The 111,051-nt window shown below is 72.2% G+C and carries 103 protein-coding genes, 1 tRNA gene, 2 pseudogenes and 1 riboswitch (2 of these 107 cut by a window edge); of the genes and pseudogenes, 44 read left to right on the forward strand and 62 right to left on the reverse strand.

The genetic code is table 11. From position 1 onward, the window contains the following. From ACIBK8_RS21825 to ACIBK8_RS21870, 10 genes are all read right to left on the reverse strand, one after another. Positions 1 to 800, reverse strand: partial view of an MFS transporter gene (locus ACIBK8_RS21825; RefSeq protein ID WP_399043454.1) — the 5' portion only. The gene continues 733 nt to the left of window position 1, outside the view; only the first 800 of its 1,533 coding nucleotides appear in the window; the start codon lies at positions 798 to 800; its stop codon lies off the left edge, out of view. Between the two features lie 62 nt (positions 801 to 862). Beyond that, entirely contained in the window at positions 863 to 2,041 is a 1,179-nt protein-coding gene (locus tag ACIBK8_RS21830; RefSeq protein ID WP_399043455.1) for a MalY/PatB family protein, read from the reverse strand. 1 nt (position 2,042) lies between these two features. Next, on the reverse strand, positions 2,043 to 3,797 hold the full coding sequence (gene malX, locus ACIBK8_RS21835) for a maltose/glucose-specific PTS transporter subunit IIBC (protein WP_399043456.1): 1,755 nt from the start codon (positions 3,795 to 3,797) through the stop codon (positions 2,043 to 2,045). Between the two features lie 135 nt (positions 3,798 to 3,932). After that, positions 3,933 to 4,955, reverse strand: coding sequence for a class II fructose-bisphosphate aldolase (gene fbaA / locus ACIBK8_RS21840; RefSeq protein ID WP_393684051.1), 1,023 nt, complete (start codon positions 4,953 to 4,955; stop codon positions 3,933 to 3,935). Between the two features lie 167 nt (positions 4,956 to 5,122). Next, positions 5,123 to 5,665, reverse strand: a complete 543-nt coding sequence (gene pyrE, locus ACIBK8_RS21845; protein WP_399043457.1) for an orotate phosphoribosyltransferase — start codon at positions 5,663 to 5,665, stop codon at positions 5,123 to 5,125. An 89-nt stretch (positions 5,666 to 5,754) separates the two neighbouring features. Continuing rightward, positions 5,755 to 6,669: an aldose 1-epimerase gene (locus ACIBK8_RS21850; RefSeq protein ID WP_399043458.1), complete on the reverse strand. Its 915-nt coding sequence runs from the start codon at positions 6,667 to 6,669 to the stop codon at positions 5,755 to 5,757. A gap of 80 nt (positions 6,670 to 6,749) precedes the next feature. Continuing rightward, entirely contained in the window at positions 6,750 to 7,670 is a 921-nt protein-coding gene (locus tag ACIBK8_RS21855; RefSeq protein ID WP_399043459.1) for an SRPBCC domain-containing protein, read from the reverse strand. Positions 7,671 to 7,761: 91 nt separating this feature from the next. Continuing rightward, complete coding sequence (locus tag ACIBK8_RS21860; RefSeq protein ID WP_399043460.1) at positions 7,762 to 9,450, reverse strand: polyamine aminopropyltransferase; 1,689 nt, start codon at positions 9,448 to 9,450, stop codon at positions 7,762 to 7,764. A 145-nt stretch (positions 9,451 to 9,595) separates the two neighbouring features. Next, a complete protein-coding gene (locus ACIBK8_RS21865; RefSeq protein ID WP_393684060.1) occupies positions 9,596 to 10,114 on the reverse strand; it encodes a DUF2617 family protein in 519 nt (172 codons plus the stop codon). Between the two features lie 386 nt (positions 10,115 to 10,500). Next, a complete protein-coding gene (locus tag ACIBK8_RS21870) occupies positions 10,501 to 10,746 on the reverse strand; it encodes a hypothetical protein (RefSeq protein WP_399043461.1) in 246 nt (81 codons plus the stop codon). 170 nt (positions 10,747 to 10,916) lie between these two features. Here ACIBK8_RS21870 and ACIBK8_RS21875 point away from each other — a divergent pair, with 170 nt between their 5' ends. After that, on the forward strand, positions 10,917 to 12,101 hold the full coding sequence (locus ACIBK8_RS21875) for a pyridoxal phosphate-dependent aminotransferase (protein WP_399043462.1): 1,185 nt from the start codon (positions 10,917 to 10,919) through the stop codon (positions 12,099 to 12,101). A gap of 75 nt (positions 12,102 to 12,176) precedes the next feature. On the opposite strand, the gene ACIBK8_RS21880 is transcribed toward ACIBK8_RS21875, so the two are convergent. Next, complete coding sequence (locus ACIBK8_RS21880) at positions 12,177 to 12,707, reverse strand: YbjN domain-containing protein (RefSeq protein WP_227047108.1); 531 nt, start codon at positions 12,705 to 12,707, stop codon at positions 12,177 to 12,179. Between the two features lie 92 nt (positions 12,708 to 12,799). Continuing rightward, entirely contained in the window at positions 12,800 to 15,457 is a 2,658-nt protein-coding gene (gene clpB, locus ACIBK8_RS21885; protein WP_399043463.1) for an ATP-dependent chaperone ClpB, read from the reverse strand. A 241-nt stretch (positions 15,458 to 15,698) separates the two neighbouring features. Here clpB and ACIBK8_RS21890 point away from each other — a divergent pair, with 241 nt between their 5' ends. The 3 genes from ACIBK8_RS21890 to ACIBK8_RS21900 are packed head-to-tail and all read left to right on the forward strand — an operon-like array spanning position 15,699 to position 17,178. Then, the gene (locus ACIBK8_RS21890; protein ID WP_399043553.1) at positions 15,699 to 16,271 is read left to right on the forward strand and encodes a Uma2 family endonuclease; all 573 of its coding nucleotides are present in this window, start codon (positions 15,699 to 15,701) and stop codon (positions 16,269 to 16,271) included. 50 nt (positions 16,272 to 16,321) lie between these two features. After that, a complete protein-coding gene (locus tag ACIBK8_RS21895; protein WP_393684069.1) occupies positions 16,322 to 16,726 on the forward strand; it encodes a TIGR03618 family F420-dependent PPOX class oxidoreductase in 405 nt (134 codons plus the stop codon). A 47-nt stretch (positions 16,727 to 16,773) separates the two neighbouring features. Then, complete coding sequence (locus ACIBK8_RS21900) at positions 16,774 to 17,178, forward strand: hypothetical protein (RefSeq protein WP_393684070.1); 405 nt, start codon at positions 16,774 to 16,776, stop codon at positions 17,176 to 17,178. Positions 17,179 to 17,244: 66 nt separating this feature from the next. On the opposite strand, the gene ACIBK8_RS21905 is transcribed toward ACIBK8_RS21900, so the two are convergent. From ACIBK8_RS21905 to dnaK, 4 genes are read right to left on the reverse strand one after another with little or no spacing between them, the layout of a single operon-like run. Then, entirely contained in the window at positions 17,245 to 17,697 is a 453-nt protein-coding gene (locus ACIBK8_RS21905; protein WP_227047113.1) for a heat shock protein transcriptional repressor HspR, read from the reverse strand. Between the two features lies 1 nt (position 17,698). Next, complete coding sequence (dnaJ, locus tag ACIBK8_RS21910) at positions 17,699 to 18,877, reverse strand: molecular chaperone DnaJ (protein ID WP_393684073.1); 1,179 nt, start codon at positions 18,875 to 18,877, stop codon at positions 17,699 to 17,701. Positions 18,878 to 18,922: 45 nt separating this feature from the next. Continuing rightward, entirely contained in the window at positions 18,923 to 19,600 is a 678-nt protein-coding gene (grpE, locus tag ACIBK8_RS21915) for a nucleotide exchange factor GrpE (protein ID WP_393684075.1), read from the reverse strand. Next, positions 19,597 to 21,453, reverse strand: a complete 1,857-nt coding sequence (gene dnaK, locus ACIBK8_RS21920; RefSeq protein ID WP_393684077.1) for a molecular chaperone DnaK — start codon at positions 21,451 to 21,453, stop codon at positions 19,597 to 19,599. Before dnaK ends, grpE begins: the two co-directional genes overlap by 4 nt. Before the next feature lie 310 nt (positions 21,454 to 21,763). Between dnaK and ACIBK8_RS21925 the strand changes: the two genes are divergently transcribed. The 3 genes from ACIBK8_RS21925 to ACIBK8_RS21935 all read left to right on the forward strand — a co-directional run bounded on the left by ACIBK8_RS21925 (position 21,764) and on the right by ACIBK8_RS21935 (position 25,736). Further along, a complete protein-coding gene (locus ACIBK8_RS21925; RefSeq protein ID WP_399043464.1) occupies positions 21,764 to 24,031 on the forward strand; it encodes a heterodisulfide reductase-related iron-sulfur binding cluster in 2,268 nt (755 codons plus the stop codon). A gap of 148 nt (positions 24,032 to 24,179) precedes the next feature. Next, positions 24,180 to 24,644, forward strand: a complete 465-nt coding sequence (locus ACIBK8_RS21930; RefSeq protein ID WP_399043465.1) for a GNAT family N-acetyltransferase — start codon at positions 24,180 to 24,182, stop codon at positions 24,642 to 24,644. A gap of 144 nt (positions 24,645 to 24,788) precedes the next feature. Beyond that, the gene (locus ACIBK8_RS21935; RefSeq protein ID WP_399043554.1) at positions 24,789 to 25,736 is read left to right on the forward strand and encodes a Yip1 family protein; all 948 of its coding nucleotides are present in this window, start codon (positions 24,789 to 24,791) and stop codon (positions 25,734 to 25,736) included. A gap of 72 nt (positions 25,737 to 25,808) precedes the next feature. Here ACIBK8_RS21935 and ACIBK8_RS21940 read toward each other — a convergent pair whose 3' ends face one another. From ACIBK8_RS21940 to dcd, 3 genes are all read right to left on the reverse strand, one after another. Next, on the reverse strand, positions 25,809 to 27,368 hold the full coding sequence (locus ACIBK8_RS21940; protein WP_399043466.1) for a ricin-type beta-trefoil lectin domain protein: 1,560 nt from the start codon (positions 27,366 to 27,368) through the stop codon (positions 25,809 to 25,811). Between the two features lie 167 nt (positions 27,369 to 27,535). After that, complete coding sequence (locus ACIBK8_RS21945; RefSeq protein WP_393684084.1) at positions 27,536 to 28,033, reverse strand: phosphoribosyltransferase; 498 nt, start codon at positions 28,031 to 28,033, stop codon at positions 27,536 to 27,538. 125 nt (positions 28,034 to 28,158) lie between these two features. Next, positions 28,159 to 28,734, reverse strand: a complete 576-nt coding sequence (gene dcd, locus ACIBK8_RS21950) for a dCTP deaminase (protein WP_399043467.1) — start codon at positions 28,732 to 28,734, stop codon at positions 28,159 to 28,161. A gap of 636 nt (positions 28,735 to 29,370) precedes the next feature. On the opposite strand from dcd, the gene ACIBK8_RS21955 reads away from it, so the two are divergent. Further along, a tRNA-Gly gene (locus ACIBK8_RS21955) sits at positions 29,371 to 29,444 on the forward strand. Positions 29,445 to 29,565: 121 nt separating this feature from the next. Here the strand turns inward: ACIBK8_RS21955 and nhaC are convergent. The 3 genes from nhaC to ACIBK8_RS21970 form a co-directional block, all read right to left on the reverse strand. Continuing rightward, positions 29,566 to 31,041 (reverse strand): Na+/H+ antiporter NhaC, encoded by a 1,476-nt coding sequence (gene nhaC, locus ACIBK8_RS21960; RefSeq protein WP_399043468.1) that lies wholly within the window; start codon positions 31,039 to 31,041, stop codon positions 29,566 to 29,568. Positions 31,042 to 31,162: 121 nt separating this feature from the next. Beyond that, on the reverse strand, positions 31,163 to 32,296 hold the full coding sequence (locus tag ACIBK8_RS21965; RefSeq protein WP_399043469.1) for a P1 family peptidase: 1,134 nt from the start codon (positions 32,294 to 32,296) through the stop codon (positions 31,163 to 31,165). After that, a complete protein-coding gene (locus tag ACIBK8_RS21970; protein ID WP_399043470.1) occupies positions 32,293 to 32,994 on the reverse strand; it encodes a GntR family transcriptional regulator in 702 nt (233 codons plus the stop codon). Before ACIBK8_RS21970 ends, ACIBK8_RS21965 begins: the two co-directional genes overlap by 4 nt. Positions 32,995 to 33,255: 261 nt before the next feature. On the opposite strand from ACIBK8_RS21970, the gene ACIBK8_RS21975 reads away from it, so the two are divergent. Beyond that, entirely contained in the window at positions 33,256 to 34,299 is a 1,044-nt protein-coding gene (locus ACIBK8_RS21975; protein WP_399043471.1) for an asparaginase, read from the forward strand. Here the strand turns inward: ACIBK8_RS21975 and ACIBK8_RS21980 are convergent. The 8 genes from ACIBK8_RS21980 to ACIBK8_RS22015 form a co-directional block, all read right to left on the reverse strand. Beyond that, complete coding sequence (locus ACIBK8_RS21980) at positions 34,280 to 35,512, reverse strand: cytochrome P450 (protein ID WP_399043472.1); 1,233 nt, start codon at positions 35,510 to 35,512, stop codon at positions 34,280 to 34,282. The genes ACIBK8_RS21975 and ACIBK8_RS21980 overlap by 20 nt on opposite strands. A gap of 79 nt (positions 35,513 to 35,591) precedes the next feature. Next, the gene (locus ACIBK8_RS21985; RefSeq protein WP_399043473.1) at positions 35,592 to 36,383 is read right to left on the reverse strand and encodes an ABC transporter permease; all 792 of its coding nucleotides are present in this window, start codon (positions 36,381 to 36,383) and stop codon (positions 35,592 to 35,594) included. Then, complete coding sequence (locus ACIBK8_RS21990; RefSeq protein ID WP_399043474.1) at positions 36,380 to 37,378, reverse strand: ATP-binding cassette domain-containing protein; 999 nt, start codon at positions 37,376 to 37,378, stop codon at positions 36,380 to 36,382. Before ACIBK8_RS21990 ends, ACIBK8_RS21985 begins: the two co-directional genes overlap by 4 nt. A gap of 86 nt (positions 37,379 to 37,464) precedes the next feature. Beyond that, on the reverse strand, positions 37,465 to 37,989 hold the full coding sequence (locus ACIBK8_RS21995; protein WP_399043475.1) for a hypothetical protein: 525 nt from the start codon (positions 37,987 to 37,989) through the stop codon (positions 37,465 to 37,467). Between the two features lie 78 nt (positions 37,990 to 38,067). Beyond that, positions 38,068 to 39,690, reverse strand: coding sequence for a BCCT family transporter (locus tag ACIBK8_RS22000; RefSeq protein WP_399043476.1), 1,623 nt, complete (start codon positions 39,688 to 39,690; stop codon positions 38,068 to 38,070). A 234-nt stretch (positions 39,691 to 39,924) separates the two neighbouring features. Beyond that, the gene (locus ACIBK8_RS22005; RefSeq protein WP_399043477.1) at positions 39,925 to 41,142 is read right to left on the reverse strand and encodes a lanthionine synthetase C family protein; all 1,218 of its coding nucleotides are present in this window, start codon (positions 41,140 to 41,142) and stop codon (positions 39,925 to 39,927) included. Beyond that, positions 41,139 to 44,381: a lantibiotic dehydratase gene (locus tag ACIBK8_RS22010; protein ID WP_399043478.1), complete on the reverse strand. Its 3,243-nt coding sequence runs from the start codon at positions 44,379 to 44,381 to the stop codon at positions 41,139 to 41,141. The genes ACIBK8_RS22005 and ACIBK8_RS22010 overlap by 4 nt, the downstream gene beginning before the upstream one ends. A gap of 114 nt (positions 44,382 to 44,495) precedes the next feature. Beyond that, entirely contained in the window at positions 44,496 to 44,621 is a 126-nt protein-coding gene (locus ACIBK8_RS22015) for a hypothetical protein (RefSeq protein ID WP_399043479.1), read from the reverse strand. Positions 44,622 to 45,256: 635 nt separating this feature from the next. Between ACIBK8_RS22015 and ACIBK8_RS22020 the strand changes: the two genes are divergently transcribed. Genes ACIBK8_RS22020 through ACIBK8_RS22030 form a run of 3 tightly spaced genes read left to right on the forward strand, consistent with a single transcriptional unit; the run spans position 45,257 to position 48,199 of the window. Continuing rightward, positions 45,257 to 46,861, forward strand: a complete 1,605-nt coding sequence (locus ACIBK8_RS22020; protein WP_399043480.1) for a hypothetical protein — start codon at positions 45,257 to 45,259, stop codon at positions 46,859 to 46,861. After that, positions 46,858 to 47,442 (forward strand): hypothetical protein, encoded by a 585-nt coding sequence (locus ACIBK8_RS22025; RefSeq protein WP_399043481.1) that lies wholly within the window; start codon positions 46,858 to 46,860, stop codon positions 47,440 to 47,442. Before ACIBK8_RS22020 ends, ACIBK8_RS22025 begins: the two co-directional genes overlap by 4 nt. A 10-nt stretch (positions 47,443 to 47,452) precedes the next feature. Then, complete coding sequence (locus ACIBK8_RS22030) at positions 47,453 to 48,199, forward strand: hypothetical protein (RefSeq protein WP_399043482.1); 747 nt, start codon at positions 47,453 to 47,455, stop codon at positions 48,197 to 48,199. A gap of 19 nt (positions 48,200 to 48,218) precedes the next feature. Here ACIBK8_RS22030 and ACIBK8_RS22035 read toward each other — a convergent pair whose 3' ends face one another. The 4 genes and pseudogenes from ACIBK8_RS22035 to ACIBK8_RS22050 all read right to left on the reverse strand — a co-directional run. Further along, entirely contained in the window at positions 48,219 to 50,288 is a 2,070-nt protein-coding gene (locus ACIBK8_RS22035) for an APC family permease (protein ID WP_399043483.1), read from the reverse strand. A 130-nt stretch (positions 50,289 to 50,418) separates the two neighbouring features. Continuing rightward, a complete protein-coding gene (locus ACIBK8_RS22040; RefSeq protein WP_399043484.1) occupies positions 50,419 to 51,717 on the reverse strand; it encodes an SLC13 family permease in 1,299 nt (432 codons plus the stop codon). Further along, positions 51,714 to 52,178: a CBS domain-containing protein gene (locus ACIBK8_RS22045; RefSeq protein WP_399043555.1), complete on the reverse strand. Its 465-nt coding sequence runs from the start codon at positions 52,176 to 52,178 to the stop codon at positions 51,714 to 51,716. Before ACIBK8_RS22045 ends, ACIBK8_RS22040 begins: the two co-directional genes overlap by 4 nt. Positions 52,179 to 52,530: 352 nt before the next feature. Beyond that, positions 52,531 to 53,580 (reverse strand): annotated as a pseudogene (locus tag ACIBK8_RS22050) (chitinase); the annotation flags it as partial. A 377-nt stretch (positions 53,581 to 53,957) separates the two neighbouring features. On the opposite strand from ACIBK8_RS22050, the gene ACIBK8_RS22055 reads away from it, so the two are divergent. Together ACIBK8_RS22055 and ACIBK8_RS22060 are read left to right on the forward strand one after the other, a co-directional pair. Beyond that, on the forward strand, positions 53,958 to 55,019 hold the full coding sequence (locus ACIBK8_RS22055; protein ID WP_399043485.1) for an HpcH/HpaI aldolase/citrate lyase family protein: 1,062 nt from the start codon (positions 53,958 to 53,960) through the stop codon (positions 55,017 to 55,019). Between the two features lie 5 nt (positions 55,020 to 55,024). Next, complete coding sequence (locus ACIBK8_RS22060; RefSeq protein WP_399043486.1) at positions 55,025 to 55,897, forward strand: HpcH/HpaI aldolase/citrate lyase family protein; 873 nt, start codon at positions 55,025 to 55,027, stop codon at positions 55,895 to 55,897. Between the two features lie 24 nt (positions 55,898 to 55,921). Here the strand turns inward: ACIBK8_RS22060 and ACIBK8_RS22065 are convergent, their stop codons facing one another. From ACIBK8_RS22065 to ACIBK8_RS22080, 4 genes are read right to left on the reverse strand one after another with little or no spacing between them, the layout of a single operon-like run. Beyond that, positions 55,922 to 57,019: a hypothetical protein gene (locus ACIBK8_RS22065; RefSeq protein WP_399043487.1), complete on the reverse strand. Its 1,098-nt coding sequence runs from the start codon at positions 57,017 to 57,019 to the stop codon at positions 55,922 to 55,924. A 10-nt stretch (positions 57,020 to 57,029) separates the two neighbouring features. Continuing rightward, complete coding sequence (locus ACIBK8_RS22070; protein ID WP_399043488.1) at positions 57,030 to 57,422, reverse strand: hypothetical protein; 393 nt, start codon at positions 57,420 to 57,422, stop codon at positions 57,030 to 57,032. A 32-nt stretch (positions 57,423 to 57,454) separates the two neighbouring features. Beyond that, positions 57,455 to 58,609: a hypothetical protein gene (locus ACIBK8_RS22075; protein ID WP_399043489.1), complete on the reverse strand. Its 1,155-nt coding sequence runs from the start codon at positions 58,607 to 58,609 to the stop codon at positions 57,455 to 57,457. Beyond that, entirely contained in the window at positions 58,606 to 59,499 is an 894-nt protein-coding gene (locus ACIBK8_RS22080; RefSeq protein ID WP_399043490.1) for a hypothetical protein, read from the reverse strand. The genes ACIBK8_RS22075 and ACIBK8_RS22080 overlap by 4 nt, the downstream gene beginning before the upstream one ends. A 324-nt stretch (positions 59,500 to 59,823) precedes the next feature. On the opposite strand from ACIBK8_RS22080, the gene ACIBK8_RS22085 reads away from it, so the two are divergent. Next, on the forward strand, positions 59,824 to 60,549 hold the full coding sequence (locus tag ACIBK8_RS22085; protein WP_399043491.1) for a DUF4232 domain-containing protein: 726 nt from the start codon (positions 59,824 to 59,826) through the stop codon (positions 60,547 to 60,549). Between the two features lie 277 nt (positions 60,550 to 60,826). On the opposite strand, the gene ACIBK8_RS22090 is transcribed toward ACIBK8_RS22085, so the two are convergent. Next, a complete protein-coding gene (locus ACIBK8_RS22090; protein WP_399043492.1) occupies positions 60,827 to 61,540 on the reverse strand; it encodes a transglycosylase family protein in 714 nt (237 codons plus the stop codon). Positions 61,541 to 61,882: 342 nt separating this feature from the next. Between ACIBK8_RS22090 and ACIBK8_RS22095 the strand changes: the two genes are divergently transcribed. Further along, a complete protein-coding gene (locus tag ACIBK8_RS22095) occupies positions 61,883 to 62,608 on the forward strand; it encodes an aspartate/glutamate racemase family protein (protein ID WP_399043493.1) in 726 nt (241 codons plus the stop codon). A 386-nt stretch (positions 62,609 to 62,994) separates the two neighbouring features. On the opposite strand, the gene ACIBK8_RS22100 is transcribed toward ACIBK8_RS22095, so the two are convergent. The 4 genes from ACIBK8_RS22100 to ACIBK8_RS22115 all read right to left on the reverse strand — a co-directional run bounded on the left by ACIBK8_RS22100 (position 62,995) and on the right by ACIBK8_RS22115 (position 65,534). After that, entirely contained in the window at positions 62,995 to 63,552 is a 558-nt protein-coding gene (locus ACIBK8_RS22100; RefSeq protein WP_399043494.1) for a DUF6344 domain-containing protein, read from the reverse strand. 247 nt (positions 63,553 to 63,799) lie between these two features. Further along, entirely contained in the window at positions 63,800 to 64,237 is a 438-nt protein-coding gene (locus ACIBK8_RS22105; RefSeq protein WP_399043495.1) for a DUF5994 family protein, read from the reverse strand. A gap of 19 nt (positions 64,238 to 64,256) precedes the next feature. Then, entirely contained in the window at positions 64,257 to 65,273 is a 1,017-nt protein-coding gene (locus ACIBK8_RS22110) for an acyl-CoA desaturase (RefSeq protein WP_399043496.1), read from the reverse strand. 21 nt (positions 65,274 to 65,294) lie between these two features. Continuing rightward, on the reverse strand, positions 65,295 to 65,534 hold the full coding sequence (locus ACIBK8_RS22115) for a hypothetical protein (RefSeq protein WP_399043497.1): 240 nt from the start codon (positions 65,532 to 65,534) through the stop codon (positions 65,295 to 65,297). A 284-nt stretch (positions 65,535 to 65,818) separates the two neighbouring features. Between ACIBK8_RS22115 and ACIBK8_RS22120 the strand changes: the two genes are divergently transcribed. Further along, on the forward strand, positions 65,819 to 66,274 hold the full coding sequence (locus tag ACIBK8_RS22120) for a tellurite resistance TerB family protein (RefSeq protein ID WP_393684640.1): 456 nt from the start codon (positions 65,819 to 65,821) through the stop codon (positions 66,272 to 66,274). 94 nt (positions 66,275 to 66,368) lie between these two features. Here ACIBK8_RS22120 and ACIBK8_RS22125 read toward each other — a convergent pair whose 3' ends face one another. Next, on the reverse strand, positions 66,369 to 66,944 hold the full coding sequence (locus ACIBK8_RS22125; protein WP_399043498.1) for a TerD family protein: 576 nt from the start codon (positions 66,942 to 66,944) through the stop codon (positions 66,369 to 66,371). A gap of 219 nt (positions 66,945 to 67,163) precedes the next feature. Here ACIBK8_RS22125 and ACIBK8_RS22130 point away from each other — a divergent pair, with 219 nt between their 5' ends. The 6 genes from ACIBK8_RS22130 (at position 67,164) to ACIBK8_RS22155 (ending at position 72,839) form a co-directional block, all read left to right on the forward strand. Further along, positions 67,164 to 67,703: a BlaI/MecI/CopY family transcriptional regulator gene (locus ACIBK8_RS22130; RefSeq protein WP_399043499.1), complete on the forward strand. Its 540-nt coding sequence runs from the start codon at positions 67,164 to 67,166 to the stop codon at positions 67,701 to 67,703. 3 nt (positions 67,704 to 67,706) lie between these two features. Next, on the forward strand, positions 67,707 to 68,654 hold the full coding sequence (locus ACIBK8_RS22135) for a M56 family metallopeptidase (protein WP_399043500.1): 948 nt from the start codon (positions 67,707 to 67,709) through the stop codon (positions 68,652 to 68,654). A gap of 283 nt (positions 68,655 to 68,937) precedes the next feature. Then, positions 68,938 to 69,186, forward strand: a complete 249-nt coding sequence (locus ACIBK8_RS22140; protein WP_399043501.1) for a hypothetical protein — start codon at positions 68,938 to 68,940, stop codon at positions 69,184 to 69,186. A gap of 237 nt (positions 69,187 to 69,423) precedes the next feature. Next, positions 69,424 to 70,770, forward strand: coding sequence for an LCP family protein (locus tag ACIBK8_RS22145; RefSeq protein WP_399043556.1), 1,347 nt, complete (start codon positions 69,424 to 69,426; stop codon positions 70,768 to 70,770). 185 nt (positions 70,771 to 70,955) lie between these two features. Then, positions 70,956 to 71,432 (forward strand): hypothetical protein, encoded by a 477-nt coding sequence (locus tag ACIBK8_RS22150; RefSeq protein ID WP_399043502.1) that lies wholly within the window; start codon positions 70,956 to 70,958, stop codon positions 71,430 to 71,432. A gap of 348 nt (positions 71,433 to 71,780) precedes the next feature. Further along, complete coding sequence (locus tag ACIBK8_RS22155) at positions 71,781 to 72,839, forward strand: aldo/keto reductase (protein WP_399043503.1); 1,059 nt, start codon at positions 71,781 to 71,783, stop codon at positions 72,837 to 72,839. A 105-nt stretch (positions 72,840 to 72,944) separates the two neighbouring features. Here the strand turns inward: ACIBK8_RS22155 and ACIBK8_RS22160 are convergent, their stop codons facing one another. Continuing rightward, positions 72,945 to 73,283, reverse strand: a complete 339-nt coding sequence (locus ACIBK8_RS22160; RefSeq protein WP_399043504.1) for a hypothetical protein — start codon at positions 73,281 to 73,283, stop codon at positions 72,945 to 72,947. 215 nt (positions 73,284 to 73,498) lie between these two features. Between ACIBK8_RS22160 and ACIBK8_RS22165 the strand changes: the two genes are divergently transcribed. Continuing rightward, entirely contained in the window at positions 73,499 to 74,365 is an 867-nt protein-coding gene (locus ACIBK8_RS22165; RefSeq protein ID WP_399043505.1) for a hypothetical protein, read from the forward strand. Between the two features lie 24 nt (positions 74,366 to 74,389). On the opposite strand, the gene ACIBK8_RS22170 is transcribed toward ACIBK8_RS22165, so the two are convergent. From ACIBK8_RS22170 to cobN, 4 genes are all read right to left on the reverse strand, one after another. Beyond that, a complete protein-coding gene (locus tag ACIBK8_RS22170) occupies positions 74,390 to 75,481 on the reverse strand; it encodes a methyltransferase domain-containing protein (RefSeq protein ID WP_399043506.1) in 1,092 nt (363 codons plus the stop codon). A gap of 283 nt (positions 75,482 to 75,764) precedes the next feature. Then, the gene (locus tag ACIBK8_RS22175; RefSeq protein ID WP_399043507.1) at positions 75,765 to 76,613 is read right to left on the reverse strand and encodes a helix-turn-helix domain-containing protein; all 849 of its coding nucleotides are present in this window, start codon (positions 76,611 to 76,613) and stop codon (positions 75,765 to 75,767) included. Between the two features lie 15 nt (positions 76,614 to 76,628). Next, the gene (locus ACIBK8_RS22180) at positions 76,629 to 77,153 is read right to left on the reverse strand and encodes a DUF6879 family protein (protein WP_399043508.1); all 525 of its coding nucleotides are present in this window, start codon (positions 77,151 to 77,153) and stop codon (positions 76,629 to 76,631) included. 377 nt (positions 77,154 to 77,530) lie between these two features. Beyond that, positions 77,531 to 81,169 carry a cobaltochelatase subunit CobN gene (gene cobN / locus ACIBK8_RS22185; protein WP_399043509.1) on the reverse strand — a complete coding sequence of 1,213 codons (3,639 nt, stop codon included), beginning with the start codon at positions 81,167 to 81,169 and terminating at the stop codon, positions 77,531 to 77,533. Between the two features lie 37 nt (positions 81,170 to 81,206). Beyond that, positions 81,207 to 81,342, reverse strand: a riboswitch (cobalamin riboswitch). A gap of 124 nt (positions 81,343 to 81,466) precedes the next feature. Between cobN and cobG the strand changes: the two genes are divergently transcribed. The 4 genes from cobG (at position 81,467) to ACIBK8_RS22205 (ending at position 86,198) form a co-directional block, all read left to right on the forward strand. Further along, the gene (gene cobG, locus ACIBK8_RS22190; protein ID WP_399043510.1) at positions 81,467 to 82,870 is read left to right on the forward strand and encodes a precorrin-3B synthase; all 1,404 of its coding nucleotides are present in this window, start codon (positions 81,467 to 81,469) and stop codon (positions 82,868 to 82,870) included. Between the two features lie 58 nt (positions 82,871 to 82,928). Next, on the forward strand, positions 82,929 to 83,555 hold the full coding sequence (locus ACIBK8_RS22195; protein ID WP_399043511.1) for a precorrin-8X methylmutase: 627 nt from the start codon (positions 82,929 to 82,931) through the stop codon (positions 83,553 to 83,555). A 2-nt stretch (positions 83,556 to 83,557) separates the two neighbouring features. Then, positions 83,558 to 85,153: a precorrin-2 C(20)-methyltransferase gene (locus ACIBK8_RS22200; RefSeq protein ID WP_399043512.1), complete on the forward strand. Its 1,596-nt coding sequence runs from the start codon at positions 83,558 to 83,560 to the stop codon at positions 85,151 to 85,153. A 226-nt stretch (positions 85,154 to 85,379) separates the two neighbouring features. Further along, the gene (locus tag ACIBK8_RS22205; protein WP_399043513.1) at positions 85,380 to 86,198 is read left to right on the forward strand and encodes a hypothetical protein; all 819 of its coding nucleotides are present in this window, start codon (positions 85,380 to 85,382) and stop codon (positions 86,196 to 86,198) included. A 20-nt stretch (positions 86,199 to 86,218) separates the two neighbouring features. Here ACIBK8_RS22205 and ACIBK8_RS22210 read toward each other — a convergent pair whose 3' ends face one another. Further along, positions 86,219 to 86,986, reverse strand: coding sequence for a cobalt-precorrin-6A reductase (locus tag ACIBK8_RS22210; protein ID WP_399043557.1), 768 nt, complete (start codon positions 86,984 to 86,986; stop codon positions 86,219 to 86,221). A gap of 119 nt (positions 86,987 to 87,105) precedes the next feature. Between ACIBK8_RS22210 and ACIBK8_RS22215 the strand changes: the two genes are divergently transcribed. Continuing rightward, entirely contained in the window at positions 87,106 to 88,251 is a 1,146-nt protein-coding gene (locus tag ACIBK8_RS22215; RefSeq protein WP_399043514.1) for a cobalt-precorrin-5B (C(1))-methyltransferase, read from the forward strand. Between the two features lie 38 nt (positions 88,252 to 88,289). Here the strand turns inward: ACIBK8_RS22215 and ACIBK8_RS22220 are convergent, their stop codons facing one another. Beyond that, complete coding sequence (locus tag ACIBK8_RS22220) at positions 88,290 to 88,814, reverse strand: hypothetical protein (protein ID WP_399043515.1); 525 nt, start codon at positions 88,812 to 88,814, stop codon at positions 88,290 to 88,292. Positions 88,815 to 89,018: 204 nt separating this feature from the next. Here ACIBK8_RS22220 and ACIBK8_RS22225 point away from each other — a divergent pair, with 204 nt between their 5' ends. After that, positions 89,019 to 89,876, forward strand: a complete 858-nt coding sequence (locus tag ACIBK8_RS22225; protein ID WP_399043516.1) for a maleylpyruvate isomerase family mycothiol-dependent enzyme — start codon at positions 89,019 to 89,021, stop codon at positions 89,874 to 89,876. A 66-nt stretch (positions 89,877 to 89,942) separates the two neighbouring features. Here the strand turns inward: ACIBK8_RS22225 and ACIBK8_RS22230 are convergent. From ACIBK8_RS22230 to ACIBK8_RS22245, 4 genes and pseudogenes are all read right to left on the reverse strand, one after another. Beyond that, a pseudogene (locus ACIBK8_RS22230) lies at positions 89,943 to 90,314 on the reverse strand (YdcF family protein); the annotation flags it as partial. Positions 90,315 to 90,487: 173 nt separating this feature from the next. Next, a complete protein-coding gene (locus tag ACIBK8_RS22235; RefSeq protein WP_399043517.1) occupies positions 90,488 to 90,691 on the reverse strand; it encodes a DUF397 domain-containing protein in 204 nt (67 codons plus the stop codon). A gap of 113 nt (positions 90,692 to 90,804) precedes the next feature. After that, complete coding sequence (locus ACIBK8_RS22240; RefSeq protein ID WP_399043518.1) at positions 90,805 to 91,005, reverse strand: DUF397 domain-containing protein; 201 nt, start codon at positions 91,003 to 91,005, stop codon at positions 90,805 to 90,807. Next, entirely contained in the window at positions 91,005 to 91,883 is an 879-nt protein-coding gene (locus ACIBK8_RS22245) for a helix-turn-helix domain-containing protein (RefSeq protein WP_399043519.1), read from the reverse strand. The genes ACIBK8_RS22240 and ACIBK8_RS22245 overlap by 1 nt, the downstream gene beginning before the upstream one ends. Before the next feature lie 210 nt (positions 91,884 to 92,093). Here ACIBK8_RS22245 and ACIBK8_RS22250 point away from each other — a divergent pair, with 210 nt between their 5' ends. The 4 genes from ACIBK8_RS22250 to ACIBK8_RS22265 are packed head-to-tail and all read left to right on the forward strand — an operon-like array spanning position 92,094 to position 93,798. Then, on the forward strand, positions 92,094 to 92,534 hold the full coding sequence (locus tag ACIBK8_RS22250) for an ATP-binding protein (RefSeq protein WP_399043520.1): 441 nt from the start codon (positions 92,094 to 92,096) through the stop codon (positions 92,532 to 92,534). 23 nt (positions 92,535 to 92,557) lie between these two features. Further along, positions 92,558 to 92,938 carry a hypothetical protein gene (locus tag ACIBK8_RS22255; protein WP_399043521.1) on the forward strand — a complete coding sequence of 127 codons (381 nt, stop codon included), beginning with the start codon at positions 92,558 to 92,560 and terminating at the stop codon, positions 92,936 to 92,938. Next, positions 92,923 to 93,432: a hypothetical protein gene (locus tag ACIBK8_RS22260; RefSeq protein ID WP_399043522.1), complete on the forward strand. Its 510-nt coding sequence runs from the start codon at positions 92,923 to 92,925 to the stop codon at positions 93,430 to 93,432. The genes ACIBK8_RS22255 and ACIBK8_RS22260 overlap by 16 nt, the downstream gene beginning before the upstream one ends. A gap of 51 nt (positions 93,433 to 93,483) precedes the next feature. Continuing rightward, on the forward strand, positions 93,484 to 93,798 hold the full coding sequence (locus ACIBK8_RS22265; RefSeq protein WP_399043523.1) for a DUF1330 domain-containing protein: 315 nt from the start codon (positions 93,484 to 93,486) through the stop codon (positions 93,796 to 93,798). Here the strand turns inward: ACIBK8_RS22265 and cobM are convergent. Both cobM and cbiT read right to left on the reverse strand, forming a co-directional pair. Further along, complete coding sequence (cobM, locus tag ACIBK8_RS22270) at positions 93,795 to 94,568, reverse strand: precorrin-4 C(11)-methyltransferase (protein WP_399043524.1); 774 nt, start codon at positions 94,566 to 94,568, stop codon at positions 93,795 to 93,797. The two genes, ACIBK8_RS22265 and cobM, sit on opposite strands and share 4 nt — an antisense overlap. Continuing rightward, positions 94,565 to 95,947 carry a precorrin-6Y C5,15-methyltransferase (decarboxylating) subunit CbiT gene (gene cbiT, locus ACIBK8_RS22275; RefSeq protein WP_399043525.1) on the reverse strand — a complete coding sequence of 461 codons (1,383 nt, stop codon included), beginning with the start codon at positions 95,945 to 95,947 and terminating at the stop codon, positions 94,565 to 94,567. The genes cobM and cbiT overlap by 4 nt, the downstream gene beginning before the upstream one ends. Positions 95,948 to 96,161: 214 nt before the next feature. On the opposite strand from cbiT, the gene tsaD reads away from it, so the two are divergent. The 6 genes from tsaD to ACIBK8_RS22305 all read left to right on the forward strand — a co-directional run bounded on the left by tsaD (position 96,162) and on the right by ACIBK8_RS22305 (position 101,850). Then, a complete protein-coding gene (gene tsaD / locus ACIBK8_RS22280; protein WP_399043526.1) occupies positions 96,162 to 97,256 on the forward strand; it encodes a tRNA (adenosine(37)-N6)-threonylcarbamoyltransferase complex transferase subunit TsaD in 1,095 nt (364 codons plus the stop codon). A gap of 351 nt (positions 97,257 to 97,607) precedes the next feature. Beyond that, positions 97,608 to 99,191: a sensor histidine kinase gene (locus ACIBK8_RS22285; RefSeq protein ID WP_399043527.1), complete on the forward strand. Its 1,584-nt coding sequence runs from the start codon at positions 97,608 to 97,610 to the stop codon at positions 99,189 to 99,191. After that, on the forward strand, positions 99,188 to 99,619 hold the full coding sequence (locus ACIBK8_RS22290; RefSeq protein ID WP_227047172.1) for a roadblock/LC7 domain-containing protein: 432 nt from the start codon (positions 99,188 to 99,190) through the stop codon (positions 99,617 to 99,619). The genes ACIBK8_RS22285 and ACIBK8_RS22290 overlap by 4 nt, the downstream gene beginning before the upstream one ends. Further along, positions 99,616 to 99,972, forward strand: coding sequence for a DUF742 domain-containing protein (locus ACIBK8_RS22295; protein ID WP_393684220.1), 357 nt, complete (start codon positions 99,616 to 99,618; stop codon positions 99,970 to 99,972). Before ACIBK8_RS22290 ends, ACIBK8_RS22295 begins: the two co-directional genes overlap by 4 nt. Continuing rightward, a complete protein-coding gene (locus ACIBK8_RS22300) occupies positions 99,953 to 100,576 on the forward strand; it encodes a GTP-binding protein (protein ID WP_399043528.1) in 624 nt (207 codons plus the stop codon). The genes ACIBK8_RS22295 and ACIBK8_RS22300 overlap by 20 nt, the downstream gene beginning before the upstream one ends. Beyond that, complete coding sequence (locus tag ACIBK8_RS22305; protein WP_399043529.1) at positions 100,573 to 101,850, forward strand: cytochrome P450; 1,278 nt, start codon at positions 100,573 to 100,575, stop codon at positions 101,848 to 101,850. Before ACIBK8_RS22300 ends, ACIBK8_RS22305 begins: the two co-directional genes overlap by 4 nt. A 73-nt stretch (positions 101,851 to 101,923) precedes the next feature. On the opposite strand, the gene ACIBK8_RS22310 is transcribed toward ACIBK8_RS22305, so the two are convergent. Then, positions 101,924 to 103,072 carry a cytochrome P450 gene (locus ACIBK8_RS22310; RefSeq protein WP_399043558.1) on the reverse strand — a complete coding sequence of 383 codons (1,149 nt, stop codon included), beginning with the start codon at positions 103,070 to 103,072 and terminating at the stop codon, positions 101,924 to 101,926. A gap of 389 nt (positions 103,073 to 103,461) precedes the next feature. Here ACIBK8_RS22310 and ACIBK8_RS22315 point away from each other — a divergent pair, with 389 nt between their 5' ends. From ACIBK8_RS22315 to ACIBK8_RS22325, 3 genes are all read left to right on the forward strand, one after another. After that, positions 103,462 to 104,514 carry a cation diffusion facilitator family transporter gene (locus tag ACIBK8_RS22315; RefSeq protein ID WP_399043530.1) on the forward strand — a complete coding sequence of 351 codons (1,053 nt, stop codon included), beginning with the start codon at positions 103,462 to 103,464 and terminating at the stop codon, positions 104,512 to 104,514. A 309-nt stretch (positions 104,515 to 104,823) separates the two neighbouring features. Beyond that, a complete protein-coding gene (locus tag ACIBK8_RS22320; RefSeq protein ID WP_399043531.1) occupies positions 104,824 to 105,456 on the forward strand; it encodes a hypothetical protein in 633 nt (210 codons plus the stop codon). A gap of 121 nt (positions 105,457 to 105,577) precedes the next feature. Next, complete coding sequence (locus ACIBK8_RS22325) at positions 105,578 to 106,561, forward strand: hypothetical protein (protein ID WP_399043532.1); 984 nt, start codon at positions 105,578 to 105,580, stop codon at positions 106,559 to 106,561. 88 nt (positions 106,562 to 106,649) lie between these two features. Here the strand turns inward: ACIBK8_RS22325 and ACIBK8_RS22330 are convergent, their stop codons facing one another. Next, positions 106,650 to 107,591, reverse strand: a complete 942-nt coding sequence (locus ACIBK8_RS22330) for an NADP-dependent oxidoreductase (protein WP_399043533.1) — start codon at positions 107,589 to 107,591, stop codon at positions 106,650 to 106,652. A gap of 209 nt (positions 107,592 to 107,800) precedes the next feature. On the opposite strand from ACIBK8_RS22330, the gene ACIBK8_RS22335 reads away from it, so the two are divergent. Beyond that, the gene (locus tag ACIBK8_RS22335) at positions 107,801 to 108,958 is read left to right on the forward strand and encodes an ABC transporter ATP-binding protein (RefSeq protein WP_399043534.1); all 1,158 of its coding nucleotides are present in this window, start codon (positions 107,801 to 107,803) and stop codon (positions 108,956 to 108,958) included. 6 nt (positions 108,959 to 108,964) lie between these two features. Here the strand turns inward: ACIBK8_RS22335 and ACIBK8_RS22340 are convergent, their stop codons facing one another. The 3 genes in view from ACIBK8_RS22340 to ACIBK8_RS22350 are tightly spaced (each overlapping or abutting the next) and all read right to left on the reverse strand, a layout consistent with a single transcriptional unit that may run on beyond the window. Then, complete coding sequence (locus ACIBK8_RS22340; protein ID WP_399043535.1) at positions 108,965 to 109,939, reverse strand: ABC transporter substrate-binding protein; 975 nt, start codon at positions 109,937 to 109,939, stop codon at positions 108,965 to 108,967. Then, on the reverse strand, positions 109,936 to 110,610 hold the full coding sequence (locus ACIBK8_RS22345) for an ABC transporter permease (protein ID WP_399043536.1): 675 nt from the start codon (positions 110,608 to 110,610) through the stop codon (positions 109,936 to 109,938). The genes ACIBK8_RS22340 and ACIBK8_RS22345 overlap by 4 nt, the downstream gene beginning before the upstream one ends. After that, on the reverse strand, positions 110,607 to 111,051 hold the 3' portion of the coding sequence (locus ACIBK8_RS22350) for an ABC transporter permease (protein WP_399043537.1). It continues 296 nt past the right edge of the window; 445 of the gene's 741 nt are visible here — the last part of the coding sequence; the start codon falls outside the window, past its right edge; it ends in the stop codon at positions 110,607 to 110,609. Before ACIBK8_RS22350 ends, ACIBK8_RS22345 begins: the two co-directional genes overlap by 4 nt.

Below are 111,051 nucleotides of genomic sequence, written 5' to 3' on the forward strand. Positions count from 1 at the left end.
GGCGGCAGCATCGGGTCCGGACGCCGCCGCTCCACCCGCACGAAGACCACGCCGAGCAGCACCCCGGCGAGGGCGGGGACGATCACCCAGGCCGAGGCGCCCCGGTCCGGGGCGGCGATCAGCGCGTAGGTCACCCCGGCCAGTGCCAGCGCTCCCAGCACCGCGCCCGGCACGTCGAACCCGCGGCGCCCGGCCGCGCCCCGCTCCCGTGTCTCCGGGACGTGCCGCAGCGCGACGGGCACGCACACCGCGGCCAGCGGCACGTTCAGGAGGAACACCCAGCGCCAGCCGGGCCCGTCCACCAGCCAGCCGCCGACGAACGGGCCGACCGCCGCTGCCACGCCGCCGAGCCCGGACCAGGCGCCGACCGCCCGCGCCCGGTCGTCCGGGTGGAACACCGCCTGGATCAGCGCCAGCGAGCCCGGGGTGAGCAGCGCCCCGCCGGCGCCTTGGAGCGCGCGGGCCGCGATCAGCACCCCCGAGGTCGGCGCGAGTCCGCACAGCAGCGAGGCCACGGCGAACCACACCACGCCGGTCACGAAGATGCGCCGCCTGCCGTAGCGGTCGCCCAGCGCGCCGCCGAGCAGGATCAGCGAGGCGAGGGTGAGCATGTACGCGGTCACCGTCCATTGCAGGACCGCGAGATCCGCGTTGAGGTCCGCGCCGATCCTGGGCAGCGCGACGTTGACGACGGTGCTGTCGAGCATCGCCATGCCCGACCCGAGTACGGCGGTCAGCAGCACCCAGCGGCCCTGGGCGGACGCCAGGCGGACGCCGCCGGGCAGGCTCGGCTCACTCATACCGTGAGCATGCCCGGATCCGGGTGCCGCCGCTCCTCGGGGCCGGTGGAGGTTCCGGCCGCTCAGCCGGTCCCGCGCAGCTTCGTCAGCGCCCGCACGAGCGCGTCCGTGCCGGCCTCGGCCTTGGTGCGCGGGCAGCCCGCGTTGAGCCGGACGTATCCCTCGCCGGCCGGCCCGTACGTCTCCCCCGGCATGATCGCCACGCCCTGGCGCTCGATCAGCTCGCGTTGCAGCGCCGCTCCGTCGACGCCCAGGGGTCGCAGGTCGATCCAGGCCAGGTAGCCGGCCTGCGGCGGCTCCCAGGCCAGTTCGGGGAAGGCCCCGTTGAGCCGGTCGGCGATGCCCCGCAGCGTGCCGTCCAGGTAGCCGCGCAGCGCGTCCAGCCAGGGCGCGCCCTGCCGGTAGGCCGCGATGTGGGCGACGACGGAGAGCACGGCGGGCGAGGACAGTCCGTCCGCGTCCTTGAGCCGGTGCAGATACGCGTCGCGGTCCGCGTCGCTGCCGACGAGGGCGTAGGAGCCGGTCAGCGCGGGGATGTTGAACGCTTTGGAGGCGGAGGTGACCTGGGCCCAGCGGCCACTGCCGAACCGGGCCCAGGGCAGGTGCGGGTGGCCGTCGCCCGCCAGGTCGGAGTGGATCTCGTCGCTGATCACCGCGACGCCGTGCCGTGCGCACAGGCCGGCCATCCGCGTCAGCTCGGCCTGCGTCCAGACGTGCCCTGTCGGGTTGTGCGGAGAGCACAGCAGCAGTACCGACGAGTCGGGCAGCGCCAGCAGCCGGGCCAGTTCGGCGTCGTCGCCCAGCGGGCAGCCGCGCAGTTCCCTGCCGTGCGCGGCGATGGTTTTGGGGAACGCGTCGTAGGCGGGGGTGTGGACGACGACGCCGTCGCCGGGCCGTGACCACATCCGCAGCAGCTGCGACACCTGGTAGATCACCGAGGGGCCGTAGACGATGCGGTTCTCGTCGATGGCGGTGGCGTACCGCGTGGCGTACCAGTGGGAGACGGCGGAGAGGAAGTCGTCGTGGCGCCAGCGGCTGTAGCCGAGGACGCCGTGCTCCAGCCGGCCGCGGAGCGCGGCCAGCACTTCGGGGGCGGTTTCGAAGTCCATGTCGGAAATGGTGAACGGCAGCAGTCCCGGCTTTCCGAAGCGGTCCTCGACGAAGTCCCACTGGGTGCACCAGGTGCCGTGCCGGTCGACGGGGGTGCCGAAGTCGTAGCGGGTGCCGTGTGCGGACGTCATGTCAGCGCGCCGGGACGAGGAGGGCGATGGCGTCCTTCACGGACTGCACCTGGGGGCCGATGATCACCTGCACAGTGTGCCGGTCGAGCCTGACCACTCCCACCGCGCCGAGCTTCTTCAGACGCGCCTCGTCCAGCAGCCCGGCGTCGGCCACGGACATCCGCAGCCTGGTGATGCAGTTGTCCAGCGACCTGATGTTGCCGGCCCCGCCGAGCGCCGCGAGGATCGCCACCGGGTCGTACTTCCCCGCCACCAGCGGTGCGGCGGGCGGCGCCTGGTCCCCGGTGCCCGGCCCGTCGGCCGGTCCTGATGCGCTCGGTGCCGGTCCTGATGCGCCACCCGCGGCACCTTCATCCGATGCATCCGGTTCATCCGGCTCTTCCCGGCCCGGTGTGCGCAGGTCGAACCGCTTGATCGCCCACCGGAAGAGGACGTAGTACCCGCCGAACCAGACGGCGGCGATGACGGGGACGAGGTACCACTTCGTGGTGGTGCCCTGGAGGACGCCGAAGACGAACAGGTCGATCAGGTTGCCGTCGGTGTTGCCGATGCGGACGCCGAGTACGGCCGCGGTCAGGAAGCCGAGGCCGACGAGGACCGCGTGCAGCAGATACAGCCAGGGCGCGAGGAACAGGAAGAGGAACTCCAGCGGCTCGGTCACCCCGCCCACCGCGCAGGCCACCACGCCGGAGAGCAGCAGCGCCTTGGTCTGCGGGCGCATCGCCCGGCGCGCGCAGTGGTGCATCGCGAGCGCGGCACCGGGCAGTCCGCCCAGGTAGGCGGGCATCTTGCCCTGGGAGAGGAAGTGCGTGGCGGTGTCCGCGGCGCCGGAGGGGGTGGCGCAGGACAGCTGGGCGTAGAAGAGGTTCAGGGCGCCGCTGAGGTGCTTGCCGCAGACCTCTCCCGCGCCGCCCGCGTCGGTGAAGCGGAACATCGCGACGAGGATGTGGTGCAGGCCGACGGGCCGCAGCAGCACCTCGCCGGTGCCGAAGAAGAACGGCCCGAAGACGCCGGTGTGCCCGATCCCCTCGCCGAGAGCGGCTATCCAGCCGTTGAGCGTGGGCCACACCAGCGGCACCAGCAGGCCGAGGACGCTGAGCACCAGCGCCGAGACGATCGGCACGCACCGCAGCCCGCCGAAGAAGGCCAGCGCGTCGGGCATCCGCTGGGTGCGAAAGCGCCGGTGGAGCAGGCCGACGACGATGCCCACCGCGACCGCGCCGAGCAGTCCGGTGTCGATCGATTCCACGCCGAGCACCTCGGCGACGCCGTAGTGCGCCTTGTCGGCGTCGGATGTGACGCCCTTGGCGGTCAGGAAGAAGTTCACCGCGAGGTTCATCGAGGCGAAGCCGACGAAGCCGGAGAACGCCGCGACGCCCTTGTCCTGACGGGCCAGGCCGAGCGGGATCGCCATGGCGAAGAGCACCGGCAGGAACGTGAAGGCGACCTGCCCGGTGTGCGCCATCCACGTGAAGACGATCCGGCAGGCGTCGGCCTTCAGGAAGGGCAGGTTGCCGGTGACGGACGCGCTGGAGAGCGAGCTGCCGACGCCGAGCATGATGCCGCAGAACGCCAGCAGCGCGACCGGCAGCATGAAGGTCTTGCCGAGCCCCTGGAGGAAGTCCCACAGCGCGGCCCCGGCCCGGCCGCCGCGCCGTGCCGGGCCGTCTCCTGGCGTGCCGTCACCGGGCGGCTGCGGCGGCCTGCCGCCCTCCCCGTCCGCGTCCCGTACCGACGTGCCCTGCGCAGCTCCCATGGCTTCTCCCACGCCCTTCGCCGGGCCCGGCGCCCTCGTCGCCGAGCGGAGCCACAGGGTCGCAGGTCGCCGTCGGGTACGCGGAAGGGCTCCGCATCCCGGACGGATGCGGAGCCCTTCGTCAGCGGTGGGCGCTTACTTGATCCTGGTCCCCGTGGAACGCAGGTTGGCGCACGCCTCGGTGACCCGCCGGGCCATGCCGGCCTCGGCCAGCTTGCCCCAGCTGCGCGGGTCGTAGACCTTCTTGTTGCCGACCTCGCCGTCGACCTTCAGGACGCCGTCGTAGTTGCGGAACATGTGGTCCGCGATCGGGCGGCTGAAGGCGTACTGGGTGTCGGTGTCCAGGTTCATCTTGACCACGCCGTTCTCCAGCGCGGTGGCGATCTCCTGCTCGGTGGAGCCGGAGCCGCCGTGGAAGACGAAGTCGAACGGAGACGTCTTGCCGTACTTGGCGCCCACGCCCTCCTGGAGGTCCTTGAGCAGCTCGGGGCGGAGCACGACGTTGCCCGGCTTGTAGACGCCGTGGACGTTGCCGAAGGACGCGGCCAGCAGGTAGCGGCCCTTCTCGCCCAGGCCGAGCGCCTCGGCGGTGCGCAGCGCGTCGTCGACGGTGGTGTACAGCTCGTCGTTGATCTCGTGGGTGACGCCGTCCTCCTCGCCACCGGTCGGGGTGATCTCGACCTCAAGGATGATCTTGGCGGCGGCGGCCTTGGCGAGCAGCTCCTGGCCGATGGCCAGGTTGTCCGCCAGGGTCTCGGCCGAGCCGTCCCACATGTGCGACTGGAACAGCGGGTTCTGGCCCTTGGCGACCCGCTCGGCGGAGACGTCGATCAGCGGGCGGACGTAGCCGTCCAGCTTGTCCTTGGGGCAGTGGTCGGTGTGCAGCGCAACGGTGATGTCGTACTTGGCGGCCACGACGTGCGCGAACTCGGCGAGCGCGACGGCGCCGGTCACCATGTCCTTGTTGTGCTGTCCGCCCAGGAACTCCGCACCGCCGGTGGAGATCTGGATGATGCCGTCGCTCTCGGCCTCGGCGAAACCACGCAGCGCTGCGTGCAGAGTCTGCGTCGAGGTCACGTTGATGGCCGGGTAGGCGAACTTGCCCGCCTTCGCCCGGTCGAGCATCTCGTTGTAGACCTCGGGAGTTGCGATGGGCATCTGTCCGCTCCTTGTGAAGTACGGGTGTGCGTTCTTGGCCCTGACCAGGGGGCGACGGCATCGCCGTCCTCATCTTCCCAGACGCGGTCGTTTGCTCCGCGTCACCTGCGGGACGGGACGACGCGACGGGGTGGCGGTTTCACGTGAAACCGCCACCCCCGGCAGCGTCAGGCGAGGCCGAGGTCGTCCAGCCGGTAGCCGGTGAGGTAGGGCAGGCCGGCCTCGGCGATGGCCGAAGCGGCACCGCGGTCGACGATCGTCGCGACCGCGACGACCTCGGCGCCTGCCTCGCGGGCCGCCTCGACCGCGGTCAGCGGCGAGCCGCCGGTGGTGGAGGTGTCCTCGACGACCAGCACCCGGCGGCCCGTGATGTCCGGGCCCTCGATACGGCGCTGCATGCCGTGCGTCTTCTGCGCCTTGCGGACGACGAACGCGTCCAGGCGCTGCCCGCGGGCGGCCGAGGCGTGCAGCATCGAGGCCGCGACGGGGTCGGCGCCGAGCGTCAGACCGCCGACCGCGTCGTAGTCCAGGTCGGCGGTGAGGTCCAGCATCAGCTGACCGACCAGCGGCGAGGCCGCGCCGTCCAGGGTGATCCGGCGCAGGTCGATGTAGTAGTCGGCTTCCTTGCCGGAGGAAAGCGTCACCTTGCCGTGCACCACGGCCTTGTCCTTGATCTGCTGCAGCAGCGCGCCGCGTACGTCCTCGGTCATGCGCACGAGCTTAAAGGAGCGCTCCCGGGAGGCCGCCGCCGCACGAGCCGGTGACCGGGACGGCCGCCGGTGCGCGGCAGGGACGGGGCTCAGCCGAGCTTCCGCCAGCTCCAGGTGGTGGAGATCTCCAGCGGGTCGATGGGGGTGACCAGGCGCGGCAGGGTGTTGAGGCCGTTGGGCGGCCCGGACTGCGGCTCGACGCAGACCGCGGCCTCCTGCTCGTCGTAGATCACGACCCACTCCGCGCGGCTGGTGATCTTCAGTTCCAGACGGCCGGGCCAGGTCACCGTCACGTCCACGCCCTGCGGCATCCCGAAGCAGTCGTCCCAGACGCCGGGAACGGGGTGGCCCCTGCTCGACCGGAGCAGCGAGTCGGGGGAGGGGTCGATCCGGCGGCCGGTGGGGAGGTGGTCGTCCCCGCGCTCCTCCTGCCAGGCGGCGTCGAAGTCGAGCCGGACACCGGAGCTGCTGCCGCCGGCCGCCTCGTCGCCCGGTGCCACGCCGAGGTGCCGTACGAACCAGGGGTGCCAGCCGGCCTGTGCGGGGAAGGAGTCGCCGGTCGCCTCGACCCCCATGGTCAGGGTGAGCGAGCCGCCGCCGTCGGCCAGTTCGACCAGCTGGGTGACGGTTCCCGGGTACGGCCAGGGGGCCGCGGGGTCGGTGAGGTCGTAGGTGAAGGCGGCCGATGCCGCGTCGGCGCGGGCGGTCTTCCAGCGGAGGTCGCGGCCGGTGCCGTGGATGGCGTGCGGCGGGGAGTTGACCGGCATCCGGTGCAGCTCGGCGCCGTTGCGGAACCGGCCGTGCTCGATCCGGCCGCACCACGGGACCATCGGGAAACAGCCGTACTTCGCGCCCTGCCGCAGCAGTTCGACGCCGCCGACGCGCAGGCTGCCGATCCGGCAGCCTGCGTCCGGATGGACGGTCAACTCGGCGTCTCCGGCGGCCAGCCGTACACCGGTGTCCTGCGCCTGCGCCGCGCTCTGCGTGGGGTTGTCGGTGCTCACGGAAACGACCCTAACGGTGCGCGGCACCGCCCGCCGCGGCACGGGGCGGGCGGTGGAGGTGCGCGTCCGCCGGACGCGCGTCAGCGGCGGCGGCGCAGCACCCGGCCGACGACCACCGCCGACGCCAGCACCACGGCCGCCGCCGGCGCCGCCCAACGCAGCACCGCCGAGGTGCCGTGCGCCTCGGGCACCGGGACCGGCGCGTACCGGCCGCGCGGCGGGGCGTGGTCGACCTCCTCCGCGCTGCGTCCGATCATCGTGCGCCGCGCGTGCGCGGCCTCGGCGGGTGCGTCCTCGTCGTCGTCCTCGCCGTCGTAGGTCTCCCCGTCGTACGTCTGCCCGTCGTAGTTCTCGCCGTCGAAGACCGTGCCGTCGTACATCGCCGCGGCGTCCGCGTCGCTGTGCGGGTCGAGCGACGGCGGCGGCACCTCGACGTCGAACACGCCGCTGTGCGGAGGGTCGGACGGGGCGGAGTCGGCCGCGGGGTCGGGGTGCGCGTCCGTCGGCGTCTTCGTGCCATCGGCCGCGCCCGCCGCGGTGTCAGGCAGCGGGTGCTGTGCCAGGTCGGCGGCGAGGTTGGCGGCGAACTTGTCCAGCAGCCGGCGGCCCGCCGTCCGTGCCGCCTGGCCGGTGATCCCGGCGAGCCGGCCCCCGCTGCGCAGCGTGCCGGAACACCGCAGCGTGGTGCCGGGGCCCGGCTCCGTGGCCGGGGCGATGCGTACGTCGAGGGTCAGCGTCACGGTGCCGTCGCCGCGCGCCTCCGTGCCGTGCGCCTCGATGGTCACGGCTGCGGCGCCCTGCTCCTCGCCCGCCGCACCCGCGGAGACGGACAGCGCGCCGCGGTAGGTGATGGTGGAGCCGCCGATGCGGAGCCGCAGCCGGCCCTGGGGGCGGTGCGGGACGGTATCGGCGTCGAGCTGGACTCCGGGGACGCAGCGCGCCACCCGCGGCGGCTCGGTGAGAGCCTGCCGCACGGTCCCGGCGGGAAACGGAACGTACATCTCATGCTCCATGACACGGGAGCCTACCCAGCGTCCGCACAGCCGTGCCCGTCCCCGCACAACTTTCTCGGTGCCCACGGCGCGCACCCCGTCAGCCCTGGTAGCGGGGGTGCATCAGCGTCGAGGGCGGCAGGCCGCCGATCCGGTCGCGGGCCTGTGCACGGGCCCCGGCCCGCAGGGCGGTGCGGGCGGCGGGCGGCAGCTTCGTGGTGGCCGTCGCCGCTTCGAGGTCCGGCGGCTGCCGCCCGGCCAGGACGAAGCCCCACCAGCCGAGCCCGCTCGGCGTGCGTGCCGCGGCCGGGACGCGGGGTCCGGTCCGGTGGCCGGCGAACCGTCCCGGCGAACGGTAGGGAACGGTCCGCAGCCCCACCGAGCGCAGCGTCGCGTCCACCGTCCAGAAGCACCGCGCCCGCGCCACCGGCGGTCCGGCGTGCACCACGATCCGCCCGTCCCCGGCCAGCGCCCGCGCCGCGAGCCCGTAGAACTCCTGCGAGTAGAGCTTGGTGCCCGCGGTCATGCCGGGGTCGGGGAGGTCGGAGACGATGACGTCGTACGGGGCCGAACGGCGGCCCCTGCCGCGGGCGCCCTCGCGCCGCAGCCAGTCGAAGGCGTCCGCGGTCACCAGCCGCACCCGGGGATCGTCCAGCGCGTGGCGGTTGAGGGCGGCGAGGCCGGGGTCCGTGCGCGCCAACCGGGCCAGTTCCGCGTCGAGTTCGACGACGGTCACCGAACGGACCTTGCGGTGGCGGAGGATCTCGCGGACGGCCAGGCCGTCGCCGCCGCCCAGCACCAGCACCCGGCCGTGCGGCCCGCCGGCCATCGCCGGGTGCACCAGCGCCTGGTGGTAGCGGGACTCGTTGTCGGCGCTGACCTGTAGCCGGCCGTCCAGATAGAGCGCGAGCGGCGCGCCGGAACCTTTCCTCCCATGCGCCGCACCGTCTGCGGCCCCCGCGCCTCCCGTCATCACCACCTCCTGGACGCCGGTCTGCACGGCGACCCGTGCGGCGGATCCGTACACCGCCTGCCGGGCGGCGCGCTCGAACGGCGCGGCCAGCAGCACGGCCGCCGCGAGCAGCGCGAGCACCAGGACGTTGACGGCCAGCAGCATCCAGCGCGCCCGCGCGGTCAGGTCGTGGCGGAACAGCCACAGCACCAGCGCGCCGCCGGCCGCGGCGTTGACCGCGCCGGTCACCAGGGCGCCGGTCAACTGGCCCAGCAGCGGCAGCAGAAGAAACGGAAAGGCCAGGCCGCCGACGAGCGCTCCCACGTAGTCGGCGGCGAAGAGGTCGGCGACCGCGCCGCCCGCGTCCTGCCTGCGCACCCGCTGGATCAGCGTCATCAGCAGCGGCACCTCGGCGCCGACCAGCACGCCGATGGCGAGCGAGAAGCCGACGAGCGCGGCGCGGGACTGGCCGTACCAGGCGAAGCAGGCATACAGCGCCATCGCCGAGCAGCCGCCGACCAGGGCGAGGCAGGACTCCACGGCGCCGAAGCCGACCGCGGCCCGGCAGCGCAGCCGTTTGGCGAGCAGTGCGCCGATGCCCATGGCGAAGACCATCACCGACAGCACGACGGATGACTGGGTGACGGAGTCGCCGTCCAAGTAGGTGGCCAGCGCCACCAGTTCGAGTTCGTACACCAGGCCGCAGGCGGCGCAGACGAAGACCGCGGCGAGCACGAGCAGCCGTCCGAGCCCGGACGGTACCGGCAGTCGCGCCGGCTGGGTGACCTCCGGCGGCACGAAAGCGCCGGTTCTGACGGTCTCTTGCAGGTCGATCATGAAATGAACGCTACGTGACGATTCCGTACGTATTTGTCACCCACACGAGTGCAGTCTGCTTTCTACACACGGGAGTTGGAGCGCGAAGGGGCGGGCGGGCCCACGCCCTCCGCGCCCCGTCGCGCCCCCTGCGGAGCGCCGCAGGTCAGACCGCCGCGACGGCCCGCACACCCACCCGGGTACGGGTGGCGACCAGGCGCCCCTCCTGGGGATAGGCGTGCCAGGTACGCCAGCGCACCTGACCCTGCCGCCGCTGCGCCAGCATCGCGGTGAAGGCGTGCGGCGAGCCGGGGAACGTCCCGGCCAGACCGTGGGGGTGTTCGGCGACCAGCGCGAGCAGTTCCTGCGCGCGCCCCGCGAACGAGCCGCGCGACAGCGTCTCCACATGCGCGGCGAATTCGTACTCCCAGTCACCCAGCCGCTTGGCCACACCGAGCGGGAGCGGCGTACTGCTGCCCGGCATGCAGGCGACGGTCTCGGAACAGGTGCCGCGCTCCTCTTCCAGCAGTACTTGATGCGAGGCCCCCAGAAGCCTCAACTGCACCTGGGCGTCGTCTAGTCGAAGGTCGAGTACCGCCAGGGCCGGCAGGGGTTCCCTGCCCAGCGCCCAGGCAAGATCTGATGCACGGGTATCGGTATAGGCCGTTGTCAGGGTCGTGAGCATGGGTTCGGCTCCGCAAGCACGCAGTGGATGGTGGGCCGGCCCGCCCCGGAGAAGGATCAGGGATATGACTGCCTGCCGGCTCGTGCCCACGTGGGGTCCGAGAACTGGGGGATTCTCAAGGAGAGGGAATCACGAATGCCCTGTCGTCCACAGCGTTTTTACCCATCTTCGCCGGGTTTCCATCCCTCAGAGGGCCCTACAGTTCAGTTGTTCAACACCCAAGCGTTCAGCGGGTGTTGAGGGAAGAGGGGCGGCCCGTGAACGGAGAGCGCCACGGGCATGATCCAGTCGCATGTGCGGCCCTGCGGACACCCTCGGGGCCGCCGGGCGGGCCGCCGTGAAAACCCCGCGGCCCGGCGTCCGGCGCCCGCTCCCCCGCGTCCGGCTCAGCAGGATCCGCCGCAGGACGAACCCCCGCCGCCACCCCCGCAGCCGTGATGGCCGCCACCGCCGCCGCACCCGTGATGCCCGCCGTGGTGGCCGCCGCCGAGACCGCCGTCGCTGCCGCCGCCGACCCACCAGCTGCCGCCCGCACCCCGCGTCCCGCGACCGGCTCCCGCACCGCCGCGGGACAGCACGGACACCAGCCCCAGCACCACCGCGACCACCACTATGAAGACGACGAAACCCATCCGCCCCACACTCCTTCCGCTCCCCCGAAGCGAGGCACCCGCCCCGTCCGGCGCCCCCGCCACGAGGCGAATGACACCGGTGTTCTTTGTTCGTTCGGGGCTGCTTCCCGGCAATTCCGATCCCCATGCACAGTTGAGGAACTCCAGAGGTTCGGCGGAGGATGGCGCGCATGGACCGACCGCTGCTCAACCGCCGCCTCGCCGAGTTCGGCACGACGATCTTCGCCGAGATGTCGGCGCTCGCCGTACGGACCAACTCCCTCAACCTCGGTCAGGGATTCCCCGACGCCGACGGACCCGAAGAGGTCAGGGAGGCCGCGGTACGCGCGCTGCGCGACGGCCGCGGCAACCAGTACCCGCCGGGCCCCGGCGTCCCCGAACTGCGCACCGCCGTCGCCGCGCACCAGCAGCGGTTCTACGGCCACCTCGGCCTGAGCTGCGACCCCGACACCGAGGTCCTGGTCACCGCGGGCGCCACCGAAGCGATCGCCGCCTCGCTGCTGGCCCTGCTGGAGCCGGGCGACGAGGTCATCGCGCTGGAGCCGTACTACGACTCGTACGCCGCCTGCATCGCGATGGCCGGCGGCACCCGCGTCCCGGTGACCCTCCGCCCGGACCCGGAGAGCGGCACCTACGCACTCGACCTGGACGAACTGCGCGACGCCGTCACCGACCGCACCCGCCTCATCCTCCTCAACACCCCGCACAACCCCACCGGGACCGTCCTGTCCCGCGACGAGCTGGCCGAGATCGCCCGCCTGGCCTGCGAACGCGACCTCCTCGTGATCACCGACGAGGTCTACGAACACCTGGTCTTCGAGGGCGAGCACCTGCCCCTCGCGTCCTTCCCCGGCATGCACGGGCGGACCGTCACCATCGGCTCGGCGGGCAAGACCTTCTCCTTCACCGGATGGAAGGTCGGCTGGGTCACCGCGGCCCCCGAGCTGATCAGCGCCGTCCGCTCGGCGAAGCAGTTCCTCACCTACGTCTCGGCCGGTCCCTTCCAGTACGCCGTCGCCGAGGCGCTCGCGCTGCCCGACGACTACTTCACGGCGCTGCGGGACGACCTGCGCGCCAAGCGCGACATCCTGGCCCGCGGCCTGGCCGACGCCGGTTTCGGCGTCTACCGCCCGGCCGGCACCTACTTCATCACCACCGACATCCGCCCCCTCGGCTTCGACGACGGCTTCGCCTTCTGCCGGGCGCTGCCCGAGCGGGCCGGCGTCGTCGCCATCCCCAACGCCGTCTTCTACGACCACCGGGACGAGGGCGCCCCCTTCGTGCGCTTCGCGTTCTGCAAGAGCACCGACGTCCTCCAGGACGCGGCGGCGCGGCTGAAGACCCTGGCCGGCTGACGGACCCGGACGCGCGCGGGCCCCCGGAGCAGATCGCTCCGGGGGCCCGCGCGCACCGTGGCCGGCGGGAGGGTCTCAGCCCTCGTCCTCGCCCGGCTTCTCGTCGCCTTCGATCTCGGACTCCAGGCCGAGCTGCTCGACGATCCACTTGTCGAACTCGATCGACGCGCGGACCCAGCTGACGGTGCTCGACACGAAGTGTTCGAGCGCGACGCCGGTGCCGATCAGCATCGACGCCTCACCGATCAGGCGGACGGTGCCGTCGTCGTGGGTGTGGGTGTAGGCCTTGGGCCACAGCGTCCGGCGGTTCCAGTCGTCGATCGCCTCCAGCAGCTTCGACTTGTCGTCGATGCCGTGCGGGCGGTCGTAGAACGTACGGACGGAGAAGATCTGCTGCTCCTCCTCCCCACGGAACATGAAGTACGTGCGGAACTGCTCCCACGGGGCGGCGAGATCGCCTTCCTCGTCGACTACGTACTTCAGCTCCATCTGGTCGAGGAGCTGCTTGACCAAGTCCTGGTCGGGCACGACGGGCCCCTCAGGCCCCGACGGCTGCGGTTCGGGCTGGCCCCCGAAATTCGGAATCGAGGACGGGTCGATGCTCACCGTGGATTTCCCTTCGTATGGTCTGCGCCATTCTCCGCCATGCCCGCCCCGTCCTGGCAAGCCGAACGGGGCGGGGCGGATCGTGGCGCCGCTCAGACGGCCGCGCGGGCCGGCTCCACGGAGAGGTGGTCGCCGTCGACGTCCACCCGCACGGTGTCGCCGTCCAGCACCTCGCCCGCCAGGATGGCGCGCGCCAGCTGGTCGCCGATGGCCGTCTGGACCAGGCGGCGCAGCGGGCGGGCACCGTAGGACAGGTCCGGTGCCGGGGCGCCGTCGACCGGTTCCCTGCCGAGCCAGGCGAGCCAGGTCAGGGCCTGGTCGGTGACGTCCAGCGTCAGCCTGCGGTCGGCGAGGCGGCCCTGGAGGTGGTCGAGCTGGATCCGGGCGATCCGCTGGAGCTGGTCCGTGCCGAGCGGGTGGAAGACCACCACGTCGTCGAGGCGGTTGAGGAACTCCGGGCGGAAGGAGCCGCGGACGGTCTCCAGGACCTTCTCCTTCTTCTGGTCCTCCTTGAGCAGGGGGTCCATCAGGAAGTTCGAGCCGAGGTTGGAGGTCAGGATGAGGATGGTGTTGCGGAAGTCGACGGTGCGGCCCTGGCCGTCGGTGAGCCGGCCGTCGTCCAGCACCTGGAGGAGGACGTCGAAGACCTCGTGGTGGGCCTTCTCGACCTCGTCCAGGAGCACCACGGAGTACGGGCGGCGGCGTACCGACTCGGTGAGCTGGCCGCCCTCCTCGTAGCCGACGTAGCCGGGCGGAGCGCCGACCAGCCGGGCGACGGAGTGCTTCTCGCCGTACTCGCTCATGTCGATGCGGACCATCGCCCGCTCGTCGTCGAAGAGGAAGTCGGCGAGCGCCTTGGCCAGTTCGGTCTTGCCGACGCCGGTCGGGCCGAGGAAGAGGAACGAGCCGGTGGGGCGGTCCGGGTCGGCGATGCCCGCGCGGGTGCGGCGCACCGCGTCCGACACGGACCGTACGGCCTCGCGCTGGCCGATCAGCCGCTTGCCCAGCTCCTCCTCCATGCGCAGCAGCTTCTGCGTCTCGCCTTCGAGGAGGCGGCCGGCGGGGATGCCGGTCCAGGCGCCGACCACGTCCGCGATGTCGTCGGGGCCGACCTCCTCCTTGACCATCGGCGCCGTGGCGCTCCCGCCGTCGGCGCCCTTGCTCGCCTCCTGCTCGGCCTCCGCCTCGGCGGCTGCCTCCAACTCCCGCTCCAGGCCGGGGATTTCGCCGTAGAGCAGCTTGGACGCGGTGTCGAAGTCGCCGTCGCGCTGCGCGCGGTCGGCCTGGCCACGCAGCTCGTCGAGCTTCTCCTTCAGCTCACCGACGCGGTTGAGGCCCTGCTTCTCCTTCTCCCAGCGGGCGGTCAGGCCGCGCAGCTCCTCCTCCTTGTCGGCGAGGTCCTTGCGCAGCTTCTCCAGCCGCTGGACGGAACCGGCGTCGGTCTCGTTCTTGAGCGCCAGCTCCTCCATGCGCAGCCGGTCGACGGACCGCTGGAGCTCGTCGATCTCGACCGGCGAGGAGTCGATCTCCATCCGCAGCCGCGACGCGGCCTCGTCGACCAGGTCGATGGCCTTGTCGGGGAGGAACCGGGAGGTGATGTAGCGGTCGGAGAGGGTGGCAGCCGCGACCAGCGCGGAGTCCGCGATGACGACCTTGTGGTGCGCCTCGTAGCGCCCCTTGAGGCCGCGCAGGATGGCCACCGTGTCCTCGACGGTCGGCTCGGCGACCAGCACCTGCTGGAAGCGCCGCTCCAGCGCCGGGTCCTTCTCGATCCGCTCGCGGTACTCGTCGAGGGTGGTCGCGCCGACCATCCGCAGCTCGCCGCGGGCCAGCATCGGCTTGAGCATGTTGCCCGCGTCCATCGCGGAGTCGCCGCCCGCGCCCGCGCCGACGACCGTGTGCAGCTCGTCGATGAAGGTGATGACCTGGCCGTCGCTGGACTTGATCTCCGCGAGCACGGTCTTGAGCCGTTCCTCGAACTCGCCGCGGTACTTCGCGCCGGCGACCATCGCCCCCAGGTCGAGCGCGACCAGCCGCTTGTTGCGCAGCGACTCGGGCACGTCGCCCTTGACGATGCGCTGGGCCAGCCCCTCGACGACCGCGGTCTTGCCGACACCCGGCTCGCCGATCAGCACCGGGTTGTTCTTCGTCCGCCGGGACAGCACCTGCACGACGCGGCGGATCTCGTGGTCCCGGCCGATGACCGGGTCGAGCTTGCCGTCACGGGCCGCCGCCGTGAGGTCCGTACCGAACTTCTCCAGCGCCTTGTACGTGCCCTCCGGGTCGGCGTTGGTCACCCGGCGCCCGTCGCGCGCCTCCTCGAAGGCCGCCAGCAGCTTCTTGGCGGACGCGCCCTGGTGCTCCAGCAGCTCACCGGTGGCGCCGCCCTTGGCCGCGATGCCGATGAGCAGGTGCTCGGTGGAGACGTAGGCGTCGCCCAGTTCCTTGGCGCGCTGCGCGGCGTCCGCGATGACGGCGAGCAGCTCGCGGTCCGGCTGCGGCGGCGCGACCGTCGAGCCCTGCACGCTGGGCAGCGCGGCGAGCCTGCGCTCGGCCCCCGACCGCAGCGCCGCGGCGTCCGCGCCGACGGCGGCCAGCAGGTCGGTGATGTTCGCGTTGCTGTCGGCCTGGCCCGCCAGGAGCGCGAGCAGCAGATGCGCGGACGTCATGTCCGCATGTCCGGCGGCCACCGCCCGCTCGTTGGCGGCGCTCAGCACTTCCCGGCTCTTGTTGGTCAGCTCGGCGTCCACGTTCGCGCGTTCCTCCTCGTACTCGTGCTGTGATCCTGGGGCCGACCCGAGGCCGGTCTGCTCACACCAACGTGCGATAAGTTGAGTCTATTCCACTCAAGGTTGTTTCGGGGCCTGCGCTCGGCACTTTTCCGGGCGCAGGGGCCCACACGTGTGAGTGAACCGGGCCGGATCCGGCTCCGCCACCGGCGGCCGTCGAGGAGGCTGGCCTTCCAGCACAAGGAGGTGCAGCATGACGGCTATGGCACACGAGCCCATGCCTACGCAGACGGACATCCTCCTCGAAGGGTTTCTCGCCCTGGACACCCCAACCGGCTTCAGGGCCGAGCTCATCGAGGGGGAGATCGTTGTGACACCGCCACCGGACGGCGACCACGAGGACTACTTGAGCACCGTCTTCAAACAGGTGTTGCGGAAGTCCGCAACACCCATGGACCTCTCGGGGCACAAAGGGCTCGTCCTCTCCGGGTCCGGGGCCCTGCCCGCGGACCACGTGATCCCCGACGCCACGTTCGCCCCGGAGGCTCTCCGCCTCTTCCGGGGAGCACCCCCCTGGATGCCCAGCGACGGCGTCACGATGGTCGTCGAGGTGACATCGAGCAAGCCTGCCAAGGACCGCGTCGCCAAGCGCCACGGCTACGCCCGCGCCGGCATCCCGCTCCACCTCCTCGTGGACCGTGGCAAGTCCGCGACCACCCTGTTCAGCGAGCCGGAGGGAGGCGATTACCTGACCCGCCACACCGCCCTCTTCGGCAAGCCCCTCCCCCTCCCCGCCCCCTTCTCCTTCGACCTGGAGACCGGCGACTTCCTGTGAGGCCGCGAGCGCCCTCCCCACGGCCCGCGGCCCGCATTACCCTTCCCCCCATGGCCCACGACCTCGCCGCCCTCAGCCCCGAGTACCTCACCTTCTGGGGCGAGTACTTCATGCCGACGCTGACCACCCTGCGCCCGGACGGCACCCCGCACGTCGTCCCGGTCGGCGTCACCTACGACGCGGGCGAGCGGATCGCGCGGATCATCACCCGCAAGGGCAGCACCAAGGTCAAGAACGTCCGGGCCGCGGGCGCGGACGGCGCACGGGTCGCGGTGTGCCAGGTCGACCGCGGTCGCTGGGCGACGCTTGAGGGCATCGCGCGGGTGCGGACGGACGCCGACGCGGTGGCGGACGCCGTCCACCGGTACGCCGAGCGCTACGGCAGGACGCCGGGCCCCAACCCCGACCGCGTCATGATCGAGATCGCGGTGACCAAGGCACTCGGCCGCGCCTGAGGCGGGGGTATCGTCGCCCCCACCGTCGCGACGCCCCGGAGGGCACGATGAACGCGGTCCGTGTCACGGCGATCGCCTGCCTGATGCCGCTGTCCGAGCTGGACGAGGAACCGTTCCTGGTCGACGACCGCGGCCAGCACGAGATGTGCGGACAGTGGGCGGCGGCCCGTGACTTCCACCTGACCTGCCGGCTCAGCCTGCACCGCCTGCGCGCCGACCACGACCAGCTGTGGCGCGACGTCGAGCAGGGCCTCGTCGACGTGTTCGTGGCGCCGCACCGCAGAGTGCTGGAGCACGCCGTCGACGACGCCGACGCCTTCGCCGAGCGGTGCGCGGCGGCCGGCGTGCGGCTGGCGACCGCCGACCTCGACGAGCCGGTCTACACCCCGGCGATGAAGTCGCACGTGCACCGCAGGCTGTCGATGCCGACCGCGGGCTACAACGGCTGCTAGGCCCTGCCGGGCCGCGGGCAGGCGAAAGGGCCGGGTCTCCCCGGCCCTTCCCCCGCTCGGATGGCGCTACTCGCCGCGCTTGGGGCGCCACACCACCAGCGCGCTGGTCTGCTGCACGTCCTGGTACGGCACCAGGTCGCGGCGGTAGGAGGCGTGCACCGCCGCCTCGCGCTGCTGCATCGCGCTGGCCGCGCCCTCCAGGGCGCCCTGGAGTTCGGCGACCCGCTGCTGGAGCGCGGCCACCTGGTTCTCCAGCTCGATGATGCGCTTGATGCCGGCGAGGTTGATGCCCTCGTCCTGGGACAACTGCTGCACCGTACGGAGCAGTTCGATGTCCCGGGCGGAATAGCGGCGGCCCCGCCCGGCCGTGCGGTCGGGCGAGACCAGGCCCAGCCGGTCGTACTGCCGCAGGGTCTGCGGATGCAGGCCGGAGAGCTGAGCCGCGACGGAGATGACGTACACCGGCGAATCTTCGGTCAGTTCATACGGGTTCCGACGATGCCCGCCCCGGCTGTCCATCTCAAGCTCCCTTCGCGGCCTGGAACAGCTCTGCCCGCGGATCCTCTCCCGCGGTCGCCTCGCGATAGGCCGCCAGCGATTCCCTGGCCTTGTCGCCGAGTTCCTGAGGAACGACCACCTCTATGGTGACCAGCAGGTCGCCGCGGGTGCCGTCCTTGCGGGCCGCGCCCTTGCCCCGGGCCCGCATGGTGCGTCCGTTGGGAGTGCCGGGCGCGATCTTCAGCGTCACCGGCGGGCCGCCCAGCGTCGGCACCCGGACCTCGCCGCCGAGCGCGGCCTCCGGGAAGGTGACCGGCACCGTGACGGTGAGGTTGTCGCCCTTGCGGCCGAAGACGGGGTGGCTGTCGACGTGGACCACGACGTACAAGTCGCCCGCCGGGCCGCCCTGTTCACCAGGAGTGCCCTTGCCGCGCAGCCGGATGCGCTGCCCGTCCGACACCCCGGCCGGGATGCGGACCTGCATCGTGCGCGCGCTCGTCGCCCGGCCGCTGCCCTTGCAGACCTCGCACGGATCCTGGGCGATCAGGCCCCGGCCCTTGCAGTCGGCGCACGGATCGGTGAGGGAGAAGCCGCCGCCCGCGCCCCGGCTGACCTGCCCGGTGCCGACGCAGGTCGGGCAGACCCGCGGCGTACCGTTCTTGTCGCCGGTGCCCGAGCACGCCTTGCACGGCGCCTGGCTGGACATCCGCAGCGGGACCGTGGCCCCGTCCACCGCCTCGGTGAAGCTGAGCGTCACCTCGGACTCGACGTCCTGGCCGCGGCGCGGCTGGGTACGTGTCCCGGCGCCGCCGCGGTTGAAGAGGCCGCCGAAGACGTCCCCGAGCCCGCCGCCGAAGCCGCCGCCCTGCCCTTGTCCCTGGCCCTGCGAGCCCCCGAAGAGGTCGCCCAGGTCGAAGTTGAAGCTGCCGCCGCCCGCGCCGGGGCCCGGCCGGTAGCCGCCGTTGCCGAACAGCGCCCGCGCCTCGTCGTACTCCTTGCGGCGCTTGGGGTCACCGAGGATGTCGTTCGCCTCGGAGATCTCCTTGAAGCGCTCCTCGGCCCTGGCGTCACCGGTGTTGGCGTCCGGGTGGTTCTCCCGGGCGAGCTTGCGGTACGCCTTCTTGATCTCGGCGTCGGTGGCGTCCTTGGGGACGCCGAGGACCTTGTAGTAGTCCTTCTCGACGAAGTCCTTGGTGCTCATCCCCGACGTCCCTCCTTCCGCGTCTTCTTCTCTGCCGTCCGCACGTCAGCCCTCGTCCGGGCCACCGTTTTCCTCGTCCGAAGGCTTGCTGTCCTCTTCGGAGGCGGACTTGGTGCCCTGGGCACCCGGCTGCGGCTCGGCGACCGCGACCCGCGCGGGGCGGATCGTTCGTTCACCGATGCGATACCCGGGCTGAAGGATCGCCACGCACGTCGTCTCCGTGACGTCGGGCGCGTACGAATGCATCAGGGCTTCGTGGATCGTCGGGTCGAAGGGCTCGCCCTCCTTGCCGAACTGCTGGAGGCCCAGCTTGGCGACCACGGTCTCCATGGATTCGGCGACCGACTTGAAGCCGCCGACCAGCTCGCCGTGCTCACGGGCACGGCCCACGTCGTCGAGCACCGGAAGGAGCTCGGACAGGAGGTTCGCCGCGGCGATCTCCTTGACCGTGACCCGGTCCCGCTCGACCCGGCGGCGGTAGTTCTGGTACTCCGCCTGGAGCCGCTGGAGGTCCGCGGTGCGCTCGTTGAGCGCCGTACGCACCTGGTCCAGCTGCGCCGTGAGCGCGATGTCGGATGTGTCGGGCTTGTCGTCCCCGGCCGGGGCCGAGCCCGCCTTGTCGGCGGACTCGGCACGCTGCGCCGCGTCGTCAGGGTGTCCTGCGGACTCGGTGCCGGAAGGGACGTCGGGCTTCTCCTCGAAGCCCGGGGTCTCCTCCGTCACGCGGCACCATCCTTCTTCGGCTTCTCGTCGTCGACGATCTCGGCGTCCACGACGTCGTCATCGGCCTTGGCCTGCTCGGCGCCCTCGGCACCCGCAGCACCCTCGGCGCCACCCGCGGCCTGGGCGTCGGCGTACATGGCCTGGCCCAGCTTCTGCGAGACGGCGGCGACCTTCTCGGTGGCGGTGCGGATCTCGGCGGTGTCCTCGCCCTTGAGCTTTTCCTTCAGCTCGCCGACGGCGGTCTCGACCTCGGTCTTGACCTCGGCGGGGACCTTCTCCTCGTTGTCCTTGAGGAACTTCTCCGTCTGGTAGACGAGCTGCTCGCCCTGGTTACGGGCCTCGGCGGCCTCGCGGCGCTTGGTGTCCTCGTCCGCGTACTGCTCCGCCTCCTGGCGCATGCGGTCGACCTCGTCCTTCGGCAGCGAGGAGCCGCCGGTGACGGTCATCTTCTGCTCCTTGCCCGTGCCCAGGTCCTTCGCGGTCACGTGCATGATGCCGTTGGCGTCGATGTCGAAGGAGACCTCGATCTGCGGGACGCCACGCGGGGCCGGCGGCAGACCGGTCAGCTCGAACATCCCGAGCTTCTTGTTGTACGCCGCGATCTCGCGCTCGCCCTGGTAGACCTGGATCTGCACGGAGGGCTGGTTGTCCTCGGCGGTGGTGAAGATCTCGGACCGCTTGGTCGGGATCGTCGTGTTCCGCTCGATGAGCTTGGTCATGATGCCGCCCTTGGTCTCAATACCGAGGGACAGCGGGGTGACGTCCAGCAGGAGGACGTCCTTGACCTCACCCTTGAGGACACCGGCCTGGAGGGTGGCGCCGATGGCGACGACCTCGTCCGGGTTGACGCCCTTGTTGGCGTCCTTGCCACCGGTCAGCTCCTTGACCAGCTCGGCGACGGCCGGCATACGGGTCGAGCCGCCGACCAGCACCACGTGGTCGATCTCGGACAGCTCGATGCCGGCGTCCTTGATGACGTTGTGGAACGGGGTCTTGCAACGCTCCAGGAGGTCCGCGGTCAGCTGCTGGAACTGCGAGCGCGTGAGCTTCTCGTCCAGGTGCAGCGGGCCCTCGGCGGAGGCGGTGATGTAGGGAAGGTTGATCGTCGTCTCGGTGGAGGACGACAGCTCGATCTTCGCCTTCTCGGCGGCCTCACGCAGGCGCTGGAGCGCCATCTTGTCCTTGGCCAGGTCGACGCCGTGGCCGTTCTGGAACTGCTTGACCAGGTAGTCGACGACGCGCTGGTCCCAGTCGTCACCACCGAGGTGGTTGTCACCGTTGGTGGCCTTCACCTCGACGACGCCGTCACCGATCTCCAGCAGCGAGACGTCGAAGGTGCCGCCACCGAGGTCGAAGACCAGGATGGTCTGGTCGTCCTTCTCCAGGCCGTAGGCCAGCGCTGCGGCGGTCGGCTCGTTGACGATGCGCAGGACGTTCAGACCCGCGATCTCACCGGCCTCCTTGGTGGCCTGGCGCTCGGAGTCGTTGAAGTAGGCCGGGACGGTGATGACCGCGTCCATGACCTTCTCGCCCAGGTACGCCTCGGCGTCACGCTTGAGCTTCTGCAGGATGAAGGCGCTCATCTGCTGCGGGTTGAAGCCCTTGTCGTCGATGTCGATCTTCCAGTCGGTGCCCATGTGGCGCTTGACCGACCGGATGGTCCTGTCGACGTTGGTGACCGCCTGGCGCTTCGCGACCTCGCCGACCAGCACCTCGCCGTTCTTGGCGAAGGCGACAACGGACGGCGTGGTCCTGGCGCCCTCGGCGTTGGTGATGACGGTGGGCTCACCGCCTTCGAGAACACTGACGACGGAGTTCGTCGTGCCCAGGTCGATGCCGACCGCACGTGCCATTTCAATTCCTCCAGTGACTTGAGTGGAACAGGCTCAAGAGTGCAACACGGATCCAAACCTGTCAACAGACCTGAGTCGAGCCCACTCAACTTTTATGTCGGCCTTATCGTCACCGAGGGTTTTGGCCTGCGACGCCCCGGTCGCCGGGGGACGCCGGGACGGCTGCGCAGGGTTGCCTGCGCGACGCAGATCACCGGCCGGGCGGCTTCATGGGGTCGCGGATACTGGGTAACCTCAGCGCAGACCCGAAAAGTTACCGCTTAGTAGTCCCGCTCAGATTTCCGCTCTCGCAGGTTCGAGGAGCCCCCAAATGCAACTCGCCGCGATCCTCGTGTCGCTGGTCCTCATCGCGGTCGGCGTCGCGCTGTTCGGCCGTGCCCTGGTGCAGATCTACCGGTTCGTACGGCTCGGCCAGCCCGTACCGGCCGGCACCCGTACCGACGAACCCGTACAGCGCACCGTCACCGTGGCCAAGGAATTCCTCGGCCACACCCGCATGAACCGCTGGGGCGTCGTCGGTGTGGCGCACTGGTTCGTGGCGGTGGGCTTCTTCTCGCTGCTGCTGACGATCGTCAACGCCATCGGCCAGCTCTTCCAGGCCGACTGGCTGCTGCCGGTCATCGGCGAGTGGGCGCCGTACAACGTCTTCGTCGAGTTCATCGGCACGATGACGGTCCTCGGCATCCTGGTCCTGATCGTCATCCGGCAGCTGAGCCGGCCGGGCGGCGCGGGCCGCAAGTCCCGCTTCGCAGGCTCCAATTTCGGCCAGGCGTACTTCGTCGAGGCCGTCATCCTCATCGTCGGCGTCTGCATCTTCATGCTGCACGCGCTGGAGGGCGCCCAGCACCACGTGAGCGGCTACGAGGCGTCGTTCTTCATCTCGTACCCGGTGATCTCGTGGCTGGAGGGCATGGACGTCTCGACGCTCCAGAACCTCACCTACTTCTTCGCCGGCCTCAAGATCGCGACGTCCTTCATCTGGATGATCACGGTCGCGCTCAAGACCGACATGGGCGTGGCCTGGCACCGCTTCCTCGCCTTCCCCAACATCTGGTTCAAGCGCGAGGCGGACGGTGACGTCGCGCTCGGCGAGCTGAAGCCGATGACCAGCGCGGGCAAGCCGATCGACTTCGAGGACCCGGGCGAGGACGACCAGTTCGGCGTCTCGCAGATCGAGCACTTCTCCTGGAAGGGCATCCTCGACTTCTCCACCTGCACCGAGTGCGGTCGCTGCCAGTCGCAGTGCCCCGCCTGGAACACCGGCAAGCCGCTCTCCCCGAAGCTGCTGATCATGTCGCTGCGCGACCACGCGCACGCCAAGGCGCCCTACCTCCTGGCGGGCGGCGGCAAGGACGAAGAAGGCAACGAGAAGGCCACCGCCGAGCAACTCGCCGACGTGCCGGCCGCCGCGCTGGCCGAGGCCGAGCGCCCGCTGATCGGCACCCTCGAAGAGAACGGCGTCATCGACCCGGACGTCCTGTGGTCCTGCACCACCTGCGGTGCCTGCGTCGAGCAGTGCCCGGTCGACATCGAGCACATCGACCACATCGTCGACATGCGCCGCTACCAGGTCATGATCGAGTCGTCGTTCCCGTCCGAGGCGGGCACGATGCTCAAGAACCTGGAGAAGAAGGGCAACCCCTGGGGCCTGGCCAAGAAGCAGCGGCTGGCCTGGACGAAGGAGGTCGACTTCGAGGTCCCGGTCGTCGGCAAGGACGTCGAGGACCTGACCGAGGTCGAGTACCTCTACTGGGTCGGCTGCGCCGGCGCCCTGGAGGACCGCGCCAAGAAGACCACCAAGGCGTTCGCCGAGCTGCTGCACATCGCCGGCGTCAAGTTCGCGATCATGGGCGGCGACGAGAAGTGCACCGGTGACTCGCCGCGCCGCCTGGGCAACGAGTTCCTCTTCCAGCAGCTCGGCGCGGAGAACGTCGCCACGTTGAACGCGGCGTTCGGTGAGGACGACGAGGACGAGTCGACGAAGAAGCCCAAGTCGGCCAAGAAGATCGTCGCGACCTGCCCGCACTGCTTCAACACCATCGCCAACGAATACCCGCAGCTGGGCGGCGAGTTCGAGGTCATCCACCACACCCAGCTGCTCCAGCACCTCGTCGACGAGGGCAAGCTGGTGCCGGTCACCCCCGTCGAGGGCCTGATCACGTACCACGACCCCTGCTACCTCGGCCGCCACAACAAGGTCTACACACCGCCGCGCGAGATCATCGCCAAGGTGCCAGGCCTGCGGAACGAGGAGATGCACCGCCACAAGGAGCGCGGTTTCTGCTGCGGCGCGGGCGGCGCCCGGATGTGGATGGAAGAGCGCATCGGCAAGCGCATCAACAACGAACGGGTCGACGAGGCGCTGTCCCTCAACCCGGACATCGTCTCCACCGCCTGCCCCTTCTGCCTCGTCATGCTCACCGACTCCGTCAACGGCAAGAAGAACGACGGCAAGGCGAAGGAATCCGTCCAGGTCGTCGACGTCGCCCAGCTCCTGCTGGACTCCGTCAAGACACCCGCCGACCCGGACGGCGAGCCCGCGGCCGAGGACGCACCGGAGCCCGAACCGGTGAAGTGACGCCACGGAGCAACCCTCAGGCCACGGCCGGTCCCGCACACCGCGGGACCGGCCGTGGCCGTTGCGCATCCGGGCGGCGACCGCCAACCGCCGTCCGCCGCAGGGAAATTCCCTGTCCCGACGGCACCCGGCCTGCGACCATGCCGCCATGCACCCGGCCGCCCCGCTCCCCCTGATACGCCCCGCCACCACGGCCGACGCGCCGCAGATCGCGCACGTCCACCAGGAGTCGCGGCGCGCCACCATGCCCTACCTCCCGCCGCAGCGCCACGACCACGCGGCCGTCACCCACTGGATCCGCGAGACGGTGCTCACCACCTGCACCACCTGGGTGGCGGTACGCGGCCCCGCCCTCATCGGCTACGCCGCCGTCCGAGACGACGTACTGGAAGACCTCTACGTACACCCCGACGCGCTCCGCACCGGGACCGGCACCCTGCTGCTCGAAACGGCCCGCGGCCACCGCCCCGACGGCCTCACCCTGCACGTCTTCGCGCGCAACACCATGGCCCGCGCCTTCTACGCCCACCACGGCTTCACCGTCGTCGCCACCGGGGACGGCAGCGGCAACATGGAGGGCCTTCCGGAGCTGACCCTGCGGTGGACTCCCTAGGGCCCCTGGCCGGTTTCCGCAGGTCGCGGTGTCCTGTTCCCCCTAGGGGATGTCACAGCTCGGCAGCAAAGGCCCTCCGGTACACCCACGCCGACACCGGGGGCAGCGCGGAGCAGGTACGTTCGGTGAGTGGCTGGATTCAGGATGGGTCGCGGACGGGATCCCCGCTCCGCGCAGGACGGGCAGCAGCAGGGGCAGCAGGCGCCGTACGGACAGCAGGGACCGTACGGGCAACAGCCCCCGCCTCCGCATGGCCAGTGGCAGCAGCAGCCGCCGCAGCCCCCGCAGCCGCAGTACGGCGGCCCGCCGCAGGGGCAGCCGGGCGGCCACGGCGAACCGGAGTACTTCGGCGACGGCGGCTACCAGCCGCCGCAGTCGTACGCGCCGTACACCGCCGACAACAGCCCCGGCCACACCCAGCAGTTCAGCATCGGTGAGGCCCCGGACGCCTACGCGGAGCCGTACGGCGGCGCTCCGGGACAGGGCCCCGACGACGGGTACGCCGACGGCGGCGTCTACCGCGCCGGGCAGGCCACCGCGCCGCCGGCCGGCCCCCGGCTGCACTGGAAGCAGCTGCTGCCCGGCATCGTGCTGCGCCCGGCGCCCACGTTCTGGCAGATGCGCGACCACCAGGTCTGGGCCCCCGCGCTGATCGTCACCTTCGTCTACGGCCTGCTCGCGGTCTTCGGCTTCGACAAGGCCCGCGAGGACGTGCTCAACGCCACCCTCGCCAACAGCATCCCCTGGGTGCTGATCACCGCCGTGATGTTCGTCATCGGCAGCCTGATCCTCGGCGCGGTCACCCACACCCTCGCCCGCCAGCTCGGCGGCGACGGCGCCTGGGCCCCGACCATCGGCCTGTCCATGCTGATCATGACGATCTCGGACGCGCCCCGGCTGGTGTTCGCGATGTTCCTCGGCGGCGACAGCCCGCTCGTCACGATCCTCGGCTGGCTGACCTGGCTCGCCTCCGGCTACCTCCTCACCTCGATGGTGAGCAAGTCGCACGACCTGCCGTGGCCCAAGGCGCTGGGCGCCAGCGCCATCCAGCTGATCGCCCTGCTCGCCCTGGTGAAGCTCGGCACGCTGTAACCGGCACCCCGCACGTACGGCCCAGGGCCCCGCTCCCCTTCCCGGAGCGGGGCCCTGGGCCGTTGCGTGCGGCTACGCGTCCCCGAACCGCTGCGCCGCCGAACCGTCGCAGGGCTGGAGCCGCAGCGGGTCCTTCGCGGCGCCCAGCGACAGGCAGAGCGAGGGTGCGCCGGCCGGCCGGTACGACCCCTGGTCGCCCGCGGTGAACTGCTGGTTCGCCGCCCCTGAGCAGTTCCACAGCACCAGCTCCGCACCCGGTTCGTACCGGCCGCCCGGCACGTCGAGGCAGCGGTCATGGGTCAGCCCGACGTGCAGTGACTGCTGCCGGGTGTCGTGCCACCAGTCCTGATTGCGCTGCCCGTTGCAGTCCCAGCCGCCGACGGCCGTCCCGTTGCCGCTCGCGCCGCCGGTCGCGTCCAGGCAGCTGCCGGTTGCGGCGTTGTGCAGCGGCCGGAAGGCGTCGTCCCAGGCCCCCGGGTACAGCTCCGGCTTCCCGGTGCTCGCCGGGTCGGCGCAGGACGCCTCGCGCAGCCCCGCGTCGTAGAGCTGGGTCAGGCAGGACGCGAAGGCGGCGTGCCCCCTGGCGTTGGGGTGGAAGGACTGCCGCACCGAATTCGCGTCCGGCGGGAAGGGGTTGGCGACGTTCACGTACAGGCCGCGCGCCCAGGTGTCCTCCATGCACACCTCGTGCCCGTGGAACAGCCGCGAGGTGTCGAGGTACGTCGCCCCTGCGCCCACCGCGGCCTTGCGCACCCCGCGCTCGAACGCCGGGACCGCGGTGTTCCGCCCCCAGCCCGCGTCGGAGGTGTAACCGGTGCAACCGCCCGGCAACTTGCCCGGAAAGTTGGGATTGTCCTTCACGTCGGGCCCGATCGGGCTCGGATACGACATGACCACCAGCCGGTAGTCGCCCTCGCCGTACCCCGCGTCGCGCATCACCGTCCGCAGGTCGCCGACGGTCCGCTCGACCTTGGGCACCAGACCGTCCACCCGCGCCTGCCAGCCCGGCTGGTACTTCGGCTCGCAGGTGCCCTGGAGCAGGAACCAGCGCGTGACGCAGTCCGTCATCACCGGGCCGAACTGGAGGTCGTCGTTGGCGCCCACCATCAGCACGATCATCTTCAGCCGGGTGTTGCGCGCCGCGACCGCCAGGCTGTCGCTCTGCACCAGCTCATCGGGGTACTGCTTGTCGCCTCCGATGACGATGTTGCCGCTGTACGCACCGGAACAGGCGGCGTTGTACGTGACGTCCGCCGCGATGCCGGTCCGGTGGATCGCCGCGTCCGGCGACCGGTGGCACCAGTTGTCGGGCCCGTCGGTCCCCGGCTCGTACGTGCCCACACCCTCGCCGGAGATCTCGCTGTCGCCGAGCGAGATCAGCGAGGTCTTGCGCTCGTCGAGCGGGCGCACGGCCGGGTCGCCGTACAGGCCGGTGGCCTGCCGCGCCCGGACCGCCTCCAGCTCCGGCGACAGGGGCGCGCCGCCCCCGGTGCCCGCCGTCGCGGTCGGCGCCGCGAGGGCCGCGCCCGTCCCGCCGATCCCGCCGAACACCACGGTCAGCGCCGCCACCACGGCCGCCAGCCGCCGCCGTCCCGTACGTCTCCTGGGCCTCACCGATCTCGCACGCGCCATGGGGTCTCCCCTCCGGTCTGCTGTTACCGCCGGTTTCTACTCGGAGGTAGACACCGGCGGAACACCCGGAGCGGTATTGGCCGAAAGGCGCGGTCGCGGCGCGGGGAACGGGACGGGGAGCGGAACGGGCGCCGGGAAGGACCCCGCCCCGCCCGGCCCAACTCCCGTCAGGCGTCCAGCACTTGGTTGTCCCTGCGGACGACCGGCGGTTCCACACTCCACGGGAAGTTGATCCACTCGTCCGTGCGCTTCCACACGTACTCGCACTTCACCAGCGAGTGCGACTTCTCATAGATCACCGCGCTGCGGACCTCGGCCACGGTCCCCTGGCAGAAGTCGTGCACCAGCTTCAGCGTCTTGCCGGTGTCCGCCACGTCGTCGGCGATCAGCACCTTCTTCTGCGAGAAGTCGATCGCGTTCGGCACCGGCGCCAGCATCACCGGCATCTCCAGCGTCGTGCCGACACCCGTGTAGAACTCCACGTTCACCAGGTGGATGTTCTTGCAGTCCAGCGCGTACGCCAGCCCGCCCGCGACGAACACGCCGCCGCGCGCGATCGACAGCACGACGTCGGGCTCGTACCCGTCGTCGGCGACCATCTGCGCCAGCTCGCGGATCGCCCCGCCGAACCGCTCGTACGTCAGGTTCTCCCGTACGTCACTCACGTATCTCTCTCAGACCTTCTGTCTCTTACGCCCTGTGCGCGCCGCGCCCCGGGGCCGCTGCCCCGCCACCCACACGCCGTACGCCCACACCCGACGGCGCACGCTCACGCCGACCGGGCGTGCCTTCACACCTGAGTACGGTGGAAATTCTTGAAGGACCGCGACGGCGTCGGCCCGCGCTGGCCCTGGTAGCGGGAGCCGTAATGCGCCGACCCGTAGGAGTGCTCGGCGGGCGAGGTCAGCCGGAACATGCACAGCTGCCCGATCTTCATGCCCGGCCACAGCTTGATCGGCAGCGTCGCGACATTGCTCAGCTCCAGCGTCACGTGCCCGCTGAACCCGGGGTCGATGAACCCGGCCGTCGAATGCGTCAGCAGCCCCAGCCGCCCCAGCGAGCTCTTCCCTTCGAGCCGGGAGGCCAGGTCGTCCGGCAGCGTGATGACCTCGTACGTCGAGGCCAGCACGAACTCGCCGGGATGCAGGATGAACGCCTCGTCCCCCTCCGGCACGACCTCACGCGTCAGGTCGGCCTGCTCCACGGCGGGGTCGATGTGGGGATAGCGGTGGTTCTCGAACACCCGGAAGTAGCGGTCGAGACGCACGTCAATGCTGGACGGCTGCACCATCGACTCGTCGTAGGGGTCGATGCGCACCCGACCGGCGTCGATCTCGGCCCGGATGTCCTTGTCTGAGAGAAGCACGGGGACGAGGATACGCGCCCGGCCCCGCCATGGCGCACGGCGCGGCCCCGCCCCGCACACAGCGAGGGTCCGGCCCCACCGGGACCGGACCCTCGCCCGCCACTCCTGCTTCCACTTCCTGCCGGCCGCATGCCGCCATCGGCGGCCGTCGGCCACTTCCTACCGCGGGTGCTTCCTTCCGCTTACCGTCACGGGCCGGCACTGATCACCTGCCGCGCACGGTCCGCAGGACTACCGCTTCGCGTACTCCACCGGAACCGCGTTACGCAGCCGCGCACAGCGCGGGCACCGCAACAGCCGCCCGGGACCGAGCCGGTCGGTGGTCTGCATCGGGAACGAAGCGGTGCTGAACACGTGCCCCTCGGCACAACGGACGACGGTGCGCTCCATCAAGTCCTCTCCCAACTGCGTGGACAACGCCCGCCACATTAGGGGATGAACCGGGCGCCCTTTCACGCGGCACTCCGCCGCCCCACCGTACGCCCCAACTCCCGCACCCCGCAGCCGCATCCCACCCCCGCGACCCCCCTCCGACACCCGTCGCGCTCACGGGTTCCCCACGGGCAGAACACACCGCGATCGGGTCATGGGGTAGAGTGTGCGAAGCTGCACCGCCCTCAATTCGGGCGGTTCTGTGCGGGTGTAGTTTAATGGTAGAACATGAGCTTCCCAAGCTCAGAGCGCGGGTTCGATTCCCGTCACCCGCTCCAACGCGAAGCCCCAGGTCGGTGACCTGGGGCTTGTTTGTTGTCTGGGGTCTTTTCGGGGCGCGTGCCCTAACGGGTCGGCCAGCGGGTCGAGTTGGTGCCCAGAAGGGATTCCTGACACGTCCTAAGAGCTTGCAGGCTCGGCCGGTGTGCTCTTCCCCTGCGTCGGCCTGCTTCGGGTGATGCCTATTCCGGTGTAGCCGCAGATCACTGCGAAGACGGCGCCGAGGTAGCAGAGGAAGGCGTACGGCGCGTAGGAGAGGGTGGTGACGCCCAGGGCGGTCGACATGTACATCCCGGCCTCGCTCCAGGGGATCAGGGGCACCATTACAGTGCCGGAGTCCTCCAGGGTGCGGGAGAGGTTCTTCGGTTCGAGGCCGTGGTCGGCGTAGACCTGTTTGAAGCCCTCGCCGGGGATGAGGATGGTCAGATACGAGGTGCCGGTGGCCAGGGCCACCCCGACCGACGAGCCCACGGTTGCCAGCACGATGCCGCCGGTGCGCCGGACGCGCCTGAGCAGGCGGGTCATCAGGACGTCCATGCAGCCGGCCTCGGTGATGATGCCCGCGAAGGCGAAGCCCGCCAGGCCGATCAGTACGACGCTCGTCATGGAGGCGAGGCCGCCGCGGTTGAGGAGGGTCCGGGCTGCGGCCGGGACCGATTGCGGGGCCCCGCCGTGGGCGGTGAGCATGTCGACGCTGAAGCCGTCGGACGCGGCTGTGCTCAGGTCGCTCAGGGAGAAGCCCTGCACCACGCCGCCGAGCACCGCCGCGACCATGGACGACAGGATGATCGTCGGCAGCGGCGGTTTGCGCAGCACCGCGCCGGCCAGGACCACGAGCGGCGGCAGGAGCAGCAGCGGGCTGAACGTGAACGCCTTGTCCAGGTAGGCGAGGAGTTCCTGCGTCTGCCGGCCCGGTTCCTGCACGGAGTTCGTGTGCTGGGTCAGGCCGAGGAAGAAGTAGATGACCAGCGAGAGGACCGCGGCCGGGACCGTCGTGTAGAGGAGGTGGCGGATGTGCGCGAAGAGGTTGGCGCCCGCGACGACCGGGGCGAGGTTCGTGGTGTCCGACAGGGGGGACATCTTGTCGCCGAAGTACGCGCCCGCCACGATCGCGCCCGCTGTCATGGGGAGCGAGGCGCCCAGTCCGCCCGCCACGCTGATCAGGGCGACGCCGACCGTGCCGACGGAGCCCCATGACGTCCCGGTGAGTGTGGAGACGACGGCGGTGATCAGGAAGGACACCGGAATGATCCAGTGCGGGGCGATCGCCCGGAGTCCGAGGTCCACCATCATCGGGATGGTCCCGCTGACCATCCAGGTGCCGGTGAGCATCCCGATGGATATCAGGATCAGGAGCGCCGGCATCGTCGAGTCGATCTTGCGGCAGATGCCGGCCAGCATCTGCTCCCAGCTCAGGCCGAGCCGCAGGGCGAAGGCGCCCGCGAAGGCGCCGGCGACGATCAGCAGGATCACGGGGTCGAGGTCCAGCCAGACCGTGCCGGTGACCAGAAGGGCGATCATCACGACGACGGGGGTGAGGGCCTGGAGGAAGGTCGGCCTGCGCCGGGACGCCTCGGCCGGAGCGGTTTCTGGCATGAGTCGCTCATTTCGGGGTGGTTGAGGGCAGGGTTCAGCCGGCCGCCGGGTGACCCGGCACGCCGAAAGTGATGAAAGTGGGGAAAGCGACGAAGGTGGTGGAGGGGTGGGGCTGCGGCGGTTACGTCGGGGGGTGCGGCGTCCCGCGCAGCTCGACGGACGCCGGGTGGTGGACGAGGTCGGCGATACGGTCCGCGGGAAGTGCGGGGGCGTGGTGGCCGCGTACGCCGGTCACCGGGCGGGCGGCGAACAGGGAGGCGATGACGGCCTCTTCGGTGGCTTCGGCTGCGGCCCGGAAGAACAGGTCGATCAGAGGGCCGTCCTCGGCGAGGGCCGAGGCGGGGCGGACGGGGCCCGGCGGCCGGTGCGGGACGCGGTGTGTCGTCGACCAGGCCAGGGCGTACTCGCCGCTGCCGTGCTGGACGATGCCGCCGGTGCGGGCCAGGCCGACCGTCGCGCGCTTGGCCATGCGGCGCAGCTGACGGGCGTCGGCCGGGGCGTCCGTGGCGATGAGGACGACGCAGGAGCCGGCGCCGCGCGCGAACTCGGCCTGTTCCCTGGCCTGGTGCGGGGTGAGGGTGCGGCCCACCGGGACGCCGAGCACGGTCAGGTCGTCGGCCAGGCCGAAGTTGGCCAGGACCAGGGCGCCCACCGTGAAGCGGGTGCCGTCGCCGGCGTCGACGAGGCGGGAGCCGGAACCGATGCCCGCCTTCCAGCCGAAGGCCACCATGCCGGTGCCAGCCCCCACCGCCCCTTCCTGCACAGGGCCTTCGGACGCCGCCTTCAGCGCGTCGAGGACGTGGTCAGGGCGCACATGCAGGCCCCTGATGTCGTTGAGCCAGCCGTCGTTGCACTCGAAGACCGCCGGATTGACGGTGCCCGTGGTGGTGCCGATCTCCGGGTGCCCGTCCAGCGCGTGCCGGACCAGGCCCTCGAAGGCGGAGCCGACGCCGAGCGTGTTCGTCAGCGCCAACGGCGTTTCCAGAACGCCCAGTTCGGCTATCTGGCTCAGGCCCGCCGCTTTCCCGAAGCCGTTGGCGACCTCCAGGCCCGCGGCCGGCTTCGCACGGAACAGCGAGCCGGGTGCCGGGACGACGACGGTCACGCCGGTGCGCACCGGCTGCTCCGCGTCGTGGTGATGGAGCGTGCGGTGGCCGACGCGGACGCCGGGTACGTCGGTGAGGGAGTTCGACGGCCCGGGAGGCAGGATGCCGGGGGCGATGCCCAGGTCGCGGGGGCGGGGCGCGCGCGTCACGGTGCGGTACGTCCCGTACGGTGCGCCCCCGGAGCCTCCTCGTTGCGGGCCTCGGATTGCATGGTCTGCAGCAGTTCGGTTTCCACCAGCGCGAGATGGGCCTTCATCAGGCCGGCCGCGAGATCGGCGTCGCCCTCCGCGACCGCCCCCGCCATCGCTTCGTGATCGGTCAGCGAGGTCTCCGTGTGCGCGGTCCGCGAGGTGAGGCCGCTGCGCAGCACGATCACCTGCTGTTGCACCAGCCACACCTGCTCGGCGATGCGCGGGCTGTGCGCCGCCTCCATCAGTGAACGGTGGAAGTCCAGGTCCAAGTCGTACGGCAGCTTGCGTCCCGTCTCGCGGGCCTTGCGGGAGCGCTCGCACACCTTGCGCAGGCGGATCACTTCCTGCGGCCGGCGGCGGTGTGCGGCCATGCGTGCCGCCGCGCATTCGAGGGCCGCGCGCAGTTCGAAGAGCGCCGCCACGTCCTCGGGGCGGGCGGCGAAGACCGCGGCGCCCTTGTTGGGCACGTGCACGAGAAGGCCCTCACTGACCAGTTGCCCGATGGCTTCACGCAACGGGCCTCGGCTGATGCCCAGATCGCGGGCGATTTCCACCTCGTTGAGGCGGGAGCCGGGCGGGAGCACGCCGGTGAGGATCTGCTCGCGCAGCATCTCCACGACTTGTCCCGCCAAGCCGCGGTGGACCAGTCCGGTCACGGGAATCTCCAAGGGGGCGAGGGGCCGGTGTGGTGCTCGCAGTACAGCACTCGCGGGGTCACGAACTGTCGACAGTCCCCACTGCACGTGGTGACAGACGACAGTGGACAGGCGGCGCGGACCCGCTGTCAACGGTTCTCCGGGATCGTCTTTCCTCGTGGCCAACCGTCGACACGTGCAGCAAAAACTGATAACTGTCGACAGTTCGACGGGGCCGTGCCGCCCTGTGCACGGCCCGCGCAACCGACCGGAGGGACGAGCATGACCACCGCACACACCGAGGATTCCGCTGCTCCCTCACGGGCATCGCAGGACACGTACCCCGTGCTCGCAGAGGTCTGGCGCGGCGACTTCCTGGAGTCCGTGCACCACGGATCGGTCGTGGTCATCGACGCCGGCGGCAACGCCGTGCTGACCGCGGGCCCCGTCGCCGTGCCCGTCTACCCGCGCTCTTCCAACAAGCCCCTCCAGGCCGTCGGCATGCTCCGCGCGGGGCTCGGCCTCGACGGTGCGCTCCTCGCGCTCGCCTGCGCGAGCCACTCAGGCGAGACCTTCCACCTCGATGGCGTACACCGCATTCTCGCGGGCGCGGGCCTGACCGAGGACGCCCTGCAATGCACCGCCGCACTGCCCATCGGCGCCGATGCGCAGCCCGCGCACCTGGCCGCCGGACTCGGGCCGAGTCGCATCACCATGAACTGCTCGGGCAAGCACGCCGCCATGCTGGCCACCTGCGTGGCCGCGGGATGGTCCGTGCAGGACTACCTCGACCCCCGCCACCCCCTCCAACTCGCCCTGCGGGACGCGCTGGAGGACCTCGCCGGGGAGAAGTCGACCGCGGTCGGCGTCGACGGCTGCGGGGCGCCCCTGTTCGCGCTCACCCTCACCGGCCTCGCGCGCGCCTTCGCCGCGATCGCGACCGCCCCCGCAGGCAGCCACGAAGCGCGGGTGGCCGCCGCGATGCACGCCCACCCCGAGTACGTCGGCGGTACCGGACGGGATGTCACCACCCTCATGCAGGCCGTTCCCGGCGCCGTCGCCAAGGACGGCGCCGAAGGCGTGTACGCCCTCGCGCTGCCCGACGGTTCCGCGGTCGCCCTCAAGATCGCCGACGGTGGACAGCGGCCCCGGCCCGTCGTCATGACCGCGGCCCTGCGTCACATCGGCGTCGACGTCGACGCCGACCCGCGGCTGTCCGCGCTCGCCACGGCCCCGGTACTCGGACACGGCGAACCCGTCGGCTCCGTACGGCCGTCGGCGGCGCTCGGCCTGCGCACACCGGCGCCTACTTCTCGTCCCAGGTGACGGGGAGGCTCTCCGTGCCGTAGATGTTCGTGTGGGCGCGCAGGGGTACGTCCTCCGGCGGGACGGCGAGCCGCAGCGTCGGGAAGCGGGTGAGCAGCGCCGGGAAGGCGACGGTCATCTCGACGCGGGCCAGCTGCTGGCCCAGGCACTGGTGGGCGCCGTGGCCGAAGGCGAGGTGTCCGATGGCCTTGCGGTGCAGGTCGAGGCGGTCGGGCTCGGGGTACTTCGCCGGGTCGCGGTTGGCGGCCTGGAGCGCGAGGACGACCGTCTCACCGGCCTTGACCAGCCGGCCGTCGATCTCGACGTCCTCCAGTGCGACCCGCAGCATCGGGTCGGCGATGGTCAGATAGCGCAGCAGCTCGTCGACGGCCTGGCCTGCGAGGCTCGGATCGTCGCGCAGGGCGGCGAGTTGACCGGGGTTGCTCAGCAGCGCGAAGGTGCCGAGCCCGAGCATGTTGGCGGTGGTGTCGAGCCCGGCCGCCAGCAGGAGGAAGCCGACGCCGATCAGTTCCTCGTCGGTGAGGTCGCTGTCGGTGAGGTCGCTGAGTATGTCGTCGGTGGGGGCGGTGCGCTTGGCGGCCACCAGCTGGGTGAGGTACGTCTGGATCGCCGTGTAGGCGGCCATTTTGTCCTCCAGGTCCCCGACGAAGATCGTCTCGGCCTGCGCCTGGAAGGAGCCCCGGTCCTCGTACGGCACCCCCAGCAGCTCGCAGATCATGATCGCGGGGATGGGCTTGGCGAACGCGGTCACCAGGTCAGCCGAAGGACCGGCCTGCTCCATGGCGTCCAGGTGGTCGGCGGTGACCTGCTCGACCCGCTCGGTGAGCAGGCGCATCCGCCGGACGGTGAACTTGCCCGTCAGCAGCTTCCGGTAACGGCCGTGCCGCGCCCCGTCCATGTGGAGGAACTCGCCGGGCTCCGCCGGAGGGATCTCGATGTCGCCGATGTCCAGGGACGGGTCGTGCATCAGCTCCTTGCGGGAGCTGAACCGTGCGTCGGCCATGATCGTGCGGCACACGGAGTACCCGGTGGCCAGCCAGCCGATGTGGCCGTCGGGGAAGCGCAGCGGGCGCAGTGGCTGCTCCGCGCGGAACCGCGTCAGCTCGGCGGGCGGGTCGAAGGGGCAGCCGGTGCGGCGGTCGGTCGGCCGTGTCACCGGCTCGTCGTGCGGCGCCGCTTCGGGGGCGGGGTGCGTCGACGGTTCGTTGTGCATGGTGTCCTCCGGTACTGAGTGCTGGGTGTTGCGTGCTGAGTGCCGGGCGCTGGGTGAAGTGGCGTGTGGGGTGGGGCGGTTACCGTCGTGCGTCGCGGTTGAAGGCCGAGCGGGCCCAGAGGTAGCCGGCCAGGGCGAGGCCGACGCACCAGGCGACGGCGATGGGTCCGCTGTTGCCGATGCCGGTGCCCATCAGCAGGCCGCGCAGCGTTTCGATGACCGGGGTGAAGGGCTGGTACTCGGCGAACCAGCGCAGCCCGGTGGGCATGGACTCCGGCGGGACGATGGCGCTGCCGAGGAAGGGCAGGAACGTCAGCGGCATGGGCAGGTTGCTGGCGGTCTCGACGTTCTTGGCGATCAGGCCCATGGCGGCGGCCAGCCAGGTGAGCGCCAGGATGAGCAGGATCAGGATGCCGGCGGTGGCGAGCCACTCCACGGGGGTGGCGCTGGGCCGGAAGCCCATCAGCAGGGCGACACCGACGACCAGCGCGATGCTGACCAGCGTCTGGATGACGCTGCCGACGACATGCCCGGTGAGGAACGAGGCGCGGGAGATCGACATCGTACGGAACCGGTTGACGATGCCCTCGGTCATGTCCGAGCAGATGCTGACCGCGGTGGACAGGGCTCCGGAGGTCGCGGCCATCAGGATGATGCCGGGCGCGATGTAGTCGATGTACGCACCGCCGCCGGTGGGTGTCCCCCCGATGCCGGTGCCCAGGGCGCCGCCGAAGACGTAGGTGAACAGCAGCAGCATCACCAGCGGCATCGCGACGACCGAGACCGTCATGCTCGGGTAGCGCAGCGCGTGCTTCAGGTTGCGCCGCAGCATCGTCAGGGAGTCGCTGACGGCGTAGGACAGGGAACTCATCGGACGTTCTCCTTGCGGGAGTCGATCCCGGCGCCCGACTGGGCCCGGCCGGTGAGGGTGAGGAAGACATCGTCGAGATCGGGGGTGTGCACCGTGAGGGACTCGGCCTTGACCTGCGCGTCGTCCAGGGCGTCGAGGACGGCGCGCAGGGTGGGGAGGTCGCCGTCGCCGGGGATGCGCAGGGTGAGTTCTTCGCTGTCGCGCGCGGCGGAACCGAAGAGCGCGGCGGCCGTTTCGAGTCCGTTCGCGTCGCCGAAGCGGAGACGGATGTGGCCGCCGGGGATGAGGCGCTTCAGCTCGTCCGCGGTGCCTTCGGCGACCAGCTTTCCCTGGTCAAGGACGGCGATGCGGTCGGCGAGCTGGTCGGCTTCCTCCAGGTACTGCGTGGTCAGGAAGATCGTGACGCCGTCGTCGGCGACCAGACCACGGATGATCTCCCACATCGTGCGGCGGCTGCGCGGGTCGAGGCCGGTGGTCGGCTCGTCGAGGAAGATGATGCGCGGGTCGCCGACCAGGGTCATCGCGAGGTCGAGCTTGCGCCGCATGCCGCCCGAGAAGGTGGCGACGGACGTGTCGGCCGCCTCCGTCAGCTCGAAGCGGCGCAGCAGTTCGGTGGCGCGCCGCCGGCCTTCGCGGCGGCTCAGATGGTGCAGATCCGCCATGAGCACGAGGTTCTCGTGGGCGGTCAGCAGGTTGTCCACGGCAGCGAACTGACCGGTGACGCCGATCGCGGCGCGGACGGCGGCGACCTCGCCGGTCAGGTCGTGGCCCGCGATCCGTGCCTGGCCGGCGTCGGCGGAGATGAGGGTGGAGAGGATCTGGACGGTGGTGGTCTTGCCTGCGCCGTTGGGTCCGAGCAGCGCGAAGACCGTGCCCTCGGGGATGTGCAGGTCGATGCCGTCGAGCACCGCTTTGTCGCCGTAGGACTTGGACAGTCCGGTGGCGGTGATCGCCGGCGCGGCGGTGAGCACAGAGGTTGTTCTGATCATGGGCATGACAGTCCTCAGGGAGTGCTGTGTGGGGTGAAGGAGTGGTTGAGGTGGTGCGCGTACCGGGGCAGACGGGAGTTTGACGACAGGGCCTAGCGGACCCAGCCCGTGAAGCCCTGCTGCCCCCGGGCGGGGCGGTCGGCCGGGCGGGCACGCTCGCCCGGCCGCTCCAGCGCGGCGGCGACGGCACGTACGAGCCAGGCGTTGACCGAGAGGCCCTCCTGGCCGGCGGCTTCCTCGGCCCGGGTCTTGAGGTGGGCGGGGAGCCGGAGGTTGATGCGCGCGGTGCCGCCCTCGTCGGTCTCCGCGACCGGAGCCGGCGGGGGCGCGGGGACGCTCTCGGCCTCCCCGGCCCCCTCGAACACGTCGTGTGCCACCGGTGGCGTCACCACGAACTCGGGGTCGAGCCCGCGCAGCCGTACGTCGACCGAGCCCGGCGCCAGCTCGCGGGTGACCTCTCCCATCGCGTCGGACAGCGCGTTCAGCAGCGCCAGCCGGGCGGCCGACTCCAGAGGCGCGGTCAGCCGCCCGGCCAGGGCGCGGGCTTCGTCGCCACCCGCGCCCGCGGCGACCGCGAGATCGCGCCGGAGGTTGTCGACGTAGGGCGTGAGGTCCATGCGCCCACTATGGCACCGCGAAGGCGCCACCACAAGCCTTTGTGGCACCACTTTGGCTCCGATGGCACCACGGTGGCGTCACTCCGGGATGACGCCCTGTTCCCTGGCCATCTCCTTGGCCACGCGCGGGGCGGTCCAGAGGGTCGGGAGCATGATGAAGCCGACGGGTACGGCCGTGATGACGATGAACGACTGCAGGGCGGTGATGCCGCCGTCGCCGACGAGGATGAGGACGGCAGCCGCCGCGCCCATGAGGAGGGCCCAGAAGGCGCGTACCGCGCGGGCCGGTTCGCCGGACGTCGTTCCGGCGGCGGCGATGCTGTAGGACATCGAGTCGGTGGTGGTCACCACGAACGTGATGGTCAGCAGGAGCAGCGCGACCGCGACCACGGCGCCCATCGGGAGCTGCTGGGCCATGGAGATGACGGCGGCGTCCATGCCGACGGCCTTGAGCGGGCCCGAGATGGTGCCGGGGTGCTGCTGTTCGAGGAAGATGCCGGTGCCCCCGAACACGGTGAACCAGAACATGGTGGCCAGCGGGGGGATGACCGCGGTGGAGACCACGAGGTCACGCAGCGTACGGCCCTTGGAGATGCGGGCCACGAAGATCGACATCAGGGGCCCGTAGCCGAGGAACCAGCCGAAGAAGAAGACCGTCCAGGAGCCGAGCCACGCGTGGTCGCCCCGGTTGAGCGCCAGCGGCACGAAGTCCCGTACGTACTGGCCGAACCCGCCGAGGAACGAGTCGAGGACGAAGCCGAGGGAGCCGAGGACGAGGAAGACGGCCATCAGGACGACGGCGAGCCAGACGTTGGCCTTGCTGAAGAACTGGATGCCGCGGTTGACGCCGCTGGCGACGGACAGCACGGCAACGACGGTCAGCAGCACGATGACGCCGAGCTGCACCGGGTAGCCGTTGGGGATACCGAACACCTCGGAGAGACCGTAGGAGACCTGGAGCCCCAGGAAGCCGATCGGCCCGACGGTCCCGGCCACCACGGCGATGACGCAGACGACGTCGACGGCGGCGCCCAGCCGGGAGTGCCGGATGCGCTCACCGAGGAAGGGGTACAGCAGCGTCCTCGGGCGCAGCGGCATGCCGCGTTCCTGGCCGCGGATCATCACGATCGAGGCGAGGGTGCCGAGGACGGCCCAGGCGAGGAAGCCCCAGTGCGCGAAGCTCTGGGAGAGCGCCGCTTCGGTCGCCTGCCGGGTGCCGCTCTCGACACCTTCGTAGAAGGGGGGTGTCGAGACGTAGTGCTGTACGGGCTCGCCCGCCGCGAAGAAGACGCCGCCGCCCGCGAGCAGCGTCGACATGATCATCGCCACCCACTGGAACCTGCCGTACTCCGGACGTGCTCCGGCACCGCCGAGCCGCACCTTGCCGTACCGGGAGAAGCCCAGCCACAGCGCGACGCCGAAGGTGGCGAGCAGCAGCACCTGCCACAGCGGGCCGAACCAGCGCGCGACGAAGGTGAAGGCGGCGTTGACGGCATCGCCGGTGGCCGTGGGGGCGATCAGCGCGGCCAGGACGAAGGCGATGAGCAGCCCGCCGCTGAGGGCGAGCACCGGTATGTCGGTGCGTTTGCGGTCTCCGGGCGGCGGCGTGGGCGGCGTATGGCCGTCTTCGTCGCCGTCCGTGGCGGGATCCGTTCCGGTGGGGGCGGCGGCGGTGGCGGTTCGGGCAGGGGAAGTCGACATGAGGTTCCTTGCTGGGGGCATTCGCGCAGGGGCAGGACGCACCGCAAGGACGCACGCGCTCACGAGACGCAGGACCGCTCGGTGCGCGGGTCAGGGGGGAAGGCTGCTATCCATGGGGCGATCCGGTCAAATTCCGGACAGTCAACCCAAAACCCTCGACGGCCTCTCTGACCTGCGGATTTACGCCCCGGGCGGGGGTGGGGCGGTTGATGAGGATCACTCCTGGCCCGACGGTCAGCTCAGGAGGAGTGCCCCGTCCCAGCCGCTGGCGGGCAGGGTGCCGGTCGCGTAGGCGTGGAGGGCGAGGGCGATGCCTGCGGTGCCGGTGAGGAGGCCGGGGTGGTCGTGGGGGCCGGGGGTGCTGTGGGCGGTGAGGAGTTGGGTGGCGAGGGTGTCGCGGTGGGCGGTCAGGCGGGGGTCGCCGGACGCGGTGGCGAGGGTGTGGCAGAGGTGCAGCAGGCCGGCCCGGCCGTGGCAGAAGGTGGGGTCGGTCACGCGGCGGGGGTGGTCGAGGTCGGCGGCGAGTGCGTCGACCGCGGTCCGCTGGAGGTCGGGGCGGCCGAGTGCCAGGCCGGCGCGGTGGAGGGCGCAGGCGACGCCGGGGGTGCCGTAGCACCAGGCGCTGCGTCCTGGTGGAGGCGGCTCCTTGCCGTAGCGCTCCAGGGGGATCAGTGCGGGCCAGCCGCCTTCGGTGGTGCGCCGGGTGAGCAGTTCGCCGGCGAGGTCGGTCACGGCCCGGCGGACTCCGGGTACGGAGGTGCCGGCGAGCAGGGCGGCGGACAGGACCGCGAGGGGGCCGCTGATGCCGTGCGCCAGGCCGTAGTTGACGTGGCCGCGGGGGAACGCGGGGTCCGGGCCGACCGGTCCTTCGGGGGCCCACCAGCCCGGTACCGGCTCGCCGTCCAGGGACAGCGGGCGGGTGAGACGGACCAGGTAGGACAGCGCTTCGGCCAGCGCCTCCCGGTGGGTTTCCTGTCGTGCCAGCAGCAGCCTGGTCAGTCCGGTGACGCCGCTGACCAGGTCGTACCGGGAGCAGCGCACTCCGGGGCGGCCCGCGGCGAGACGGGTGTGTTCGTCCTTCAGGGCGCGGTGCAGGGCGGCGTCGAGCAGCGGGTCGAGGCGTTCGAGGAGGCCGGCGTAGTGCTGCGGGGCCTGCCGTGCGGTGTGGGCGGCGAAGGCCAGGGCCGGTACGCCGTGGTAGAGGCTGGGGCCCGCCCTGCCCGTCAGGTGTGCGGCGGCCTCGGCCAGGTGCGCGTGGGTGACGGCACGCAACTCCGGTTCGTAGTGGGCGAGTTCGGCGAAAAGCAGCGCGAGTCCTGGGTGCCCGGCGTCCAGGCTCAGCGGGGCCCAGTCCGGGGCGGCTGCGGCGACCCGCTCGGGATCGGCCAGCCGTCCGGCGATCTCGGACACCGCTTCGGCGGCGCGGGCGCGCAGCGGTTCCGTGGCCGTCACCGGGTGTGCCGTCTGCGGTCGGTGTGGGCCTGGGCCGCGCCGCGGGCGATGGCGTGGGCGAGGCGTTCGGCGTTCCGGTCGGTGCCCGCCAGGCGGTTGTGGTGCATGTGCAGCAGGGAGCTGAGCGCCTGGTCGGGGTCCGACCAGCAGCGGTCGCCGAGCCCGCGCAGGAGGTGTCCGTAGCGGGCGGTCGCCTCGGCGCGCTGGTCCCACAGGGCGCGCAGGGCCGCGTCGGCGGTGGGTCCGGGGCCCGCGCGGTAGGGGTCGACCAGGGGCAGGGCCTGGCGGCGGTGGCGGCGGAAGGAGCGCTGGAGGTCCTCGTCCTTGGGGATCGTGCGCAGCAGCCAGTCCGCGCCGGTGGGGAGCGGGGGGACGCCGGACGGCAGGGCACCGCCGGGCAGGTGGGCCGGGTGCGGGGTGTCGGGCGCCGTCGGCCCGGCGTCCGGCAGGTGGAAGGCGCGGGCCAGATCGGCGAAGCCCGCGGCGGCGAGGAGGAGGGGGTCGGTGCCGTCCTCGCGGGTGTGGCGGCGCCGGAGGTGTTCCAGGACGGCGAGGCTGTCGGCGTGGAAGACCCGCTCGGCGGCGGCCATGGCATCGGGGCCGCCGTAGCGCTCCAGTTCCGGGTCGTAGCTGTCCCACACCACGCGGCCGGTCAGGCCGCCCGTGTGCAGCGCCGCGGCCCTCTCGTGCAGGAGCGGCAGCAGGTCCCCGGCCAGCACGGACGGCGGGGCGTGGAAGCGCAGGCGCAGGTGCGGGCCCGCGGCGTCCTGGTAGCGGAGGAAGAACCAGCGGTCGACCTGGTCGGGCAACTGGCCTAGCAGCGGCGGGAGTTGGGTGGCGAGCAGCTCTTCGTGGCGTTCGGCGGGGGTGTAGAGGCAGAGCTGGAGCCATTCGCCGCCCGGCAGGTGCACGGTGCCGGGCGGGCGCGGCGGTGCGGGGCGGCGTGGGGGCCGTACGGCGGCGGGCGGGTCCTGGCGGGGGCTCGTGCCGAGCAGCGGGATGACCACCTCGGTGTGGTGCGCGCCTTCGGGCCCGTGCAGCCAGCCGTCGGGGAGTCCGGCGGCGTCGGCGGGGGTCTCGCGCAGTTCGGCCCGGTCGGTGCGCAGCAGTTCGTGGCGCAGCAGTTGCGGGTGGCCCGGCAGGGTCAGGTCGAGGGAGACGAAGCGGTCCGCCCAGCCGACCTGTACCCGGTCGGGGACGTGCCAGCGCCGCTGCCAGTCGCGGAAGGTCTGCCACCATCGGTCGAACGGGGGCTCGGTGGCGCGGAGTCGGGCATCGGGGCGCCAGCGCGCCGGGCTGAGCACGGTGCGCCCGTAGCGGACCCGCGGCAGGTGGGGCAGGATCTCGGCGCCGCCCCAGTGCCACGTCTGCCAGCGGCGGCGCCCGCTCGCGGTGATCTCGCAGACGAAGCGCGCCGCGTTGGGCAGGTCCCACTCCGGGTTGAGCATGTGGAAGACGGCGGGGTCGACGCGGCGTCCGGTGACCGCGTCGACCAGGAGGAGCCGGTCGTGGTCGGCGCGTACGGCCAGGTGGCGCGGGTCGAGTACGCCGGGGTCGTCGGGGTCGGCGAAGCAGCCGACCGGCAGGACGCGGTCCAGCCACTGCGGCACCTGTGCGACGTTGCCGACCCGGGACCTGCCGGGCCGGAAGGCGACCTGGGCGCGCAGCGCGTCCCCGTCCCCCGGCGCTTCCCCCTCCTCGGCGCGTACCAGTGCGGCGAGTTCGGCGTCGGCTCCGTCGCCGAGCAGGTAGCCGAACCGGCCGAGCAGCGCTCCGGCCTGCCGGGAGCTGTTGGCCTGGACGAGCCGGAAGTCGCCGCGGGCCAGCGCGTCGGTGTCCGCGGCCAGCAGGTGGACGGCCATCTCCAGCGACTCCGGTGGCCTGCCGCCGTCCGTGGCGAGGAGGCGTACGGCGGGGTGGTCGTCGTCCAGCACCACTTCGGACCCGCCGTCCAGCAGGGCCTGTTGGGCCAGTTCGGCCAGCACGCGGTCGCGTTCCGCGTCCGGCGCGGCGGGCGGGACGGTGCGCGGGCTGGGCGGTCGCCGGTAGCCGGCCGGTGCGCCCAGGCCGGTGTCCGGGTCGAGCAGGTCGGTCAGCGGCACGAGGCGGTCGGTGCCGTAGCGATGCAGGAACGCCTGGTGGTACTCGCGCAGGTGCGCGGGGCCCGTCGTGTCAGGGGTCAGGCGCCACAGCAGCCCGGCGGCGCGGGCGGCCTCGTCGGCGACGTCGGCGGGCAGCCGCGCCTCGGCGTCCAGCGCGAGGTCTACCTGGAGCAGCTGGGGCCGCTCCCGCAGGTCCCGCATCCGCGCGGTGACCTTCTCCAGGGCCGGTCCTCCGGCGCCGGCGGGGCGGGTCGCGTAGTGCGCCAACTCCTCCTGTACGGCGAGCAGTTCGGCGTATTCCGGGAGGGCTTGGGGGAGTGCCCCCGCGCAGGCGCGCAGGACGTGTCCGAGCGGGTCGGTCTCCTCCAACGGCGGGCGGGCATCGGTCAGCAGGATGTCCTTGCCGACCAGTTGCACCAGCAGACCGTCCACCGCGTCCGCGGTCGCGGTGGGGAACCGCGCCAGCAGCGTCCGGGCCAGCTCCGCGCCGGACACCGGGCGGCGGGCCAGTTCCAGGACGGCCGCGACCACGCGCGTGTGCCGCAGGCTGACCTCCTGAACGGTGCCGGCCGCGCCCTCCTCCTGGGCGGACTGCGGCACGTACGGCAGCACCAGCCGTCCGCCGCGCACCCGGCACAGCGCGTTGGCCACCACGCGCAGTTCGCGCAGCACGCCGGGGCGCCGCTCCCAGGCGGCCACCAGGCCGGTCAGCCACTCACGGTCGGGGCGCACCACGCGGCGGTGCGCGGCGCCGAAGCGCACGTCCGGCATCTCGCCCGGCCCGGCGAAGCGCACCGGGGCGACGCCTGCCATCAGCCCGAAGGGGGTGGCGCGGGTGCTCATCCGCAGCCGGTAGGAGGTCAACGCGCGTACGGCGCGGCGGAGTTGGGTGAGCGGTACGTCCTGCCCCGCGTCCAGGACCCGGCGCAGCAGGCCGGCGAGGGAGGGGCTGGAGACCTCGACCGCCTCGCGCACCGGCGGGCCGTCCACCAGCGCGCGCAGCGCGGCCAGCAGCCCGGCGGCCTCGTCCGTCCCGGGGTCCGGGGCGGGCAGGGCGACGCGGGCGGCGTCCACCGGGCGGACAGGGGCGCGCAGCATGCCGATACCGGCGGCCTGGAAGAGGGACTGCTGGGACATCTGCGGGCGCTCCTTACCTCCGGTGCGGGGCCGACGCGCCGCGCCCTGCGAGCGGCGACGCGGTCAAGGGCCGGGGCCCGTCGGCGGTGCGCCGCGGGCCCCGGTACCGCCGGATCAGCAGCCGCAGGTGTGGGTGAGAATCACCGTGGTGGTCTCGGCCTTGGCGGCGGTGTCGGCCTCCTCGTCGGTGAGGAGCTCGCGGATGTCGAGGTCGAAGTCTTCCAGCATGGCAGTAGGCATATCAGCTCTCCTGTCGTGGGAAATGGGAGGGGTGGTGCACAGCGGGGAAATGACACACCGCAGGCCGGAAAGGCCAGCGTATTCCGGTGAACTCCCCTGTGCTGCATGCCCTTTGATCAGGCGGTCGCAACCGTAGATCTGGCTGATTCCGGCTGTCAACAGTCACCGGAAGATTAACGGGGTGCTTACTTCACGCAAATTGAATGGCGTCCGTGCATATACCGGCACCCACCGGCGACGATGAGTGGGCAAACGCCGGACTCTCACAAATTCATCAAAAGAAGTGACGTGGATCCTGATGATTGCGGGGCGCATTAATCCGCCACCGAAGAAAGGCGAATTACGTCACGGATTTCCGGCGGTGGATGTCCCATAAACATGACGCCGGATGTCCCCGTAAAGAGTCCGACGGAATCGGTCACGACGGATCACCGCCACTCCGGGCGCACCGCCCGCCACTTCACCGCCCGCCGCCGCTTCGCCACCCGTCGCCCCGCCCCGCGACCACCCCGTCCGGGCACCTGGCAGGCCCGGCGAAACCCCTACCTGCCCACCCCGCCAGTCGCTATGCTATGGCCTGAAAGTGCGTCAACTCCCGGCATCTGGGCCGGAGTTCGGCGATCGGGGGACAACTGATGTCCGAATCTGGCATGCCTTGCGCCCGCAGTGAAGCCACCCGGCTGCTCTGCGCCGGCGTCTATCTCGACAACACCTTCCGCAGTTCCGTGATCGAACAGCTCGTGCAGCACGAGGAGCGGCCGATCGCGCCGTCGGTGGGGGTGGACGCGGTACCGGTCCTCGCGCACGCGCTGCGCGCCCGGAAGCTGGAGGTACCCACCGCCCTCCTGCTGCTGTGCGTCTGGGTGGGCTTCTTCGTCATCGACTACGCGTACGGCTCCCCTTGGGGGGAGATGGCCATGGCGTGGCCGCTCGGGTACGGCGCGCTGTGCCTCGTGATGTGGAGCGTGCGGGCGAGCAGCGGCCTGGGCACCGCCGTCTACACCGTGGACCGGACCACGCTGCGCGCCGCGGTACCGGGGCAGCGCGGCCGGCTGCTGGCCCTGGCCCCGATCGGCTCCCGGGTGCTGGTCGCGGTGTACTGGGCGCTCGCCCTGACGGGCTTCGTCTTCGGCTCGGCGGCCAACTGGCCCGCCGTCCTCTTCCCGATACTGATCGCGCTGACGATCTGGCTGCACCGCACCCGCGTCTCGGGGGTGCTGCGCAGCGAGCTGGGCCGCGAGGAGTTCGCCGAGCTGCCGCGCGCCGAGCTGCCTCCGTACGACCGCTACCGGCGGATCAGCGCGTCCGTGGAGCGCGAGCAGCACGCCGGGCTCACCATCTACGACCCCTTCCGCCCGTTCATCGGCGTGGGCTCGCCCTACGAACCCTGGTCGTTCGCGCTGGAGTTGAAGCGCAGGGGCAGTGCGGAGCCGGGCCTGGCGCCGCTCACCAGCGCCCAGGTCATCGAGTTGATCAGGCCACGCCTTGAGGCGCTGCGGGACGCCGCGGCGGCCACCAGCCTCGACCGGCTCAAGGACATGGAGATCAAGGAGTTCGTGTACCTGCCGGCGGGGGTGACGCGGGCGGACGTGCCCTACGACGTGGAGACGGTGCGGCAGCACCTGCGCGAGGCGGTGGACGAGGGCGGCGAGGCGCGGCGGCACTTCCTGCGGATCAGGGTCGGCGCGGACGAGCAGGTCGTGGTGTCGGTGCTGGTGCGCGTCCACACCCAGGGCGGGATGCTCGTCCTGGAGGTCGTGCCGCATGTGCTCAATCCGGTGCGTCCCGAGTACCGGGCGGTCGACGTGATCGCCGAGCACAGCACGGAGAACCTGGTACGCGACGGCGTGCGGGCCCTGCTGAGCGCCCCGACCGCCAGTTTCGCCGCCGCGGTCTCCGCCGTGCGCACCCTGGTCTCGGCGTTCATGATCTGGCTGATCGAGCCGGAACGGGCGCTGCCCGACGGCCCGGTGACGTCGGTGCGGGAGCTGGGCAGCACCAAGGACATCTCGCTCTTCCAGGAGATGGACATCAGCCGGTACGTGAAGACGATCCAGGACCGGATCGCCAGCGGCGTGGGCGACGCGCTCAGCAGCAAGGGCTACGAGACCGAGCGCTTCGACCGGCAGGTGGTCCAGGTCAGCGAGGGCAACGTCTTCATCGGCACCATGAGCGGCGGCGCGGTGGCCGCGGGGCAGGGCGCGAAGGCCAAGCACGGCCCGGGGGGCGAGAAGTCGTGACAACGGACCCGAACGAGCAGGGCGAGCGGGACGACGGCGGGCGGCGGACGGCCGATGAGCCCGCGCGGACGGGCGGGGCGGACCGGGGCGGCATCGTCATCGGCCTGATGACGGGCGGCGCCGTCGCCGCCGGCGAACGGGCACGGGCCGAGGACAGGTCCGACCGCGCCCCGGCACCGGCACCCGCGGCCCCGGCGCCTGCGGGGGCGACGCCGCCTCCGTCCGGCATCGCCATCGGCACGATGACGGGTGGCGCGGTGGCCGCCGGCCCGGAGGCGCACGCGCTGGACGCGTCCCGCCGCCCGGTCCTCGCCTCCCCCGAACTGGTGCGGGCGCTCGCGGAGTTGCGCGCCGAGCTGCCCGTCGCGGCCACCGGTTCCGACGGCGACGGCGACGACCATGCCATCGCCGAACTCACGGATCAGCTCACGCTGCTGGAAGGCGGGATAGCGCGGACGCAGCAGGCCGAGCGCGGACGCCTGGAGCGACTGCGGGCACTGCTGACCAGCGGCAGCACACTTGCCGGCGGACTGGCTTCGGCGGTGGCCGTCGTCCAGGCGATCTCCGCACTGCTGGGATGAGGGGGACAGGATGAGCTATTGGGACACGGACCGGCAGGAGTGGGTGCGGGGCACCCCGCCGGCGGCGGCACCCGGGCGGCCTTTCGGGACGAAGGAAGCGGACGGGACGACGTCGCGGAAGTCACCGGAGCGCGCCAAGTGGTCGCATGCCACGCTGCTGACGACCGTGGTCGCGACGGTCCTGACGGTGGCCGTGGTGGGCTTCGGCGGCTGGTCGCTGCTGCACCACGGCGACGCGGAACCCGACTGGCCGGTCAGCCCGAGCGCGGGCACCGAAACCGCCTACCCCACCTCCTACCCCACCGCCTATCCCACTGCCTACCCCACCTCCTACCCCAGCGCCATGCCGTCGCCCGGGATCGAGCCGGGCGGCATCTCGGGCGGCGCATCGGGCGCGTCTGCCGACCCGTGCAGCGCCCCCGGCGCATCGGTCTCCGCCCAGTGGCAGCTGGGCACCGGCACCCCCGAGACCGGCACGGGAATGAGAGCCTGCCGCTGGCAGTCGCCCTACGGCACCTTCACTCTCGTGTACTCGTCGGGAGCCCTCAGCATCAGCGGGACACCGACGCCGATCCCGGTCAGCGGCGCGCCGTCCGCGGAGGCCGCGCCCAACGAGGCCGGGAACGGCTGCCTGGTCAAGTGGCCGACGTCGTTCGGGCAGCTCACCCTCGGCGCCTACCAGGCGGACGCGACGGAGGACATGTGCCGTCTCGCCGCCGCGTTCGGCAGCGCGCTGGCACCGGGCCTGCCGGGCTGACCGCGGCCGGTGCCAGGCGTCACCCGGCGCCGGACTCCGGGGGCGTGCCGCGCCCCCGGCCGGTGCCGCGCCGCGCCCAGGCGGCCAGCGCGGGCTCGCCGCGGCGGACCGAGCCCGGGGCGCGCACGCTGGGCCGCGGTGGCCTGCGGGTGGAGGAGCGGAGCTGCCAGGGGACGCTGGTGACCATCACCCCTGGCGTGAACAGCAGCCTGCTCTTGAGCCAGAGCGCCGACTGGTTGTGCAGGAGGTTCTCCCACCAGCGCCCGACGACGTATTCGGGGATGAAGACACTGATCACGTCGCGGGGGCCGGCCCGGACGATGGAGCGGACGTACTCGACGACGGGGCGGGTGATCTCGCGGTACGGGGAGGCCAGGGTCTTCAGGGGCGTGTCGAAGCCGGCCGCCTCCCACTGCGCGGTGAGGGCGTCGAGTTCGCCGCGGTCGACGGCGACGGTGAGGGCTTCCAGCGTGTCGGGCCGGGTGGCGCGCGCGTAGGCCAGCGCCCGCAGCGTCGGCTTGTGGATCTTGGATACGAGTACGACGGCGTGCACCCGCGAGGGCAGCACCAGCTCCGTCCGCGGGTCGGCGACGGCGAGTTCGGCCGCGGTGCGGTCGTAGTGCCGGCGGATGCCGCGCATCATCAGCCACAGGATGACGGCCGCCAGCACCGCCAGGTAGGCGCCCTGGAGGAACTTCGTGAGCAGCACGACGACCAGCACCAGGCCGGTGACCACGGCACCCAACGCGTTGATGGCGCGGGTGAGTTGGTGGCGGCGCCGCACGGCCGGGTCCTGCTCGGCGCGCAGGGCGCGGTTCCAGTGCCTGACCATGCCGGTCTGGGAGAGCGTGAAGGAGGTGAAGACGCCCAGGATGTAGAGGTGGATGAGCTGGGTGACGGAGGCGTGGAAGGCCCAGAGGAGGGCGCCGGCCACCACCGACAGGGCGACGATGCCGTTGGAGAAGGCCAGCCGGTCACCGCGGGTGTGGAGCTGGCGCGGCAGATAGCGGTGCTGGGCCAGGATGGACGCCAGCAGGGGGAAGCCGTTGAAGGCGGTGTTGGCGGCCAGCACCAGGACCAGGGCGGTGGCGGCCTGGAGGTAGAAGAAGCCGACGCTGTGCACGCCGCCGAAGATCGCCGCCGCGAGCTGGGCGATGACGGTGCGCTGCGGGGTGCTCGCGCAGTCACCGGTGAAGCCGGTCAGGCGGCAGGTGTCGTCGGTGATGTGGACGTCGGCGATCAGGGCGAGCGCGGTGATGCCGGAGAACATCACGATCGCGATCAGGCCCATCACGCTCATCGTGGCGGCGGCGTTCTTCGACTTGGGCCTGCGGAACGCCGGGACGCCGTTGGAGATGGCCTCGACCCCGGTCAGCGCGGTGCAGCCGCTGGAGAACGCCCGCAGGCCCAGCATGAGCAGCGCGAATCCGGCCAAGTGGGCGTCTCCCGGCGCGGGTTCGACGCCGTAGCGGGCGGATTCCGCCACCGGCGCGTCGCCGACGGCCCAGCGGAAAAGGCCCGTGGCGCACATGAGAAGCACCCCGGCGATGAAGAGATAGGTGGGCGCGGCGAAAGCGCGGCCGGATTCCCTTACCCCGCGCAGATTCACCGTCGCGAGCAGGGCGACGAATACCAGCGCCATCCCCGTCCGGTATTCGTGGAGGGCCGGAATTGCCGAGATGATGTTGTCCACACCCGACGCGATGGAGACGGCGACCGTCATCACGTAGTCGACGAGCAGGGACGCCGCCACGACGAGCCCCGCCGACGGGCCGAGGTTGGTCGACACCACCTCGTAGGAGCCGCCGCCCGACGGATACGCGTACACGACCTGGCGGTAGGACAGCACCACCACCGCCAGCAGCGCGACGACGGCGAGCGCCGCCCAGGTGGCCAGGTGCAGGGTGGCGAGCCCCGCCAGGGTCAGCACCAGCAGGATTTCCTGTGTGGCATAGGCGACCGACGACAGCGGGTCGGAGGCGAAAATCGGCAGTGCGAGCCGTTTGGGCAGCAGCGTCTCCTGGAGCCCTTCACTCGGCAGCGCCCGCCCGATGAGTAACCGCTTTACCGCATCCACGATTTTGGCCACGCCGGCGAGCGTAAAGCCACGGCACCGCCCGCATCGGCTCCGGCGCGGCCGGCCCGCGCTTTACCGCCGTATTTCCGTCGCACAGCACCCGGTCCGTCAATGCGGATATCGCGGCGGGCCCGGCGGCGCCTCATGCCAGCGCGAAATACCGCAGCCAGATGTATCCGGCGGACAGCGCGACGGTGACCGCGGTGACGACGAGGCCGTATTTGGTGAACTGCCAGAAGCCGATGGGCTGTCGGTGGCGTTCGGCGATGCCGAGGACGACGACGTTGGCGGACGCGCCGATCGCGGTGGCGTTGCCGCCGAGGTCGGCGCCCAGCGCGAGGGCCCACCACAGGACGTGGTCGGCGCCGCCGCCCATCTGGTGGACCAGGTCCTGGGTGATGGGGGCCATGGTCGCGACGTAGGGGATGTTGTCGACGACGCCGGACAGTACGGCGGACGCGCCGAGCAGGACCATCGAGCCGCCGGCTTCGTTGCTGCCGATGGTGTCGGCGAGCGCCTTGGAGACCTGTCCGATGACGCCGGTGTCGATCAGCCCGCCGATCATGATGAACAGTCCCGCGAAGAAGGCGAGCGTGGGCCACTCGACCTCGGTCAGCACGTCGCCGGTCCGCACGGACGAGACGGCGACGAGCAGACCGGCGCCGAGGAGCGCGACGATGCTCGGCTCCATGTACAGCACGGGATGCAGCACGAACCCGGCCACGACCAGCAGCAGCACGGCCAGGCCCTGGGCGAGCAGCCGCCGGTCCTTCAGGACCTCGCGCTCGTCCAGCTCCATGATTTCGGCGGCCCGGTCCGCGTCGTAGACGAAGGTCTTGCGGAAGAGGAAGCGGCACAGGGCGATCAGGACGACGATCAGGAACGCGCTCAGCGGGGCCAGGTGGACGAGGAAGTCGTTGAAGGTCAGTCCGGCGCGGCTGGCGATGATGATGTTGGGCGGGTCGCCGACGAGGGTGGCGGTGCCGCCGATGTTCGACGCCAGCACCTCGGCGATCAGGAAGGGCGCGACGGGCAGCGCGAGCCGCTCGCACACGAGGAGGGTGACGGGGGCGACGAGCAGCACGGTCGTGACGTTGTCCAGCAGTGCCGAGGCCACCGCCGTGATCACTATCAGCATGACCATCACCCGGAACGGCCGGGCACCGGCTCTCTTGACGGCCCAGATCGCGAGGTATTCGAAGATGCCGGTCTTCTTCAGTACGCCGACGATCATCATCATCCCCATCAGCAGGAAGATGACGTTCCAGTCGATGCCGCTGTCCTCGGAGTAGAACGCGGAGACGTCGTCGGTGGCCCCGATCGCGAGCATCAGCCCCGCACCGCCGAGCGCGGCGGCGACCCGGTGCACCTTCTCGCTGATGATCAGGGCGTAGGTGCCGGTGAAGACGACGATCGCCGCCCAGCTCTGCCAGTCGTTCATGTCTCTCCGAGGAGTCGGGTCACAAGGTGCGAGGCGGTGATCACCCCGATGAGGCGCCGGTTGCGCCCCTGCCCTTCCGTCGCCACCACCGCCACCAGAGGGCTGCGGACCTGCGCCATGAGCGCGGCGACTTCGAGCGCCGTGTCGTCGGGGTCGGCGACCGGCAGCGGGAGTGCCGTGGCGGGCAGGCAGTCACCGACGCGGCGGCCGTCCAGCGCCCGGCCCAGGCGGTCGGCGTGCTTCTCGTCGATGAGGGCGGCCAGCGCCGGGTCATCGATGACGTAGTCGGGCACCAGCGTCCTGACCACCTGCGAGGCGGGCAGGATCGCGGCGGGCGCGCCGGCGGCGTCGACCACCAGCAGGGCGGGCAGCTGCTGACGGGCCATCAGCCGGGCGGCGTCGAGTGCGTCGCTGTCGATGCCGACGGACGGGTAGTCGACCGCGAGGTCACGTGCGCGCATGGTGGCTCCTTCGGATTCCGGAATGTCCTGCGCCTCATCGTCGGCCGCTACGGCGATGCCGACGGAGTCATTGACGCGGAACATACGGGCCACCGGAGCCACCGGGCTGCGGTACGTGCGGGTCATGGCAGTGGCGCCCCTCGGTCGGTGAAGAGAGTTCTCCCTCATTCGCCGACCAGGCTTCCCGGCACTCCACCGGCGAACTTACATGATCCCTACGGCTTGTTGACAGGTTCTTGACGCACGCACGGGCTGCCGGGCCGCGTCCGGCGCCGGACGCGGCGATGCCCGGCAGGGGGCCTGCCGGGCATCGCCGTGAAGGTGCGCGGGGGTGGTGTCAGGAGGTGCGGGCCGGGGCCACGCCGCCGCCGGTGAAGGGCGCGAAGAGGTGGGTGAAGTCCCAGGTGTCCTGCTGGATGCCGGAGCAGTTGTCCGCGGCTGCGCCTCCGGGGCAGCCACCGTTGTCCCGCTGGAGCGCCCAGAACGAGAGGGTGTTGATGCCCTTGGACACCGCCCAGTCGTAGACCGTCTTGGCGTTGTCCAGGGTGAAGGTCTCGGCCGGGCCGAAGTCGTCGACCCCGGGCATCTCGGTGACGCCGACCATGCCCCACAGCTGGGCCGCGGTCTTGTCCGGGTAGAGCGAGGCGAGTTGGTCGTGCAGGCCCTGGGCCGCGGTCTTGGTGTCGGCGGCCATGTCGTGGCTTGCGTTGTCGTAGTAGTCGAACGTCATGAGGTTCACGACGTCCACCCGGGCGCCGTTGTCCACCGCGTTCTGCAGCAGCGCGACGCCGTTGTCGGCCGGGCCGTCGGTGGTCGTCGGCAGCGTGTAGGAGATCTCGACCTGGCGCCCGTTGGCCGCGGCCCAGTCCTGGACCTTCTTGATGGCCTTGTTGCGCCGGTCGATGCCGTCGGACTTGTCCAGCGAGTCGACCTCGATGTCCATGTCGAGCCGTGAGACGTCGTACGTCGTGATGACCTTCTCGTACGCGGCGGCGATCTTGTCGACGTCGGTACAGCTGTCGGCGATCTCGGTGCCGGTTGTGTCGGCGGTGTAGCCGCCGAACGAGGGGATGACGTCGCCGCCGTTCTTCTGGATGGTCTTGATGTCGTCGCCGAACGACGTGGGGTCGATCGGCAGACCGCTGTCACCGTTCCAGTACGGCGTGCAGGAGCCCTGCTCGGTGGTCTGGAGGAACGCCATCGTCAGATGCTTGGCACCGGAGTCGGCGGCCAGCTTGGCCGGGCTCTCACCGGTCCACGACTCGAAGTAGGGGGCGAAGACGCGGTGCGGGAGGGGCGTCGCCGCCTGGGCGGGACCACCGCCCAGCACGGCCAGACCCGCCGCGGCCACGGCGGCGACGGTTGCGGTGAGGGCCGTTCGGAGCGTGCGCAGCTGTCTCATGTCCGTCCAAGGTGTGAGGATGTGGACCGCCAATTCCCCCCGTACGCAGCGGCATTGGGTACCGGGATAGCCCGGTCGTCGGGGCCATGTCAATGCATCGGACCGTAATAGGACTAGACCAATTCGGGGGACGGAATGCCGCACTCCTGGCCGGGCCGCGCCGAGTGGCCTGGACCAATTACGGGCGTCTCATCCGGACATCGCAGCCCGCACACCCGCCCGGCCGCGGCGCGCCAACTCCCGCCCCGCCCCTCGCCGTCGGTGACCAACCCCACACATACTGGCCAGTAGCATCGCCGTTCCGCGCCCCTAGAGTGAGGCCGCGGCGGACCCGGCGCGGGGCCGCCTGCCACCCTCGATCCGACCAGGGAGACTGCATGCGCTCTCCGAAGGACTTCTTCCGCCCGCTGGCTGTCGGGGCGCCGACGCCGGTACGTGACGTGCCGTTCCTGCCGTCCCGGATGATCCACTTCTTCGACCCGGGCAACGAGAAGATGGCGGCGAAGGTGCCGTCCATCGCCCCCACCGTCGACGTGCTGCTGGGCAACCTGGAGGACGCGGTCCCCGCCGACCGCAAGGAGGCCGCGCGCGCGGGACTGGTGAACATCGCCAGGGCCACCGACTTCGGCGACACCCAGCTGTGGACCCGCATCAACAGCCTCGACTCGCCCTGGGCGCTGGACGACCTGCTCACCCTGGTCACCGAGATCGGCGACAAGCTGGACGTCGTCATGGTGCCGAAGGTGGAGAGCGCCGCGGACATCCACTACGTCGACCGGCTGCTCGCCCAGTTGGAGGCGAAGGCCGGCGTGCGGCGGCCGATCCTGGTGCACGCGATCCTGGAGACCGCCACCGGCGTCGCCCATGTCGAGGAGATCGCCGGGGCCAGCCCCCGGATGCAGGGCATCTCGCTCGGCCCCGCCGACCTCGCCGCCAGCCGCCGGATGAAGACCACCCGGGTCGGCGGCGGACACCCCGGCTACCTCGTACGCCAGGACCCGCGGCCGGAGCAGCCGGACGCGCCGCGCGCCGTCTTCCAGCAGGACCTGTGGCACTACACCCTGGCGCGGATGGTCGACGCGTGCGCGGCGCACGGGATCCTGCCGTACTACGGCCCGTTCGGCGACATCAAGGACACCACCGCCTGCGAGGACCAGTTCCGCAACGCCTTCCTGCTCGGCTGCGTCGGCGCCTGGAGCCTGCACCCGGTGCAGATCGGCATCGCGAAGAAGGTCTTCTCGCCCGCGCCCGCCGACGTCGCCTGGGCCCGCCGCGTCATCGAGGCGATGGGGGACGGCACCGGAGCGGTCATGATCGACGGCAAGATGCAGGACGACGCCACGTACAAGCAGTGCCAGGTCGTCGCCCGCCTCGCCGACACCCTCGCCGCCCGCGACCCCGAACTGCGCGACGCCTACGCCGCCGCCGAAAAGGAGTGACCACCGTGCCCGACGCGACCCTGCGACCGCGCCGCTCCGTGCTCTACATGCCGGGCGCCAACGCCCGCGCCCTGGAGAAGGCCAGGTCCCTGCCGGCCGACGCGCTCATCCTCGACCTGGAGGACGCCGTCGCACCCGACGCCAAGGCCGAGGCACGGCAGCGGGTGGCCGCCGCCGCGGCGTCCGGCGACTACGGCCACCGCGAGGTGACCATCCGGGTCAACGGGCCCGGCACCGCCTGGCACGCCGACGACCTGCGGGCCGCGGCCGAAGCCGGCCCGGACGCCGTCGTCGTGCCCAAGGTGGAATCCGCCGCGACCGTACGGGACGTCGAACGGGCCCTGGAAGCGGCGGGCGCCCCGGACCGTACGGCGATCTGGGCGATGGTCGAGACGCCGCGGGCGATGCTGGACGCCCGTGCGGTGGCGGCCGCCAGTGAACGGCTCACCGTGCTGGTGATGGGCACCAACGACCTGGCCAAGGAGCTGCACGCGGAGCACGTACCCGGCCGGGCGCCGCTGCTGACCGGCCTCTCGCTGGCACTGCTCGCCGCCCGCGAATCCGGCAAGGCGATCCTCGACGGCGTCTACAACGACGTGCGCGACCTCGCCGGTTTCGAGGCCGAGTGCGTCCAGGGACGGCAGTGGGGCTTCGACGGGAAGACCCTCATCCACCCCGCGCAGGTCGGCCCGTGCAACGAGGTGTTCGCCCCCTCACCGGAACAGGTCGCCCACTCCCGGCGGATCATCGACGCCTTCGAGGAGGCGGCACGCGAGGGACGCGGCGTCGTCACCGTCGACGGGCGGATGATCGAGAACCTGCACGTCGAGGACGCCCGCCGGGTCTTGGCACTCGCCGAGGCGGTCGCGGGGCGGTAGAGAGACGGTCGGGGGCCACCCGCGTCAGGGCGGCGGCACGTCAGGTCCTGGCCGGCCGGCCGCCTCGCGGCGCCAGAACTCCAGGCTCGCACGGGCCGCCGCCGGCCCCTGGGCACCGGCCGCTTCCGGCGGCCCCTCCGCAACGATCCGCTCCAGCAAGGCACATGCCGCATCCGGGTCGCCCGCCTCACCGGTCGTGGACGCATGGGCGTGGCGGTAGCGCAGGCTGTCGTGATGGGCGGGGCCGAGTGCCGCCGTGGCGTCCCCGGCGAGTGCCGCGAAGAGCCGCGCCGCCTGCGCCGCCCGGCCGGGGCGCCCCCGCCGTCCCAGCGCCCTGACCTGCGCCGCGAAGCGGGCGCGGGCGCGCAGCCCGGGGCGGGTGTGCGCGGTGCCGTGCGCGGAGTTGCGGAACAGCGCGAGATCCCCGGTGCTGCCGAAGGCCCGTTGCAGCGGCTCCGGCAGCCCGGCAGCGGGCAGGGTGACGGCGAGGTGCCGGTAGAGCGTGCCGAGGTCGAGGTGGTCGGGCCCGTCGGGTATCCCGTCGGCGGCCAGCCGCAGCAGGGCGGCCGTGAAGCCGGTGTGCTCGTGGCCCTCGGGGGTGAGCGCCTTCTTCGTCCGGCCCGCCGCGGTCAGCAGATGGATGTCGGCCGCGCCCGCCGCGTCCAGCGCCCGGCCGGCGAAACAGCAGTCCAGCACGGCGACCTTGTGCTCGGCCCGCACCTGCCGCATCGCCTGGAAGACGGCGGCGACGGGCAACGAGGTGCGCTCCGCCACCGGCCCCTCGTCCACCGAACCCGGCAGCGCCAGGCACAGCCGCTTGTCCTCGCCCAGCAGGCCGTGGCCCGCGTAGAAGAAGAGGAGTACGTCGAGCGGGGCGCGTCCCGGCGGGGGCAGCAGCCGGAGCACGTCGACCGGGGTCTGCGGGTCGACACGGCGGTGTACGGCGCTGGGGTCGAAGGCACCGAGCGGGCCGGTGAGCGCCGCGGCCAGCGCCGTGACGCTCGCCGCGGCCTGCGGGAGCGGCGGCAGCGAGCCCGGTACCACGGCCGTCGCGGTGCCGATCAGGACGGCGGCGGAGCGCGCTGCCACCGGGACCAGCGGCGGCCAGGAATCGGACGGCACGGTCCGCCGCTCAGCCCTGCCCGCCGGGGCCTGGATCCAGGAACCCGCGCAGCTGCGCCTCGACGGCCGCCGCGTCCTCCGGGCTGCCCGCCGACAGCTCGACGCGGGTGCCGTCGGGACGGCTCACCCGCAGGCTGACCCGCCGGGACCTGGCCCGCTGGACGAGCCACACCCCCACACAGCTGACCAGCGCCTCCACCACCGGGCCCACCACCCCCAGCACCTCGGCGGCATCCGCGAGCCCGCCCTGCTCCCCGGGCGCGGGCGGCACCATCCGCAGCCGTGCCGCGCCGCTGAGTTCCTCGTCGTCGTTCAGCCACTCGGCGAGCGAGCGGGCCTGATCGTCGGTGTCGTCGGCGGGTCCGTCGAACGCGAAGGTGAGGACGTGGTCGGGGGATGGCACAGCGGGCTCCAGAGGGTGGTGGGGCGGGCGGGTCAGAAGTCCGGGGCGTACGGGTCGTGCCCGGCCGGGGCGCCGCCCGCCGCGCGCGGGCCAAAAGCCCCGGCGCCCCGTGCCGCGGTGGCGAACAGCGGTGGGCGGCCCGGGATCTCGTACGGGAAGCGGAAGGCGGCGGCGGCCTGCGGCACGTCGACGAGGTCGGCCAGGACCTGCTCGGGTTCGCCCAGCGGAAGCGGCACGTCCTGGCCGTGGGCGGTGTCGAGCCAGGCGCGCTGGAGGCCGGTGAGATTGGTCCAGGCAGCCGCCCACTCGTGCGCCGGGACATCGGCGGCCACCGCACCGCCGCCCGTCGCGGTGGCCGGCGAGAGCGTGGCGGCGATCTGCTGGGCGAGACCGCGGACGCCGGGACCGGCCCCGGCGACGGAGACCCGCAGCCGGTAGCCGGGGCCCGCGCAGGCGTCCAGCGCCCGCTGGTGGAGCGGCGCCGCGCGCACCGCGAACGGATCGGGCGGGACGTCCTGCACGAACACCGGGTTGGGCCGTCCCGGCCTGGCGAGCCGGTCGTACTCCTGGGCGAGATAGCGCAGGTAGGAGAGCAGCTCCGGCGGCGGCGCGTACGGCTCCAGACAGACACCGGCCACCGTGCCCTCACCCGCGCGGGCGAGGGCGTCCCACACCGGCTCCCAGCTGACCGTCCCGCCGCGCAGCGGGACACACACCACCCCCAGCCGGAAGTCGGCGTCCCGGCGCTCCAGCCACCCCCACGCCATGCGCTTGCGGACCTCGGCGAGGCAGGGCCGCGGGGTGGCCGACGGGACGAGCGCCGCACGCAGTTCGTCCTCGTCGGCGATCGGCTCCGACCTGACGTGCCGCGGGGTGTCCGCCACCGCCTCCCGCAGGGCCAGGACCGCGGCGGACGCCGATGCCCCGTCAGGACCGTGCATCCGGCAGAGCAGCACGCAGCGCACGCCGCCGCCCGGTGCCGTGACGTACCGCAGCTCGAAGGCGCGCCCGTCCGGCTGCCACTGCCGGGACAGCCAGACCTGTTCGAGCGCGGTCGCCTCGGCGCGCCGCTGGGCCTCGGGCAGGCCGACGTGGGCGCCATTGGCGGACATCGCAGGTTCGGGTTCGAGCCGGAGACCGGCCCAGGCCCACGCCCCCGCGGGCCCGTCCGAGACGAGGACGCTCATCCGGCGGCGCCGGCCTCCCCGTCCCGCACGGACGGCTCACGGTTCTGCCCCGGCAGGGCGGACGGGGCCGGGGCAGCGCCGGGCGGTGCGGCCGGCGGCGGCATGGGGTGGGACCGCGCCACATCGCCCGCGGCACCCGCCCCCCTCTCGACGGCGACCATCAGCCCCTCGCGGCAGGCCAGATGGACCGCCTCGCGCATGACCGTGGCACCTTCGCTGCGCAACATCTGGCGCTCGATACCGCCGTCGCCCGTCATGCTGCGGAAGAGTTCCACGAAGTACCGGGCGAACAGGGTCGTGCCGCGGCGCGCCCGCCACATCGTCCAGCCGAGGTAGAGGCTGGTGCCGTAGTTGAAGACCGAGACGTAGGCGACGTACGGCTTGCGGTGCAGCGCGATGCGGGTGCCGAACGCCTTGGCCTTGATGGGGTAGTTGCGGGTGGTCAGGGACCACTTGATCCGCTGGTACACGGTCTCCGCCCGGTCGGGCCGGTCGGCCAGCAGCACCCGCCACTCGGCGACCGGTTCGGGCACCCGGCTGAGGAAGAGGACGGCGAGGAAGACGAGGATCCAGCAGATCACCGTGCTGGCGCCGGCCACGGTCGTCGGTAACAGACCGTCCAGGGGATTTTCCCCCTGGGGACCGGCGTTGGACCTGTTGGTCCTGCCCGACGGGTGTTTCAGCAGTTGCGCCGCGGCGAAGCCGAAGACCGTGGCGACGACGGCGGCGACCAGCGCCGCCCTGCCCACCAACGCCATGAGCAGCTTGCCGCCGACCCGTTCGTTGAGACCCAGCTCGACCGGTTCGTGCCGCAGCGTCTTGTCCAGATAGGCGGCGTTTCCGTCGCCGCCCCGCCAGCCGGGGAGCGGTGTTGCACCACTGGAGATCATCGGTACCCACTCAGCTCTTGAGAACGTGTGAAGCGAGGCGATCCACGTCCACATTGGCACACGACCGCCGCACAAAGTGTGGGTAATTCCCTTTCCGTTGTGGGAAGTTCGACCCGGCGGGTGGCGCGCCCGCACCGGCTTCCCGGCCCCGTCCCCCACCTGCGCCGTTCTCCCTCGCCTGCCGGTTCACGGCCCGGTGAGCGGCACGCCTTCAGGACGTTAGCCGCTCGTTAGCAGATCACCAGCGCCGCCCGGCACTGTTGATGTCAGCGGGCCGGACGAAGGGCCGCCTCACCCACCACCGCCCATCCAGGGGGAACCACCATGTCGCGCCACACCGCTCTCCGCCACGGACGCAAGGCCGCTGCCGCCGCCACGCTGCTCGCCGCCGCCCTGTCGCTCACCGCGTGCAACGACAGCAAGGCCGACGCCTCGGGAGCCGCGCCCACCGCCTCCGCGGCCGACGCCTCCCAGCAGTCCGCGGCTGACCCGAAGGCCGACACCCCCGCCGCCGACGCCCCCGCCGCCGAGGCCGGCAAGCCGGCCGCCGGTTCCGGCGACTCCAAGGCTTCCGGCGGCGACACCGGCAAGCCCAACGCGGCGCCCGGCGCCGGTGGTTCCGGTGGCCGCTGCACCACCGCCAACATGACGGCCGGCTGGGGCGCCGACGGCGGCGGCAGGCCCGACATGAACAGCGACGATCAGCAGACCGCGGCCGTGTGGCTCAAGAACACCGGCAGCAGCAGCTGCACCATCCAGGGCTTCCCCGGCGTTCAGATCAAGGGCGGCGAGGGCGACTGGGACCTGCAGCGCTCCAACAAGCCGGCGACCGCCCGCACCCTCAAGCCCGGCGAGCACACCTCCTTCACCATCAGCCTGCTGCCCACCACCAGCGGCAGCGACAAGAAGGTCGAGCCCGGCATCGTCGTGATCACGCCGCCCAACGAGAAGCAGAACTTCCAGCTGAAGTGGCCCTTCGGCGGCGCCATCCTCGACCAGTCCGCCGCGACCCACCCCGGCACCTTCGTCAACCCGGTCAACGGCAGCTGAACCACCATCGGATCGGGCCGGTTGCCCTGACCGGCCCGGTCACGCGCTCTCCCCCGGAGCGCTCCCGCCGCCCGGACCGCTGCACTCCGCCCATCGGAGTGCCGGTCCGGGCGCGGTCGTCGGGTGGTACGGCCCGCCGCGGCACAGCCGACGGCGGTGCGGGGAGCGGGGCGAAGGGCTCCGGTGCGGTGCTGCACCGGACGGTTCTCCGCGTACGGCCTGCTTCTCACGGAATGCTGCCTCTCCACGGTGCGGGCGATGGCTCGCGGTGCCGCGCTCAGGCCCGCAGGACCAGGTGCTGACCGGGGTAGATGTGGTCAGGACCTTCGTGGAGCGTCTTCTTGTTCAGCTCGTAGAGGGCCTGGGTGCCGCCGGAGATGTGGGCGCGCTGTGCGATGACGGAGAGGCAGTCGCCCTGCTGCACGACGTAGCTCTTGCCGGTGAGCCGGCCGCCGGTGTGCTGGTGCACGGTGCCGCTTGAGGTGCGGGGTGTGGTGTCGCCCGATGTGCGGGGTGTGGTGCCGCCGTGGTGCTTGCGTGCCTGCGGCGCCGGTGTGTGCTGGGCGGTGGGGGGCTCGTGGGTGGCGCTGCTGACGCCGTTCTCCGCGGTGCCCGTCGCACCGAGCCGCCCGCAGTTGGGCCACGGGGCGAGACCGCGGTCGCGGGCGATGCGCTCGCCGACCGCGATCTGCTGGGACTTCGACGCGAGGTCGGCGCGCGGCGCGTACCGCTTGCCGCCGTAGGCCCGCCAGGTGGAGGGGGCGATCTGCAGGCCGCCGTGGTAGCCGTTGCCGGTGTTGGTGTGCCAGCGGCCACCGCTCTCGCAGCGGGCGATGCGGTCCCAGTCGGGTCCGGCCGGTGCGACGGACGACTCGGCGGCCGGCGCGACCGCCGCGACCGCGCTCTGGCCGCCGATGCCGAGGGCGCTCAGCAGGACCAGCAGTACGGACAGGACCGCTTCGACGGACCGTTTGGCGAGAGGCGACGACATGACAGTTCTCCTCCGGGCTCCGGCAAAGCCGTGACGCGGTGCTCGCCACGGCCGGTGGGCAGACACATAGAAACGGGCAATATGCTTTTCGGGACGTCTGGTGAGCCCGAAATGCGCGTGTTTCACCCGGCTGGCCGCCGCGGAGGACCCGTCGGATCCCGTACGCCCCCACCGCCCGCGCGGAATTCCGCGCTCCGCAGGGCGAGTTCAGCCCACCCCGGGATTCCGGTAACGGCCCGGATGCTGGGCATGCTCCTGTCCCGCCTCGCGCGCGGGGGGCGCCGGCGCCGGCAACCCCCGCGCACCACCACCGCATTCCAGCGCCTCGAAGGGCACCACCGCATGCACCTCGGCATCGTCGCCCACAGCACGGAGGGCGCAGCGCTCTGCTTCCTCAGCTTCTGCCAGGAGGGGTTCCGTCGCACGGGCCGCCATACGCACCCCGACGTGACGCTCGACTACATCGCGTTCGGCGCCAGCATGGACTCCTGGGACGCCGGTGATCACGCCGCGGTACGGGACACCCTGGCCATCAGCGCCCGGCGGCTGGCCGACGCCGAGGCGGACTTCTTCATCTGCCCCGACAGCACCGCGCACCTCGCCCTGGAAGTGCCGGGCGCCGACCTCGCGCTGCCCGGCCTGCACATCGCCGGGACCGTCGCCGACCGCGCCGCCCGCGACGGCCGCCGCCGCGTCGGCGTGCTGGGCACGACGTACGTCATGGACAGCGACCTCTACCCGCGCGCCTTCGGCTCCCACGGGATCGACACCGTGCTGCCGTCCCCCGAGGACCGCCGCACGATCCACCGCATCATCTTCGACGAGCTGGTCAACGGCGAGTTCACCGCGGCGTCCCGCCTCCGGTACCGCCGCGTCGTCGAGGATCTGGCCGCCCGCGGCTGTGACGCGGTGGCCCTCGCCTGCACGGAAATCCCCCTCCTGCTCACCCCCGACGTCTCCCCGCTCCCCACCCTCGACTCCACCCGCCTGCTCGCCAGGGCCGCCTACGACACCGCCACCGGACTGCGTCCGCTGCCCACATGGCGGGGCGGGACGGCCGGCGGCTGAGGAGACAGAGGGGCGTACCGCGCGCCGGACGGGGGCCGGGGCGGGGCGGGTGGATCACGTTCTGCAGGCCGCAACGGCTCCATCGGCGCGGGGTGTTCACGCGCCGCCCGGTGCACCGGCCCGGCCTGCTGCGGCTCACCATGCCGCGTCGGCCGTCTGCTGCTGCGTCCGCTGCTGCTCCACGCCTCGGGCTGTGTCTCCGGGCGTGGTCGTCGTGTGACACGGACGGGCCGCGGGTGGTCCTGGTGGACCATCGCGGCCGATTCTTCCGTCAACTCCGCTGTGACTGTGGAGAGTTGTGCTGCCGCGCGGCGCTTGGAGGCGCCGCGCACCCGGCGTGCGTGCGAGGGGTGCGGCCCGGATCCCGTGGCGGGACGGGCCGGAGGTCAGGTGGTGCAGGCGTGGTGTTCGCGACTGCGGGCGGCGGGAATGGCCGCCGGACTCTCGTCCTCGTCGGCCGACCCCTGCCGCGCGCCGTCGGCCGAGACGGTCGGCAGCGGTTCGACGCCGGTGGCCAGGCGACTGCGTGAGGTGGGCGATGAGCCGTGGGCCTCGGCGCGGATCCGCTGCTTGATCGTGGGCGGCAGCTGCGGTCTGCCGTGGGCGCGCATCGCGGGGACGAACGGGCCTGCGGTGAAGCCGGGGGGCGCCAGGGGGAATGCCGCGGATGTCCGGCGGGTGCGGGAGCCGTACGGTGCGGCGGGCTCCGGGATGCTGCCGCGCCGTACGGGTGCGGTCTCCGGAGCCACCGGTGCGGGAACCGGTGCGGCGGGTGCCGGGACGGTCGCCGGGTTGTACGGGGCGGAGCCGTGCAGCATGTCGCCGTACAGCGCGGCCCGGCGGCACGCGGCTGCGCCGGGTGCGGCGTAGCGGAACGTCGCCAGCAGCCTGCCGAGCACCGCAAGGCACACCGCCCAGAACTTCATGACCTTGGTCGCAGCCATGGCCCCTCGCTTTCCGTGAGTGGTCCCGGCGGATGGACCGCCGGAATCCGTGTCGGGTCTGTTGTGCTTTCTCATGATGAGTACGCAATGCGAGGATCCGAGGACCGACGCCCCCGAAGAGCCGTTCTTCGGATGAACACCACCCGTACGCAGTAGCGGGGGCGGGGGCAGGGCCCCGCGGGGAGCGGAAAAGCAGGGTGCGGGAGGGGTTCTGACCAGGCGTCAGGGCAAGGATGGGTAGGGCGGTTCAGTCCGCGGGGACGTCGCCCGCCGCCATCCCCGCCAGGGTGCGTACGGCGTCCGGCTCGGGTGTGCCGGGCGGGATCACCAGGAGGTCCCAGCGGCCGATTCCCGCGGCGACCAGGCAGAGGGTGGGCGGGCCCGGCCGGTCGGGGATGCGGCGGAGGCGGACGACGTGGCCGGCGACGGGGGTGAGGGTGGGCAACGGGGACCACAGCGCGCCGTTCGCGGTGACGTGGGTGATCCGCGGCCAGTCGAAGGGCAACGCGGGCAGCAGCTCGGGGAGTTCGGCGGCGAGGTCGGTGCGGTGCGGCCACCAGGCGCCGTCGATGCGCCGGGGCACGCCGCCCGGCGGGGCGATGGCGAGCCGGGCCACGGGCGGCGGGGACTGGTGGTGCGCAGGGGGCTGCCGGTGCCCGGGAGCGGTTCCTACGAGGGTGGCCATGGTGTGCTCCAGAGAGAGCCTAGGCGTGGTCGGCCCCGGTCCTGCGCGCCTCCAGGCGGGCCGGGTCGGGCCACCGCACGTCCCACACCCATCCGCAGCGTTCGAAGAGGCGGATGACGGCGGCGGACGGGTCGAGCTGGCCGCGGTCGACGCCGTGCCGGGCGCAGGTCGGGTCCGCGTGGTGCAGGTTGTGCCAGCTCTCGCCGAACGACAGCAGGGCCAGCGGCCAGAGGTTCGTCGCGCGGTCGTGCCTGCGGGTGCGGAACGGGCGCTCGCCGATCACGTGGCAGAGCGAGTTGACGCTCCAGGTGACGTGGTGCAGCAGCGCGATCCGCAGGAAGCCCGCCCACAGCAGGGCGGTCAGGCCGGTGACCACGCTGCCGCCGATGGCCCAGCCCAGGAGGAACGGCAGGCCGAGGGTGACCAGACAGAGCAGTGGGAACGCCTTGTCCACCGCGCGGATGCCGCGGTCGGCGAGCAGGTCGGGGGCGTACCGCTGGTGCGAGGTCGGGTCGTTGCCGAAGAGCCAGCCGATGTGCGAGTGGACCAGGCCGCGCAGTTGTCCGCGCAGGCTGGTGCCGTAGCGGTAGGGGGAGTGCGGGTCGCCGGGGCGGTCGGTGAAGGCGTGGTGCCTGCGGTGGGTGGCGACCCAGTCGATGACGTCGCCCTGGAAGCTCAGCGATCCGGCGACGGCGAGCGCGATGCGCAGCGCGGGGGCCGCGGTGTAGCTGCCGTGGGTCAGACCGCGGTGGAAGCCGATGGTGACGCCGAGGCCGGAGACGACGTAGAGCACCGCGGCGATGACGAGGTCGGTGGTGCTCACCGCGCGTCCCCACAGCAGCGGGATGGCGAGGCCGAGGCCGATGAAGGGGGCGATGACGATGACGGCGGTCACCGTGACGTACAGCCGCCGGCCCCCGCCGGGCGGGTTCGCGGGGCCGTCGGGGAACGGCTGCGTGCCGTCGTAGTCCTGCGAGGGGCGGCCGGAACCCGGTGCGGGGGTCCGTGAGGTGGTGGTCGGGGGACGGTCAGCCACGGCAACTCCACAGGTCGGGGTTCATCGTTGACTTCCCGGCCTGCGGGGAGGGGAGGGCGGCGGCGGGCCTGCCGCGTGCGCTCCGGGGTGGGCGGCGCCGCCGCGCGATCCCTTGCGCATCCGGAGCCGGAAGGACGGCAGCAGGGCGGCGTACTTGTGTGTCGCGAGCCGGCCTGCCTGCTGGGCGTTGACCCGGGCGATGAAGAGCACGCCCAGCGCGACCAGTGCCAGCAGGACGATCACCGTCACCACGGTCTGCATGCGGCTCACCTCGCTCGGGCGGAACGCCGTATCCGACCGCGTGCCCGGTGGTGGTGTGCGTCTCGGGGACCGGTCGGCACCCGTACCGGCACGCGAACGACTTCCGGTGTCTCCACCGTACTCCGGACTTGTCGGCTATCACCCGGATTGCCGGAATATCGCTGGCCGGAGCCCCCGGCGCCGACGGACCCCGTCCCGTCGGAAAACTTCTACAACACTGTAGATTTTACCGAGACATGACCTGCGCCAGCGACCCGAGCTGGCCGGACGACAAGGAGATTTCCATGGCCCTGTGGGACCGGATCAAGGATTCCGCACAGACGATGCAGACCCAGCTCGTCGCCAAGAAGAACGACCTCAAGAGCGGCGCCTTCCGGGACGCGAGCATGGCGATGTGTGCCCTGGTGGCCGCGGCCGACGGCTCGATCGACCCGTCCGAGCGCCGCCGGGTCGCCCAGCTCATCGCGAGCAACGAGGTGCTCCAGAACTTCGCCGCCGACGACCTCCAGCGCCGCTTCGACGGCTACCTGGACAAGCTGACCGCCGACTTCGACTTCGGCAAGGTCGCCGTGCTGCAGGAGATCGGCAAGGTGAAGAAGAAGCCGGTCGAGGCGCGTGCGGTGATCCAGATCGGCATCGTCATCGGCGGCGCGGACGGCGACTTCGACAAGACGGAGCAGGCCGTGGTGCGCGAGGTGTGCTTCGCGCTCGACATCGCGCCCACCGAGTTCGACCTCTGAGACGGTCGGGTCACGGCCGCTGAGAAGCGCGAAGGCGGCGGGGGAGGAGACGCTGCCGTCCCCTCCCCCGCCGCCGATTCCGTCGTTTCCGCCGTCAGACGTTGACGCCGAAGTCGGCCGCGATGCCCGCGAGGCCGGAGGCGTACCCCTGGCCGACGGCGCGGAACTTCCACTCCGCGCCGTGCCGGTACAGCTCGCCGAAGACCATCGCGGTCTCGGTCGAGGCGTCCTCGCTCAGGTCGTAGCGGGCCAGCTCGGTGCCGTCGGCGCGGTTGACCACGCGGATGAAGGCGTTGCGGACCTGGCCGAAACTCTGCCCGCGGCTCTCGGCGTCGTGGATGGAGACCGGGAAGACGATCTTCGCGACCTCCGCGGGCACGTCGGTCAGCGCGACGTTCACGGACTCGTCGTCGCCCTCGCCCTCACCGGTCAGGTTGTCGCCGGTGTGCTGCACCGAGCCTTCGGGGCTGGTGAGGTTGTTGTAGAAGACGAAGTGCCGGTCCGATACGACCTTGCCCGCATCCGAGCAGAGCAGGGCGCTCGCGTCCAGGTCGTAGTCCGCGCCCGTCGTGGTCCGTACGTCCCAGCCGAGGCCGACCGTGACCGCCGTCAGTCCGGGCGCTTCCTTCGACAGCGAGACGTTGCCGCCCTTGGCCAGCGAGACTCCCATGGCTTTCCTCCAGGTGTGCCGGTCTGTGCCTTCCTGCCGTGCACGCCGGTGCGCCGCCGGGCGGCCCGCCGGCGTGCGGCAGCTTAAAATCTACAGGACTGTAGAAGTTGGCGACGGGAGCGGACCGGAAACCGCGCACCTGACCGCGGGGGCGGGCCGCCGTAAGATGCCCCGGCGCCCCGCCCCCGCGGGGCGTCGGCACGAACGGGAGGCGGCGGCATGGGCGGGAAGTCCTTCGGGAGGGCGCTCGGCGACCCCTCACCGGAACGCTCCGGCAGACACCGGGACGCCTTCGGGCCCGGCCAGGAGCGCGCCCGCAGGCGCGGGCAGGGCGAGCTGGAGGCGCAGGTACTGGCCGCGCTGCACCACGCCGCAGGACCGGTGTCGGCCGCCTGGGTGCAGGAACGGCTCGGCGGCGACCTGGCGTACACGACGGTGATGACGATCCTCTCCCGGCTGCACGCCAAGAAGGCCGTCACCCGCGAGCGGTCGGGCCGCGCCTACCTGTGGACACCGGCCGCCGACGAGGCCGGTCTCGCGGCGCTGCGGATGCGCCGGGTCCTGGACGGCGAGCCGGACCGGGACGCCGTCCTGACCAGCTTCGTCTCGGCGCTCTCGGCACACGACGAGCAGGTGCTGCGGGACCTGCTGGGCGGGGCGGCCGACGGACCGCCCGATGGCGGCGACGGAGCGGACGGCACCCGCGAGGGCCGGCCGGACACCGGCCCCCCGCACCCCGGGCACACCGGCGGGCACTGACCTGTGGGCCTCTTCGTCTTCCTCCCCCTGGTGCTGCCGCTCACCGCGCTGCCGATCGCCCGGCTCACCGAACAGCACCTCCACCCGCGCGCCACCACCCGCCTGCTGACCCTGCTCTCCGTCGTGCTCGGGCTGTGCAGCACCCTCTGCCTCGGCCTGCTGATGGTCGTCGGCACCGCGCAGCTGCCGGGCAATCCCCTGCCGGACGCCTGGTCGGACCCGGAGGTGCGGGCCGCCGTGCCGTACGCGGAGATCGCCGGCAGCGCCGCCATCGCCGCGCTGGCCGCCGCGCTCATCGCGTGCTCCCGTGCGCTGCGCAGGCACCGCAGGATCCGCGCCCGCGCCCACCACGCGCTGGCCGCGCTGCCGCCGGGCGGCGACCCCGCCGTGCTGCCCGACGAGGCCCCGTACGCCTACGCCGTCCCCGCGGCGCCCGGCCGCCCCGGCCGGATCGTGGTCTCGCGGGGGATGCTGCGCAGCCTGGACGGGAACGAGCGGCGGGCCCTGGTCGCCCACGAGCGTGCGCACCTGGACTGCCGCCACCACCGCTATCTGCTCGCCGTGCGGCTGGCCGGCTGCGTCAACCCGCTGCTGCGTCCGCTGCGTTCGGCGGTCGCCTTCAGCACCGAGCGCTGGGCGGACGAGGAAGCCGCCCACGTCGTCGGGGACCGGCTGCTGACCGCGCGTGCCGTCGGCCGGGCGGCGCTGATCGGGCGGGCGGCGCCGTATCCGGAGCTGGCGCACTTCGCCGCGGCGGAAGCGGGCCCGGTGCCGCGGCGGGTGGCGGCGCTGCTGGCGCCCGTGCCGCCGGCCCGCAGCTGGCCGCCGGCGCTGACCCCGGCCGGGCTCGCCGCGCTGATCGCCGCGGCCGGCACCGCGGCGTCGGCGCTCGCCTCGCTCAACTCGGTGGTGGCGCTGTTCCTCATCCTGAAGGCCGCCACGCCTCTGTGAGACGGGCCCCTCCGGACGGGATGGTGCGTAACGCGCGCACTGGCCGCCCCGCCCGCCCCCGCCCGTGCCATTCTCTGGGCGTAACTCCCGTGCGGGGAACGGAAATCGGCACGACAGCGGGAACCCGGCCCCGGACGCGCTCGTTGAGCGCCGTATGTGATGCCCTGCCCGAAAGGCGCGCACCCTGTGACCTGTCGCACATCAGCCAACTTCTACAAAGCTGTAGATATTGCCGGTAAGGTGGTCACCCACACAGGCACAACAGGCGTGGGCGGAGGGGGAGATGGCGACACGGTGCGAACTCCCCGGCTGCGACTGCCTGCCTCCGGAGGCAGAGGTGCAGTGGGTCTACCAGCCCGTGGAGGTCCGCTACCCGGACGGACACTGGCGGCTCGGCCGGATCAGCGCCTGGTGGACGGACGAGACCGGCGAACTGTGGTGCCGGCTGCGCACGAACCCGGGCGACACCGGCCCGCGCTGGTTCCGCTACGACCCCGAAGCGATCCGCACCCTCCCCACCACCGGCATCTGACCCGCCCGCTGCCGTCACCTCCCGACCACACGGCCGCCGGCGCCGTTCCCCCGAAGCATCCGCAGGACGAGAAGGGCCACCGGCGTGCATGACAGGCAGACGACCCGACGCGCCACGCCGCGCGGCACCGTCCCCTCCCCCCGCGGCGGTACGGCCCGACGCGGCACCCGCTCCGCCCACAAGGCCGCCCCCGCGGGCCGCGCCGGACGCAAGGGCCGCAGGTCGGGCAAGGCGCGGATGACCCGCCGAGGCCGCATCCTCGTCTGGACCGGCGCGATCCTGGGCATCGCCATCCTCGGCACGGCCGGCGTCGGCGCCTGGGTGTACCAGCACCTCGACGGCAACATCCACGGCGTGGACGTCGGGCTGGACGGCGACCGGCCCGCCAACCTCAGCCCCGGCTCCAAGAACATCCTGGTGGTCGGCTCCGACAGCCGCGCGGGCGGCAACGCCAAGTACGGCAAGGGCCTGACCACCATGCAGTCGGACACCCTGATGGTGCTGCACATCTCGGCCGACCGTAAGTGGGCCACCGCACTGTCCTTCCCGCGCGACTCCTGGGTGCAGATCCCCGCCTGCGAGCGCGGCAGCGGCAGCCGCTCCACCCCGCACCACTTCAAGATCAACGAAGCGTTCTCGATCGGCGGCGACAGCGGCGACATCGGCAAGGCCGCGGCCTGCACGATCAAGACCGTCGAGAAGAACACCGGGCTGCGCATCGACCACTTCACCTCGGTCGACTTCCAGGGCTTCAAGGGCATGGTCAACGCGCTGGGCGGCATAGAGGTCTGCCCGAAGCAGGCCATCCACGACAAGAAGGCGCACCTCGACCTCGACGCCGGCTGCCAGAACGTCAAGGACGAGAAGGCGCTCGGCTACGTCCGCACCCGCTACAGCGTCGGCGACGGCTCCGACCTCGGCCGCATCGGCCGCCAGCAGGAGTTCATGAAGGCCATCGCCGCCAAGGCCCAGTCCAAGCTGACCAGCCCCGGCGACCTCTACGGCTTCCTGGACTCGGCCACCAAGTCGATCACCACCGACCGCGACCTGGAAGGACTCAAGCCGCTCTACGACCTCGCGGCGACCGTCAAGGACATCCCCACCGACCGGCTCACGTTCCTGACCGTCCCCAACTACCCGCGCGAGGCCGACGTCCCCACCGACCGGGCCAACGTCATCTGGCAATACCCGCAGGCCGGCGACCTGTTCAGCGATCTCGCGCACGACCGGGAGATCGGCGCGGCCGGCAAGAAGAAGCTGGCCGACGCCGCCAAGTCCCCGATAACCGCCCACTCCGTACGGGTCCGCGTACTCAACGGCACCGGCACCTCCGGCCACGCGGCCACCCCCGGCCACGCGGCCACCGCCGCCGCCCGCCTCCGCGCCCTCGGCTTCACCGTCACCACCACCGACAACGGCCCGTCCACGGACACCACCACCATCACCTACCCCGCGGGCCTCAAGACCCAGGCCGAGGTCCTGGCCGCACGGCTGCCCGGCACCAAGGCCACGCAGTCCGCGGACGCGGCACCGGGCGAAGTGACCCTGACCGTCGGGCCGGACTTCTCCGCGACGGAGGGGTAGGGCCCGCCGTTCGGACCGGGCTTTCGGCGTGGCAAACCAGCCGCCCGCCCGACATCACTCATACGGATTTCTCCGGCAACTCAAAAGTGGTAGTTCGATATACAGCCGCTGGAATACCTAGGCACTCTGATGGCGCGGCGCCAACCACGGCGCGTGGCGCATGACGTGACTAGGAGAATCTTCAAATGTCGGAGAAGACGGACCAGTTGAAGCAGCAGGCGCTGGAGTCGGAGCTTGAAGACCTCAAAGCGGAAAACGAACAACTGAAGGCCGAGAACGCAAGCCTGAAGAACCAGACCCTGCCGCACCAGCAGGACGGCGGGACGAGCCCATCGGCCAAAAAGCAGGGCGTCAAGCTCACCGCGTCGTCGACGAAGGGCACCATCGGCGGCCAGGCAAGCGGCAAGTGCAAGGCCACCCTCCTCGACAAGGACGGTGAACCGATCGAGGGCGAGACGATCTTCTTCAAGATCGACGGCAAGGACCTCGGCCAGCAGATCACCGACGGCAACGGCGTCGCGGAAATCGACTCCGGTTCGCACCTCGGCGACCCGCTGCTCTGGGGCAAGGCCCTCAGCAACGGCTACCAGGCCGTCTTCAACGGCACCAAGGAATACAAGCCCGCCAGCGCCAACGCCACCGTCGAACCCGGCATCTTCTGATTCCACGGAATCAATACGGCCCGTTCCCGTACGCCCTGGATTCAAGAAATACCGAGGTCTGGCTCCGCCGTGCGCACGGCGGAGCCAGACTTTTTTGCACACCAGAGATGAGAACGTCCCAGGAATTCCCACAGGAGTTCACCCGGCGCGCCCGCCTTTCACACAAAACCCCGTAACTCCGGAACCCCGTACCCCCGTACCCCCATCAGGGAAATCCCGGAAATGCCGCGCCAACTACCCTCCCGCTCCCGCCCCTTGCCTTGGAGCCCACTCCAACACCTAGCCTCACTCCCGAATCACGGCGGGCCCGTCACGGCGCACCGCCGCCCCCCCATCGAAAGGGACACCGTGCGGTACACGCTGTTCGGCAGGACCGGCCTGCGGGTGAGTGAACTCAGCCTGGGCACCATGACGTTCGGCGACCCCGAGGGCTGGGGCATCGACAAGGAGACCAGCGCCCGCCTCGTGGACGCGTACGCGGACGCGGGCGGCAACTTCATCGACACGGCCAACAACTACACCGGCGGCAACGCCGAGACCATCGTCGGCGAGCTGCTCGAAGGCCGGCGGGACACCTTCGTGCTCGCCACGAAGTACACCTGCGCGAACCGTAAGGGCGACCCCAACGCGGCGGGCAGCCACCGCAAGAACCTCGTCCAGTCCCTGGAGGCCAGCCTGCGGCGGCTGCGCACCGACCACGTCGACATCCTCTGGGTGCACGCACGGGACCACTTCACCCCGGTCGACGAGGTGATGCGGGCGCTGGACGACGTCGTACGCGCGGGCAAGGCGCTCTACATCGGGGTGTCCGACTGGCCTGCCTGGGAGATCGCCCAGGCGAACACCCTCGCCGACCTCCGCGGCTGGACGTCCTTCGCCGGCTCGCAGCTGCGCTACAGCCTCCTGGAGCGCACACCGGAGCGCGAACTGCTCCCGCAGGCCCGCGCGTTCGAACAGGCGGTACTCGCCTGGGCGCCGCTGGCGGAGGGCAGGCTGACGGGCAAGTACCGGCGCGGCGAGAGCGGCCGGCTGACCGGGGACGACCAGGGAAACCGGCCGGACGCCACCGAGGACGTGACCCTCACCGCCGTCCTGGACATCGCCGAACAGGGCGGCTGGAGCCCCGCCCAGGTGGCCCTGGCCTGGCTGCGCTCCCGCCCCGGCACCGTCATCCCCCTCATCGGCGCCACCAAGGAAGCCCAGCTCGCCGACAACCTCGGCAGCGTCGACGTGACCCTCGACGCGGACACCCTCGCCCGCCTCGACGCGGCGAGCGAGATCTCCCTCGGCTTCCCGCACGCCTTCCTGCGCGAGCCCCGCGTCACGGAGAACGTCTACGGCGACCGCTGGCCCGACATCGAGGACCGGCGCGCGACGTACCGGCGGACGACACGGGGGATCGAGTAGCCGCCCCCTGACCGGCCGCAGCACCGCCGGGGCACCGTGCCGCGAGGGCCGCCGCCCCGGTGGTCGATCGGGGCGGCGGCCCTCCTGCGCAGGCGTGCCGGTGTGTCAGTGGCAGCGCTTTGCCTTGGCGTAATAGACGTCCGCCTTCTTGTCGTAGGCCCGCGACTTCTTCTTGTAGGCGATGGCCTTCTTCTTGTGGCCGACCCCCATCTCGTGCCTCGCCTTGGCCGCGTACTTGTCGGACTTGAGCTGATACTGATCCGCCTTGTGCTTCAGGACGAGCGGGTTGCACTTGGCGGCCTTCCCGGCAAGTTCCGAAGCGGGCGCGGTGACGGCAGTGGGCCGCTGCGCCGCGGACGCCGACGATGCACCGAGGGCGACCGGCCCCGTCACCGCCACTGCGACAACGGCCACGGACGCGAAAGCACGGCTGAAGCTCCGCATGGGTCAAGTCCTCCATTCGTGAGGCGTGGAACGCGGCAGGACACCGCGCGCCCCCGCGGCCATCGGTGGCCTGCACGGCCCTGACGGCGCGGGACTTCGAAGGACGTTAGGTTCCGTGCCCGGCCGGTACATGTGCGGAGGTGCCCAACCCGCGTGAGCACGCGGGCTCTTGACGAGCCACAGCATGTCGACCCACTCGACATAACGTCGCCGGCGTGACTGAAGCGAAGGAAGCAGCACGCATCGCCGCCCTGTCCGAGCTCATCGCCTGGGCCGAGCGCCGGGAACGGCTCAGCGAGGACCGCGCCGACGCCGTGGCCGCCGCCTGGCGCACCGGCACCCGCAACGTCGCCGAACTGGCCCGCCTCGCCCGTGTCACCCGCGACACCGTCTACGCCGATCTGGCCGCCCGAGCCATCAGCCTCGGCTCGCGCGGGCAGGAGATCTCAGGCCCCCCGAAGGCCGGCGGAATTCCCCTCCGCGGCGAATCGGTACGCACCGTCGCCAGGATCGCCGACGCCGTCGCCCGGCCCGCCTTCACCCATGACCCCGACGATCCGCTCGTGCGCGTGACACTCGCCGCGTCACGCGCCCTGGAGACCGTGGCCGACGTCCTGGAACCGCCGTCGGACCAGGGGCCTGGCTGGACACCCCGGGAGACGCTGCCCGGCCTGGCGGACGAAGGGGAGAAGCTGGCGCACCACAGCCACCGGGCCCTGGCCGCCAACGCCGAACCCGCCGAACTGACGGCAAGCACCGACAGCCGCCGGCAAGCCGTCCTGCACACCGGCCGGCACGCGGTGGCCGACGGAGCGAGCGTCACTCTCACCCTGCCGACGGGCGAGACCATCACCCTCCAGGTAGGACGCGACGAGACCGGCTGGACCCACCTGACGAGCGACAGCCCCCTCGTAACCGACGGCGCCGACAGCCTCGACCACCTGGAGGCCCAAGCGGCCCTGCAGACCTTGGCCCGCATCGCCACCCGCCACCTCACGGAGTCCGCCCTCACCAAGCACCGCAAGAACGCACCACCCGGCAGCCACCTGCGCACCCGCACCATCCCGGGCAACGAGGACTGACACCACCGGACTACGGTCGCCCGATCACCCCCGCGGGTCGTCCAGCCACACCCGCTGCCCGTCCCCGTCCACCGACAGGCCGAACCGGGACCGCTCCGGCTTCCCGAGTTCGTGCCACCGCAGAAACTGCTCTCGCACCTCGTCCCAGAGAGTGCGGGGCCCGTACTGCTCCACCTCGTACGGCTCCCTGTCGGGGACGTATTCCACGGTCGCCCATGACCGCCCGTCATCGGAGAAGAACCACAGCGTCGCTTCGCCGCTGCCGTCGTCCGCCTCCCACCAGCGATACCAGGCGTCGGTGACCCGCAGGCCGGTGAAGAAGGCCGGGGCGTCCTGGATGACGTTCTGCGGCGGGATGTCCGTCGTGCTCGTCTCGCCCCGCTCCCCCTGGTAGAGATCGGCGATGCGGCCGGACCTGGCCCGCCGGGTGCGGTCCCACATGAAGGCCGGATAGCCGGAGAACCTGCCCTGAGCTTCGCCGCCCTCGACATCCAGCGTGGCGTAGGAACCGCTGAAGAAGCTGCTGCCCCATGGGGTGACGATCCGCCCCTCGGGACATTGCTCCAGCCAGGACCGTGGCACGTAGCGCATGGTGCAGGTACAGATGATGCGGTCGTACGGCGCTTCCCCCGGGTAACCGTCGTGTGCCTTGCCGAGGGCAGCGGTCGGGCGGAAGCCGGCACGCTTCAGGTTCGCCACTGCGGTGGACAGGACCGCTGCGTCGAGTTCCACGCTGGTCACCCTGTCTTCGCCCAGCCGATGGCACAGCCAGGCGGCGTTGTATCCCGTGCCGGTGCCGATCTCCAGCACCCGGTGCCCTTCCCGTACGTCGAGCAGACCGAGCATTTCCAGCATGATCGACGGCATGGAGGACGACGAGGTGGAGAGCCTGAACTCCCCTTCGGGTGTCGGCCTCCCGTCGTTGACCTGCGTGACGAGAGGAGCGTCCGCGTAGACCGCCCGCAGCCAGCCCTCGGGGTCGGTGGAAAAAACGTGCCCCGCACACACCTCCGGGATGAACAGGGCGCGGTCCACCGAGGCCACCGCCTCCTGCCAGTCAGGCAGCAACGCCCCCTTGCTCCGCAGCACCTCGATGAGCCACTGGTGCGTCGTCATCGGCCTCACTTCTTCGGAGGCTCGTAGGGCTTGGTCGGTCCCGGCGGCCTGTCGCGGTGACCGTCACTGTCGGATGTATCGGGCCTGCCGGAGTGGTCTCCACCCTTCTTGCCCATGGGTGCCTCACTTCCTGTCGATCACGGCTGTGGAGTGGCGGATCGAAGCCGCGCGCGGGACAACTTCTCCCGCACCTTTCGAGGTGCTCCGTCCACCGCCTTTGACGCAAACGACGTTAGGCAGGCGGGAGTTGACGGTCCACGATGTTGCGCGTGGTTGCACGGATTCACCCGAGCGAGTCGATCGCCCTCGTGATGCACACACGTGCTTCGGGACCGCGAACAGCAATCTTCGACAGTTCTCCGAAGGCTTTCAGGTACGTACGGATTTCGCCGGGGGCAGTGAGGTTGATCTCCGCCGTCAGCGTCTCCACGGCCACTTGAAAGTCATCGAAGGCGTAGAACGCTTCCAGGGGCCAGACCGTGCGACGGGCGCCGAACGGGATCACGCCGAGTGCAACATTCGGCTGTGCCATCACTGACAGCAGGTAGCCGAGTTGTCCCGCCAAAGCCGCGTCATCACTAACGCGGTAGTAGAGAACCGCTTCCTCCAGCAGCAAGGCAAAGCGGTGGTTGCCCTGCCGTACTACGCGAGAGCGGTCCAGGCGAGCCTGCACGGCGTCCGAGACGTCGTCCGGGGTGTCCTGGAAATCTGTGATGGACCGCAATAGGCCCGTGGCGTACTCAGCCGTCTGAAGCATCCCCGGTACAAGGTTGGAGGCGTAGACGCGGAAGTGGCGGGTCCGTTGGTAGAGGGGCACCGTCCGTTCATGGACGCGGCGCATCCCGTCACGGTGGATCTGCCGCCATTCCACGTACATGGATTCAGCATTGCGCGACGCAGCGATCAGATCTGCGATCTGGTCGTCAGCTCCGCAGGCCAGGCACCAAGCGCGGATGTCTGCGTCTGAGGGTGGGGTCTTGCCCCGGGCGATCCGCGAGGACTTCGACTTGTGCCAACTGCACCGGGCGGCCAGTTCATGTCCCGTGAGCCCGGCGTCCTTCATGATGCCGTGCAACCGGGCCGCCACCGCGGTGCGTGCCGCTTGGGCGCTGGAGAATGGGGACGAGGGCATGAACCGGCCGCTGTGTCAGACGCTGTACTTCTCGTGCGGGGTTCCGCGCTCCCACACCGCCTCGAACGCTGACGCACAGAGCTGGGCGACCGCAGGGTCATCGGACTGGTCGGTGCGCACCCACCGACTGTTCCCGTCAAAGATATTGAATTGGACCAGCCGGCCGTCGAACAGCCAGAAGTCGTTACCCGGCAGGGCCAGGTCTGATGCGTGATGCCGAGGCAGCCATCGAATCTGTTCACCCGCCGCAACGTTCGTGAAGGTTCCCGAGTGCTCAAAGCGGATGTAGTCGCTCACCGGCTCCGAAACGATCCGAGCGCGGCGCAGCACCACACCCTTGCTCGTGACTTCCTGTACAAGGTCAAGCCATGGCCGCCACCACGACTCGCGGTTGTCAGGGTCAAGGCGGTGCCCCTGCCTCCACTCCGCGAACCCTTTGACCTCGTTCTCCACGCCGTAAGCGTCCCGCATCTCCAGATGGACGGCTGACCGCTCAGCCACGCGGAGAAGGTCGGCAAAGCTAGTCAAGCTCTGCGACATCAAGCGCCTCCCTGAGAAGCGGGATCATCCGCTTCGGTACCCGGATCACTGCTTCGTGGCCCGGGACCGCAACATCCAACGAGCATTCGCTCGTGGTCCCCTCGTCCGCCTTCCACCCTTGGAAGAGGAGATCCTTTGTGTCCTCATCGACCCACACGGCCGGAGGGCCGTGATCCCCGGACTCTGGATCTTTACCGACGAACCGCAGTGCCATGACAACCTCCGCCGTCGAGCGCGTTGCGTCTGGTTGCACAACCCTCACTCTCCGGAGCAGCCCGGGTCAAGCGGGCTGCTCCGGGGACATCCCGGCGGTCTGGAGGCTTTGCGGTACCCGGCAGCGCCCCACTACGTCCACGTGGCCACGGACGCGAGCCCTCTCAGCCCTCCCCCTCCAGGTCCCCCTCCGTCTCCAGGAATGCCTCGCGGAGGGCGGCCAGGGTCTGGGCGTCCGGCTTTTCCCACATGCCGCGGGATTCGGCTTCGAGGAGGCGTTCGGCGATGCCGTGGAGGGCCCAGGGGTTGGCTTCCTGGAGGAAGGTGCGGTTTTCCGGGTCCAGGACGTAGGTCTGGGCGAGCTTGTCGTACATCCAGTCGGCGACCACGCCCGTGGTGGCGTCGTAGCCGAAGAGGTAGTCGACGGTGGCGGCGAGTTCGAAGGCGCCCTTGTAGCCGTGGCGGCGCATCGCCTCGATCCAGCGGGGGTTGACGACGCGGGCGCGGAAGACCCGGGAGGTCTCCTCGACGAGGGAGCGGGTGCGGACCGTCTCGGGGCGGGTGGAGTCGCCGATGTACGCCTCGGGGGCCTTGCCCTTGAGTGCCTTGACGGTGGCGACCATGCCGCCGTGGTACTGGAAGTAGTCGTCGGAGTCGGCGATGTCGTGTTCGCGGGTGTCGGTGTTCTTGGCGGCGACGGCGATCCGCTTGTAGGCCGTTTCCATCTCGTCGCGGGCCGGGCGGCCTTCGAGACCGCGGCCGTAGGCGTAGCCGCCCCAGACGGTGTAGACCTCGGCGAGGTCGGCGTCGGTGCGCCAGTCGCGGGAGTCGATGAGCTGGAGGAGGCCCGCGCCGTATGTGCCGGGGCGGGAGCCGAAGATGCGGGTGGTGGCGCGGCGTTCGTCGCCGTGGGCGGCGAGGTCGGCCTGGGCGTGGGCGCGGATGTAGTTCTCCGACGCCGGCTCGTCCAGCCCGGCCGCGAGCCGTACGGCGTCGTCCAGGAGGCCGATGACGTGCGGGAACGCGTCGCGGAAGAAGCCGGAGATGCGGAGCGTGACGTCGATGCGGGGGCGGCCGAGCTCGGCGGCGGGGATGGCCTCCAGGCCGGTGACGCGGCGGGATGCGTCGTCCCAGACCGGGCGGACACCCAGCAGGGCGAGCGCCTCGGCCACGTCGTCGCCCGAGGTGCGCATGGCGCTGGTGCCCCAGAGGGAGAGGCCGACGGAGGTGGGCCAGTCGCCGTTGTCGGAGCGGTAGCGCTCCAGGAGGGAGTCGGCCAGCGCCTGGCCGGTCTCCCAGGCGAGGCGGGACGGGACGGCCTTCGGGTCGACGGAGTAGAAGTTACGACCGGTCGGGAGGACGTTGACCAGGCCGCGGAGGGGGGAGCCCGACGGGCCCGCGGGGACGAAGCCGCCGTTGAGCGCATGGACGGCGTGGGCGATCTCGTCGGTGGTGCCGGCCAGGCGGGGGACGACCTCCTGGGCCGCGAAGGCGAGGATGGCGGTGACCGGTTCCCGCTGGGCGGGCGGGAGTTCGGCACTCACGCGCTCCGCAGCGGCCGGATCCCAGGCGGCGTCCTCCATCGCCTGGACGAGGGCGCGGGCGCGCTCCTCGGTGTCATCGGCGGCGGTGCGGGTCGCCGCGGACTCGTCGAGGCCGAGTGCCTCGCGCAGGCCGGGGAGGGCGGAGGTGCCGCCCCAGATCTGGCGGGCGCGGAGGATGGCGAGGACGAGGTTGACGCGGGCCGCGCCGGTGGGGGCGCCGCCCAGGACGTGCAGGCCGTCGCGGATCTGGGCGTCCTTGACCTCACACAGCCAGCCGTCGACGTGCAGCAGGAAGTCGTCGAAGCCGTCGTCGTCCGGGCGGGCTTCGAGGCCGAGGTCGTGGTCGAGCTTGGCGGCCTGGATGAGGGTCCAGATCTGCGCGCGGATGGCGGGCAGCTTGGCCGGGTCCATGGCGGAGATCGCGGCGTACTCGTCGAGGAGCTGTTCCAGGCGGGCGATGTCGCCGTACGACTCCGCGCGGGCCATCGGCGGGACGAGGTGGTCGACGAGGGTGGCGTGGACCCGGCGCTTGGCCTGGGTGCCCTCGCCGGGGTCGTTGACCAGGAAGGGGTAGATGAGGGGGAGGTCGCCGAGTGCGGCATCCGGGCCGCAGGCGGCGGACAGGCCGGCGTTCTTGCCGGGCAGCCACTCCAGGTTGCCGTGCTTGCCGAGGTGGACCATGGCGTCGGCGCCGAAGCCGCCGTCGTCGGCGGACGCGGCGATCCAGCGGTAGGCCGCCAGGTAGTGGTGCGAGGGCGGCAGATCGGGGTCGTGGTAGATCGCGATCGGGTTCTCGCCGAAGCCGCGCGGCGGCTGGATGAGGACGAGGAGATTGCCGCGGCGCAGGGCGGCGAGGACGATGTCGCCCTCGGGGTCGCGCCCCGGCTCGCCGACGTGGCTGCGGTCCAGGAACATCTCGCCGGGCGGCGGGCCCCAGTGCTGCTCGACGGAGTCGCGCAGCTCCTGCGGGAGCGTGGCGTACCAGCGCTTGTAGTCGGCGGCCGGGATGCGGACGGGGTTGCGGGCCAGCTGCTCCTCGGTGAGCCATTCCTGGTCGTGGCCGCCGGCCTCGATCAGGGCGTAGATCAGCTCGTCGCCGTCGCCCGACGCCAGTCCCGGTACCTCTTCGGTGCCGAAGTCGTAGCCCTCGTCGCGCAGTCGGCGCAGCAGGGCCACGGCCGATGCGGGGGTGTCGAGGCCGACGGCGTTGCCGATGCGGGAGTGCTTGGTGGGGTACGCGGACAGGACCAGCGCGAGGCGCTTGTCGGCGGCCGGGATGTGGCGCAGGCGGGCGTGCCGGACCGCGATGCCGGCGACCCGGGCGGCGCGCTCGGGGTCGGCGGCGTAGGTCGGCAGGCCGTCCTCGTCGATCTCCTTGAAGGAGAACGGGACGGTGATCAGGCGGCCGTCGAACTCCGGGACCGCGATCTGGGTGGCGGCGTCGAGCGGGGACAGGCCCTCGTCGTTCTCCTCCCAGGCGGCGCGGGTGCCGGTCAGGCACAGGGCCTGGAGGATCGGGACGTCCAGTCCTGCCAGCGCGCCCGCGTCCCAGGACTCGTCGTCGCCGCCCGCGGACGCCTCGGCGGGCTTGGTGCCGCCGGCGGCCAGGACGGTGGTGACGATGGCGTCGGCCGGGCGCAGCGCGTCGATCAGCTCGGGCTCGGGCGCCCGCAGCGAGGCGACGAAGAGCGGCAGCGGACGCCCGCCTGCCTGCTCGATCTGCGCGCACAGGGCGTCGACGAAGCCGGTGTTGCCGCTCATGTGGTGGGCGCGGTAGTAGAGCACCGCGACCAGCGGGCCTGCGACGTCCGTACGGGCGTCGGGGCGCTCCAGCTCTCCCCAGGACGGGGCGGGCTCCGGCGGCTCGAAGCCGTGGCCGGTCAGCAGGACCGTGTCGGACAGGAAGCGGGCGAGCTGGCCGAGGTTGGCGGGGCCGCCGTGCGCGAGGTAGGCGTGCGCCTCGGCCGCGATGCCGACCGGGACCGTGGACGCCTCCATCAGCTGCGCGTCGGGGGCCTGTTCGCCGGTGAGGACGACGACCGGGCGGTGCTGGCCTGCGGCGAGCAGCACCTCCAGGCCCTCTTCCCAGGCGCGGATGCCGCCCAGGAGACGCACGACGACGAGGTCGGTGCCCTCCAGCAGCGCGGGCAGCTCACCGACGTCGAGCCGGGCGGGGTTGGCGAGCCGGAACGGCACGGGACCGGTGGCAGCGCGAGCGCTGAGCAGGTCGGTGTCGGATGTCGACAGCAGCAGAAGCATGCGAGCGCAGGGCCTTCCTCGGGGTGTCCGCGCCCCGGGTGGGTCGTAGAGACGGCGGGAGTTCCTGGCTCGCCCGGAGGGTGTCCGGGTTCACAGTGGCGGGACCGCGCCGGATTCTCACCGGGCTTCCTCCCTGGCGCCGTCGCTGGCGTCCGGTGGGCCAGCTGACCCACCGACCTGCATAGTAAGGGCTGCGCCCGACGCGCGGGAGGCCGCATCCGCACCGGCCGTCCGCCCCCTCCCCCGGCGGCCCGGCTCACGACCTGGCCCGCACCCGACGTCGGTATGCTCGCCGCCATGCCGCCCTCCCCCTCCCTCCGGCCCCACCGGGCCACGACGCCGCCGCGCGACCGCGGTGACGCCTGCCCGGGAGCGCTGCGGCTGCACCCGGCGGCGGACGGGGCGCTGGCCCGAGTCCGGGTACCGGCCGGGGAGTTGATGGCCCGTCAGGCGGCGGCCCTCGCGGACGCGGCCGAGCGGCTCGGGGACGGCCGGATCTCCCTCACCTCGCGCGGCAACGCCGAACTGCGCGGCCTGTCCGACGGCTGCGGCCAGGAGCTGGCCGCGCTGCTGTCGGACGCCGGGCTGCTGCCCTCCGCCCGCCACGAACGCGTCCGCAACATCCTCGCCTCACCGCTCGCGGGCCTCGACCGCCGCACCCCCGCTGACGTGCGGCGCTGGGCCGGGGAGCTGGACGGGCTGCTGTGCGCGAGCGACGTCGCGCCGCAGCTGTCGGGCCGTTTCCTCTTCGTCCTGGACGACGGCAGGGGCGATGTGGCGGCGCTCGGCGGCGATGTGACCTTGGTCGCAGAAGCCACCGGGCCGGACGGGACGACCGGCGGCGCCCTCCTCTTCCTGGGCGCCCCCGACGACTTCCCGGACACCGCCGACGGCTCCCCCGCCGCCCTGCGGATCGCAGGACCCGACGTGCCGCGGGCCGCGCTCGCCGCCGCCGAGCACTTCCTGGCGGCGGCGGAAGGCACCGGCGCCTGGCGGGTCCGCGACCTGCCGGCCGACCGGCTGCCGACCGTCCGCGAGACCGGCGAGCGGCTGCGGGCGGCCGGCGTCGCCGCCGCGTACGTGCCGCCGGGCGACGTACCCGCGTACCGCGAGGCACCGTCGTACGGGGAGGCCGCCGCGCCCGGCATCGTCGAAGGGCCCGGCGGCTCGGCGCTCAGCGTGCCGGCGCCGCTGGGCCGGCTGACCTGCGCCCAGTGGCGGCTGCTGACCGACGTGGCGGCCACCGACGGCGACGGCACGCTGCGCCTGACCCCCTGGCGCGGGGTGATCGTCCCCGGCCTCGCGCCCGCCACCGCCGCGCGGCGGCTCCCGGAACTTGCCGCCGCCGGACTGATCACCGACCCCGCCTCCCCCTGGCACCGGATCGGCGCCTGCACCGGCCGCCCCGGCTGCGCCAAGTCCCTGACGGACGTACGGGCGGACGCCGCGGCAGCCGTCGCGGCCGGTGCCACCGGGGCCGATGGGCCGCTGCCCGTCCAGTGGTCCGGCTGCGCGCGCCGCTGCGGCCACCCGCACGGCACCTGGATCGACGTCCTGGCCACCGGCGACGGCTACCGGGTGTCCGTCGTACGGCCCGGGGCACCACCGGCGCCGGTCGCATCCGGCGCCACCGCGCGGCAGGCGGCCGACGCCGTCGCCACCGCCAGGGCCGCGGCCTCCCAGCCTCCGTCGCGCCACTGACCGCGCCCACCCGCCGTTTGCCACCCACCCACCACCGACCCACCACACCGAGGGCACCGTGTTCGACTACGAGAAGGACGGGGCGGCGATCTACCGCCAGTCCTTTGCCACCATCCGCGCCGAGGCGGACCTCGCGGGGCTGCCCGCCGACGTCAGCCGGGTCGCGGTCCGCATGATCCACGCCTGCGGCATGGTCGACCTCGTACGCGACCTCGCCTACACACCCGGCGTGGTGGCGAGCGCACGCGAGGCGCTGCACGCCGGAGCACCGATCCTGTGCGACGCCAACATGGTCGCCAGCGGCATCACCCGCAAGCGGCTGCCGGCCGGCAACGAGGTGCTGTGCACTCTCGCCGACCCGTCGGTGCCCGCGCTCGCCGCCGATCTGGGCACCACCCGCAGCGCCGCGGCGATGGAGCTGTGGCGGGAGAAGCTGGACGGCGCGGTGGTCGCCATCGGGAACGCGCCCACCGCGCTGTTCCGCCTGCTGGAAATGATCGAGGAGGGCGCACCGCGCCCGGCGGCGGTCGTCGGCATCCCCGTCGGCTTCATCGGCGCGGCCGAGTCCAAGGACGCGCTCGCCGCCCACCCGTCGAAGCTGGACCACATCGTGGTGCGCGGGCGGCGCGGCGGCAGCGCCATGACCGCAGCCGCGATCAACGCCATGGCGAGCGAGGAAGAGTAAGCGTGAGCGAGCAGCAGCCCGATGGGCAGTCCGACGGCGGCGTGCGCGGGGAGCGGCCCGCGGGCCGCCTGTACGGCGTGGGGCTCGGCCCTGGCGACCCGTCCCTGATGACCGTGCGGGCCGTGCAGGTCATCGCCGATGCGGACGTGGTGGCGTACCACAGCGCCCGGCACGGCCGGTCCATCGCACGGTCCATAGCGGCCGAGCACCTGCGCGCCGACCACATCGAAGAGGCGCTGGTCTACCCGGTCACCACGGAGTCGACCGATCACCCCGGCGGCTACCGGGGCGCGCTGGACGCGTTCTACGAGGAGTCAGCGGCGCGGCTCGCCGTGCACCTCGACGCGGGCCGCACGGTCGCCGTCATCTCCGAGGGCGACCCGCTCTTCTACGGCTCGTACCAGCACATGCACAAGCGGCTCGCGCACCGCTATCCGACCGAGGTCATCCCCGGCGTGACGTCCGTCAGCGCGGCGGCGGCCCGGCTCGGCACGCCGCTCGCCGAGGCCGACGAGGTCCTGACGATCCTGCCCGGCACCCTCCCGGAGGAGGAGCTGACGGCCCGCCTCGCCGCCACCGACGCGGCCGTGGTCATGAAGCTGGGCCGCACCTTCCCCGCCGTGCGCGGGGCGATGGAGCGCTCCGGCCGGCTGCCGGAGGCCAGGTACGTCGAGCGCGCCACCATGGCGGGCGAGCGCACCGGCCCGCTGGCGGACGTCGACGCGGACTCCGTCCCGTACTTCGCGGTCGCGGTGGTCCCCAGCCGGATCGCCGCCCAGGCCGTTCCGGAGGCGACGACGCCCGGCACGGGCACCGAAGCCGATACGGGTACGGAGACGGATACGTCCACGGGCGAGGTCGTGGTCGTCGGCACCGGGCCCGCCGGGCCGCTGTGGCTGACGCCCGAGTCGCGGGGCGCGCTGGCCGCGGCCGACGACCTGGTCGGCTACACCACCTATCTGGACCGGGTGCCGGTCCGTCCCGGCCAGCTGCGGCACGGTTCGGACAACAAGGTGGAGTCCGAACGCGCCGAACTCGCCCTCGATCTGGCCCGCCGCGGCCGTCGGGTGGCGGTCGTATCGGGCGGCGATCCCGGGGTCTTCGCGATGGCCACGGCGGTGCTCGAAGTCGCCGCGCAGGAGCCCTACCGCTCGGTCCGGGTCCGCGTGCTGCCCGGCGTCACCGCCGCCAACGCCGCGGCGGCCAAGGCGGGCGCACCGCTCGGCCACGACTACGCGGTGGTCTCGCTGTCCGACCGCCTCAAGCCGTGGGAGGTCATCGCCGAACGCCTGCGGGCTGCGGCCTCGGCCGATCTGGTGCTGGCCCTGTACAACCCCGGTTCGCGCAGCCGCACCTGGCAGGTCGGCAAGACCCGCGAACTCCTGCTGGAGCACCGCGCCCCTGACACCCCGGTCGTACTCGGCCGGGACGTCGGGGGCCCCGAGGAGTCCGTACGGATCGTGCGGCTCGCCGACCTGGATCCCGGCCAGGTCGACATGCGCACGATCCTGCTGATCGGCTCGTCCCAGACCCGGGCGGTACGGCGCGGCGACGGCACCGAGATCGTGTGGACGCCGCGGCGGTATCCGGAGGGGTGAGCCCGGTGCGTCGGTGGCCCGGCGCCAGTTCTCCAAATTGACCGAACTGTCGGCTGTTGTGCACGCACGGGTGGCACATTGTTGCTGTGCAGGCTCCCCGTGGAGGCGGATCCACCGCGTCCGCCCCCACGGAAGCCACGCACGCACCACGTGCATCGGCGGGGTGTGCCCTTGCCATCACGGCTCGAAACAGATGAAGTCGGAGAACCATGACCAGGTCTCACTCATGAGCCTTCGCGCAAGGCGACGCCGCACCCCGGCCACTCCCTGCCCGTCCTGTGGCGGCACCGACCTCCTCTGGGAGGACGAGGGCGTCTACGGCGGCGGCGAACTGCTGTGGTGGTGCGCCGACTGCCTGCACCAGTGGCATGCCGGCGACGACCCGCCTCCGGTGCCCTCCCAGCGGGTCCTGCCACCACCTCAAGGGGCGGGCGCGGGACCGGGGTTGCCGGGTCCTGGGCCGGAGGCGATGCCGCCGGGCCCGGCGCCGGTGCCGGTGCCGGTGCCGGTGCCCGAGGCCCGAACTCCCGCCCCGGAGCAGCGACTTCCGGACCCGTACGTTCCGGAGCCGGGCCCTTCGGACGTGTACGTGCCGGAGGCGTATGCGCCGGAGGCGTACGTGCCGGAGCCGGGCCCCCCGCTGCCGCCTCCCGCCCGGAGCACATCGGCCCCGATGCCTCCGCTGGCGCCCGTGCCGCTGACCGCGCCCGTGCCGCCGCCCCCGCCCGCGCCGGATGCCGGGCCGCAGCCTCAGTCGCAGCCCGCGCCCGCCCCGCACCCGGCGCCTTCGCCCGCCCCGCACCCGGCACCGTCCGCCTCCGCCCCTCCGGCGCCGACCGGGCAGCCCGCCACCGTCGCCGAGCGGACCATGTACGCGGCAGGTCTGGTGCCGCTCATCGCCTGCCCCGGCGCCTACGAGCCGTGGCCGTGCCGCTGCACGCACTGCGGCAACGAGGTCACCCCCACCTACCGTCAGGTCCGTGACGAGGGCCTGGGCTGCGCCTGCCGCGGCCCGCGCCGCCGTCGTCCGCCCCGTAAGCGCTGAGCCGCGGAGAGGTGCGGCGGTCAGGACAGCTGCCGCCGCACCCACCGGGCCGCTTCGGCCGGCCCGGCCACCGTCGGCACGCCGTCCGGCGCCGGGGGCCGGGTGACGAGGACGACCGGGATTCCGGCCTCGCGGGCCGCGGCGAGCTTGGGTGCGGTGGCCGCGGCGCCGCTGTCCTTGGTGACGAGGACGTCGATGCGGTGGTCGGCGATGAGCGCGCGTTCGCCGTCGAGGGTGAAGGGGCCGCGGTCGAGCAGGGTGCGCATCCGGGGCGGGTGCGGGGCCTCGGGTGCGTCGACGGAGCGTACGAGGAACCAGAGGTCCGCGAGGTGCGCGAAGTGCGCGAGGCCCATGCGTCCCGTGGTGAGGAAGATGCGGCTGCCGAGGGCGGGCAGCGCGGCGGCGGCCTCGTCGAGCGAGGCCACCGGGTGCCAGTTGTCACCAGGTCCCGGCACCCAGCCGGGCCGCCGCAGGGACAGCAGGGGAACATGGGCGGTGGCGGCGGCCTGCGCCGCGTGCAGACTGATCGTGTTGGCGAAAGGATGGGTGGCGTCGATGAGCACGTCCACCGCGTGCTCGCGCAGCCAGCGGGCAAGGCCGTCGGGGCCGCCGAACCCTCCGATGCGGACCTCGCCCACGGGCAGCCGCGGGGTGCCGACCCGCCCGGCGAGCGAGGACGTGACCTGCACATCCGGGGCGGTCGCGGCCAGCTCGGCGGCCAGCTCACGCGCCTCCGTGGTGCCGCCGAGCACCAGTACGTGGCGGCCGGGCCGCGGAACGGCAGGCACCGCGCGGTCAGCGGTCACGTCATCCGCACCGGTCGCGTCGGTCACGGCATCCGCACCGGTCACATCGGTCACGGCATCCGCACCGCTCACGTCCTCATTCCTCACTTCCGGATTCCTCCATGGCTGAAGCGCAACCGCAGGGTACGGGAGGGCGCAGCGCCCAGCTCGCGCACACCGGGCTGCGGCACGGCTGGACGACCGGCGCGTGCGCGACGGCGGCGAGTACCGCCGCGTACACCGCGCTGCTGACCGGCGACTTCCCCGACCCGGTGACCATCACCCTGCCCAAGGGCCAGACCCCTGCCTTCGCGCTGGCCAAGGAGGAGCTGACCGACGGCGGACGGCGGGCGATGGCGGCGGTGGTGAAGGACGCGGGCGACGATCCGGACGTCACGCACGGCGCGCTGATCCGGGCCACCGTGCGCGAACTGCCTGCCGGTTCCGGTGTGGTCTTCCGGGCCGGTCCGGGCGTCGGGACCGTCACCCGCCCCGGGCTGCCGCTGGACGTCGGCGAGCCCGCGATCAACCCGGTGCCGCGGCAGCTGATCACCGGTCATCTGGCCGAGGTGGCCGCCCGGCACGGCGGGCGCGGCGACGTCGAGGTGGAGATCTCCGTCGACCACGGCGAGGAGATCGCCCGCAGCACCTGGAATCCGCGGCTCGGCATCCTCGGCGGTCTCTCCATCCTCGGCACGACCGGCATCGTCGTGCCGTACTCCTGCTCGGCGTGGATCGACTCCATCCGGCGCGGCGTGGACGTGGCACGCGCGGCGGGCCGGCGCCACGTGGCGGGCTGTACGGGTTCCACGTCCGAGAAGGTCGCCGTCGCCCTGCACCACCTCCCGGAGGACGCCCTGCTGGACATGGGCGACTTCGCGGGCGCGGTGCTCAAGTACGTACGGCGCCACCCCGTCGACCGCCTCACCATCTGCGGCGGCTTCGCCAAGCTGTCCAAACTGGCGGCCGGCCACCTGGACCTGCACTCCGCCCGCTCCCAGGTCGACAAGGGCTTCCTCGCCGAACTGGCCCGCCACGGCGGCGCCGACGAGCCCCTGGCCACCGCCGTCGCCGACGCCAACACCGGCCTCGCCGCCCTCCAGTTGTGCGCCGCAGCCGGCGTCCCCCTCGGCGACCTGGTGGCCGTCACCGCCCGCGACGAGGCACTGTCCGTACTGCGCGGCGCCCCCGTCACCGTCGACGTCATCTGCATCGACCGGGCGGGACTGGTGGTGGGGCGGTCGGAGGCGCGGGGGCCGGGGGCGTAGCGGGCCGGACGGGCAACGTCGCAGACGAGCGTCGGCTGTCAGGTCCCGAGGTCGTCGATGGTCTCGCGCACGCTCCGGGCCACCGAACCCCTCGACCGGTCACGCACCAATGCCAGCCGGGCGACTGCCGCACCGAGCCACTCCGGGTCACCCAGCCGGTGCGCCGCCTTCACCTCAACCGTCTTCCGGAACAGCTCGGACACCAGGGCGATCCGGAAGTATTCGTAGGGGCGCTTGTGATGGGTGTAGTTCGCCGACCAGTCCTCGTACGGATGGCGCACCACCGCCTGCACGGAACAGGCTCTGCGGCCGAGCACGTTCATAGCGCTGCCCGCACCCAGCACACCCATGGCCGGGGTGGCCATCCACGCCCACTGGGCGGCCGTCACATTCAGCTCCACGAACCTGTGCCACGGGACGACGGCGCGGGGTTCCGGCGCTCCCGACTCATGATGCTCCATGCCCTCGACGGCCAGCACGAGAAACGATCCCCCCGCCCGCTTCGAGTCCCCGATGACCCACCGGTCCCCAACCAACTCCAGCGGCCCCAGCCACTCCGGCATGATCCCCCTGTCGATCGTGCGTTCCTTCCTAACCGGAATCCTATGTTCTGGTTCGGCCGCTGCCCGGCGGGGCGGAGGGGATGGAGTAGGGCCTGTCCCACGAGTCGCGGGGCCCGTTCCCCTGGGACCGCCGCCGGTCCCGTTCAATCGACCCGGGCGGGATTTTCGCTGGCTGATTGGGCATCCGGAGGGCAGGCTTTGGCCATGCCTCCCCAGCTCACTCGCGTTCCGGACCATTCCTGGCTCGGCGCCCCGATCGACGCCCGCTCCCTGTTCGCACCCGAGCACGCGGCGCTGATGGCCACGTTGCGCGGTCTGGAACCCGTCGGCTGGAGCACGGAGGCGGTGCCGGGCTGGAGTGTGCGCGATCTCGCCGCGCACCTCCTCGGTGACTTCTACGGGCGCCTTGCCCGCGACCGCGACGGCCACCGGCAAGGGCCGGGCTTCGCGCCGGGCGAGACGCTGGAGGCATTCATCCACCGCAGCAACCAGGAGTGGGTCGACGCCCATGCGCGGGTGAGTCCCGCCGCGCTCACCGACACCCTGGATCTGGTCGGCGAGCAGGTCGCCCGCTTCTTCGAGACCACCGCATCCGACACCCCCTCTCTCGGGGTGTCCTGGGCCGGCATCGACCCGGCACCGATGTGGCTCGACTGCGCCCGCGACTTCACCGAATTCTGGACCCACCGGCAGCAGATCCGCCGCGCCGTCGGCCAGGGCACCGACACCGATCCGGGATCCCTGGCCGTGGTCCTGGACACGTTCCTGCGCGCCCTGCCCCACACCCTGCGGCACACGGCGGCGCCCGTCGGCACGCAGCTCCAGGTGAGCATCGACGGCCCGGCCGGCGGCACCTGGACAGCCACCGCTGCCGAGGACCGCTGGTCACTGGCCGAGCCGAGTGCCGGACGGCCTGCCGCCCGCGTCCGGCTGGACGCGGATTCCGCGTGGCGGCTGTGCACCCGCGGAATCGAACCGGCCATCGCACTCGCCCGCGCCCGCATCGACGGCGACCCTCAACTGGCTGAAGCCGCCTGCCGGATCGTGTCCATCGTCCACTGACATCGGCGACCGGGCGGGGCTGGTGGTGGGCTGCTCGAAGCCCCGGGGCCGGGGGCGTAGGCCGTCTCAGAACGTGACGAGCCGACTGTCGAAACCGGCATGCAGGAGCCGTTCGTAAGCGTCCTGCACGTCCCCCGGCAGCTCCTGCTCGATGGCGAACCCGAGCCGCGGGTACTCGATCACCCGTTGCAGGTCGCCGACGAGCATGTCCACGACGAGCTTCGCGTCGCCGATGGACTTGATGTAGTCGTCGAACGCGAGCGGCTCGGAAGCGCAGACGATCTCCGCCTCGGGCCACAGCTTGCGGCAGGTGGCGTAGGAGCGGCGCTCCATGTACGGCGTGGAGATCAGGAGCAGGGAGCCGGCCTCGACGCCTGCCGTGCACAGCACTTCGCGCGAGAGCGTGATGTTCTGCCCGGTGTTGCCCGCCTCGGTCTCCCTGTGGCGTCAGGTACGGCATCGAGGTGCTGACCCAGGTGCCGACCAACTCGACGCAGTTGCCGCCTGTGCCGCTGTCGCCGGACGTCCGGAACGTGCCGATGGGTTCAGACCTGCATGACTGAGCCTCCTGTGGCGAGCTACGGATCAACTCCGGGACGGTACGAGGCTGTTCAGAGGGCCGCACCGTTGTCACTCTTCAACGTCTCCACGAACGAACCCCAGGCACGCGCCCCGAAAAGGACGTAAGGGCCGCCGGGGTCCTTGCTGTCACGTACGGCGCGACCGCTGGCTGTGGTGTGGGCGACCTCTACACAGTTGCCTTCCTGGTTCGAATAGGACGACTTCCGGAACACACCGATCGGCTCGTGCTGCATGATCGCTCTTCCTGCGATGGGGCGAGCTACGGATCAACTGGTCTTCTATCCAACGGAGAAGCCCCCAGTCCTCAAGAAGCGGACTGGGGGCTCAGGGAAGAAAGCGGCGCGGCTCAGAAGGCCGCACCGTCGTCGCTCTTCAACGTCTCCACGAACGAACCCCAGGCGCCGGCACTGATGAGGAGGTGGGTGCCGCTGGGGTTCTTGCTGTCGCGCACGGCGCGGCCGTCGTCCGAGGTGCGGGCCACCTCTACGCAGTTGCCGTCCTGAGTCGAGTAGGACGACTTCCGGAACGCGCTGACGATCTCAGGCATCACGAATCCACTTCTCTGTGATGTGGTCCGGCGTCGAGGAGCTGCCGGATGCGCTCAACGGTCTTGTCAGGCGACATCGCCTCCGAGCGTAGCTGATCGAAGACATTGACATACCGGGCCAGATCCTTCGGCCCTTCCACGACGTTGAGATGCGCCACGCTGTCCAGCGTCACTGCCTCTACATTCGCCTCCACACCGAACGAGAAGGCAGTGAAGCCACCGGACATTCCAGCGGTCAGACTCGCAGCTATGGGCAGCAACTGGATCGTGACGTTCTGCCGCTGTCCCACCGCGAGCAGGTGTGTCAGCTGGCGTTCACGCATATTGCCCTCACCGGTCAGAGCCGCGACAGCCGGTTCCCAGATGATTGCTGTGAAATGAGCGCCGCCCTCCTCGATCCTGCGTTGCCGCTCTTGCCTCAGCTTCACCAACTCGGCTACCTGACCTGAGGGGATGAGTCTGGGCCCTATGGTGATGACGGCTTCGATGTACTCCGAGGTCTGCAGGAGACCGGGAATCAATACCGGTTCCCAACTCCGGATATATGTCGCATCGCTCTCCAGCGTGAGGTGGTCGACAAAGCCAGACCGGACGGTCGCCGGATAGTCGATCCACCAGCCACGCTCATTACTCCTGCGAGCCCAGTCCAACAGTTTGGCCCGCTCGTCCTCGTCGTTCACCCCATAGCGGTCCAGTAGCGTGCGCACTTCCAAGGCCGAGGCTGAAGTCTGCCCGCTTTCCAGGCGGCTGACCTTGGAGACGGACTTCGTGATCGCTTCGGCCGCATCTGCCTGATCCAGATCGACCGCCTCCCGGAGACGCTTCAGCGCGTTCCCCAGCCTCCGGCTTCGGATGGTCGGCTTCCCACCTGCGGGCATGACCCCCTCCTTTCAACTCCGGCGCCAGTCTGCCGGATTGAGGCACTACCGAGCCATTCTGAGCAACCACACAGAGGTACGGCAAGTTTGCGAAACGCATACTTGCGAAAGCAGCTCCACCCTCTCTACCTTGAGCAAGGTGACGCAGCGCATGCGATTAGCCGCGCTACGTGAACATCACGCTCCGTCATGCGTAGCGAGGGGATAGCCATGTCCACACGCGCCCGCCCCACGGCACCAGCACTGCAACTCCCGCCCCTGGTCTGCCACTTACCGGCAGACCCCCGCAGCGTCACCCGCGCCCGCAGAGCGCTGCGGCGTCGGCTGCCGGAGTGGGGCATCGGGGCGGAACCGGCGGGTGTGGCCGAGTTGCTGGTGTCGGAATTGGTGACCAATGCGGTCAAGGCGCCGGGGCCAGCCATTCCGGTGGTCGGGGTGCGGTGCGCGGTGGCGGGTGGCCGGCTGCGGCTGGAAGTGCAGGACACGAGCGAGGAACAGCCCTCGCTCCGCAGGCAAGTTGAGGAGGACGAGGAATGTGGGCGTGGCTTGATGCTGGTGGACGTGCTGGCCGATGGCTGGGGCGTCGTGCGGCACGTCATCGGAAAGACCGTGTGGGTGGAAGTGGCCGCCGGGGGAGGTGGGTTGACGTAGCCGCAGACAGCCCGGCCGGTGCTGTGAAGAGGCCGGAACTGATCGGCTACCGGGCGCAGGCCACGGTCCGGCGGCCGGACGGTGGGGAGATCGGGCTCGGTGGCTGGGTGTCGCAGGCGCCGGGTGGGGTGCTGGCCTGGGCGTGGACGCGGGCGGAGCAGGTGGCGCAGCAGTTGGGTGCGCCGTATGACCGGGCGGTGCGGGTGTGGCTGGAGAGTCCGGCCGAGCAGCGGTGGGCGCGTCAGGCGCTGGCGGCCGGGATTCCGTTCGCGGTGCGGGCGGTGGACGGGGACGGGTGCACGTATACGGTCCTGGCGCGGCCGGAGGCGGCCGGCGCCGTGCGGACGTACCGGCTCCGGAGCCGGTCCACCAGGAAGGCGGCGGTGGCGTGGAGCACGGGGTGACGGCAGCGGGCGGCCTCGTCACCAGTGGGTTCTGGTGCGAGCGGTATGTGTACCGGTCGGTGGAGGCCGATCAGCTCGCCTCGTGGACCGCGACCGCCGCGAGCGATCCCGTGCTCGCGCTCTCCCACATAGCGGCCGACGCACACGAGATGGCCGCCGGGCTCCCCGAACTCGACCGGCGGCGGCTGCTCGGCAAGGTGACGGTGCGGGAGCGGGTCGACGCCATCATCGCGCTGCATCTGGGCCTGCCCTGCGGGCTCGCCCTCCGGTGCGGGACGGCGTGGGTGGAGTGGTCGGCGCATCCGGTGCGGTTCCTGCGGATGGCGGGGCCTGCGGGGGCGGCGTGCCCGCTGCGGGGCGGGGTGCCGGAGGGGTTCGGGCCGCCGTTGGTGGCTGCGGATGGGGTGGAGTGGAGTGCATCCGTGCGGTCACGTGCGGAGCTGGATATACGCCTTGAGGTTATTGATGCCGAGCGGGGCGGGGGTGGTCAGTAGTCTCCCCCGTGACAACAGAACACGCCGTATCCGAAGGAACGGGGAATCCCCATGTCCGCTTACGTCATCGTCAACGTCGATGTGCTCGACGAGGAGGCCGGGCTTGCCTACGCGGCCGTGGCCCAGAAGTCCATCCTCGGACACGGCGGCCGGTACCTGGTCGCGGGCGCCACGCCCGAGCCCGTCGAAGGCACCTGGGACTCCTCCCGGATCGTGGTCATCGAGTTTCCCGACCTGGACCGGATCCGGGAGTGGTACGACTCCCCCGAGTACCGGCGGGCCCGGGAGATCCGCGAGGGGAAGGTGCGGGTGAGCATCCTGTTCGTCGAGGGGTCGCCGCCCGAGGGCTTCTCCCTTCCGGCCTAGGACGTCCCCCGCGCCCCGCAGCCCCCGTGCCCCCGGTCCCGTTCCGTCGAGTACAGGTGGCTGTCGGGGAACTGTTCGGCGGCCAGAGTGCGGCCGACCATGATGACGGCGGTGCGGACCACGCCGGCGGACTTCACCTGGTCCGCGATGTCGGACAGGGTGCCGCGCAGGACCAGTTCGTCGGGGCGTGAGGCCATCGCGACGACGGCGGCGGGGCAGTCGGCGCCGTAGTGCGGCAGCAGTTCGTCGACGACGCGGTCGACGTACATCGCGGCGAGGTGCAGCACCAGCAGGGCGCCGCTCGCGCCGAGGGTGGCCAGGTCCTCGCCCTCGGGCATGGCGGTGGCGCGCTGGGCGATGCGGGTGAGGATGACGGTCTGGCCGACGGTGGGGACGGTCAGTTCGCGGCCCAGCGCGGCGGCTGCGGCGGCGAAGGCGGGCACGCCCGGCACCACGTCGTAGGGGACACCGGCCGCGTCCAGGCGGCGCATCTGTTCGGCGACGGCGCTGAAGACGGACGGGTCGCCGGAGTGCAGCCGGGCGACGTCGTGGCCCTCCTCGTGGGCGCGCACCAGTTCCGCCGTGATCGCGTCCAGGTCGAGCTGGGCGGTGTCGATCAGCCGGGCGCCGGGCGGGCAGGAGTCGAGGAGTTCGCGCGGGACCAGGCTGCCCGCGTAGAGGCAGACGCCGCATGCGGCCAGGGTCCGGGCGCCGCGCACGGTGATCAGGTCGGCGGCACCCGGGCCCGCGCCGATGAAGTGGACGGTCATGGTTCTTCGGTCTCCTGGGGACGGACGGGATGTGCGGGGGATGCGGGCGGCGCGGCGTCCGCCGGGCGGCCGGGCGCCGGTTTGACCGCGGCCCACTGGGTGACCGGCATCGCCTGCCGCCAGCCGGTGAAGCCGCCGACCGGCACCGCGTGCGCGACCGCGAGCCGCACCAGCTCCCCGCCGTGGCGCCGGTAGTGGTCGGCAAGCAGCGCCTCCGACTCCAGCGTCACGGTGTTGGCGACGATCCGGCCGCCGGGCGGCAGCGCGGCCCAGCAGGCGTCGAGCAGGCCGGGGGCGGTGAGGCCGCCGCCGATGAACACCGCGTCGGGGGTGGGGAGTTGGGCCAGTGCGGCGGGGGCTGCGCCTTCGACGATGCGCAGGGCGGGGACGCCCAGGGTGTCGGCGTTGCGGGCGATCCGGGCGGCGCGTGCGGCCTCGCGTTCGACGGTGACGGCGCGGCAGGCGGGGTGGGTGCGCAGCCACTCGATGGCGATGGATCCCGAGCCGCCGCCGATGTCCCAGAGGAGTTCGCCGGGGGCCGGGGCCAGCGCGGCGAGGGTGGCGGCGCGGACGTGCCGCTTGGTGAGCTGGCCGTCGTGCTCGTACGCGGTGTCCGGGAGCCCGGGGACGGCGGACAGGCGCGGGGCGTCCGGGGCGCGTGCGCAGTCCAGGGCGATGACGTTGAGCGGGTCGCCGGGCGGGCGTGACCAGGTGTTGGCGGTGCCGTCGGCCAGGGCCTCGCCCGCGCCGCCGAGCTGTTCCAGCACCCGCATCCGGGACGGCCCGAAGCCGCGCGAGCGCAGCAGCGCGGCGACCTCGGCGGGGGTGTCCGCCCCCGCCGACAGGACCAGGACCCGGCGCCCGTCGTGCAGCGCAGCGGCCAGCCGTGCCACCGGGCGGCCGACCAGCGTGACCACCTCGGTGTCCTCCACCGGCCAGCCGAGCCTGGCGGCGGCGTACGAGACGGAGGAAGGGTGCGGGAGGACGCGGAGGCGGAGGCGGAGGCGGGCGGCGTCGCCGTCGGACTCGTCGGACTCGTCGGGGTCGTGGGCGTCGGGCCCGTCGGGCTCGTCGGCCAGTACCTCGGTCAGTGTCCTGCCGATGCCGTAGAACATCGGGTCGCCGCTGGCCAGGACGCAGATGCGGCGGCCCGCGTGGGCGGCGAGCAGGCCGCGGACGGCGGGGCGCAGCGGCGTGGGCCAGGGGACGCGGGTGCCCGCGCAGGTGTCCGGCAGCAGGGCGAGCTGGCGGGCGCCGCCGATCAGGGTTTCCGCGTCGCGCAGGGCGTCGCGGGAGGCGTCGGGCAGCCCGTCCCAGCCGTCGGCGCCGATGCCGACGACGGTGAGCGCGGGGGGTGGGGAAGGAACCTGGGAGGGCACTGCCGAGTACCTCGTACCTCGGGATCCGCCGGGTCGGCGGGCGGGATGGAAGGGGCGTCATGGGCTGCGGGGGACGCTGCCGCACTCTACTGAGCGGTGCGTTCCGCTCCGCCGCCGGGGAGTCGGGGCGAGGCTTATTGCCTATAGTTTGCAAGAGCGTAGAGCAGGCAAGAAGGGCTTGCGGGGGCGCAGGGACGTGGAAGGAGGGCCGCCGATGGGCTCGCCGGTGGTGCTGGGGATCGAGTCGTCCTGCGACGAGACGGGCGCCGGCCTGGTACGGGACGGCCGGCTGCTCGGGCACGCGCTGGCGTCGAGCATGGACGAGCACGCGCGGTTCGGCGGCGTGGTCCCGGAGATCGCCGCCCGCGCCCATGTGCACGCCCTGACCCCCGTGGTGCGCCGCGCCCTGGACGACGCGGGGCTGCGCGCCGCCGACATCGGTGCCGTCGCCGTCACCACGGGCCCCGGGCTCTCCGGCGCGCTCCAGGTGGGCCTGGCCGGCGCCAAGGGGCTCGCCTACGCGCTGGGCGTCCCGCTGTACGGCGTGCACCACCTCGCCGGGCACGTCGCGGCCGACACCCTCGAACACGGCCCGCTGCCCGACCCCTGCATGGTGCTGATCGTCTCCGGCGGCCACACCTCGTTGCTGCTCGTCCGTGACCTGGCACGCGATCCGATCGTGCACCTCGGCGACACCATCGACGACGCGGCGGGCGAGTGCTTCGACAAGGTCGCGCGGGTCTTCGGGCTGCCCTACCCGGGCGGGCCCGCCATCGACCGGGCAGCGCGCGCGGGGGATCCGCGCGCTGTCTCCTTTCCCCGGCCCCTGGCCTCGTCCTCCCGGCCCCTGACCTCCGGCGCGCACGACACCCGCTTCGCCTTCTCCTTCTCCGGGCTGAAGACCGCGGCGGCCCGCTGGGCGGAGCGCCATCGCGCGGCGGGCGGCCCGCTGCCGCTCGCGGACGGCGCGGCATCCCTCCAGGAGGCGGTCGCCGACGTGCTGACCCGCAAGGCGGTGGCCGCCTGCGCCGAGCACGGCGTGCGGACGCTGGTCGTGGTGGGCGGGGTGGCCGCCAACTCCCGGGTGCGGTCGCTGGCCGATGAGCGCTGCGCGGCGGCCGGGATCACGCTGCGGGTGCCGCCGCTGCGGCTGTGCACGGACAACGGCGCCATGATCGCCGCGGTCGGCGACCTCCTGGTGCGGGCGGGCGCCGCACCGGCGCCGCTCGACGTCTCGATCGACCCGTCGGCGCCGCTGGAGTACGCCTCGTTGCATCCTGTCGCGGGAGCCGGCGCGCGCCAGGCGTGAGCGCCGGGCGGACCGCCCGCGAGCAGATGCGGGAAACGCCTGATCCGGCATCACCCCGTATGTGACGCTTGGCCTGATGCGCCATCAGCGCGTATATGACGACAGCTCCCGAACTGCCCCGTGCACCACCCCGGCACGGCCCGCGTCAGGCGCCGAATCTGCCTGCTGAGCACAGGGTTGCCGGAGACCGCCGAGCGGATAAAGTTCAGTCGATCTTCCGCTTACGCCGTGAGCGCGCGCCGCGATCCGGCCGGCCACAGCCCATCGGACGGCCCGCCACATCCTGCCCACCACACCGGCCTCACACTCCTTTTCCGTATCGCCGCCGCCATCGCTCCGAGGACCTGTCCGATGCCACCACAGCCACCCTCCCGCCATCAGGCAGCGCGCTCACCGCTCGGCGACGCGCTGCTCACCCTGCCGGCCGCGCTCCTGGTCTCCGGCGGGCTGTGCCTGTGGGCCGTGCTCACCGCGCCCGACACCGTCAGGACGCCGCTGGCCTGGTGCGGCGGCGCGGCAGCCGTCCTGCTGAGCGCCGCCGTCGCCGCCGCGGTCCACGGACAGCGGCAGTCCAGGCACCACCTCGCCGAGGCCGAAGCCGTACGGGCCGAAGCCGACGCCGTACGGGCCGAGGCCGAACTGCTCGCCGACGAGACGCTGCCCGCGCTGGTCGACCGGCTCCGCGACGGCGCATCGGCCGACACCGCGCTGGGCCGCACCCCGCAGCCCGCCAACGCCGCGCACCAGCGGATCATGCGGACCCTGGCGGTCGAGGTCGGGCGCGGCGAGCGGATGCGGGCGGCTGCGATGTCCGCCTGCGCCAACGCCGCGGGCCGGGTCCAGGCCCTGGCCACCGGCATGCTCGCCGACCTGCGCGAGATGGAGAACCGGCACGGCGAGGAAGTCCTGGGCGACCTCCTCAAGCTCGACCACTCCACGGCACAGGCCGGCCGGCTCGCGGACTCCATAGCCGTGCTGACCGGCGCCCGCTCGGGACGCCGCTGGAACAAGCCGATCGCGATGGAGAGCATCCTGCGCGGCGCGATGGGCCGGATCAGCGCCTACCGCAGGGTCCAGCTGCACAACAGCAGCACCGCCGCGGTCGCCGGCCACGCCGCCGAAGGCATCATGCACGCGCTCGCCGAAGTGATGGACAACGCCGCCTCCTTCTCGCCGCCCACCTCGCCGGTGCACGTGTACGTCGAGGAGGCGCAGGCAGGTGTGGTGGTCTCCGTCGAGGACAGCGGCCTGGTGATGAGCGAGACGGCGCTGCGCCGCGCGGAGAACGCGGTCTCCGCCGCCACCCTCGACCTGATGTCGCTGTCCGGCACCCGGCTCGGCCTCGCCGTCGTCGGCTGCCTGGCCCGCAAGCACGGGCTGCACGTCTCGTTCCGGCCGTCGGCGCGCGGCGGCACCGGCGTCGTGGTGCTGATCCCGCAGCAGCTGATCACCGAGGCACGTCCTGCGGGCCGTGACGCGGTGCGGGACACCGTGCACGAGGCGGCCCCGGCACCCGGGCCGCAGGCGGTGCGGGCCCCCTCCGAGCCCGTCGCCCCCGTGGCACCGTCCGCACCAGCCACCCCCGTGGCCCCGCCCGCCCCTGTGGCGCCTCCCGCGCCGACGGCGCCCACCGTGCCGCCCCAGGCCGCACGCGCCACCCCCGCGCCCGAGTTCGGCGAGAGCGGCCTGCCCAAGCGGCGCCGCGGCCAGACCCTGGGCACCGCCGCGCCGTCCGGCACGGGCCGGGCACCGGCGGCCCGCCCCGCGGCACCCCGCCCGGCCCGCTCCCGCGAAGAGGCCGCGGAACGCTTCCGCACCTTCCGCCGGGCCGTCCAGGGCACCCCCGCCCCCGGCGACCCCACCCCGGCCCCCGACGGCCCGCCCTCAGCACCCCCCGCTCCCGCTCCCGCACGTCCGGAGGACGACATCCGATGACGAACACGACCGACCGCAGCCTCGACTGGATGCTGGAAAACCTCCTCCAGAAGACGCCGGGTGCCCGGCACGCGCTGGTGCTCTCCCGGGACGGCCTCAAGCTCTGCCACTCGCCGGGCCTGACCGTCGACCAGGCCGACCAGCTCGCCGCCATAGCCTCGGGCATACAGAGCCTGTCGCACGGCGCATCGGTCGAGTTCGGCGACGGCACCGGCGGTGTCCGGCAGGCGATGACGGAGTTCCACGGCGGGATCCTGTTCATCGTGGAGGCCGGGCACGGCGCCCACCTGGCGCTGCTGGCCGTCGAGGACGCCGACGTCGGCCTGATCGGCTTCAACATGAACGAACTCGTCGAGCAGATCGGCGACTACCTCCAGGCCGCGCCGCGTGACGAGGGCCGGACGCTCAGCCCGGAGCAGCCGGCATGAGAAGGCTCGGTCCCGACGACGATCCGGACCGGCTCTACACCGTCACCGGCGGCCGAAGCCGGGCCGCCGACGACCGCACGCTCGACCTGGTCACCCTGATCGTCAGCGAGTGCGAACCGGCGCCCGGCATGCAGTCCGAGCACGTCCGGATCCTGACCATGTGCCGCCGCCCGGTGGCCGTCGTGGAGGTCTCGGCGGAACTGCGGATGCCGGTGAGCGTCGTCCGGATCCTGCTGTCCGACCTGCTGGACACCGGCAAGGTCACCGCCCGCCACCCGCGGCCCGTCACGCAGGCCCACCTTCCCGACACCGACCTGCTGAAGGAGGTGCTCGATGCACTCCACCGCCTCTGAGACCGAGCGAGCCGAGGCCGCCGCGTCCCGCACGCCGCTGCGCGCCACCGCCGACAACGGCCTGAAGATCGTGATCGTCGGCGGCTTCGGCGTCGGCAAGACCACGATGGTCAGATCGGTCAGCGAGATCCGGCCGCTGAGCACCGAGGAGACGATGACCCGCGCCGGCGTGGGGGTCGACGACCCCACCGGCGTGGAGGCGAAGTCGACCACGACCGTCGCCTTCGACTTCGGGCGGATCAGCGTCAACGACAGCGCCGTCCTCTACCTGTTCGGCGCGCCGGGACAGGAGCGCTTCTGGTTCCTGTGGGACCGGCTGTTCTCCGGGACGCTGGGCGCCGTGGTGCTGGTGGACACCCGGCGTCTCGACGACTCCTGGTACGCCATCGACCGCCTTGAGGCGCACGGCATGCCCTTCATCGTCGCCCGCAACGACTTCGGCGGCCCCCAGCACAGCCCGGAACAGGTGCGCGAGGCGCTGGACCTGTCGCCCGACATCCCGCTGATCGACTGCGACGCCCGCGACCGCGAATCGGCCAAGACCGTGCTGATCACCCTCGTCGACCACCTCTACGCCCTGTCCGTCCAGGAGACCGCACCGTGACCGAGCAGTACCCGCCGCCCGTCGGCTGCCCCGCCCACGCCTCCAACGGCGCCGTACCGCTGTACGGAGAGGGGCTCAGCGGCGACCCGGCGCGGCTCTACCGGGAGATGCGGCGCACCCACGGGCCGGTCGCGCCGGTCCTGCTGGACGGCGACATCCCCGCCTGGTTCGTCCTGGGCTACCGCGAGGTGCACCAGGTGACGTCCAACAACGAGCTGTTCGCCCGCGATTCGCGCCGCTGGCACGCCTGGAAGGACATCCCCGACGACTGGCCGCTGATGCCGTTCGTCGGCTACCAGCCGTCGGTGATGTTCGCCGAGGGCGCCGAGCACCGGCGGCGGTCCGGCGCGATCAGCGACGCGCTGCTCGCCGTCGACCAGTTCGAGCTGCGGCAGATCTGCGAGCGGCTCGCCGACGGCCTCGCCGACGCATTCGCCGGGCGCGGCGACGCGGACCTGATGGCGGAGTACGCGCTGCGGCTGCCGCTGCTGGTCGTCGCCGAACTGTTCGGCCTGCCGCCTGACGAGGTGCCCCAGCTCGTCGTCGACATCGCCGGGTCGCTGGACGAGGGCCCCGGCGCGATCGACGCGCACCAGCGGGTCGCCGCCCGGATGGCGCGCCTGGTGCGCGCCAAGCACGCGCAGCCAGGACCCGACGTGCCGTCCCGGCTGCTGGCCCACCCGGCCGGGCTCGCCGAGGAGGAGGTGGTCATCGACCTGCTGGTGGTGATGGCCGCGGCCCAGCAGCCGACCGCCAACTGGATCGGCAACACCCTGCGGCTGATGCTGACCGACGACCGGTTCGCGGTGAGCCTGTCCGGCGGCCGGCGCAGCGTCGGCCAGGCGCTCAACGAAGTGCTGTGGCAGGACACCCCGACGCAGAACTACATCGGACGCTGGGCCGCCCGCGACACCCAGCTCGGCGGTCGCCGCATCAAGGCGGGCGACCTGCTCGTCATGGGTCTCGCGGCTGCCAACACCGACCCGCAGGTCAGGCCGGACTTCACGGCGGCGGGCGCGGACAGCAACCAGGCCCACATGTCCTTCAGCCACGGCGAACACGCCTGCCCGTACCCGGCCCCCGAGCTGGCCGAGGTGATCGCGCGGGCAGCGGTCGAGGTGCTGCTCGACCGGCTGCCCGACGTGATGCTCGCGGTGCCGGAAGAGGCGCTGGTGTGGCACCCGTCGCTGTGGATGCGCGGACTGACCGCCCTGCCGGTCGAGTTCACCCCCGCGTACACGCCGGTTCCGGCACCGGGGGCGCCGGTCGGGTGACGGGACGGGCCGCCGGCGGGTGACCGGACCGGCCGTGGGCGGGTGAGCGAAGGCCACCCGCCCGGCGGCCCTCTCACCCCCCGCTCGTGGCCGTGAACGTCACCGGCAAGCTGTCCAACCCCCTGGTGAAGACGCCCTGTTCGCGCGGTGCCGGGCCGTCCGCGAGCGCCAGGTCGGGCAGCGCGTCCAGCAGCAGCCCGATCCCGGTCTCGACCTCCGCCTTCGCCAGCAGGGCGCCGACGCAGAAGTGCCGGCCCAGGGCGAACGAGAGGTGGTCGGCCGCCGCCGAGAAGGCGGTGGTGGCGGACAGGTCGGTGCGGTGGATGTCGAAGGTGTCGGGGTCCGCGTAGCGCCGCTCGTCGCGTCCCGCGGCGCCTATCAGGCAGGTGACGGTGGCCCCCGCGGGCACCCGGCCGCCGCCTATCGTGACGTCTTCGGAGACCTGACGCATGATCATGTGCACCGGCGGCGTGTAGCGCAGCGTCTCGGCGAAGGCGCGGGCGATCAGCGAACGATCCGCGCGCACCGCGGCCAGCTGCTCGGGGTGGCGCAGCAGGTTGTGCACGATGCCGGAGAGCGCCTTGTCGGTGGTCTCGCCACCGGCTGTCAGCAGCAGGCTGCAGAACGCCTTGATGTCCTCGTCGCTCATCCGCGTGCCGTCGATCTCGGCGGCGCACAGCGTGGACAGCAGGTCGTCGCCGGGGTGTGCGCGGCGCTCGCGGATCAACGGCAGCAGGTAGGCGGCGAATTCGTCCCGGGTGCGCAGTCCGGCATCGGCGACCTCGGGGTCCTGGCTGAGGTTGCCGAGGAAGCCCATGATCGCGGTGTACCAGCGGTGGATGCGGTCGTGGTCGGCGCGGTCCAGGCCGAGCATGTCGGCGATGACGTTGACGGGGAAGCGGGTGGCGAAGCGGTCGACGAGGTCGGCGCTGCCCGACTCCCGGAAGCCGTCGACGAGTTCCCTGGCGTTGCGCTCGATGACCGGCAGGAAGGACTCCTCCAGGGTGCGGCCCCGGAAGGCGGGGGCGACCAGCGCCCGGCGCACGGCGTGCTCGCGTCCGCTCATCTGGAGGATGGTGCGCCCGTGCACCGGCTCCAGCTGCCAGTCGTAGTTGTCGGTGGTGAACACCGGGTCCTTGAAGGCCCGTTCGACGTCCTCGTAGCGCGAGACGAGGTAGCTCCCGGTGGCCTCGTGGTGGATGAGCGGGAAGTCGTCCCGCATGATCCGGTACGCGCGGTAGGGGTCGGCGGCGAATTCCGGCGACAGGATGTCAGGCGCTGCTCGGTTCGCGGGCACAACGCTCCCTTGTTAGCTGTATAGGGCACGCAAAGGGGCGGGGGCGGTCGCGGCCGTACGCGCGCCCCACGCCCGGCAGGCGGGCCCGCGGGCACACCAAAGATCGTCGCTGCGGCAGCCGCTAGCAAGGGGTACCGGCGGACCCGCCCGGGCTGCCACGCCCCGCCGCCACCTCCGCGCCCTCCCGGTAAGGACCGCTGTGACCAGGCACTTTGGTCCGTTCGACGGTAATGACAACGGTCACCGATGCAGCCTTTGGATCTTTTGCCGAAGTGCGGTTTGCTTCCCCCGGACGACCCAGGAAGGAGCGCGCCATGACCGAGCACGCCCACGGGCACCACTCACACCCCCCGGACCGCCCGCACGGCAGCCACGGCCATTCCCACAGTCACTCGCACACCGTCGCGCCGGACGCCGACCGGCGCTGGCTGCGCGCCGCACTGGTACTGATCACCGCCTTCATGGCCGTCGAGGTGGTCATCGGTGTGCTGGCCCGCTCGCTGGCGCTGATCTCCGACGCCGCCCACATGCTCACCGACGCCGCATCGATCGTGCTGGCACTGATCGCCATGCGGCTGGCCGCCCGGCCCGCACGCGGCGGCTACACCTACGGCCTCAAGCGCGCCGAGATCCTCTCCGCCCAGGCCAACGGCATCACCCTGCTCGTCCTGTCCGTGTGGCTGGCGTACGAGGCGGTGCGGCGGCTGATCGCGCCGCCCGAGGTCACCGGCGGCCTGGTCCTGGTCACGGCGCTGGCGGGGGTGGTGGTGAACCTGATCGCCACCTGGTTCCTGTCCAGGGCCAACCGCTCAAGCCTGAACGTCGAGGGCGCCTACCAGCACATCCTCACCGACCTGTTCGGCTTCGTCGCCACCGCCGTGGCCGGCCTGGTCGTGCTGACCACAGGCTTCGCACGGGCCGACGCGCTGGCCACGCTCGTCGTCGTCGCGCTGATGCTGCGGGCGGGCTACGGGCTGGTCCGCGAGTCAGGACGGATCTTCATGGAGGCCGCACCGGCCGGCGTCGACCCGGACGCGCTCGGCGACCACCTGGTGGCGGCCGACGAGGTCGTCGAGGTCCACGACCTGCACATCTGGCAGATCACCTCCGGCGAGCCCGCGCTCTCCGCGCACATCCTGGTCGCCCCGGGCGGCGACTGCCACAAGGTCCGCCGCCGCCTCCAGGAACTGCTGAGCACCGAGTACGGCGTCACGCACGCCACCCTCCAGGTCGACCACGTGGGCGAACAGGACGGGGCCGACACCGTCCTGCACGTCACCTCGGGCCCCGGCCCCGAGCCGCATACGAACGGCCACTGCGAGGACACCCACGGCCCGGTCCACCGGCCGGGCCCGCACCAACACTGAGGACCCGCGTCCGAACTCCGCTGCACGCGGCCGGAGTTCGGACACAGGCCCTGACCTTGCGGAACGAGCTCAGCGCAGCCACTCCGATTAGAAGTCGGGGAGGCCGGGCCGAGGCCGCCCGGGGCCGTGGGGGAGGCGCCGCGGACGGCGCGGGAGCGGCCGGGAGGCGCCCCGCGGCCCGCGTGGCCCGTCACCTCGCGCGGGCACCTGGCCCGATGGCTCACCGGCGCCCACTCGCCGGGGTGAAACCGGCCGCGCCGCGGGCCGCACGGACCGGCCCCGGGTGCCCGTGGTGCTCGGATGGGCGGCATGCGAACCGTCGTCATCGGCCTGCTGCTGTGCGCCGCCGCCCTTCCCTCCCAGGCAGCGGCCCAGCCGCGCCCGCTCGCCCCGCCCGTCGCGCCGCAGGTGGCGGTCGAGGTGACCGACGGCACCACCGACGCCGCGGCGGGCGACCGGCTCGACTACCGCGTCACGGTCCGCAACCTCGGCGCCACCGCGCTGCACGGCGCCCGCGTCGAGCAGCGGCTGCCCGCCACCACCGAGTCGGTGACCGCGCCCGGGGGCCGGATCACCGCGGACCGCACGGCCGTGTGGCACACCGACATCGCCGCGCACGCCGCACGGCTGCTCACCGCGAGTGCCGTGCTCGGCGAGCGCGCCGACACCGCGACGGCCGCGCCCGGCACCCTGCGCGCGGCCACCACCGTCTGCGTCTACGCCGCCGGTTCCACGGCCCCCGCCTCCTGCTCGGGTGACGTCGACGACCTGCCCGAGACCCACCCGGAGAGCGCCGCGGGGCAGACCGCCTGGCCGAGCTGGCTGATCGGCGCGGGGCTGCTCGGCGGCGCCGCGCTGCTGTTCCGCGGCCGGCGCGGCACCGCAGCCACCGGACGCCGCGCCACCACGGCCGAGCCGTCCACCGGCACGGCCCGCACCTGACCCTCCGTGCCCCGCCCTGCCGGGTCACCCGTTGGCACCGGCCCCGCTCGCGGCCGTGGTCCGCAGCCACTTGCCTGGGACGTGGCCACTGCCCACCCGCTGGAGGAAGGACCGGGACGCGATGTCAGCGAGCGCACCCGTACGTGCGGGCGGCCGGGTGGCGGGGCCGGGTGCGCCGCGCGCGGCGGGCCGCCGCCACGGCCGTGCGTCGGCCGCCGCGGCGCTGCTGCTGATCGGCACGCTGCTGCTGCCGCTGAGCCTGACCGTCCTCTGGGCGCGCGACGAACTGACCGACACCCGCCGCTACGTGGCGGCCGTCGCGCCGCTCGCCGGCGACCGCACCCTCCAGAACGCCATCGTCGGGGACGTCACCGACGGCGTGATGGGCCACGTCAGGCTCGACGGCCTGCTGGAGGCCATCCCGCGCGCCCAACGGCCCGCGCTGCGCGAGCGGTTCACCCGGGGCCTGCGCGAGTTCGTGGACAAGCAGGTGCGGCAGGTGGTGACCGGGCGCGGGTTCCCCGCCGTCTGGCGGCAGGTGCACCGCAGCGCGCACCAGGCCCTGGACGCCACCCTGACCGCGTACGGCAGCTCCCCCGTCGTCCTCGACCTGACCCCGGTCATCGAACGCGTCAAGCACCAGCTGTCGGCGAACGGCCTGGGCATCGACATCGCCCGCCGGGTGCCGTCCGCCGGCGCCCGGATCGTGCTGCTGCACGCGTCCGACGTGCCGCGGGCCCGCGCCGTCCACCAGGCCGTGCACGCCGCCGCCCTGGTGCTGCCGCCGGTCGCCGCGCTGTGCCTGCCGGCCGGGCTGCTGCTGGCGCGCCGCAGACGCCGCGCGCTGCTGTGCGCCGCGGCCGGCTGCGCCGCCGCCACCGCGCTGCTCGCCGCCGCCCTCACGGCGGCCCGCAACCACGCCCTGGCGGCGCTGCCCGCCGCCGTCCCGCGCCCGGCCGCCGCCGCGTACGCGGACGCGCTGACCGCGTCGCTGCGCACCGGCATCACGCTGCTGGCCTGCGCCGCGCTGCTGACCGCGCTGGCCGCCGCGGTGGCTCCGCCCGCCGCCCGCGCCCTGCGCGCCGTGCTCCCCGCCCGCCGCTGACCCCCGGGGGCGGCCCGTCCGCTTCGGTACGCACAACGGCGCGCGGCCCCGCGGACGATGTCCCGCGGGGCCGCGCGCCGTACGGCCGTCAGATCTCCAGCACCGTCTTGCCGTGGGCCCGGCCGCTGCGGCTGGCCTCCAGGACCTCGGGGGCCTCCTCCAGCGGCACTTCCCTGCCGACCAGGACCGTCAGCCGGCCCGCGTCGACCTGTCCCGCGAGGATGTCGAGGAGCTGCGGGGACGGCCGGTTGGCGAAGTTGAAGCCGCGGAGGTTGTGCTCGGTGAGCACGTCGGCGTCGGCCGAGCCGACCGTCGAGACCGCCGTGCCGCCGTCCCGCACCGTCCCCATCATCGCGACGAACTCCTCGGGGCCGCTGGTCAGGTCGATCAGCACGTCCACCCCGTCCGGGTGCGCGGCGAGCACCTGATCGGCGACCGGGCCCGCGGTGTGGTCGACGGTCTCGTTCGCGCCCAGCGTCCGCATCAGGTCCGACATGGCCGGGCGTGCGGTGGCGATGACGTCGGCGCCGCGGCCGTGCGCGAGCTGCGTGACGAAGGTGCCCACCCCGCCGGTGGCACCGACGATCAGCACCCGGCGGCCCTCGCTGATCCGGGTCTCCTCGACCAGGTTGTAGGCCGTCATACCGGCCGTCGGCACGGCGGCCGACGTCGCGTAGGTGACGCTGCGGGCGGCCGGGGCGAGTGACCGCTCGCCGGTGACCGCGAGTTCGGCGTACGAACCGCCGCCCCGCTCCGGCCACTGGAACTGCCCGAACACCGCGTCACCGGCGGTGAACCGCCGTACGCCGGTCCCGACGGCCAGTACCTCACCCGCCCCGTCCGTCCCCAGGACCAGCGGGAACGAGGTCGTCGACGGATCCCCGTACATGCCGTCGGCGACCTTCCAGTCGATCGGGTTGACCCCGGCTGCGGCCAGCCGCACCAGGACCTCACCGGGCCCTGGCTCGGGCTGTGGCAGATCCATGAGCTGCGGCTGTGCACCGAATGCGCTGACTGCTACGGCTCTCATCGTGGCGTTCCCTTCCACCCTTCCGACCGGAGGCCGGAGTGGATCGTAAGCACGGCGGTGCGGCCGGACGCGGCAGGAGGGAAGGCGGCGTCACGGAAGCAACTCGTACGGCCCCCCGGGCAGCGCGGCGCGGCGGGCCCGCACCGGGCGGGCCCACTCTTTTGCCCGCATGAGGGGACCGGCGGTGCGGTGCGGGATTCAATGGGCCGATGATCCGGTTCGAGTCCGTCACCAAGCGCTACCCCGACGGAACCACCGCCGTCGACGACCTCTCCTTCGAGGTCGGCGAGGGCGAACTGGTGACCCTCGTCGGCCCGTCGGGCTGCGGCAAGACCACGACGATGATGATGGTCAACCGCCTCATCGACGCCACGGCCGGACGCATCCTCGTCGAGGGCTCGGACGTCGCCGCCGTCGACCCGGTACGGCTGCGCCGCCGCATCGGCTACGTCATCCAGCAGACCGGGCTCTTCCCGCACCGCACGGTCCTCGACAACACCGCGACGGTGCCGGTGCTGACCGGCTGGAAGAAGCCGAGGGCACGCGAGCGGGCGGCCGAACTCCTCGACCTGGTCGGCCTGGACCCGGCCGTCTACGGCGACCGCTACCCCGACCAGCTCTCCGGCGGCCAGCGCCAACGCGTCGGTGTGGCCCGCGCACTCGCCGCCGACCCACCCGTCCTCCTCATGGACGAACCCTTCGGCGCCGTCGACCCCGTCGTCCGCGAACACCTCCAGAACGAATTCCTCCGCCTCCAGGACGCCATGCACAAGACGGTGCTGCTGGTCACCCACGACATCGAGGAGGCGATCCGGCTCGGCGACCGCATCGCCGTCTACGGGGAGGGCAGGATCGAGCAGTACGACACCCCGGCGCGGGTGCTCGGCGCCCCCGCCTCCCCGTACGTCGCCGCATTCGTCGGCTCCGACCGGGCGTTGAAGCAGCTGTCGGTGACCGGCATCGACCGGGCAGGACTGGAGCGCCCGCCGTTCGCGCGGCTCGGCGAACCGGCGGCCGACGCGGTCGCCAGGCTGCGCGCCGGGAACGCCCGCTGGGCGGTGGTGCTGGACGAGGCGGGGGAGCTGCACGGCTGGGTGGGCACCGAGGAGCTGGCCGGGGCCGCAGGTCCCGTCTCCGGGCACGCGCGCCGGATGGAGGCGTGGGTTCCGGTGACCGGCACCCTGAAGCAGGCGTTCAGCGAGATGCTCAAGCACGACGCGGGCTGGATCGCGGTCCTGGAGGGCCACCGCTTCCTGGGGGTGCTGACCCCGACGGCGCTCCATGAGGCGCTGCGCCGCACCATCGCCCCCGACGAGCGGGGCGCGCCGCGCGAGCGGGACGAGGTCGACTCGGTGCCGACCCGGTGACAGTCCTCAGGGCTTCTTCGGCAGCAGGCCCTTGGACGTGAGGTAGTCGCGTGCCACGTCGGCGGGCAGCCGCCGCCAGCTGTCCACGCGCTGGTTGAGGCGGGCCAGGTCGGCGGTGGTCAGGACGGAGTTGAGGCGGTCGAGTGCGGCGGTGACACGGGGGCTGCCGGCGCGGGCGCGGTTGACGACGGGGATGACGTAATCGGCGTTCTGGAGCTTCTTGTCGTCGGCGAGCACCACCAGGCCGAACTGGTCGAGGGTGGCGTCCGTGCTGGTGGTCAGCACCATCTGGTCCTGGCCGTTCTGCACGGCCTGCTTGGCGGGGGTGGTGCCGACGCCCTTGGGGTCGACGGCCGTGACGTCGATGCCGTACGTCTTCTTCAGGCCCGGCGCGCAGAACGGCCGCTGCACGCACTCGTCGCCCGCCGCGAGCCGGACAGGCAGCTTCGCCCGGCCCAGGTCGCTGAGGGTCTTGAGGCGGTGCCTGGCCGCGTAGGCGGCGCTGACGGCGAAGGCGTTCTGGTCGACGGCGCGGCCGGGGGCGAGGGCGGACAGGCCGCGCGGGGCGGTCAGCTTGCGCAGCGCGGTCATGGTGGCGGCGAGGTCGGGGGAGGCGACGGGCGGCGCCTTCGGGCCGTGGGTCTTGGCGTTGAGCCAGTCGGCGAAGGTGGCGGCGTACTCCGGGACGACGTCGATCTGGCCGCTCTCCAGGGCGGGCTCGTACAGCTCGCGGTTGCCGACGGTGAGGATGTCGGTGTGGAAGCCGGCCGCGCCGAGCAGCGCCGCGTACATCTGGGCGAGCAGCTCGCTCTCGGTGAAGCCCGCCGAGCCGATGGACAGGTCGTGCCCCTCGCCCGGTGAGGCGGTGACGGTGCCGCGGTCCTCCAGGGACGGGCCGCCGGTGCAGGCCGCCAGGAGGGCGCCGCACAGCACGGCGGCGGGTACGCGGCGGCGGCGCCACCGGGGGGCGGCCGGCGTCATCGCATCCGTCCGCGCGCCCAGGCCGGCGCACACCGCTGCCCGGCCTCGAAGGCCGCCTCCATCAGCAGCGCGAACACCGCGACGACGACGGCGCCCGCGACGACCTGCGGGGTGGAGGCGAGGTTGAAGCCCGCGGTGATGATCCGGCCGAGGCCGCCGCCGCCGACCAGCGCGGCGAGCGTGGCGGTGGCCACCAGCTGGACGGCGGCGATCCGGATGCCGGTCAGCACCAGCGGGAAGGCCAGCGGCAGTTCGACCCGCCACACGAGCTGGTGGCCCGTCATCCCCATGCCCCGGGCGGCCCGCACCACGTCCTGGTCGACCTCGCGCATCCCGACGTAGGCATTGGTCAGCAGCGGCGGGACGGCGAACAGCACCAGCGCGATGACGGTCGGCCACTGCCCGTGCCGCCCGAGCGGGGTCAGGAGCAGCAGCACGAGGATGGCGAAGGTGGGGACGGCACGGCCGATGTTGGCGAGGTTGACGGCGAGGGCGCCGCCGCGCCCGAGGTGGCCGAGGGTCAGCGCGACGGGCAGCGCGAGCAGGCAGCTGACGGCGAGGCAGCCGACGGTGAGCCAGAAGTGCTGGACGAGGCGGTGCCAGATGCCGTTCTCACCGGACCAGTGGGCGGCGGTGGTCAGCCAGGACCAGACCGCGGAGAGGGTGTTCACGGGCGCCGCCCGGCCACGGCGACCCGGCGCGCGCCCGCGCCCCGCCCGCGCGCCGGCCGCCCGGTGCGGGCCCGCCGCCACGGCGTGAGCAGCTGCTCGGCGCCGAGCAGCAGCAGGTCGAAGACGACGGCGATGAGCACGCACAGCACCGAAGCGGTGAGCACCTGCGCCTTGAAGAAGGAGTTCATGCCCGCGTAGATGAGGTTGCCCAGGCCGCCGTGGCCGACGATCGCGCCGACGGTGGTGAGCGAGACGGCCGAGACGGTGGCGATCCGCAGCCCGGCCATCGCCGCGGGCAGCGCCAGCGGCAGTTCGACGGTGAGCAGTTGGCGGGTGGGTCCGTAGCCCATGCCGCGGGCGGCGTCCTTGGCCTCGGCGGGTACGCCTTCGAGGCCGGCCAGGATGTTCCGGACGAGCAGGGTCAGCGAGTACAGCGCCAGG

Source organism: Streptomyces sp. NPDC050161 (assembly GCF_044460025.1).
Classification (GTDB): Bacteria; Actinomycetota; Actinomycetes; order Streptomycetales; family Streptomycetaceae; genus Streptomyces.

What these genes read in the sequence shown, in the direction of transcription:
- ACIBK8_RS21830 (WP_399043455.1), bottom strand. Translation starts at nt 2,041, where the DNA reads ATGACGTCCGCACACGGCACCCGCTACGACTTCGGCACCCCCGTCGAC.
- malX (WP_399043456.1), bottom strand. Translation starts at nt 3,797, where the DNA reads ATGGGAGCTGCGCAGGGCACGTCGGTACGGGACGCGGACGGGGAGGGC.
- fbaA (WP_393684051.1), bottom strand. Translation starts at nt 4,955, where the DNA reads ATGCCCATCGCAACTCCCGAGGTCTACAACGAGATGCTCGACCGGGCG.
- pyrE (WP_399043457.1), bottom strand. Translation starts at nt 5,665, where the DNA reads ATGACCGAGGACGTACGCGGCGCGCTGCTGCAGCAGATCAAGGACAAG.
- ACIBK8_RS21855 (WP_399043459.1), bottom strand. Translation starts at nt 7,670, where the DNA reads ATGTACGTTCCGTTTCCCGCCGGGACCGTGCGGCAGGCTCTCACCGAG.
- ACIBK8_RS21860 (WP_399043460.1), bottom strand. Translation starts at nt 9,450, where the DNA reads ATGATCGACCTGCAAGAGACCGTCAGAACCGGCGCTTTCGTGCCGCCG.
- ACIBK8_RS21865 (WP_393684060.1), bottom strand. Translation starts at nt 10,114, where the DNA reads ATGCTCACGACCCTGACAACGGCCTATACCGATACCCGTGCATCAGAT.
- ACIBK8_RS21870 (WP_399043461.1), bottom strand. Translation starts at nt 10,746, where the DNA reads ATGGGTTTCGTCGTCTTCATAGTGGTGGTCGCGGTGGTGCTGGGGCTG.
- ACIBK8_RS21875 (WP_399043462.1), top strand. Translation starts at nt 10,917, where the DNA reads ATGGACCGACCGCTGCTCAACCGCCGCCTCGCCGAGTTCGGCACGACG.
- ACIBK8_RS21890 (WP_399043553.1), top strand. Translation starts at nt 15,699, where the DNA reads ATGGCACACGAGCCCATGCCTACGCAGACGGACATCCTCCTCGAAGGG.
- ACIBK8_RS21895 (WP_393684069.1), top strand. Translation starts at nt 16,322, where the DNA reads ATGGCCCACGACCTCGCCGCCCTCAGCCCCGAGTACCTCACCTTCTGG.
- ACIBK8_RS21900 (WP_393684070.1), top strand. Translation starts at nt 16,774, where the DNA reads ATGAACGCGGTCCGTGTCACGGCGATCGCCTGCCTGATGCCGCTGTCC.
- ACIBK8_RS21905 (WP_227047113.1), bottom strand. Translation starts at nt 17,697, where the DNA reads ATGGACAGCCGGGGCGGGCATCGTCGGAACCCGTATGAACTGACCGAA.
- dnaJ (WP_393684073.1), bottom strand. Translation starts at nt 18,877, where the DNA reads ATGAGCACCAAGGACTTCGTCGAGAAGGACTACTACAAGGTCCTCGGC.
- dnaK (WP_393684077.1), bottom strand. Translation starts at nt 21,453, where the DNA reads ATGGCACGTGCGGTCGGCATCGACCTGGGCACGACGAACTCCGTCGTC.
- ACIBK8_RS21925 (WP_399043464.1), top strand. Translation starts at nt 21,764, where the DNA reads ATGCAACTCGCCGCGATCCTCGTGTCGCTGGTCCTCATCGCGGTCGGC.
- ACIBK8_RS21930 (WP_399043465.1), top strand. Translation starts at nt 24,180, where the DNA reads ATGCACCCGGCCGCCCCGCTCCCCCTGATACGCCCCGCCACCACGGCC.
- ACIBK8_RS21935 (WP_399043554.1), top strand. Translation starts at nt 24,789, where the DNA reads ATGGGTCGCGGACGGGATCCCCGCTCCGCGCAGGACGGGCAGCAGCAG.
- ACIBK8_RS21940 (WP_399043466.1), bottom strand. Translation starts at nt 27,368, where the DNA reads ATGGCGCGTGCGAGATCGGTGAGGCCCAGGAGACGTACGGGACGGCGG.
- nhaC (WP_399043468.1), bottom strand. Translation starts at nt 31,041, where the DNA reads ATGCCAGAAACCGCTCCGGCCGAGGCGTCCCGGCGCAGGCCGACCTTC.
- ACIBK8_RS21975 (WP_399043471.1), top strand. Translation starts at nt 33,256, where the DNA reads ATGACCACCGCACACACCGAGGATTCCGCTGCTCCCTCACGGGCATCG.
- ACIBK8_RS21980 (WP_399043472.1), bottom strand. Translation starts at nt 35,512, where the DNA reads ATGCACAACGAACCGTCGACGCACCCCGCCCCCGAAGCGGCGCCGCAC.
- ACIBK8_RS21985 (WP_399043473.1), bottom strand. Translation starts at nt 36,383, where the DNA reads ATGAGTTCCCTGTCCTACGCCGTCAGCGACTCCCTGACGATGCTGCGG.
- ACIBK8_RS21990 (WP_399043474.1), bottom strand. Translation starts at nt 37,378, where the DNA reads ATGCCCATGATCAGAACAACCTCTGTGCTCACCGCCGCGCCGGCGATC.
- ACIBK8_RS21995 (WP_399043475.1), bottom strand. Translation starts at nt 37,989, where the DNA reads ATGGACCTCACGCCCTACGTCGACAACCTCCGGCGCGATCTCGCGGTC.
- ACIBK8_RS22000 (WP_399043476.1), bottom strand. Translation starts at nt 39,690, where the DNA reads ATGTCGACTTCCCCTGCCCGAACCGCCACCGCCGCCGCCCCCACCGGA.
- ACIBK8_RS22010 (WP_399043478.1), bottom strand. Translation starts at nt 44,381, where the DNA reads ATGTCCCAGCAGTCCCTCTTCCAGGCCGCCGGTATCGGCATGCTGCGC.
- ACIBK8_RS22015 (WP_399043479.1), bottom strand. Translation starts at nt 44,621, where the DNA reads ATGCCTACTGCCATGCTGGAAGACTTCGACCTCGACATCCGCGAGCTC.
- ACIBK8_RS22020 (WP_399043480.1), top strand. Translation starts at nt 45,257, where the DNA reads ATGTCCGAATCTGGCATGCCTTGCGCCCGCAGTGAAGCCACCCGGCTG.
- ACIBK8_RS22030 (WP_399043482.1), top strand. Translation starts at nt 47,453, where the DNA reads ATGAGCTATTGGGACACGGACCGGCAGGAGTGGGTGCGGGGCACCCCG.
- ACIBK8_RS22040 (WP_399043484.1), bottom strand. Translation starts at nt 51,717, where the DNA reads ATGAACGACTGGCAGAGCTGGGCGGCGATCGTCGTCTTCACCGGCACC.
- ACIBK8_RS22045 (WP_399043555.1), bottom strand. Translation starts at nt 52,178, where the DNA reads ATGCGCGCACGTGACCTCGCGGTCGACTACCCGTCCGTCGGCATCGAC.
- ACIBK8_RS22055 (WP_399043485.1), top strand. Translation starts at nt 53,958, where the DNA reads ATGCGCTCTCCGAAGGACTTCTTCCGCCCGCTGGCTGTCGGGGCGCCG.
- ACIBK8_RS22075 (WP_399043489.1), bottom strand. Translation starts at nt 58,609, where the DNA reads ATGAGCGTCCTCGTCTCGGACGGGCCCGCGGGGGCGTGGGCCTGGGCC.
- ACIBK8_RS22080 (WP_399043490.1), bottom strand. Translation starts at nt 59,499, where the DNA reads ATGATCTCCAGTGGTGCAACACCGCTCCCCGGCTGGCGGGGCGGCGAC.
- ACIBK8_RS22085 (WP_399043491.1), top strand. Translation starts at nt 59,824, where the DNA reads ATGTCGCGCCACACCGCTCTCCGCCACGGACGCAAGGCCGCTGCCGCC.
- ACIBK8_RS22090 (WP_399043492.1), bottom strand. Translation starts at nt 61,540, where the DNA reads ATGTCGTCGCCTCTCGCCAAACGGTCCGTCGAAGCGGTCCTGTCCGTA.
- ACIBK8_RS22095 (WP_399043493.1), top strand. Translation starts at nt 61,883, where the DNA reads ATGCACCTCGGCATCGTCGCCCACAGCACGGAGGGCGCAGCGCTCTGC.
- ACIBK8_RS22100 (WP_399043494.1), bottom strand. Translation starts at nt 63,552, where the DNA reads ATGGCTGCGACCAAGGTCATGAAGTTCTGGGCGGTGTGCCTTGCGGTG.
- ACIBK8_RS22105 (WP_399043495.1), bottom strand. Translation starts at nt 64,237, where the DNA reads ATGGCCACCCTCGTAGGAACCGCTCCCGGGCACCGGCAGCCCCCTGCG.
- ACIBK8_RS22115 (WP_399043497.1), bottom strand. Translation starts at nt 65,534, where the DNA reads ATGCAGACCGTGGTGACGGTGATCGTCCTGCTGGCACTGGTCGCGCTG.
- ACIBK8_RS22120 (WP_393684640.1), top strand. Translation starts at nt 65,819, where the DNA reads ATGGCCCTGTGGGACCGGATCAAGGATTCCGCACAGACGATGCAGACC.
- ACIBK8_RS22125 (WP_399043498.1), bottom strand. Translation starts at nt 66,944, where the DNA reads ATGGGAGTCTCGCTGGCCAAGGGCGGCAACGTCTCGCTGTCGAAGGAA.
- ACIBK8_RS22130 (WP_399043499.1), top strand. Translation starts at nt 67,164, where the DNA reads ATGGGCGGGAAGTCCTTCGGGAGGGCGCTCGGCGACCCCTCACCGGAA.
- ACIBK8_RS22140 (WP_399043501.1), top strand. Translation starts at nt 68,938, where the DNA reads ATGGCGACACGGTGCGAACTCCCCGGCTGCGACTGCCTGCCTCCGGAG.
- ACIBK8_RS22145 (WP_399043556.1), top strand. Translation starts at nt 69,424, where the DNA reads ATGACCCGCCGAGGCCGCATCCTCGTCTGGACCGGCGCGATCCTGGGC.
- ACIBK8_RS22150 (WP_399043502.1), top strand. Translation starts at nt 70,956, where the DNA reads ATGTCGGAGAAGACGGACCAGTTGAAGCAGCAGGCGCTGGAGTCGGAG.
- ACIBK8_RS22160 (WP_399043504.1), bottom strand. Translation starts at nt 73,283, where the DNA reads ATGCGGAGCTTCAGCCGTGCTTTCGCGTCCGTGGCCGTTGTCGCAGTG.
- ACIBK8_RS22170 (WP_399043506.1), bottom strand. Translation starts at nt 75,481, where the DNA reads ATGACGACGCACCAGTGGCTCATCGAGGTGCTGCGGAGCAAGGGGGCG.
- ACIBK8_RS22175 (WP_399043507.1), bottom strand. Translation starts at nt 76,613, where the DNA reads ATGCCCTCGTCCCCATTCTCCAGCGCCCAAGCGGCACGCACCGCGGTG.
- ACIBK8_RS22180 (WP_399043508.1), bottom strand. Translation starts at nt 77,153, where the DNA reads ATGTCGCAGAGCTTGACTAGCTTTGCCGACCTTCTCCGCGTGGCTGAG.
- cobN (WP_399043509.1), bottom strand. Translation starts at nt 81,169, where the DNA reads ATGCTTCTGCTGCTGTCGACATCCGACACCGACCTGCTCAGCGCTCGC.
- cobG (WP_399043510.1), top strand. Translation starts at nt 81,467, where the DNA reads ATGCCGCCCTCCCCCTCCCTCCGGCCCCACCGGGCCACGACGCCGCCG.
- ACIBK8_RS22205 (WP_399043513.1), top strand. Translation starts at nt 85,380, where the DNA reads ATGAGCCTTCGCGCAAGGCGACGCCGCACCCCGGCCACTCCCTGCCCG.
- ACIBK8_RS22215 (WP_399043514.1), top strand. Translation starts at nt 87,106, where the DNA reads ATGGCTGAAGCGCAACCGCAGGGTACGGGAGGGCGCAGCGCCCAGCTC.
- ACIBK8_RS22220 (WP_399043515.1), bottom strand. Translation starts at nt 88,814, where the DNA reads ATGCCGGAGTGGCTGGGGCCGCTGGAGTTGGTTGGGGACCGGTGGGTC.
- ACIBK8_RS22225 (WP_399043516.1), top strand. Translation starts at nt 89,019, where the DNA reads ATGCCTCCCCAGCTCACTCGCGTTCCGGACCATTCCTGGCTCGGCGCC.
- ACIBK8_RS22235 (WP_399043517.1), bottom strand. Translation starts at nt 90,691, where the DNA reads ATGCAGCACGAGCCGATCGGTGTGTTCCGGAAGTCGTCCTATTCGAAC.
- ACIBK8_RS22240 (WP_399043518.1), bottom strand. Translation starts at nt 91,005, where the DNA reads ATGCCTGAGATCGTCAGCGCGTTCCGGAAGTCGTCCTACTCGACTCAG.
- ACIBK8_RS22245 (WP_399043519.1), bottom strand. Translation starts at nt 91,883, where the DNA reads ATGCCCGCAGGTGGGAAGCCGACCATCCGAAGCCGGAGGCTGGGGAAC.
- ACIBK8_RS22250 (WP_399043520.1), top strand. Translation starts at nt 92,094, where the DNA reads ATGTCCACACGCGCCCGCCCCACGGCACCAGCACTGCAACTCCCGCCC.
- ACIBK8_RS22265 (WP_399043523.1), top strand. Translation starts at nt 93,484, where the DNA reads ATGTCCGCTTACGTCATCGTCAACGTCGATGTGCTCGACGAGGAGGCC.
- cobM (WP_399043524.1), bottom strand. Translation starts at nt 94,568, where the DNA reads ATGACCGTCCACTTCATCGGCGCGGGCCCGGGTGCCGCCGACCTGATC.
- tsaD (WP_399043526.1), top strand. Translation starts at nt 96,162, where the DNA reads ATGGGCTCGCCGGTGGTGCTGGGGATCGAGTCGTCCTGCGACGAGACG.
- ACIBK8_RS22285 (WP_399043527.1), top strand. Translation starts at nt 97,608, where the DNA reads ATGCCACCACAGCCACCCTCCCGCCATCAGGCAGCGCGCTCACCGCTC.
- ACIBK8_RS22290 (WP_227047172.1), top strand. Translation starts at nt 99,188, where the DNA reads ATGACGAACACGACCGACCGCAGCCTCGACTGGATGCTGGAAAACCTC.
- ACIBK8_RS22295 (WP_393684220.1), top strand. Translation starts at nt 99,616, where the DNA reads ATGAGAAGGCTCGGTCCCGACGACGATCCGGACCGGCTCTACACCGTC.
- ACIBK8_RS22300 (WP_399043528.1), top strand. Translation starts at nt 99,953, where the DNA reads ATGCACTCCACCGCCTCTGAGACCGAGCGAGCCGAGGCCGCCGCGTCC.
- ACIBK8_RS22310 (WP_399043558.1), bottom strand. Translation starts at nt 103,072, where the DNA reads ATGCGGGACGACTTCCCGCTCATCCACCACGAGGCCACCGGGAGCTAC.
- ACIBK8_RS22315 (WP_399043530.1), top strand. Translation starts at nt 103,462, where the DNA reads ATGACCGAGCACGCCCACGGGCACCACTCACACCCCCCGGACCGCCCG.
- ACIBK8_RS22320 (WP_399043531.1), top strand. Translation starts at nt 104,824, where the DNA reads ATGCGAACCGTCGTCATCGGCCTGCTGCTGTGCGCCGCCGCCCTTCCC.
- ACIBK8_RS22325 (WP_399043532.1), top strand. Translation starts at nt 105,578, where the DNA reads ATGTCAGCGAGCGCACCCGTACGTGCGGGCGGCCGGGTGGCGGGGCCG.
- ACIBK8_RS22330 (WP_399043533.1), bottom strand. Translation starts at nt 107,591, where the DNA reads ATGAGAGCCGTAGCAGTCAGCGCATTCGGTGCACAGCCGCAGCTCATG.
- ACIBK8_RS22335 (WP_399043534.1), top strand. Translation starts at nt 107,801, where the DNA reads ATGATCCGGTTCGAGTCCGTCACCAAGCGCTACCCCGACGGAACCACC.
- ACIBK8_RS22340 (WP_399043535.1), bottom strand. Translation starts at nt 109,939, where the DNA reads ATGACGCCGGCCGCCCCCCGGTGGCGCCGCCGCCGCGTACCCGCCGCC.